The organism is Modestobacter caceresii, from assembly GCF_000761485.1.
GTDB lineage: Bacteria > Actinomycetota > Actinomycetes > Mycobacteriales > Geodermatophilaceae > Modestobacter > Modestobacter caceresii.
Genome location: NZ_JPMX01000118.1, coordinates 1 through 115,343, shown reverse-complemented (window position 1 = coordinate 115,343; position 115,343 = coordinate 1). Strand labels below are relative to the sequence as shown.

The following is a 115,343-nucleotide window of genomic DNA, read 5'->3' as shown; positions in this document are numbered from 1 at the left end:
CGCGGTCGTACCCCTTGCGCACCACGTCGAAGGTGGGGCCGCCGTCGCGGAAACCGAACTCGTCGTCGCGGGGGTCGCTCATGCCCTCATCCTCGCATTGATCCAGTGCCGCAGTCAGCGTGTCGAGGGCCGCACCCAGCCAACTCCCAGGTGGCCCGTCGTCACACGTCGCGGAAGCGGTTGATCGCCGTCAGGTGCCGCTCCCGCTTGGCCGGGTCCTTCACGCCCAGGCCCTCCTCCGGGGCGAGGGTCAGCACGCCGACCTTGCCCTGGTGCAGGTTGCGGTGGACGTCGTAGGCGGCCTGGCCGACGTCGTCCATGGCGTAGGTCTTCGACAGCGTCGGGTGGATCAGGCCCCGGTCGATCAGCCGGTTGGCCTCCCAGGCCTCGCGGTAGTTGGCGAAGTGCGAGCCGACGATCCGCTTGAGGTTCATCCAGAGGTAGCGGTTGTCGTAGGAGTGGAGGAAGCCGCTGGTCGAGGCGCAGGTGACGATCGTGCCGCCCTTCTTGGCGACGTAGACGCTGGCGCCGAAGGTCTCCCGGCCGGGGTGCTCGAAGACGATGTCGGCGTCGTCCCCGCCGGTCAGCTCGCGGATCTTCGCCCCGAGCCGCTGCCACTCCTTCGGGTCCTGGGTCTCCTCGTCCTTCCAGAACCGGTAGCCCTCCGCGGAGCGGTCGATGACCAGCTCGGCGCCCATCCGGCGGACGATCTCGGCCTTCTCCGGGCTGCTGACCACACACACCGGGATGGCCCCGCCGTTGAGCGCCATCTGGGTGGCGTAGGAGCCGAGCCCGCCGGAGGCGCCCCAGATCAGGACGACGTCGCCCTGCTTCATGTTCGCGCCGTTGTGGCTGACCAGCTGCCGGTAGGCGGTGGAGTTGACCAGCCCCGGGCAGGCCGCCTCCTCCCAGGTGAGGTGCGCCGGCTTGGGCATCAGCTGGTTGCTCTTGACCAGGGACAGCTCGGCCAGGCCGCCGAAGTTGGTCTCGAAGCCCCAGATCCGCTGCTGCGGGTCCATCATCGTGTCGTCGTGGCCGGCCGGGTCCTCGAGCTCGACGGACAGGCAGTGGGCGACGACCTCGTCGCCGGGCTTCCACTTGTTGACCCCGGGGCCGACCGCGACCACGACGCCGGCGAGGTCCGAGCCGACCACGTGGTACGGCAGGTCGTGCTTCCTGGTCAGGTCGTTGAGCCGGCCGTAGCGGGCGAGGAAGCCGAAGGTCGAGACCGGCTCGAAGATCGACGTCCAGACGGTGTTGTAGTTGACCGAGGAGGCCATCACCGCGATCAGCGCCTCGCCCGGCCCGATCTCCGGGGTCGGCACCTCCTCCACGTGCAGGGCCTTGCGGGGGTCCTTCCCCTTGGTGGGCAGGCCCTCGAACATGTCCTGTTCGTCCTTGCGGACCAGCACGGCGCGGTAGGACCCCGGTGTCGGGAGCCCTCCGATCGCGTCGAGGTCGTCGGCGAGGATGGCGTCCCTGATCTGGTCCATGCGTGCGCTCCCGGGTCGTCGTTGGCTCGGAGGGTGCAGGTGGTGGCGCGGAGGCTACTGACCAGTAGCTCCGGTTGACCAGGTCATGTGACCCAGGCAACTCATCCGTCGGTGGCGGGTTCGACCAGCTCGATCAGCACCCCGCCGGCGTCCTTGGGGTGCACGAAGTTGACCCGGCTGTCGGAGGTGCCGCGGCGGGGCTCGTCGTAGAGCAGCCGGAGGCCGCGCTCGCGCAGCGCAGCACTCGCCGCCTCGACGTCGGTGACCCGGAAGGCCAGCTGCTGCAGGCCCGGGCCCGAACGGCCGATGAACTTCGCGATGGTGGACTCCGGGGTCAGGGGTGCGAGCAGCTGGACCCGGGTCTCGCCGTCGCCGAGCGCGAGCATCGCCTCGCGGACGCCCTGCTCCTCGTTGGTCTCCTCGTGGACCGAGTGGATGCCGAAGGTCCTCGCGTAGAAGGCGATCGCCTCGTCCAGGTCTGGGACGGCGATGCCGACGTGGTCGATCGTGGTGAACAGGCCGGTGTGCGCGTCGTCGGGCACGGCGGAGGTCATGCCGCGCATCCTGCCGCCGTCGCTCGGCCACCGGCAGCTGGTTGTGACGGGGTTCACGCTCGTTCGGTGGCCGCAGTCACCGGCCCGGGCCCGCCGGACGGCGCGAGCCCTATCCTGGCGGCAGCCCGTGGTGCCCCGAGGGACTGCCCGAGGAACTGCGCGGTGTCCTGCCGAGACGGTCGCCAACGGCGGTGACCGGAAGCCACTGGAGCCTCGATGAGCCAGCCCGCATCCACCCGTTCCGTCATCGTCGGGGGTGCTCGTACCCCGATGGGCCGCCTGCTCGGCTCGCTGAAGGACTTCTCCGCCGCCGACCTCGGCGGGATCGCTATCAAGGCGGCGCTCGAGCGTGCCGGCATCACCGGCGACCAGGTCGACTACGTGATCATGGGCCACGTCATCCAGGCCGGCGCCGGCCAGAACCCGGCCCGGCCCGCGGCGGTGGCCGGCGGCATCCCGATGTCGGTGCCCTCGTTCACGCTGAACAAGGTGTGCCTGTCCGGCATGGACGCGATCGCGCTGGCCGACCAGCTGATCCGGGCCGGTGAGTTCGAGGTCGTGGTCGCCGGGGGCATGGAGTCGATGACCCAGGCGCCGCACCTGCTGCCCACCTCGCGCACCGGCGTCAAGTACGGCGACGCCACGCTGGTCGACGCGATGGCCCACGACGGGCTCACCGACACCTTCGACCAGGTGGCGATGGGCGCGCTCACCGAGCAGGCCAACAGCCGGTACGGGCTGACCCGCGAGGAGCAGGACGCCTTCGCCGCCGCCAGCCACCAGAAGGCCGCCGCAGCGCAGAAGAACGGCCTGTTCGACGACGAGATCACCCCGGTGCTCATCCCGCAGCGCAAGGGCGACCCGATCGAGTTCCGCGAGGACGAGGGCATCCGCCCGGACACCACCGCGGAGAGCCTGGGCCGGCTGAAGCCGGCGTTCTCGAAGGACGGCACGATCACCGCCGCGACCGCCTCGCAGATCTCCGACGGCGCCTGCGCGGTCGTGGTCATGTCCGCGGCCAGGGCCGAGGAGCTGGGGCTGACCGTGCTCGCCGAGATCGGTGCGCACGGCGTCGTCGCGGGGCCGGACGCCACGCTGCAGAGCCAGCCCTCACGGGCGATCGCCAAGGCCTGTGCGCGGGAGGGCATCGACCCCGCCGACCTGGACCTGGTCGAGCTCAACGAGGCGTTCGCCGCCGTCGGCATCGTCTCCACCCGCGAGCTGGCGGTCGACCCGGAGAAGGTCAACCCCAACGGGGGCGCCATCGCGCTGGGCCACCCGATCGGGATGAGCGGCGCCCGGATCGTGCTGCACCTGGTGCTCGAGCTCGGCCGCCGCGGTGGCGGGGTGGGTGCCGCGGCGCTGTGTGGCGGCGGTGGCCAGGGCGACGCGCTGGTCCTGCACGTGCCCGCCCGGGCGTGACCTCGCCGCCGGAGGGCACGGCCGTCCAGTCGCCGGCCGCCGTCGTCCCGTCGGGGCGGCGGGGCCGGCGGGCGGCCGACGTCGGCACCCTGGTGTCCCGCGCCCGCGAGGGCGACGCCCGCTCGGTGGCCCGGCTGATCTCCCTCGTCGAGGACGCCAGCCCGCTGCTGCGCGAGGTCGCGGCCGCGCTGGCGCCGCACACCGGCCGGGCCCGGGTCCTGGGCCTCACCGGCCCGCCCGGGGTGGGGAAGTCCACGACCACGACCGCCCTCGTGCGTGCCTTCCGCCGGGCCGGCCAGCGGGTCGGGGTGCTGGCGGTCGACCCGTCGTCCCCCTTCTCCGGCGGCGCGCTGCTGGGCGACCGGGTGCGGATGCAGGACCACGCCGGCGACAGTGGTGTCTACATCCGCTCGATGGCCTCCCGCGGCCACCTCGGCGGGCTGGCCTGGGCCACCCCGCAGGCGATGCGGGTGCTCGACGCCGCCGGCTGCGACGTCGTCCTGGTGGAGACCGTCGGGGTGGGGCAGTCCGAGCTGGAGGTCGCCTCGCTCGCCGACACCACGCTGGTGCTGCTGGCGCCGGGGATGGGTGACGGGATCCAGGCGGCCAAGGCCGGCATCCTCGAGGTCGCCGACGTCTTCGTCGTCAACAAGGCCGACCGGGACGGCGCGGACACCACCGTGCGCGACCTGCGGGCGATGCTCTCCCTCGGCGGCCGGCACACCGAGGCCGGGGCCTGGCGCCCACCGATCGTGAAGACGGTCGCCTCCCGCGACACCGACAACGGGGTCGACGACGTCCTGGCCCGGCTCGCCGAGCACGGCGAGTGGCTGGACTCCTCCGGGGAGGGGCGCCGGCGGCGGGTCGAGCGCGCCGCCCGCGAGGTCGAGGCGATCGCGGTCGCCGGGCTGCGGGAGCGGATGGGCGACGTCTCCGGCTCCGCGGCGCTCGGTGCCCTGGCCGAGCAGGTGGTGGCGGGGGAGACCGACCCCTACCGCGCGGCCGACCAGCTCATCGCGCACCTCTAGGGGGCGGCGGGCAGGATGGCGGCGTGAACGGGACCCCGGATGCCGTCGTCGTCGGAGCCGGACCGAACGGGCTGGCAGGCGCACTGCGGCTGGCCGCGGCCGGGCTGTCGGTGCAGGTGGTCGAACGCGGCGAGCGGGCCGGCGGGGGGCTGCGCACCGAGGAGGTGACGCTGCCGGGCTACCAGCACGACATCTGCGCCTCGGTGCACCCGATGGCCGCGACCGCGCCGTTCTTCCACGAGTTCGACCTGGCCTCCCGCGGGGTCCGCCTGCTGCAGCCGGAGATCAACTTCGCCCACCCGCTGGACGGCGGCCGCGCTGCGGTCTCGCACCACTCGCTGGAGCAGACCGCCGCCGGGTTGGGCCGGGACGAGCGTGGCTACCGCAGGCTCTTCGGGCCGCTGCTGCGCCAGGCCGACGAGATCACCGACTTCTTCCTGACCTCCGCGTTCCGGCGGCTGCCGCCGGTGAAGGGGTTCGCCGGGATCGCCGGCTTCGGGCTGCAGGGGCTGCCCAGCGTGGGCTGGCTGGCCCGCCGGCACTTCGACGACGACGCGGCCCGGGCGCTGATCGCCGGTGCCGCCGCGCACGGGATGCTCGACCTGAGCCGCCCGCTGACCGCGGCGCTGGGCATGTTCCTGGGGATGATGAGCCACCACAACGGCTGGCCGCTGATCGAGGGCGGCTCGCAGCGGCTGGCCGACGCGATGGTCACCGCCCTGGAGCAGCAGGGCGGCGAGGTCGTCACCGGCCACGAGGTCACCGACCTGCGCGAGTTCGACGGCGTCCCGGCCGTGCTGCTGGACACCTCGCCCAGCGCGTTCGTGGCGATGGCCGGCAACCAGGTGTCCCCGGGCTACCGGCGCTGGGTGGAGCGGTACAAGCACGGGCCCGGGGTCTTCAAGGTCGACTGGGCGCTGTCGGAGCCGGTGCCGTGGGCCAACGCCGACGTCCGCCGGGCCGGCACGGTGCACGTCGCCGGGACGATGGAGGAGACGATCGCCGGGGAGGCCGCGCCGGCGGCCGGGCGGATCACCGACCAGCCGTACGTGCTCGCCGTCCAGCCCACGGTCGTCGACCCCTCGCGCGCCCCGGAGGGCGGGCACGTCTTCTGGGCCTACGTGCACGTGCCGCACGGCTCGACCGTCGACATGACGGAGGCGATCGAGGCGCAGGTGGAGCGGTTCGCCCCCGGGTTCCGGGACACGATCCTGGCCCGGCACACCATGCACGCCGGGGAGATGGAGCGCTGGAACCCCAACGACGTCGGCGGGGACATCTCCAACGGCGAGGCGTCGCTGCGGCAGATGCTGGCCCGGCCGGTCCCGCGGTGGAACACCTACAAGACCCCGGTCCGCGGCACCTACCTGGCGTCCTCGGCGACCCCGCCCGGGCCCGCCGTGCACGGCCACTGCGGCGACAACGCCGCCCGGGTCGCCCTGCGCGAGGTCTTCGGCATCCGGGACGCCCCGCCCCTCCGCCCCGCCCCGCCCACCTGAGGGCGGCGCTCGCTCCCCGCGTGTCGAGTTGTCGACCTGTCGCCCCCGCGTGAGGGGTCGACGAGTCGACACTCAGCGAGCCAGTTCGGCCGCGATCCGGGTGATCAGCTGATCGGGCCGGTGCAGGTCGGCCGCGGTCACGAAGAGGACCCGCCAGCCCGCGGCCAGCAGTCGGTCGAGCCGACGGCGGGCGGCGGCGAACTGGCCGGGCTCGGCGTGCCACAGCCCGTCGTCCTCCAGGGCCAGTCGCTGCTCGGGCCAGGCGAAGTCGACCCGGGCCACGAACACCCGCCCGTCGTGCACGGAGTGCTGGGCGACCGGCGTCGGCAGCCCGGCGCGGTACAGCAGCAACCGCAGCCGGGTCCCCTGGGGTGAGCCGGCCAGTCCGTCCGCCAGTCCGGCGGCGGCCCGGGCCCGCCGGCACCCTCGGCCGGTGGTCGCCGCGGCCATGGCCCGGACGTCGCCGAGGTCGAGCAGGCCGGCGGCGGCGAGCTGGTCGATGAGCACCACGGCCTCGTCGAGCGGGCGGTCGGCGCCCAGCGACACGGCGGTCCGTTCGGGCGTGGTGACCGGGACACCGCGCCGGCGGGTGACGTCGCCGGGACGGAGCGCCGCGCGGCTCACGCGCACGCCGCTGACCACGCTGGTCCGCGTCGCGGGCGGCACGGTCAGCTGCACGTCGTCCTCCGGGCCGGCTGCGGCCAGGCCCCACAGGACGGCGGCACTGGCTCCGGTGACGACAGCGCCCGGCAGCAGGACCGACGCGGCGGCCACGGCGCGGAGCTCGTGCGTGACGGTCAGGTCGGCGCACGCGTAGACGTCGCGGAAGAGCCGGTGCCAGGCGCTGCTGTCCAGCTGCCGCCGGGTGAGCAGCCCCGCCCCGACCGCTGCGCTGCCGCGGAAGACGCGTCCACGCAGCGCCGGTGGACGGTGCGCGGGTACGACCACCGGGCGAGCCTGGCCGACGCAGGGCGGCGACCGGGCCCGCCGTCCACAGGCCTGCCGCGGCCGTGCGCCGAGTGTCGACCTGTCGACGTGTCCCTGCATCGACAGGGGTCGACAACTCGACACTCGGCGGCGGCGGCGCCGGCGGAGGCGGGGCCCGGCGGAGGCGGGGGTGCGGCGGCGGAGAACTAGCCTCCCGGTCATGGTGCGACCGCTGGGCCTGCCCTTCGACCCGATCGAGCGCGCGGCGCAGAGCTGGGAGCAGCACTTCGGCCCGGCCGCCTCGATGCGGGCGGCGACGAGCGTGTTCCGGGTGCAGCAGATCCTGCTGGCCCGCTTCGACGAGGCGCTCAGGCCGCACGGGCTGACCTTCGCCCGGTACGAGGTGCTGGTGCTGCTGACCTTCTCCCGCACCGGGCAGCTGCCGCTGAAGGTGATCGGCAGCCGGTTGATGGTGCACCCGACCAGCGTCACCAACGCGATCGAGCGGCTGGTGGCGGCCGGGTACGTCGAGCGGCGGCCCAACCCCGCCGACGGCCGCGGGGTGCTCGCCGCGATCACCGACGCCGGACGGGACGTCGTCCCGCGGGCGACCGAGGCGCTGACCGGCCAGGACTTCGGGCTCGCCGACCTGCCCGAGGCGGAGCTGGACGTGCTGTTCGACGTGCTCAAGAAGGTCCGGCTCGGCGCGGGGGACGTCGCCGACGACTGACCCGACCGGAGGGTGGCCGCAAAGTAGTTGGACGTCCTAGTATCTGGGCATGACGGAGCAGCCGGGCAACGAGGCCCGCAGCCGGTGGCAGCAGCGCTACGACGCGGCCCTGGCCGCCGGGCGGGTGCGGGACGCGGACTTCACCACGCTGTCCGGGCTCGAGGTGGAGCCCGCCTACGGGCCGGCCGACGAGTCCGCCGTCCCTGGGTTCGACCGGATCGGCTGGCCCGGCGAGTTCCCGTTCACCCGCGGGCTGCACGCCACCGGCTACCGCGGGCGGGCCTGGACGATCCGCCAGTTCGCCGGCTTCGGCAACGCCCGGCAGACCAACGAGCGGTTCCGGTCGCTGCTGGCCGAGGGCGGGGGAGGGCTGTCGGTCGCCTTCGACATGCCGACCCTCATGGGCCGGGACTCCGACGACCCCCTGGCGCTCGGCGAGGTCGGGCACTGCGGGGTGGCGATCGACTCCGCGGCGGACATGGACGTGCTCTTCGAGGGCATCCCGCTGGACCGGACGACGACGTCGATGACGATCAGCGGTCCCGCCGTCCCGGTGTTCTGCATGTACCTGGTCGCGGCCGAGCGTCAGGGTGCGGACCTCGCGCAGCTCGACGGCACGCTGCAGACCGACATCTTCAAGGAGTACATCGCGCAGAAGGAGTGGCTGTTCGCCCCCGAGCCGCACCTGCGGCTGATCGGCGACCTGATGGAGTACTGCGCCGCGGAGATCCCGGCCTACAAGCCGATCTCGGTGTCCGGTTACCACATCCGGGAGGCCGGTTCGACCGCCGCGCAGGAGCTGGCGTACACGCTGGCCGACGGCTTCGCCTACGTCGAGCTGGGGCTCTCCCGCGGCCTGGACGTCGACGTCTTCGCACCAGGCCTGTCGTTCTTCTTCGACGCACACGTCGACTTCTTCGAGGAGATCGCCAAGTTCCGCGCCGCCCGGCGGATCTGGGCCCGCTGGCTGCGCGACGTGTACGGCGCCCGCACCGACAAGGCCCAGCAGCTCCGGTTCCACACCCAGACCGCCGGGGTCTCGCTGACCGCCCAGCAACCGGACAACAACATCGTCCGGACGGCGGTCGAGGCGCTGGCCGCGGTGCTCGGCGGCACGAACTCGCTGCACACCAACGCCCTGGACGAGGTGCTCGCCCTGCCCAGTGCCCGGGCCGCCCAGATCGCGCTGCGCACCCAGCAGGTGATCGCCGAGGAGACCGGGGTGCTCAACGTGGCCGACCCGCTCGGCGGCTCCTGGTACGTCGAGGCGCTGACCGACGAGCTGGAACGGCAGGCGGAGGAGGTGTTCACCCGGATCCGGGAGATGGGCAGCGACGGCACGATGACCGCCGGCATCCTGCGCGGCATCGAGGACGGCTGGTTCACCGGCGAGATCGCCGAGGCGGCGTTCGTGTACCAGCGGGCGCTGGAGAAGGGCGAGAAGAAGGTCGTCGGCGTGAACACGCTGACCGGCGCCGGCGCTGCCGCCGACGACCTGGAGATCCTCCGGGTCAGTCACCAGGTGGAGACCGACCAGCGGTCCGAGCTGGCCGACCGGCGGCAGCGCCGGGACGACGCCGCGGCGCGCGCCGCCGTCGCCCGGATGGTCGAGGTGGCCCGGACCGAGGAGAACATGGTGCCGGCGATGCTCGAGGCGGCCCGGGCGGAGGCGACGCTGGGCGAGATTTGCGACGCCCTGCGCGCCGAGTGGGGCACCTACACCGAGGCCGCCCGGTTCTGACGTACCCGCCGGGCAGCATGCCCGGCATGGCAGACCACACCGGGCACCGTCACCACGCCATCGACTACGTCGAGCTCACCGTCCTCGACCTCGCGGAGGCGCAGCGGTTCTACGCCGACGCCTTCGGCTGGGAGTTCACCGCCTACGGCGACACCTACGCCGGCATCCGCGGTCCCTCCGGCGACCCGGCAGCGGAGGTGGGCGGTCTGGCCGTCGGCACCAAGGTGCGCCCGGGCGGCCCGCTGGTGCTGCTCTGGTCGGCCGACCTCGACCGCACCCTCGGCGCGGTGGAGGCCGCCGGGGGCCGCGTCGTCCAGGGGCCCTACGACTTCCCGGGTGGCCGGCGGTTCCACTTCGCCGACCCGAGCGGCAACGAGTTGGGGGTCTGGTCACCGGCCTGACCCGGCCCGGGGCGGTCCGTCGCCGGCGAGTGGGATGATCGAGGTCATGCAGCCCAACCGTCCCGCTCGAACCGATCCCCGGGCCGCTGCCCAGCAGGCCCAGATGGCGGCGTCGCTGGCCGGTGCGGTCGACCTCGCCGCTGTCCAGGCGCGCAACGAGGCGGCAGCCCGTGCCGCGGCCGCCCCGCCGCCGAGCGCCACCGCCCCGGCCGGTGCGCCCGGCAGCGCCGTCATCGACGTCACCGAGGCGACCTTCCAGAGCGAGGTCCTCGACCGTTCCTTCCAGGTCCCCGTCGTCCTGGACCTGTGGGCCGAGTGGTGCGGGCCGTGCAAGCAGCTCTCCCCGGTGCTCGAGCGGCTGGCCGCCGAGGGGGCCGGTTCCTGGGTGCTGGCCAAGGTCGACGTCGACGCGAACCCGGCGCTCGCCCAGGGCCTGCGGGTCCAGGGCATCCCGGCGGTCAAGGCCGTCTGGCAGGGCCAGCTGGTCGCCGAGTTCACCGGGGCCATCCCCGAGGAGCAGGCCCGGCAGTTCGTGACCGAGCTCGTCGCGGCCACCAGCGGGGGCGCGGTGCCCGGGGCCGCGAAGGGCGACGGCGAGGCCGAGGAGCCGGAGGACCCGCGCCTGGACGCCGCCGAGGCCGCTCTCGACCGGGGTGACCTGGCCGCCGCCGAGGCTGCCTACCAGGCGATCCTGGAGACCGAGCCGGAGCACCCGGTGGCCGGGCTGGCGCTGCGTCAGGTCCAGCTGTTCCGCCGGGCCGAGGAGGCCGGGCCGGATGCGCTGGCCGCCGCCGAGGCCGCTCCCGACGACATCGCCGCGCAGACCCGCGCCGCGGACTTCCTGCTCGGCACCGGCGACGTCGACGCCGCGTTCGGCTGGCTGCTCGACGTCGTCCGGCGCACCGCGGGCGAGGAGCGGGACGCCGCCCGGCAGCACCTGGTGGAGCTGTTCGGCATCGTGGGCGACGAGGACCCGCGGGTCGGCCCGGCCCGCCGCGCCCTCATGACCGCCCTCTTCTGACCGCGGTCAGCAGTGATCAGGTCCCCTGATCACTGACTGTCCTCCCGCACCAACGCTGGTGCGGGAGGACAGCGGGTGATCAGGTCACCTGATCACTGCCGGGGGCTCAGGCGCCGATGTCGCAGGCGGCCAGGCCGTCGACGACCCCGCTGCGGAAGACGTCGACCAGCTGGAATCCGGTCAGCTGCACATCGGGCAGCACCGCGGGGTCCGTGGCGTGCTCGAGCAGGAACGAGACGCTCTCGTCGGCGTCGCCCGGGGAGATGCTCAGCACGGTGGTCTCGTTGCCGAGCACCGCGGAGGTGAAGGCGCCGGACAGGCAGACGGCGGACCGCAGCGCGGCCCGGTCGTCGACCGACAGCCCCAGCTGGTCGCGGGCGGCGAGCGCGTAGGGGATCGCCACCGCGGTGAGCACGGCGTAGTCCCCGCCCTCCTCGGCGGTGTACAGCGGCAGGGTGAGGTCGGCCTCGTCGTAGCGCACGGTCGCGTCGGCGGGGCAGTAGAGGAGATCGACGTCGGTGTCCTCGCCGGCGCAGTCCGGGGCCTCGCCGGAGAACGGTTCGACGTCGGGCGGGGTGAACTCCTCGCCCAGCTGGTCGAAGGCCAGCTGCCAGAACTCCCCGAGCCCGTCGGGGACGAAGTCCTCGACCGTCTGTTCGTAGGGCGCGTCGCCGCCGGTGGCGAAGTCGCGGTCGCTCTGGAAGGCGCTCTGCGTGTACAGCCGGGTGGCGTCGAAGTCGTCGCGGCAGGCCGAGGGGCCGTCGTCGAACCCCTGCTGGAACGCCGACACCCGGTCGAAGTAGGAGCCGTGCGCCTCGCCCTCGTAGGCGCCCGTCCCGACCGGGTCGCGCAGCAGCAGGTAGCCGCGCAGCACGTCGTCGAGCTCGCCCGGGCGGATCGAGTTGTACCGGGCGTTGCCGTCGGCGACCCACGCCGTCCAGGCGCCGGCGAAGCAGTCGGCCTGGGTCTCGATGTTGATCGACCGCTCCACCGGGTAGCCGACCCGGCCCTGCACGGCGTGCCCGAACTCGTGCGCCATCACCAGGGCCGGGATGAACCGGCCGTACCCCTCGCTGCCGACGGTGCCGAAGGCCAGCGCACCGAGGAACGCCCGGTCGTACTGGATCGCGTCACCGTTGGGGTACTGGGTGCCCGGGCCGCAGTAGAAGGCGTTGTCGACGACGGCCTCCGGTGGTTCCCCGCAGCCGATCTCCCCGTTCGGGTACTGCGCTGGGTCCAGCTCGCCCGGGTCGACGGAGTAGTAGCCGCCGGCCAGCGGGGTGAAGGCCTGCCCGAAGGTCGGGGTGAACTGCGCGGTCCAGTAGGTGTTGAGGTCGGCGAGCGCGTTGCGGGAGATCCGGTCGACCTCGTCGTCGGCCGCACCGATGATCGGGAACTCCGCGGGCGTGACGTCGCCCTGGGGCCCGGCTGCGGGGCTCGCGCGCCCCTCGATCAGGGTCACCGCGCAGCCGGACAGCACGGCCGACCCGAACAGCACACCCGCGACGGCGCCAGCGAGCAGCCGGCGGGGCGAGGAGGACATGGGTTCTCGAATCCGTTCAGGCCGCCTGCGGCGGCAGCACCGCCGTCCATCCTGCCGGACCGTGCCGGCCTCGGCCGGGAGGGGAGGACCGGTCGGGCCGCCGGACGGCGACGGGGCGGGGACCCTTGCAGGTCCCCGCCCCGTTCCCGATCGACTCGATCCGGTCAGCGCTCGATGGGCTCCAGCCCGCTGCCCGGCCCCTCGGCCGCGCCGGATGCCTCGGCCGCCGCGATCTGCGCCTGGTCGGCCGGCGCACCCGCGTCGGGGAGCTCCGGCTCCGGGCCCTCGTGCACGAACCACAGGGTGGCCAGCGGCGGTGCGGTCAGCGTCGCCGACCACGGCTGTCCGTGCCACGACTGCGGGACCGCCTCGATGCCGCCGAGGTTGCCGACCCCGGAGCCGCCGTAGCCCTCGAAGTCGGTGTTGATCACCTCGCGCCAGCGTCCGCCGCGGGGCAGCCCGATCCGGTACTGCTCGTGCGGCTGGCCGGAGAAGTTGACCACGCAGGCCAGCAGCTGCCCGCCCTTGCCGAGGCGCAGGAAGGTGAGCGTGTTGCCACCGGCGTCGTTGGCGTCGATCCACTGGAAGCCGGCCGGGTCGACGTCCTGGCTCCAGAGCGCCTCGCTGTCCCGGTAGACCGTGTTGAGGTCGGTCACCAGTTCCAGCACGCCGCGGTGCGCCGGGTCGTCGAGGTGCCACCAGTCCAGCGACCGGCTCTCCGCCCACTCCGACAGCTGCCCGAACTCCGAGCCCATGAACAGCAGCTGCTTGCCGGGGTGGGCCCACATGTAGCCCAGGTAGGCGCGCAGGTTGGCCAGCTGCTGCCACCGGTCACCGGGCATCTTCCGCAGCAGGGAGCCCTTGCCGTACACGACCTCGTCGTGGCTGATCGGCAGCGTGTAGTTCTCCGAGTAGGCGTAGACCATGGAGAACGTCAGCTGGCCGTGGTGGTAGCTGCGGTAGACCGGCTCGTTGGCCATGTAGCCGAGCGAGTCGTGCATCCAGCCCATGTTCCACTTGAAGCCGAAGCCCAGACCGCCGAGGTACGTGGGCCGGGTGACGCCCGGCCACGCGGTCGACTCCTCGGCGATCGAGATGACGCCGGGCACCTCCCGGTAGAGGGTGGCGTTCATCTCCTGCAGGAAGGCCACGGCGTCGAGGTTCTCCCGGCCGCCGTACTGGTTGGGCGTCCACTCGCCGTCGTTGCGCGAGTAGTCCAGGTAGAGCATCGAGGCGACGGCGTCGACCCGGATGCCGTCGACGTGGAACTCCTGGGCCCAGAACAGCGCGTTGGCGACCAGGAAGTTGCGCACCTCGGGCCGGCCGAAGTCGAAGACGTACGTGCCCCAGTCGGGCTGCTCGCCGCGCTTCGGGTCCGCGTGCTCGTACAGCGGCGTGCCGTCGAAGCGGGCCAGTGCCCACTCGTCCTTCGGGAAGTGCGCGGGCACCCAGTCGACGATGACGCCGATGCCGGCCTGGTGTGCGGCGTCGATGAGGTACCGCAGGTCGTCGGGGGAGCCGAAGCGCGACGTGGGCGCGTAGTACGAGGTGACCTGGTAGCCCCACGAGCCGCCGAACGGGTGCTCGGCCAGCGGCATGAACTCCAGGTGGGTGAACCCGGCGTCCTTCACGTAGGCGACCAGCTCGTCGGCCATCTCGCGGTAGGAGAGCCCCTGCCGCCAGGAGGCCGCGTGCACCTCGTAGACGCTCATCGGCTGCTCGTGCCACTTGGCATCGGCGCGCTGGGCCAGCCACTCGGCGTCGCCCCACTCGTGGGCGGAGGTGGTCACGACCGAGGCGTTGGCCGGCGGCACCTCGGTGGCGAAGGCCATCGGGTCGCTCTTGACCCGCCACTGACCGTCGGCGCCGAGCACGTGGTAGCGGTACCGGGTGCCGGCCTGCGCACCGGGGACGAAGATCTCCCAGACGCCGGAGGAGCCCAGCGACCGCATCGGGTAGGCGCGCGCCTCCCAGTAGTCGAAGTCGCCGGTCACCTTCACGCCGCGGGCGTTGGGCGCCCAGACGGCGAAGGAGACGCCGTCCACGCGGCCGCCGGGGGTGTCGTAGCCGATCACGTGGGCGCCGAGGACGGTCCACAGCTTCTCGTGCCGGCCCTCGCGGAAGAGGTGCTGGTCGAGCTGGCCCAGGGTGGGCAGCCAGCGGTACGGATCGTCGACGGTGAAGGTGTCGGTGCCGCCCTGCCCGTTCGGGTAGACGACCTCGATCCGGTAGTCGCCGGGCTGCTGGGGGAGCCGGGCCTCGTACACGCCGCCGCGGAAGATCTGGCGGGCCTCGTAGCGGCTGCCGTCCTGGTCGACGACGGCGACGGCCTCGGCGTCCGGGCGCAGCGTGCGCACGACCCAGCCCTCGGACACGCGGTGGGCGCCGAGGACGCCGTGCGGGTCGAAGGACCAGCCGTCGACGACCGCGGCCAGCTGCTCCTGGTTCACCTCGGGAGCGGACGGGGTGGACTCGGCCGGCACCGAGGTGCTCACCGGCGGCTCCCCCTCGGGGAGGGCGTCGACGAGCCCGGCGGCAGCCGGCTCGGGCGCCTCGTCCGGCGCGGGAGGCAGGTCGGTGACCTGGTCGGTGACCAGGTCGGCGGTGGTGACCGCCGCACCGGCCTGGTCGTCAGCGGCCGGGGCGCCCGTGGCGGGGCTGTCGGCCGAGGCGGTCTCGGTGGAGGCGGCGTCGGTGGAGGCGGGGGAGACCGTGTCCGGGGCGGGCTCGGAGGCCGTCTCCGCCGGGGAGTGGCCACCGGTGCCGCCCTGCTCGCCGCCCTCGGGGGCCTGCGGGGTGTTCGGCTCGGCCGGGTCGGGGCTCGGCGGCTCCGGCTGGGGAGCCGGCGGGCCCGTCGGGTCGCCCGGCTCGGCGATCGGCGCCGGCGCGATCACGGGCGCGGCGGTGACCTTCTTGGTCGCCTTCCGCGGTGCCCGCTTGGCCGGGGTCTCGCCGGGCGCGGCCTTCTTCACCGCGCGCTTGGCCGCCGGGGCAACCCCGTCGGCGGCGGTGCTCACCTGGTCACCATCGGACGCGGCGGCGGCGGCGGTGCCCTTCGCCGGTGCCTTGCGGGCGGTGGCCTTCTTGGCGGGGGCCTCGGCCGCCGCCTTCTTCGCCGGCGCCTTCTTGGCGGCGGCCTTGCGGGTGGCCTTCGTGGCCGGGGCGGGCGGGCTGTCGGTCTCGCTCGCCTCGCGGACCTCCTCGGTCTTCTCCTCGACCCGGCGCATGAGCTCTGCCTTGTCGGCGGGCTCGCTGCTGGTGTCCGTGCCCGGCGGGGTGCTGGCGTCGTCGGTGCTCATCGGTGGTCCTTCCAGGTCTGTCTCGTCGTCGTGCTGGTCGTCCGGTCAGGCCCTTCTGCAGGGTCCCGCCGCGAGGGTGCGAGCGGTGGGGGCAGCGGGGCCCTCCTTCAGTTGCCGGCGGCCAGCCGGGACAGCGAACTGAGCGGGATCATCAGCCAGTGCGGTCGGTTGCGTGCCTCGTACACACACTCGTACACCGCCTTGTCGGCCTCGAAGGCCCGCAGCAGCGCGGAGTCGCTGGACAGGGTGACGCCGCCGGCGGCGGAGTAGCCCTCGCAGAAGGCGCGCCGGTTGCGCTCGGCCCACTCCTGCGCCCGGTAGGCCCGCTGCGGGTCGTCGGGCTGCTCGACCAGCATGTGCCGGGCGGCGTAGTCGAAGGAACGGAGCATCCCCGCCACGTCCCGCAGCGGGGTGTCCAGCTCGCGTCGTTCGGCCAGCGGGCGGGCCGGCTCGCCCTCGAAGTCCAGGACGATCCAGCCGGTCGTCGTCCGCAGCACCTGGCCCAGGTGCAGGTCGCCGTGCACCCGCTGACGGACGACCGGCTCGGTCGTGTCGGCGACCGCGGCGTACAGGCTGCGCAGCGCGTCGGCGTGCTCGGCGAGGTCGGGGACGACCGCCAGGGCCGCCTCCAGCCGAGCGGTCATCTGCCCGGCGACGGTGGCGTACCAGTCACGGTCGGCCGGCTCGGAGGGGAGCACCTGGGCGAGGTCGGCGTGGACCGAGGCGGTCGCCTCGCCCAGCCGTTCGCTCTCCCCGGCGAAGTCGCCCCCGACCTCGTCGGCGTGCAGGTCGGCCTCGGCGTACAGGTCCCGGACGCTCGAGGTGGCCAGCCGCCACCCGTCGCTGGCGTTGGGGACGAAGGTCTGGAGCATGGCCACGGTGGCCGGCTCCAGCCCGTTCGGGTCGTCGACCTCGATGTACCCGAGCAGCCCCGCGATGTGCTGGTTCTCCGCCTGCCGCAGGGCGTCGTGGATCTCCACGTCGGGGTTCAGCCCGGGCTCGAGCCGGCGGAACAGCTTGAGGATCGCCGTCTCGCCGAAGACCAGTGAGGTGTTGCTCTGCTCGGTGGAGATCACGTCCCCGGGCAGGCCCTCGGGGATGTAGGCCACGCCGGCCGGGTGGAACCGCATCGGCCCGACGGTGGAGGCCGCCACGAGGTGGGTCAGCCACGGCACGGTCGCGTCCCGGTCCCGCATGGCGTCGTAGGCGTAGTTCTCGCCGTGGGACCCGGAGACCGCGCCGACGAAGGCCGTGGAGAGCTCCTCGGCCGGTGCGCTGCGCCAGGACAGCGGCACCAGGTACGTGTCACTGGCCCCGTCGGTGTACTCGACCCGCACGCGGTGCACCGACAGCGCCGGGTCGGACTGGTCGAGGAAGAAGCCCTCCTCGGTCACCCCTGCCCACTCGCGGCCCTTGCCGCCGAACCAGCGCTGACCGGGCATCCAGTCGGCCAGCATGTCGGTCAGAGCGCTCATCGGGACTCTCCGTCGGTCGGGGTCGTGGTCGTCGGGGCCTCGGCACCGAGGCCGCCGGTGCCGGCGGTGGCGTCGGCGGGGCCGACCACCCCGGCCTCGAGCAGCGACTGCGCCACGCTGCCGCTCGCGGTGGTCTCCCAGTCCTCGTCCTCCTCGCCCGCCGAGGCGGTGGGCTTGGAGAGCTCGAACCAGTAGAAGCCGTGGCCGCCGAGCGTGAGCATGTACGGCAGGACGCCGATCTGCGGGAACTGCACCCGCCCGGTCAGCTCGACCGGGGTGTAGCCCTCGAAGCGGCGGAGGTCGAGCTCCACCGGCTGCGGGAACCGGGACAGGTTGTTGACGCAGAGCACGACATCGTCCCCGAACTCGCGCACGAAGGAGAGCACCGTCGGGTTCCGCGAGCCGATCTCGGCGTAGCTGCCGACACCGAAGGTCGGGTGCTGCTTGCGCACCGCGATCATGGTGCGGATCCAGTTCAGCAACGAGTTGGAGTTCCGCAGCTGGGCCTCGACGTTGGTGACCTGGAAGCCGTACTCCGGGTCGGCCACCAGCGGCAGGTGCATCCGCTGCGGGTCGGCGGTGGAGAACCCGCCGTTGCGGTCCGGGGTCCACTGCATCGGGGTGCGGACGCCGTCCCGGTCACCGAGCCAGATGTTGTCGCCCATGCCGATCTCGTCGCCGTAGTACATGACCGGCGAGCCCGGCAGCGACAGCAGCAGGGCGGTGAAGAGCTCGAGGGTGTCGATGTCGTTGTCGAGCAGGGGCGCCAGCCGCCGGCGGATGCCGATGTTGGCCTTCATCCGGGGGTCCTTGGCGTACTCCCCCCACATGTAGTCGCGCTCCTCGTCGGTGACCATCTCCAGGGTCAGCTCGTCGTGGTTGCGCAGGAAGACACCCCACTGGCAGTTGTCGGGGATGTCCGGCGTCTGCGCCATGATCTCCGAGATCGGGAACCGCTGCTCCCGGCGCACGGCCATGAACAGGCGCGGCATCACCGGGAAGTGGAAGGCCATCTGGCACTCGTCGCCGTCCTCGCCGAAGTACTCGACGACGTCGGCCGGCCACTGGTTCGCCTCGCACAGCAGCACCCGGTCGGGGTACTCGGCGTCGACGACCTTGCGCACCTTCTTGAGGAACTCGTGGGTGCGGGGGAGGTTCTCGCAGTTGGTCCCCTCCTCCTCGAAGAGGTAGGGGACGGCGTCGAGCCGGAAGCCGTCGATGCCCAGGTCCAGCCAGAAGCGCAGGGCGTCGATGATCGCCTCCTGCACCTTCGGGTTCTCGAAGTTCAGGTCGGGCTGGTGGCTGAAGAACCGGTGCCAGAAGTACTGCTTGCGCACCGGGTCGAAGGTCCAGTTCGAGCTCTCGGTGTCGACGAAGATGATCCGGGCGTCGGCGTAGCCGGTGTCGTCGTCGGCCCAGACGTAGAAGTCGCCGTAGGGGCCGTCGGGGTCGCTGCGGCTGGCCTGGAACCAGGGGTGCTGGTCCGAGGTGTGGTTCATGACGAAGTCGATGATCATCCGCATCCCACGGGAGTGGGCCTCGCCGATGAGCTCCTTGAAGTCCTCGATGTCGCCGAACTCCGGCAGCACCGCGGTGTAGTCGCTGACGTCGTAGCCGCCGTCGCGCAGCGGGGAGGCGAAGAAGGGCGGCAGCCAGAGGCAGTCGACACCGAGCCACTGCAGGTAGTCGAGCTTGCCCAGCATGCCGCGCAGGTCGCCGATGCCGTCGGCGTTGCTGTCGGCGAAACCGCGGACGAGCACCTCGTAGAAGACGGCGCGCTTGAACCACTCGGGGTCGCTGCCAGGGGCGGGCAGGCCCGACTGCTCGCCCGCGCCGGGGGTCGAGTGTGCGGGGACGGGGAGGGTCATGAACTCGGTCCTCGTTCGTTGCTGGGGGCGGTGGATCGGTGCGGCGGGTGTGCCGGCCGGGGGATCGGCCGGCACACCCACAGCTCGAGGACGGGGTCAGTGCGGCGGGTGCGACGCGGACAGGCTGCGGTGGACGGTGAACACGTGCGCCGGCTCCCGGTAGGGGTCCAGCTCGACGTAGTTGGCCTGGCCCCAGTCGTAGTGGGCCCCGGTGATGTCGTCGGTGACCGAGAAGCCGTCCGACCAGTCCAGGCCCAGGGCGGGCATGTCCAGGGCGGTCGTCCCGATCTGGGTGTAGGTGCTGTTGAGCGACACCACCACGAGCACGCAGTCGTCGGAACCCGGGTCGGTCTTGGAGAAGCAGAGCAGGTTCGGGTTGTCGATCGGGTGGAACCGCAGCGTGCGCAGCTGCTGCAGGGCCGGGTGCGCGCGCCGGATCTCGTTCAGCCGGCGCAGGTAGGGCGCCAGGGAACGACCGGAGGCCTCGGCGGCAGCCCAGTCACGGGGGCGCAGCTGGAACTTCTCGGTGTCCAGGTACTCCTCGCTGCCCGGACGGAGGCCGACGTGCTCGAACAGCTCGTACCCGGAGTAGACGCCCCAGGTCGGGCTCATCATCGAGGCCAGCACCGCGCGGATCTTGAACATCGGCGGGCCGCCCACCTGCAGCGTCTCGTGCAGGATGTCCGGGGTGTTCACGAAGAAGTTCGGCCGCATGTAGTGCGCGTTCTCGGCCAGCTCCCGGCCGTACTCTTCCAGCTCCCAGCGCTCGGTGCGCCAGGTGAAGTAGGTGTAGCTCTGGGTGAAGCCGATCCGCGCCAGCTGGTGCATCATCGCCGGCCGGGTGAACGCCTCGGCGAGGAAGAGGACGTCGGGATCGGTCTTCTTGACCTCCCAGATCAGCCAGTGCCAGAAGTTCAGCGGCTTGGTGTGCGGGTTGTCCACCCGGAACACCCGGACCCCGGCGTCCATCCAGTGCCGGACGACCCGCAGCACCTCGGCGTAGATGCCCTCGGGGTCGTTGTCGAAGTTGATCGGGTAGATGTCCTGGTACTTCTTCGGCGGGTTCTCCGCGTAGGCGATCGTGCCGTCGGGCTTGGTGGTGAACCACTCGGGGTGCGAGGTGACCCAGGGGTGGTCCGGCGCCGCCTGCAGGGCGAGGTCGAGGGCGACCTCCATGCCCAGCTCGCGCGTCCGGCCGACGAAGGCCTTGAAGTCGTCGAGGGTGCCGAGCTGGGGGTGGACGGCGTCGTGCCCGCCCTCGTCGCTGCCGATCGCCCACGGGGAGCCGACGTCGTCGGCCTGCGCCACCAGGGTGTTGTTCTTCCCCTTGCGGTTGACCTTGCCGACCGGATGGATCGGCGGCAGGTACACCACGTCGAAGCCCATCTCGGCGATCGCCGGCAGCCGCTCGGCAGCCTGGGCGAACGTCCCGTGCGTCGGGGCGCCACCGACGACGGGGCCCTCCGAGCGGGGGAAGAACTCGTACCAGGAGCCGTACAGCGCACGCGACCGGTCGACCCACAGCTCGTGCCGCTGCGAACCGGTGACCAGCCGGCGCACCGGGTGGTCGTGCAGCACCTGCTGCAGGGTGGGGGAGAGGGCGGGGGCGATCCGCGCGGTCAGCTCCAGCGACTGGTCCCGCAGCGCGGTGGCCGCACCGGTGAGCGCCTCGCGGTGCTCCTCGGGGGCCGCGGCGGCCACCTCCTCGAGCAGCCGGGCACCGGACTCGAGGTCGTTGGCCAGCTCCTCGGGGCCCTGGCCGGCCTCGACCTTCACCTCGACGTCGTGGTGCCAGGTGCTCAGCGGGTCGTCCCAGGCCTCGACCTGATAGGTCCAGAGACCCTCGCGGTCGGGCACGACCGTGGCGGTCCAGCGGTCGGGCTCGGGCCCGAACTTCGTCATCCGGAGCAGCGGGGCCGCCGAGGGCTCCTCGCCCGGAGGCGTGAAGACCACGTTGGCGGCCACGGCGTCGTGGCCCTCGCGGAAGACGGTGGCGGTGATCGGCAGGTGTTCACCGACCACGGCGCGGGTCGAGAACGACCCGCAGGACACGACGGGGGCGACATCGGAGATGCCGAGGCGGAGGTCAGCGCGGCCAGTCATCGGGGCAACGCTATCCAGATCACCAGCTGCGCACACGTCGGCGGGGGACGGGCTCAACCGGGAGGGGGAGTGACGGGTGGGGTCGGAGTGGTCCCGGGCGGGTCCACATCGATCGTCGTCCCGGCCTGTAGGTGAGCGTCGTCACGCTAGGGTCATGGAGGTGCGAGCCCTCCGCAGACTCACCGTCCGCGCCTCCCTCCCCGAGGCACTGATGCCGCTGTCGCAGCTGGTCACCAACCTGCGCTGGTCCTGGCACCCCGAGACCCGCGACCTGTTCGAGGCGCTGGACCCCGAGCTGTGGGCGAGCTGCGGTGGTGACCCGGTCAGGGTCCTCGGCGAGGTCAGCGCCGAGCGGCTGGCCGCGCTGGCCGACGACCCGGTCTTCCTGCAGCGGCTGACGGCGGTCGCCGACGACCTCCGCGAGTACCTCGACGCCCCGCACTGGTACCAGTCCTTGGGCGCCGAGGCGCCGGCCACCATCGCCTACTTCTCCGCCGAGTTCGGCATCACCGAGGTGCTGCCGCAGTACTCCGGCGGGCTGGGGATCCTGGCCGGTGACCACCTCAAGGCCGCCTCGGACCTCGGCGTCCCGCTGATCGGGGTGGGCCTGCTCTACCGGTCGGGCTACTTCTCCCAGGGCCTGTCCGCCGACGGCTGGCAGCTGGAGCACTACCCGGCGCTGGACCCGCACGGCCTGCCGCTGAAGCTGGTGCGGGACGCCGACCGCAACGCCGTGGTGATCGCCGTGCCGCTGCCGGAGGGGCGCACGCTGTACGCCCACGTCTACCGGGCGCAGGTCGGTCGCGTCTCGCTGTTGCTGCTCGACAGCGACATCGAGGAGAACAGCCCGGCCGAGCGCGGGGTCACCGACCGGCTCTACGGCGGCGGCGAGGACCACCGGCTCCGCCAGGAGATGCTGCTGGGCATCGGCGGGGTGCGCGCCGTCCGCGCCTTCTGCTCGCTGACCGGCACCCCGCCGCCGGAGGTCTTCCACGCCAACGAGGGCCATGCCGGCTTCCAGGGCGTCGAGCGGATCCGGGAGCTCACCGAGTCCCACGGCCTGTCCTTCCCCGAGGCGCTGCAGGCGGTGCGGGGCGGCACGGTGTTCACCACCCACACCCCGGTGCCGGCGGGCATCGACCGCTTCCCGAAGGCGCTGATCGAGCGCTACTTCGCCGGCTTCGGCGTCCCGCTCGACCAGCTGCTCCCGCTGGGCGCCGAGGACGACCCGAGCAAGTTCAACATGGCCCACATGGGGCTGCGGCTGGGGCAGCGGGCCAACGGGGTGAGCGAGCTGCACGGCCACGTCAGCCGGGACATGTTCGGCCCGCTGTGGCCGGGCTTCGACCCCGACGACGTCCCGATCGGGTCGATCACCAACGGGGTGCACGCCCCGACCTGGACCGCCCGCGAGCTGGTGGAGCTGGGCACCCAGACCACCAGCCAGGGCGACCCGCTCGAGGTGGACGAGGACGTGCACTTCGACGGCGTCGACCGGATCCCCGCCGCGGAGCTGTGGCGCACCCGACGGCTGCTGCGCGGCCGGCTGGTCGAGGAGGTGCGCCGCCGGGTGCGCGCCACGGCGTTGTCCCGCGGGGCGGCGGAGGCCGAGCTCGGCTGGACCGAGACCGCGTTCGACCCCGACGTGCTGACCATCGGCTTCGCCCGTCGGGTGCCGTCGTACAAGCGGCTGACGCTGATGCTGCGCGACCCGGGTCGGCTCAAGGCGCTGCTGCTGGACGAGGAGCGGCCGGTCCAGCTGGTCATCGCCGGCAAGAGCCACCCGGCCGACGACGGCGGCAAGCAGCTGATCCAGCAGATGGTGAAGTTCGCCGACGACCCGGAGATCCGGCACCGGATCGCCTTCCTGCCCAACTACGACATCGGCATGGCCCGCTACCTGTACTGGGGCTGCGACGTCTGGCTGAACAACCCGCTGCGACCGCTGGAGGCCTGCGGCACGTCGGGGATGAAGTCCGCCCTCAACGGCGGGCTCAACCTCTCCATCCGCGACGGGTGGTGGGACGAGTGGTTCGACGGCCAGAACGGCTGGGCCATCCCGACGGCGGACGGCGTCGAGGACCCGGAGCGGCGGGACGACGTCGAGGCGCAGGCGATCTACGAGCTCCTCGACCGGCAGGTGGTCCCGCGCTTCTACGAGGTCGACAGCGACGGCCTCCCCACCCGCTGGGTGGAGATGGTCCGCGACACCTTGCGGGAGACCGGCCCGAAGGTGCTGGCCACCCGGATGGTGCGGGACTACGTGCAGCGGCTCTACGTGCCGGCTGCGGGAGCCGCCCGCTCGATGGCCGCCGGCGGCTACGAGCCGGCCCGCGCCGAGGCGGCCTGGCGGGCCAAGCTGCTGGAGCACTGGCCCGGTGTCCGGGTGGCCCACGTGGAGGCGGCCGGCGTGGGGGAGACCCCGGAGATCGGTGGCGGCATCGACCTGCGGGCCGAGGTGGAACTGCCCGGGCTCGCCCCGTCCGACGTGCTGGTCGAGGCGGCCTACGGCCGGGTCGACGACGCCGACGGCCTGCACCAGGTCACCACGCTGGAGCTGCGGCACGACGGCGTGGAGGGCTCGCGGCACTGGTTCACCGGCACCGTGCCGCTGACCCGCACCGGCGCGTTCGGCTACACCGTGCGGGTGCTCCCGCACTCGGCACACCTGGTGGTCCCCGCCGAGCTCGGCGTCGTCGTCAACGCCTGAGGAGAGGAACCGGCGGTGGTGGTCACCTGACCCCGGTCGGTGTCCACACGGGTGCGACGGGTGTGGCGGCTGGGGCGGGTCGTGCGCAATGGACCGACGTCCCGGCGAGCCACGCGCCCGTGCGGCACGGGATCCGTGCGCGGTCATTAGGCTGGCCGTCATGCCCGACCGCTGTGAGGTCCTCCCCGGAGACTCTGTCGTCGCCCGCCATGGCGGTGGTCTGCTGTGGGTCGATGCCCCCGGGTCACCGGCGCTGGTGGCCGCCCTGCACGCCTGCCTGGGGGTCTCCGGCCCCGGGGCCGAGCGCGTGCTCGGCGCCGTCGCCGGTCAGGTGTCCCGGCTCGCCGACGGGCCGGCGTCCTTCGCCCTCGTGCTCGCCGACACCTCCGGTGGCACCGGGGCCGGCGTCGCGCTCTGGTCGGGCAAGGGCCAGCCGGCCGTGGACGGCGTCCCGGTCTCCGGCTCGGCGGTCGACGGCTGCACGCTGGCCTCCGGGTTCGCGCTCGGGCAGACCCTCTACGTCGGCCCGGGCCAGCCCGCCGCGGCGATGCCCCCGGGCGTCGCACTCGACCTCGTCGAGGGCACCGTGCCCGGTTCCGGTGCCCTGCTGCAGCTCGCGGCGCCCGCATCGCCGTCCGTCGCCGTCCCGCCGGCCACCTCCCTGCCCACCGGTGAGTCCTTCACCGCCGGCTCCGACGCGGGCTTCGGCAACTCGGGTCGGGTCGCCAGTCAGCCGGTCGGTCAGGGCGGGGAGCAGACCGCCTTCTGGCGGCCCGAGCCCCCGGCCGCGCCGGTGCTGCGCTTCGACGACGGCCTGGTCGTCAACGTCGACGAGGACCTGGTCCTCGGTCGCCGTCCCGACGGCCACGACCTGGTGACCACCGGCAACGCCCGGCCGGTGCCGATCGCCGACACCCAGAACGTGCTCTCCTCCGCCCACGCCGCCATCCAGCGCGCCGGTCGGGAGGTCTCCCTGACCGACCTGGGCTCGCTCAACGGCACCCACGTCGCCGGACCGGAGGCCACCGAGTGGACCCAGCTGGAGCCCGGCGTGCCGCACCCGCTCGCCGACGGTGACCGGCTGCTCCTCGGCTGGACCGTCATCACCTTCGAGCAGGCCGCGGAGTGATGCGAGGCCCCCTGTGCGGGGGGCCTCGCCGGGATGCGCCCGTCAGCGCACGCCGGACCCCGGGTTGCCCGCGTCCCACTCCGCCCGCGACCGGGTGATCGCCGCCCGGTTGCTCGCCGACCAGTCCGCGAGCAGCCGGACCAGGCTGCTGAGCTCGCGGCCGCGCTGGGTCAGCTCGTAGGTGACCGTGGCGGGCACCGTGGGGTAGACGGTCCGGGTCACCAGCCCGTCGCGCTCCAGCCGCCGCACGGTCAGGGTGAGCATCCGCTGGGAGACGCCCACGACCGCCCGCTGCAGTTCGCCGAAGCGCCGGGTGCCGGCGGAGAGCTCGGCGATGACCAGCACCGACCAGGTGTCGCCGACCCGGTCCAGGACGTCGCGGATGCCGCAGTCCGGGTGGGTGGGAGAGCCGCAGGGGTCGAGCAGGTCGGTTCCCCCGGTGTGCCCTGCTGACATGGAAGTGCCTCCTTGTCCGGCCCCGGTGGGCCGTCGACGATCACGCCAGTCGTGCATCGTCCCCTCGAGGAAGAAGATCCCATGCTGCTCGTCACCGGCGCGTCCGGTCAGCTCGGCTCACGCGTCCACACCGGCCTGGTCGCTGCGGGGGTCCCGGCGCACGCGGGCAGCCGCACCCCCAGCGCGTTCGGACCCGCCGGCCGGCTCCTCGACCTGGACGACCCGGCGACGCTGGACCTCGCCGGCGTCGACGTCCTGGTGCTCGTGTCGGCGGGGTACGCCGAGGACGACGTCGTCCTCACCCGGCACGACCGGGTGCTGACCGCCGCCGAGGAGCAGGGGGTCGGGCACGTGGTCTACACCAGCCTGACCGGGGCCGGGGACCACCTCGGGTTCGCCCTTGCCCACCGCTGGACCGAGCGGCGGCTGGCGTGCAGCGGGTTGCGCTGGACCGTGCTGCGCAACGGCCTCTACGCCGAGCTGTTCGGGCAGCTGGCCGCCCCGCAGAACGGGGTGGTGGCCGCCCCGTTCGGCTCGGGTGCACTCGCCGCCGTGGCGCGGCAGGACCTGGCCGACGTCGCCGTCCGGGTGGCGGCTGACGTCGCGGCCGACCCTTCGGCCCACGTCGGCCGGGTCTACGAGCTGGCCGGCACCACGGCGTTCACCGCAGCGCAGCTGGCTCGGGCCTGGGGAGCGGAGCACCGGCCGATCACGCTGGGAGCGCAGCGGACGGCGCTGGCGGGACAGGACCTGCTGCCCTTCCAGCCGGCGATGCTGATGTCGATCTACTCGACGGTGGCTGCCGGGCTGCTCGCCGACACCCGCAGCGACCTACCCGACCTGCTGGGGCACCCGCCCCGGGACGCGTTGGCCGCCGCAGTGGCGGCCGGCGTGCCCGAGGCGATCTGATCAGGGGTCAGGGCGTGCCGTGCGCCGTCGGCGTACGGACCACCCGCATCGCCCAGACGGAGTGGCCGGGCAGCTGTGCGGGGCCCGGCGGCAGCGCGGTCGGCTGCGGGGGAGTGCCGGTCGGGTACTCGGTGGCCAGCACCAGCTCGTAGCCGTCGCCCCAGGGCGCGCCCGGGAGGACGACGTCGATCGGGTCGGCGCCTGCATGCAGCCAGATCAGCCACGAGTCGTCGAGCACCGGCCGCCCCCGCTCGTCGCGGTGCCGCAGGCCCCGGCCGTCCAGGTACATCCCGAGGGTCTGCAGGCCGGTGTCGAACCAGTCGCTGCTGGTGAGCTGGTGCCCGCCGGGGGCGAACCAGGCCAGGTCGCGGGTGCCGCCCGTGCCGGCGATCTCGGTGCCCTCGAAGAAGGCCTCCTGCCGCAGCACGGGGGAGCGGCGCCGCAGCCCGACCAGGGTGGACACGAAGCTCCACAGGTCGGGGTCGATGGCACCCCAGTCGAGCCAGGAGACCTCGTTGTCCTGGCAGTAGGCGTTGTTGTTGCCGCCCTGGGTGCGCCCCAGCTCGTCACCGGCGGTCAGCATCGGCACCCCGGTCGACAGCAGCAGCGTGGCCAGGTGGTTGCGCACCTGCCGGGCGCGCAGCTCGCGCACCGCGGGGTCGTCGGTCGGGCCCTCGACGCCGCAGTTCCAGTTGCGGTTGTGGCCCTCGCCGTCCCGGTTCTCCTCGCCGTTGGCCTCGTTCCGCTTCTGCTCGTAGGTGACGAGGTCGGCCAGGGTGAACCCGTCGTGGGCGGTCACGAAGTTGACCGAGGCGAAGGGACGCCGGCCGTCGGAGCGGTACAGGTCGGAGGAGCCGGTGAGCCGGTAGGCCAGGTCGCGCACCCCCACCTGGGCGCCGGACCAGACGTCGCGCACGGTGTCCCGGTACTTGCCGTTCCACTCCGTCCAGGGCGGCGGGAAGTTGCCGACCTGGTAGCCGCCCTCGCCGACGTCCCACGGCTCGGCGATCAGCTTCACCGTGCTGACCACCGGGTCCTGGTGCACGACGTCGAAGAAGGCCGACAGCCGGTCGACGTCGTGCATCGACCGGGCCAGGGCGGAGGCGAGGTCGAACCGGAAGCCGTCGACGTGCATCTCGGTGACCCAGTAGCGCAGCGAGTCCATCAGCAGCGCCAGCACCGGGGGACGGCGGACGTCGAGGGTGTTCCCGCAGCCGGTGTAGTCGGTGTAGCGCGACAGGTCGTCACCGCTGCCGGGGCCGCCCAGCCGGTAGTAGCCGGCGTTGTCGATGCCGCGGAAGGACAGGGTCGGCCCGGTGTGGTCGCCCTCGGCGGTGTGGTTGTAGACGACGTCCAGGATCACCTCGATGCCCGCGGCGTGCATCGCCTTGACCATCGCCTTGAACTCGGTGACCTGCTCACCGCCGGTGCCCGCCGAGCTGTAGGCCGCGTGCGGGGCGAAGTAGCCGAGCGTGTTGTAGCCCCAGTGGTTGGTCAGCCCGCGGCGGAGCAGGTGTGGCTCGCTGACGAAGTGGTGCACCGGCAGCAGTTCGACCGCGGTTACCCCGAGGGACAGCAGGTGCTCGACGAACGCCGGGTGGGCCAGGCCCGCGTAGGCGCCGCGCAGCGCCGAGGGGACGTCGGGGTGGCTCATCGTGGCGCCCTTGACGTGCACCTCGTAGATGACCGTGTCGCTCCACGCGGTGCGCAGCACGCGGTCGCCGTCCCAGGGGAACGAGTCGTGGATGACCACCCCACGGGGCACGAACGGCGCCGAGTCGGTCGGGTCGGCGGCGGACGGGTCGGCCGGGGACCAGCCGAAGAGGGCGTCGTCCAGCACGAGCTCGCCGTCCACGGCCCGGGCGTAGGGGTCCAGCAGCAGCTTCGCCGGGTTGTACCGGGCGCCGGAGGCGGGGTCGTGCGGGCCGTGCACCCGGTAGCCGTAGCGCTGGCCGGGGCCCACGCCCGGCAGCCGGCCGTGCCACACCTGGTGGGTGGTCTCCTGCAGCCGCTGCCGGTGCTCGGTGCCATCGGGGTCGAACAGGCACAGGTCGACCGCGGACGCGCCGGCCGACCACAGGGCGAAGTTGGTGCTCGTGCCGTCCCAGTGGGCGCCCAGCGGCGCCGCCGAACCGGGCCACACCTCGACCGGTCGGTCACTCGTCCATGCGGTCACCCCGGCATCGTGCCCGACGACGGGCCCGCACCCGGTGACCACGACGCGCGGCGGGTTGGTTGGATGGCAGGCGTGTGGACTGAGCCGGTCGTCGAGATCCGCGGAGTGGACGTCGTCCGGGGCCAGGCGCACCTGTTGCGCGCGGTCGACTGGACCGTCCGGCCCGACGAGCGCTGGGTGCTGCTGGGCCCCAACGGGGCGGGGAAGACGACGCTGCTGCAGCTGGTCGGCGCGCAGCTGCACCCCACCCGTGGGGAGGTGGGGATCCTCGGCGAGACCCTCGGCGCGGTCGACGTCTTCGAGTTGCGCCCGCGGATCGGGCTGACCAGCGCGGCGCTGGCGCAGCGGATCGGCCCGGGCGAGCGGGTCGGCGACGTCGTGGTGAGCGCCGGGTACGCCGTCGTCGGCCGGTGGCGGGAGCGCTACGACGTGCACGACCTGACCCGCGCGGCGCTGCTGATGCAGCAGTGGGGCGTGGCCCGGATGGCGCACCGCCCCTTCGGCACGCTGTCGGAGGGGGAGCGCAAGCGCACCCAGATCGCCCGCGCACTGATGACCGACCCGGAGCTGCTGCTGCTCGACGAGCCCGGCGCCGGGCTGGACCTGGGCGGCCGGGAGGACCTGGTCACCCGGCTGTCGGACCTGGCCCGCGACCCGAACGCACCCGCGCAGGTGCTGGTCACCCACCACGTCGAGGAGATCCCGCCGGGGTACACCCACGCGCTGCTGCTGCGCGGTGGTGAGGTGGTCGGCTCCGGCCCGGTGGACGACGTGCTGACCGCGCCGCTGCTGTCGGACGCCTTCGGTCTGCCGCTGGACGTGCAGCGCGAGAACGGGCGGTTCACCGCCCGCCGCGCCACCTAGGGTCTGACCCATCACCGATCCCGGACACCGACGTCCCGCAGCACACGGAGGCCCGCATGGCAGCGCCCGAGTTCGTCACCCTCCAGGTCGAGGACGGCGTCGGCACCATCCGGCTCGACCGGCCGAAGATGAACGCGATCGACGAGCAGCTGCACTGGGAGGTGCGGGCCGCGGCGCTGGAGGCGGGCAAGGACCCCGAGGTGCGGGCGGTCGTCCTCTACGGCGGGGAGCGGGTGTTCGCCGCCGGGGCCGACATCAAGGCGATGTCCCAGCTGACCGGCGCGAGCATGGTCGCCTGGGGCCGGGAGCTGACCGCCTCGTTCACCACGGTCGCCCACATCCCGAAGCCGGTGATCGCCGCGATCACCGGCTACGCCCTCGGCGGCGGCTACGAGCTGGCGTTGTGCGCCGACTTCCGGATCATGGGCCGCGACGCGAAGGTGGGGCAGCCGGAGATCCAGCTCGGGGTGATCCCGGGCGCCGGCGGCACCCAGCGGCTGGCCCGGTTGGTCGGCCCGGCCAAGGCCAAGGACCTGGTGTTCACCGGCCGGCACGTGGGCGCCGAGGAGGCACTGGAGATGGGGCTGGCGGACGCCGTCGTCCCCGACGACGAGGTCCACGCGACCGCCGTGGCGATGGCCCGGAAGTTCGCGGCCGGTCCGCCGCTGGCGCTGGCCGCCGCGAAGCGGGCCATCGACGAGGGCCTGGACGGCAGCCTGGCGGCCGGCCTGGAGCTGGAGAGCCGACTGTTCGCCGAGCTGTTCGACACCGAGGACCAGGCGACCGGGATGCGCTCGTTCCTGGAGAGCGGCCCGGGCAAGGCGACCTTCACCGGCCGCTGAGCACCCGGCGCCGCCGGGGACGGGCATGCGGCACCATGCCCCGGTGACCGCCGTGCGCCCCACCGACGTCGACCGCTCCGACCCGGGCGGGCGGGCCTGGGTGGAGCGGGCAGTCGCGCTGGTGGAGGCCGACGCGCACCGGTCCGCCGACACCCACCTGCTGGTCTACCCGCTGCCGCCGGAGTGGGGCATCGACCTGTACCTGAAGGACGAGTCGACCCATCCCACCGGCAGCCTCAAGCACCGGCTGGCGCGCTCGCTGTTCCTCTACGCGCTGTGCTCGGGGCAGCTGCACGAGGGCAGCACCGTGGTGGAGGCCTCCAGCGGGTCGACGGCGGTCAGCGAGGCCTACTTCGCCCGGATGCTCGGCCTGCCCTTCGTCGCGGTGATGCCGGCGAGCACGAGCGCGGAGAAGATCGCCCTCATCGAGTTCCACGGGGGCCGCTGCCACCTGGTGGCCGACGCCGGCACCGTCTACGACGAGGCCCGGCGGATCGCCGCGGAGACCGGCGGTCACTACCTCGACCAGTTCACCAACGCCGAGCGGGCCACCGACTGGCGCGGGAACAACAACATCGCCGAGTCGGTCTTCGAGCAGCTGAGCCGGGAGCGGCACCCCGTCCCGGAGTGGGTCGTCGTCGGCGCCGGCACCGGCGGCACCAGTGCCACGATCGGCCGGTACGTCCGGTACCGCCGGCTGCCCACCCGGCTCGCCGTCGTCGACCCGGAGGGCTCGGCGTTCTTCCCCGGTTGGCGGGACGCCGACCCGGCCACCACCGGGCGGGGCTCGCGGATCGAGGGCATCGGCCGGCCCCGGGTGGAGCCCTCGTTCGTGCCGACCATCGTCGACCGGATGGTCTGCGTGCCCGACGCCGCCTCGCTGGCGGCCATGCGACACCTGGAGCGGGTCGCCGGGCGCCGGGCCGGCGGCTCGACCGGCACCAACCTGTGGGGCGCGTTCGGGCTCATCGCCGAGATGCTCGCCGCCGGCCGCACGGGCAGCGTGGTCACGCTGTTGTGCGACGGCGGGGAGCGCTACGCCTGCACCTACTACGACGACGCCTGGGTGACGGCGCAGGGCCTGGACCTCGCACCGCACACCGCCGTCCTCGAGCACTTCGCCCGCACGGGGGAGTGGACAGCCGCCGGGTGAGCCGGGTCACCCGGCCCCGCCCTCCCCGTCGGGTGTTACCCGCAAGTAGCCTCGATGATCGGCACGAGGCGGGCCTCGCCCGCGCCCACCCGAACCACCGCGGAGGTTGGTCTGACGATGAACATCGTCGTTCTGGTCAAGCAGGTCCCCGACTCCGGCAGCGAGCGGAAGCTGGACCCGTCGGACAACACCGTCGCGCGGGCCACCGCCGACAACGTGATCAACGAGATGGACGAGTACGCCATCGAGGAGGCGCTCACCGTCAAGGAGGCGCAGGGCGGTGAGGTCACGGTCCTGACCGTCGGTCCCGACACCGCCACCGACGCCATCCGCAAGGCCCTGTCGATGGGCGCGGACAAGGCCGTGCACGTCAGCGACCCGGCGATCCACGGCTCCTGCGCCGTGCAGACCAGCGCCGTCATCGCTGCCGCGCTGTCGCAGCTGGAGTACGACCTGGTGCTGTGCGGCGCCGAGTCCACCGACGGTCAGGTCTCGGTGATGCCGGCGCTGCTGTCGGAGCGGCTGGGCATCCCGCAGCTGTCCGGCGCCCGCAAGCTGACGATCGAGGGCTCGATGGCCAAGATCGAGCGGCAGACCGACGGCGGCTACTGGGAGGTCGAGGCGCCGCTGCCGGCGATCGTCTCCACCTGGGACACGATCAACGAGCCGCGCTACCCCTCCTTCAAGGGGATCATGGCGGCCAAGAAGAAGCCGGTGGAGACCAAGACCCTGGCCGATCTCGGCATCGACGCGTCGACCGTGGGCCTGGCCACCGCCACCAGCAAGGTCGTCGACTTCGCCGGCCGCCCGCCCAAGGGCGAGGGCGTGAAGGTCGCCGACGAGGGCGACGGTGCCGAGAAGCTGGTCGGCTACCTGGCCGCCCAGAAGATCGTCTGACCGGCTGCGACCGTGCTGAAGACTCAGAGCTGAGGAGAGAACAGACATGGCAGAGGTCCTGGTCCTTGCCGAGCTCAACCCCGCCGCCGGTGGGCCCCGCAAGTCGACGCTGGAGGCGCTGACCGCCGCGCGTGCGCTCGGTGAGCCCGCCGCCGTCGTCATCGGCGCCCCCGGCACCGCCGCGGGCATCAAGGACGTGCTGGCCGAGTACGGCGCGGCGAAGGTCTACGTCGCCGAGTCCGACGACGTCGACGCCTACCTGGTGGCCCCCAAGGCCGAGGTGCTGGCACAGCTGGTCGCTGAGAAGTCGCCGGCCGCGGTCGTCATCCCGTCCTCCCCGGAGGGCAAGGAGATCGCCGGCCGGCTGGCCATCAAGACCGGCAGCGGCTTCCTGACCGACGTCACCGAGATCGCCGCCGACGGCACCGCCACCCAGGTGGCGTTCGCCGGGGCGACGATCGTGCACTCGCAGGTCACCGTCGGCACGCCGATCTACACCCTGCGCGGCAACTCGGTCACCCCCGAGCCGGCCCCGGCCGCCGGCACCGAGGAGACGGTGCAGGTCGCCGTCTCCGAGGCCGCCAAGCAGACCCGGGTGCTCGACCGGGTCGTGGAGCAGAAGTCCAACCGCCCGGAGCTGACCGAGGCCGCGATCGTCGTCTCCGGCGGTCGGGGGGTGGCGAGTGCGGAGAACTTCTCGGTGATCGAGGGGCTGGCCGACTCCCTCGGTGGCGCCGTCGGCGCCTCCCGCGCCGCCGTCGACTCCGGCTTCTACCCGCACTCCTTCCAGGTCGGGCAGACCGGCAAGACGGTCTCGCCGCAGCTGTACATCGCGGTGGGCATCTCCGGGGCGATCCAGCACCGGGCCGGCATGCAGACCTCGAAGACCATCGTCGCGGTGAACAAGGACCCCGAGGCGCCGATCTTCGAGCTCGCCGACTTCGGCGTGGTGGGCGACCTGTTCACCGTCGTCCCGGCGGCCACCGAGCAGATCAGCGCCCGCAAGTAGCAGGAGGACCCTCCTGCTCCCTCGCGACGAGGGGCCGCAGGAGGGTCGCCCCAGCACGTCGCGTCGGGCGCCGGCCTCCGGGTCGGCGCTCGGCGCACGTCGCGGCCACAGGCACGAGGAGGCGGGAAGGCCGTGCGCACTTCCACCTGTCGGACACGATCGGGTTGCCCCCGGCGGGCGAGGCCTACGCTGGCTCTGCCATGACCTACCTCGACCACGCGGCGACGACCCCGATGCTGCCGGTCGCGCTCGCGGCCATGACCGAGCAGCTGGCCCGGGTGGGCAACGCCTCCTCCCTGCACGCCAGCGGCCGCGAGGCCCGGCGGGTGGCCGAGCAGTCGCGGGAGCGCCTGGCTGCGGCCCTGGGGGCGCGGCCGTCGGAGGTGCTGTTCACCGGTGGTGGCACCGAGGGGGACAACCTCGCGGTCAAGGGGCTGTACTGGGCCCGCCGCACCGCCGACCAGGGACGTCGCCGGATCGTGGCCAGCCCGGCCGAGCACCACGCCGTCCTCGACAGCGTCGAGTGGCTGGAGAAGCACGAGGGCGCCGAGGTCACCTGGCTGCGGGTCGAGCCGACCGGCCGGGTCACCGCCGACGCGCTGGCCGACGCCCTCGGCGACGGGGGGGACGTCGCCCTGGCCACCGTCATGTGGGCGAACAACGAGATCGGCGCCGTCAGCGACCTGACCGCGCTGGCCGCCGTCGCCCACGAGGTCGCGGTGCCGTTGCACACCGACGCGGTGCAGGCGATCGGCCAGTCGCCGCTGGACTTCGCCGCCAGCGGCGTCGACGCCCTGACCATGACCGGGCACAAGGTGGGTGGCCCGATGGGCGCCGGTGCGTTGCTGCTGCGCCGGGACGCCGAGTGCACCCCGCTGCTGCACGGTGGCGGGCAGGAGCGCGACGTCCGGTCCGGCACCCTGGACGTCGCCGCGATCGTCGGGCTGGCCGCGGCCACCCACGCCACGGTCGCGGACCGGGCCGAGCGCACGGCGCGGGTGGCCGCGCTGCGCGACCGACTGGTCGCCGGGGTGGTCACCGAGGTGCCCGACGCCCAGCTCAACGGCCCACCGCTGGACGACGTGGTGGCCGGTGGTCCCGGGCGGCTCCCGGGCAACGCGCACCTGTCCTTCCCCGGTGCGGAGGGCGACGCGCTGCTCATGCTGCTGGACGCCCGGGGCATCGAGTGCTCGACCGGGTCGGCCTGCAGCGCAGGCGTCGCCCGGCCCAGCCACGTGCTGCTGGCCGCCGGCGCCGACCCCGCCCGGGCCCGCAGCTCGCTGCGGTTCAGCCTGGGGCACACCTCGACCGACGCCGACGTGGACGCACTGCTCGAGGTGATCGGCCCGGTCGTGGAGCGGGCCCGCCGGGCCGGGACCGGGCGGCGCTGAGATGCGACTGATCGCCGCCATGAGCGGGGGAGTGGACTCCGCGGTCGCCGCCGCACTCGCCGTCGAGGCGGGGCACGACGTCACCGGCGTGCACCTGGCGCTCTCACCCGACCGGCAGACGCTGCGCAGCGGTGCCCGAGGGTGCTGCAGCGTCGAGGACTCCCACGACGCCCGGCGGGTCGCCGACGAGCTGGGCATCCCGTTCTACGTCTGGGACCTGGCCGACCGGTTCCGTGAGGACGTCATCGACGACTTCGTCGCCGAGTACGCCGCCGGCCGGACCCCGAACCCCTGCCTGCGCTGCAACGAGAAGATCAAGTTCTCTGCGGTCCTCGACCGGGCCCGGGCGCTGGGCTTCGACGCCGTCGTCACCGGACACCACGCCCGGCTGGCCGACGGCGAGCTGCGTCGCTCGGTCGATCCCGCGAAGGACCAGTCCTACGTGCTCGGCGTGCTCACCGCCGAGCAGTTGGCCGGCGCCGTCTTCCCACTCGGCTCGATGACCAAGGAGCGGGTGCGGGAGCTGGCGGCCGAGCGCGGCTACGCGGTGGCCACCAAGCCGGACTCGCACGACATCTGCTTCATCTCCGACGGCGACACCCGCGGCTTCCTCGCCCGGAAGCTGGGTGAGCAGCCCGGCCCGGTCGTCGACGCCGCCACCGGCCAGACCGTCGGGACGCACGCCGGCGCGCACGGCTTCACCATCGGCCAGCGTCGTGGGCTGGGTGTCACCGTCGGTGACCAGCGCCCGCGGTACGTGCTCGGGATCGAGCCGGTCAGCCGCACCGTGACGATCGGCACGGCGGACCAGGCGGAGGTCGACGAGGTGCGCACCGGGACGCCCACCTGGACCGGGCCGGTGCCCGACCTGCCGTTCCGGGCCCAGGTGCAGCTGCGCGCCCACGCCGCGCCGGTCGCCTGCGAGGTCTCCCTCGCCGAGGACGGCGGGCTGTGCCTCGTGCTGGGGGAGCGCCAGCGCGGAGTGGCCCCGGGGCAGTCGGCCGTGCTGTACGCCCCGGACGCCGAGCGGGGTGACCTGGTGCTCGGACAGGGCACCGTGATGCGTGCCGGTGAACGGCCGGAGACCGCACTGAGCTGACCGTCGCCGGTGCGGGAGGGACGGCGGGCTACGGTCGGCACGTGACCTCGGCGACGCACCTCCCGGACGACAGCAGTGAGCCGGGCGCCGACGGCGAGGTGCGGTCGGCGCTCCCGGTGTGGGGGCCGGCCACCGGGGTCGGGTCCCTGCCCGGCACCGACCCGGTCGAGGCGATGCGCCTGGTCGTCGGCGAGCTGCCGGACCTCCCGCACCTGCCCGAGCTGCCCGGCCGCGGCGCCGGGTCGGACCTGATCGGTCGCGCGGCCGCACTGCTGGTCGACCTCTACGTGGACCTCACCCCGGCTGGCTGGCGGCTGGTCGCCCGTCCGGGCGCCGACCTGCGCCGGGCCCGGGAGGCACTGGCCCGCGACCTGGACGCCCTCTACGAGGTGGCCGAGCGCTACGTGGGGCCGTTGAAGATCCAGGTGACCGGTCCGTGGACCCTGGCCGCCGGGCTGGAGCGCAGCCGTGGCGACCGGGCCGTGGTGGACGCCGGGGCGCGCCGCGACCTGGCGCAGTCCCTCGCCGAGGGGATCGGTGCCCACGTCGCGGCCGTCTCCGCCCGGGTGCCCGGGGCCTCGGTCCTGGTGCAGCTGGACGAGCCGTCGGTGCCCGCCGTGCTGCAGGGCGGCCTGCCCACCGTCAGCGGCTTCGGCAAGCTGTCGGCGATCGAGTCGAACGTCGTGGAGGAGCAGCTCGCCGGGCTCGTCCGCCAGGTGTCGGCGCCGGTCGTGGTGCACTGCTGTGTCCAGCGCGCTCCGCTCGACCTCTTCCGGGCCGCCGGGGCGCAGGGGCTCTCCTTCGACCTGGGCCTGGTGCAGGACCTCGACGCCGTCGGCACCGCCATCGAGGCGGGCACCCACCTGCTCGTGGGCGTCGTCCCCGGCACCGACACCGACCTGGGCCGGCCGAAGGCGACCGCCAGCCGCGTGCAGGCCTGGTGGCGGGAGCTGGGGTTTCCGGCCGAGGAGCTGGCCGGCGCGGTGACGCTCACCCCGTCCTGCGGCCTGGCCGGGGCGAGTCAGGGCTACGCCCGGACGGCGATGGCACACGTCCGCGAGGCCGCGAAGTACCTGCTGCCGGAGTGACGCCCCGGTCGAGCCCAGGCTGCCGACCTCGCTGACCGGGCTCCGTCGTCTCCGTGAGCGCCCACTGGGCGGCGGCATCCCGCGCCTGCGCCGACGTGGCGCGGCGGTCGTCGAGGAGCGGCTGGAGAGCGCGGTCGACACCGAGTGCACCAGGCAATGGTGTCGTCCGGGGCGGTGGCGGGTGTGCTGGACCGACCCTGTCAAGGGGCGACGGCAATCTGTGGACAGGCCTCTGACCTGCACCTTAGTGTTGCTCGGGGTCCTCGACGGCGGTAGTATTCGTACAAGCGTTCGAATGCTGTAGGAGGTGTCGTGAGCGAGTTGATGTCGGCTCTGGACGCCCTCGCGTCGGACGATCTCCACTCGCTCACGGACGGGCAGGTGCTGGACCGGACGGCGTTCCTGGTGCAACTGGTCAACCGTGCGTCGGCGGAGTTGACCCGCACGGTCCGGCGCGCGGACTCCACGCAGGCCGCGGAGCGCGACGGGTTGAAGTCGATGCGGTCATGGCTGATCGGGCACGCGCGGCTGTCGCAGGCGGAGGCGTCGCGGATCCTGCGGTCGGGGCGGGCGTTGGAGCACTTCCCGGCGCTGGCGGCCGGGTTCGCCGACGGGCAGATCACCGCGGCGCAGGTGGACGTGGTCGCCGGTGCCGTGGGGGAGCGGGAGCGGGCGCAGGCCGCCGAGCAGGGCATCGACCTGGCCGCGTTCGACCAGGTGTGGGCGCGCGTGGCGGCCGAGTCGCCGCACCAGTCGCTGGTCGCCGCGGTGCAGGCATTCGAGGACGCGCTGGACCCCGACGGCCCGGAGCCGGATGCGACGGAGGGTCGCCGGCTCGCGATCGCCAAGCACGCCGACGGCAGCATCACCGGCCGGTTCGACCTGGATGCGGTGGGTGGGGAGAAGGTGCAGGCGGCGATCGAGTCGATCGTGCAGGCCGACCGCCCCAAGGGTGATGCGCGGACCCGGGCGCAGCAGAACGCCGACGCGCTCGTCCAGCTGTGTGACAACCAGTTGGCCAGCGGTCAGCTGCCGATCCTGCGCACGGTGAAGCCGCACGTTGTGGTCGGCATCGACCTCGATGACCTGGTCGACCCGGCCATGGGTGCCGGTGCGGCGGGGATGGGTTTCGGGGCGACGATCTCCGCGGCGCGGGCTCGCTACCTGGCTTGTGACGGCAGCATCTCCCGGATCGTGATGGGTTCCGACGGCGTGCCCCTCGAGCTCGGCCGGGACCACCGGGTGGTCACCCCCGGGCTGCGGAAGGCCGGCGAGCGGCGGGACAAGGCCTGTGTGTTCGCCGGCTGTGGGGCCCCGTCCTGGTGGTGCGACGTCCACCACCTCATCCACTGGCTGCACGGCGGCGAGACCTCGCTGGGGAACTCAGCGTTGTTGTGCGAACGGCACCACACCAAGGTCCACCACGGCTTCCGGGTGGAACGCCCACCGGACGGGCGATGGCGCACCTACCGCCCCGACGGCACCGAGATCCTCATCGGGCTACCGCTGTAGCAGCGTAGGAGGCTGCTCGTCGGGCTACCGCTGTAGCGGCGTAGGAGGCTGCTCGCTGCCCGAGGTGGCGCGCTGCCGTTTCCCGTCGGAGCCGCCGGATAACGTCTCGTCCGTGAGCAGCGAGGCAGGGGAGCAGGACACGGTGGAGCGGGCCGACCAGCCCACGGTCGAGGCGGCCGTCGACCGGCAGGACGTCACCGAGGTGCCCGACGAGGCCCGCACCCGGCACCGCGACCTGTCCGAGGAGCTCGACCGGTACGCCTTCGCCTACTACGTGCAGGACGCCCCGCTGGTCAGCGACGGCCAGTACGACGAGCTGATGGGCGAGCTCAAGGCGTTGGAGGCGGCCCACCCCGCCCTGCTGACACCGGAGTCGCCCAGCCAGAAGGTCAACGGCGGCTTCGGCGCCACCTTCGCCCCGGTCACCCACCCGGAGCGGATGCAGAGCCTGGACAACGCCTTCTCCTCCGACGAGCTCTCCGCCTGGGCCGCCCGCGCGGAGCGGGACGGTGCCGCCGGCGCCGGCTACCTCTGCGAGCTGAAGGTCGACGGGCTGGCCATCGACCTGGTGTACGAACGCGGCCGACTGATCGGTGCGGCCACCCGCGGCGACGGGACGACGGGGGAGGACGTCACCGCGAACGTGCGCACCCTGGCCGTCGTCCCCCAGCAGCTGACCGGCGACGACGTGCCGGAGTTCCTGGAGGTCCGCGGCGAGGTCTACTTCCCGGTCGCCGCCTTCGCCGAGGTCAACGCCGGGCTGGTGGAGGCGGGCAAGCCGCCGTTCGCCAACCCGCGCAACGCCGCGGCCGGCTCGCTGCGGCAGAAGGACGCCCGCGAGACGGCGAAGCGCCCGCTCAGCATGGTCGTGCACGGCATCGGCGCGCGCCGCGGCTTCGAGCCCGCCCGCCAGTCCGAGGCCTACGAGCAGTTGCGCGCCTGGGGGCTGCCGGTCAGCGAACGGTACGAGGTGGTCGACGACCTCACCGGCGTCTGGGCCTACATCGAGCGGTACCGCGAGCAGCGGCACGCCGTCGAGCACGAGATCGACGGCGTCGTCGTCAAGGTCGACCAGGTCTCCCTGCAGCGCCGGCTCGGGTCGACCAGTCGCGCGCCGCGGTGGGCCATCGCCTTCAAGTACCCCCCGGAGGAGGCGACGACGAAGCTCCACGACATCCGAGTCAACGTCGGCCGCACCGGGCGGGTCACCCCGTTCGCCTACATGGAGCCGGTGAAGGTCGCTGGGTCCACCGTGCAGCTGGCCACGCTGCACAACGCCAGCGAGGTCAAGCGCAAGGGCGTGCTGATCGGCGACACGGTCGTCATCCGCAAGGCCGGCGACGTCATCCCCGAGGTGCTCGGCCCGGTGGCCGCGGCCCGCGACGGCTCCGAGCGGGAGTTCGTCTTCCCCACGCACTGCCCCGAGTGCGGCACCGAGCTGCGGCCGGAGAAGGAGGGCGACGCAGACATCCGCTGCCCGAACGCCCGCTCCTGCCCCGCCCAGCTCCGGGAGCGGGTCTTCCACGTCGCCGGCCGCGGCGCCTTCGACATCGAGGTGCTCGGCTACGAGGCGGCGACCGCCCTGCTGGAGAGCCGGCTGCTCGCCGACGAGGGCGACGTCTTCACCCTCGACGAGGACGCGCTGTGCCGCACCGACTTCTTCACCAAGAAGGACGGCACCCTCTCGGCCAACGGGAAGCGTCTGCTGGCCAACCTGCAGACCCGCAAGGACGTCCCGCTGTGGCGGGTGCTCGTGGCGCTGTCGATCCGGCACGTCGGCCCCACGGCGGCCCAGGCGCTCGCCCGGGAGTTCCGCTCGGTCGACCGGTTGATGGCCGCGAGCGAGGAGGAGCTGGCCGCTGCCGAGGGCGTCGGGCCGACCATCGCCACGGCGGTGCGGGACTGGTTCACCGTCGACTGGCACCGCGACGTGGTGGAGAAGTGGCGGGCCGCGGGGGTGCGGCTGGCCGACCCCGAGTCCGACTCCGGGCCCGGGCCGCTGACCGGCATCACCGTCGTCGTCACCGGCTCGCTGCGCGACCACAGCCGGGACCAGGCGATCGCCGCCATCCAGGAGCGCGGGGGCAAGGTCACCGGCTCGGTGTCGAAGAAGACCGGCTTCGTCGTCGTCGGCGCCGATCCCGGCAGCAAGTACGACAAGGCCGTCGCGGTGAAGGCGCCGGTCCTGGACGACGACGGCTTCACGGTCCTGCTCGAGCAGGGGCCGGACGCCGCCCGCGAGGTCGCCACCATCGGCGACGGCGCGGAGCCGGCGGACAGCTGAACCGTCGCCCCGGCGGGCCGGAGGGCTACGGCGGGGGCAGCCGGGCGACCGTGGCGGCGAGCCCGGTCAGGTGGGCCAGCCGCAGCAGCTCCGACCGGCGGAACACCGGTCCGCCGGACCGGCCGAGCAGCACCGCGGTGCCCTCGGGGTCCAGCGGCGCGGCCATCATCTCCACCGCCATCTCCTGCCAGCGCAAGGGCACCCAGTCGCCGTCGCTGGGCAGCAGCAGGGGCGTGGTCAGCGGCAGCCACGGGGGGCGGACGCTGTCCAGCGACGGTGCGGCGGCGGAGGCGGCCAGCACGGTGAGCTGGTCCGCGGAACCGGCGAGCACCACCGCCCACCCACTGCGGAACACCCGGGGGAGCTCGGCGGCCAGCACCTTGGCGGTGCCCGCCCCGGCCGGGGTCAGCGCCTCGAGCAGCTCCAGCTCCCGGTGGGTGTCCATCGGACCGGCGAAGGGGCGCAGCGACTCGACCTGCACACCCGGCACCGCGGTGGCGGCGGTGATCAGGCTGTCGGCGACCCGGTCGGCGGGGAGCTCCACGACGACGTCGTCGACGGCGACACCGTTGCCGCGCTCCAGGACGTCGACCGAGACGATGTCGATGCCGGCCTGGCCGAGCGCCGTGGCGACGGCGCCCAAGGTGCCGGGCCGGTCGGGGACGACCAGCCGCAAGAGGTAGGACACGGATCCCCCCGGACGTCGTGCTGAGGCGGAGCCGATCACCGTCGATCGCGGACAGGGGGAGCCTGCCGCATGGAGGGGTCCCGGACCAACCCGGCTCGCGGTCGGGCGGCCCGGTCGCGCCACGTAGAGTGGCTGAGTCCTGGAGCGAGTCGAGGCCGGGCCCGTCCGGCCGGCGAAGTGGGGTCCCAGCGCAGCATGAGCAGCATCTCCCGTTCCGACGTCGCACACCTGGCGCGTCTGTCGCGCCTGGCCGTCACCGACGAGGAGCTCGACCGGTTCGCCGGCCAGCTCGACCAGGTGCTCGCCGCCGTCGCCCGGGTCGGTGAGGCCGCGGTGGCCGACGTGCCGCCGATGACCCACGCCGTCCCGCTGACCAACGTGCTCCGCCCCGACGAGGTGACCCCCAGCCTGTCCCGCGACGTCGTGCTGGCCGGTGCGCCCGCCGCCGAGGACGGCCGCATCCGCGTGCCGCGCATCCTGGGGGACGCCGAGTGACCGGCACCAGCAGTGACCTGACCCGCGCCGACGTCGCCGAGCTGTCCCGGCTGCTCGGCTCCGGTGAGGTGAGCGCCGTCGAGGTGACCCGCGCGCACCTGGACCGGATCGCCGCCGACGACGGCCGGCTCGGCGCCTACCTGCACGTCGAGGACGACGCCGCGCTCGCCGCGGCCGCCGCGGTCGACCAGGCCCGCGCCACCGGCGCCGAGCTCGGCCCGCTGGCCGGCGTGCCGCTGGCGCTGAAGGACCTGGTGGTCACCGAGGGCGTGCCGACGACGAGCGGCTCGAAGATCCTCGAGGGCTGGCGCCCGCCGTACAGCGCCACGGTCGCCACCCGGCTCGCCGAGGCCGGCACCGTGCTGCTGGGCAAGACCAACATGGACGAGTTCGCGATGGGCTCCTCCACCGAGAACTCCGCCTACCAGGTGACCCGCAACCCCTGGGACGCCGACCGCATCCCCGGCGGCTCCTCCGGCGGCTCCAGCGCCGCGGTCGCCGGGCACCTCGCGCCCTGGTCGATCGGCACCGACACCGGCGGCTCCATCCGGCAGCCGGCCGCGCTCACCGGGCTGGTCGGGCACAAGCCGACCTACGGCTCGGTCTCCCGCTACGGCCTGATCGCCTTCTCCTCCAGCCTGGACCAGGCCGGGCCGATGGCCCGCACGGTGCTGGACGCCGCGGTGATGCACGAGGTCATCGGCGGTCACGACCCGCGCGACTCCACCAGCATCGACACCCCGCTGGCCCGGCTGGCCGACGCCGCGCGGGAGGGTGCGGCCGGCGACCTGCGCGGCGTGCGGGTCGGGGTCGTGCGCGAACTCGGCGGTGACGGTCACGCCGAGGGCTACGAGCCCGGCGTCCTGGCCCGCACCCGCGAGGCGATCGAGGTGCTGGCCGGGCTGGGCGCGGAGGTCACCGAGGTCTCCTGCCCGTCCTTCGACCTGGCGCTGCCCGCCTACTACCTGATCGCGCCGAGCGAGGCCTCCAGCAACCTGGCCCGCTACGAGGGCGTCCGGTTCGGCCTGCGGGCCGGTGACGACGGCAGCCGCGACCTGGACGAGGTCATGGCGATCACCCGGGAGCAGGGCTTCGGCCCGGAGGTCAAGCGGCGGATCATCCTGGGCACCTACGCGCTCTCCAGCGGCTACTACGAGGCCTACTACGGCCAGGCGCAGAAGGTGCGCACGCTGATCACCCGCGACTTCAGCGCCGCCTTCGCCGACGTGGACGTGCTGGTCAGCCCCACCACCCCGACCGTCGCCTTCCCGATCGGGACCCGGGTCGACGACCCGATCTCGATGTACGCCGCCGACCTGTGCACCCTGCCGGCCAGCCTGGCCGGCCTCCCGGCGATCTCGGTGCCGAGCGGGCTGTCCGAGGGGCTGCCGGTGGGGCTGCAGGTGATGGCCCCGGCGCTGGCCGACGACCGCTGCTACCGGGTCGCCGCCGCACTCGAGGCCGCGCAGGACGCCGCCCGCGGCCACCGGCTGCTCGACGAACTGGGCGCCACAGCGGGTGCCGCGTGAACGGGCCCATGAAGGCCGCCTGGGGGCTGACCGTCTTCGTGATCGTCGCCGGCGCGGTGCTCTGGGCCGTCACCGGCCAGGTGATCTTCGCCGTCTTCATCGTGCTGGGCGTGCTGACCGCGATCGGTGCCTGGTTCACCACCCGCAGCGCCGCCACCGGCTCGACCACGACGTCCCACCCGGAGGAGAAGCCATGACCAGCACCGCCGACCGGCTGGTCGAGTTCGACGACGTCCTGACCCGCTACGAGCCGGTCATCGGGCTGGAGACCCACGTCGAGCTGGGCACCGCCTCCAAGATGTTCTGCGGCTGCGCCACCACCTTCGGTGCCGAGCCCAACACCCAGACCTGCCCGGTGTGCCTGGGCATGCCCGGCTCGCTGCCGGTGGCCAACGCCGCCGCGGTCGAGGCGACCATCAAGATCGGCCTCGCCCTGGGCTGCCGGATCGCGAACTGGTCGCGCTTCGCCCGGAAGAACTACTTCTACCCCGACATCCCCAAGGGCTTCCAGACCAGCCAGTACGACGAGCCGCTGTGCGTCGCCGGCCACCTGGACGTCGAGGTCGACGGGACGACGCACCGCGTGGAGATCGAGCGGGTCCACCTGGAGGAGGACACCGGCAAGAACCTGCACGTCGGTGGCGCCACCGGGCGCATCCACGGCGCCGACCACTCGCTGATCGACTTCAACCGGGCCGGCATCCCGCTGGTCGAGATCGTCACCCGCCCGGTGCCCGGCGCCGGCCGGCTGGCCCCCGAGGTCGCCCGCGCCTACGTCACCGAGCTCCGCGAGATCGTCCAGGCACTCGGCGTCTCCGACGTCCGGATGGAGCAGGGCAGCCTGCGCTGCGACGTCAACATCTCGCTCAACCCGGTCGGCGACCTGGAGTGGGGCACCCGCACGGAGACCAAGAACGTCAACTCGCTGCGGTCGGTCGAGCGCGCCGTCCGCTTCGAGATGCGCCGGCAGGCCGCCGTCCTCGACGGAGGCGGCCGGATCGTGCAGGAGACCCGGCACTTCCACGAGGACACCGGCAGCACCTCCTCCGGGCGCAGCAAGGAGGAGGCGACCGACTACCGGTACTTCCCCGAGCCCGATCTGGTGCCGCTGGCGCCCGACGCGGAGTGGATCGAGAAGCTGCGCGCCGAGCTCCCCGAGCTGCCCGCCGCCCGGCGCGCCCGGCTCCAGCAGGAGTGGGGCATCTCCGGCACGGAGATGACCTGGCTGGCCAACGCCGGTGCGCTCGGCCTGGTCGAGCAGACCGTCGCCGCCGGCGCCACCCCGGGTGACGCCCGCAAGTGGTGGCTGGGCGACCTCGCCCGCCGGGCCAACGAGGCCGGCACCGAGCTGGGCGAGCTGGCGATCACCCCGGCGCAGGTGGCCGAGCTGGTCGGCCTGGTCAACGCGGGCACCATCAACGACGGGCTGGCCCGCCAGGTGCTCGACGGCGTGCTGGCCGGCCAGGGCGGCCCGGCGCAGGTCGTCGAGGCGCAAGGGCTGGCGGTGATGGGGGAGTCCGACGAGCTGGTCGCCGCCGTCGAGGCCGCGATCGCCGGCGCCCCCGACGTCATCGCCAAGGTCAAGGCCGGCAAGGTCCAGGCGCTGGGTGCGCTCGTCGGGGCGGTCATGAAGACCACCCGCGGCAAGGCCGATGCCCCCACGGTGAAGCGGATGCTGGAGGAGCGGGTGCTGGGCTCCTAGCCTGGGGCGGTGGGGCTGCCCGCCGTCGAGCTGCGCCCGCTGCGGCGGGCGGACTTCCCGCTGCTCAGCCGCTGGCTGGCCGAGCCACTGGTCGCCCGGTGGTGGGACGACGACCCGAGCCCCGCCGCGGTCGAGCGGCAGTACGGGCCGAGCGTCGACGGCGCCGACCGGACGGCGGTGTACCTCGGCGTCCACCACGGGCAGCCGTTCGGGCTGGTGCAGGTCTACGCCTTCGCCGACGAACCGGAGTCGCTCGCCGAGCTGTCGGCGATCTGCGAGGTGCCCGCGGGCGCACTGAGCATCGACTACCTGGTCGGCGAACCGGGGGCCCGCGGCCGGGGGCTGGGCGCAGCGATGATCGCCGCCGCCGTCGCCCGCGGCTTCGCCGACCACCCCGAGGCGCACGACCTCCTGGTGCCGGTGGCACTGGGCAACGAGGCCTCCTGGCGGGCGCTGCGCCGCGCCGGGGCGCACTGGTACGCCGACGGTGAGCTGGTGCCGGACAACCCGGTCGACCCACCCGACCACGTGGTCCACCGCTTCACCCGGTAGCCCGGTCGGCCCGGCCTCAGAGCGGGGAGCCGGCCGAGGAGGTCGGCGGGAGCACCCGCAGCACCTTGTCGTCGTCCTCGGCCGGCGTGCCCACCCCGTCGCGGTTGGAGGTGGTGATCCACAGCGCGCCCTCGGCGTCCAGGGCCACCGAGCGCAGCCGGCCGTAGTCCTCGTCCAGGAACGCCGTCGGCTCCTCGACCGGGACCCGTGCCCCGTCGAGCTCGACGACGTGCACCTGCTTCCCGTCGAGCGCCCCGAGGAAGACGTAGGGGCCGGTGACCGCGCAGCCGCCCAGCCCGCCCTCCTCCCCGGGCACCTCGAGCACCGGTGCGACGCCGCCGGGCCCGTAGTCGCCGCCGGCGACGAGTGCGTTGAACTCGTCGGTCCCCTGCAGCGCGTCGTCGGTCCCGTAGAGCTGGTCGCCGCCCTGGCAGAGCGCGGTGACGTCCCGGTGCCCGCGGGTCAGGACCGGGTCGGCGCCGACCGGCTGACCGAAGACGTCGACGGCCAGCACCTTCCCGGCCAGCGACGCCGGGTCGGCCGCCAGCGCAGGGTCCCCGACGTCGCCGGTGCCCACGTAGAGCACGCCGTCCGGCCCGAACAGCAGACCGCCGCCGTTATGCACCTCGCCGCGGGGGATGCCGGTCAGCACCGGGTTGGGGGTGCCGCCGATCGGGAAGCGCACCACCCGGTTGTCGGTCGCGGTGGAGACGTAGGCGTAGAGCAGCCCGTCCTCGGCGAACGTGGGCGAGAGGGCCAGCCCGAGCAGCCCGCCGTCCCCGCCGGTGTCGACGCTCGGCACGGTCATCAGCTCTCGGGGCTGGGCGCGGTCGGGGAAGACCTGCAGCAGCCGCCCGGTGTCCCGCTCACCGACCACCGCCGTCCCGTCCGGCAGCAGCGCCAGGCCGGTGGGCACGACGAGGTCGGTGGCGACCACGTTCGGGTCACCGGCCTGCGCGTCCTCGGCGCCCGGGGTGGACGGCCGGCCGGGCGCCGGGATCGGGCTGCTCTCCTGCGGCGGTGCGACCTGCGGGGGCTGCCCCTGCGGCACGTCGCGGAAGGGGCCGGCCGGCTCGTAGCCGCCGCCGCAACCGGCCAGCAGCAGCCCGCCCAGGAGCAGTGCCGTCAGCCGCCGGGCACCGGGTGCCGTCGTCCGCCGTCCCACCTCGGCAACAGTACGGCGGTTGCCCGGCGCGCTGCGCCGAGCGGGCCCGCCTAGGGTCGGGACCCGTGCCCGACGTCACCGGTCCCGACACCGCCACCACGCTGCCCCTGGGCCCGGAGGAGACGCTGCACGTGCTCGTCCCCTCCCGGGCCCTCGCCGAGGCGGTCGAGGCCCTCTCGCCCCGCGTCCGCGCCCACCGGTTCCCCGACGAGGGGCCGCCCACCGGGGAGGCGGCGCAGGCCCAGGTGCTGGTGCCGCGCGGCGGCGGCGAGATCGCCGCCGAGGTGCTGGACGCGCTGCCGCAGCTGCGGCTGGTCCAGCTGATGAGCGCGGGGGCGGAGAAGTTCGTCGGCCGGCTCCCCGAGCGGGTCACCCTGTGCAACGCCCGCGGCGCGCACACCCCCTCGACCGCGGAGTGGGCGGTCGCCGCCACGCTGGCCGCGCAGCGGGGCATCCCGCACTTCACCCGCGAGCAGGACGCCGGTCGCTGGGACTTCCGCACCGAGCACTCCCTGATCGGCGCCAGGGTGCTGATGGTGGGCGCCGGCGACATCGGCCGCACGATCGGCCGGATGATGGCCGGCTTCGACGTCGACATCACGTACGTCGCCCGCACCGCCCGGGACGGGGTGCGGAGCATCGACGAGCTGCCGCAGCTGCTGCCCGAGGCCGACGTCGTGGTGCTCATCGTGCCGGTGACCCCGCAGACCATCGGCCTCGTCGACGCCGCCTTCCTGGCCGCGATGAAGGACGACGCCCTGCTGGTCAACGCCGCCCGCGGCGTGGTCGTGGACACCGACGCCCTGCTGGCCGAGCTGACCTCGGGCCGGCTGCGCGCCGCCCTGGACGTGACCGACCCGGAGCCGCTGCCCGCCGGGCACCCGCTGTGGTCCGCGCCGAACCTGCTGCTCACCCCGCACGTGGCCGGCGCGGTGCCCGCCACCAACGACCGCGCCACCGCAGCCGTCACCGACCAGCTGGCCCGGGTGCTGGCCGGGGAGCCCCTGGCCAACGTGGTCACCGACTACTGAGCGGGGGCGACGTGGCGCTCCGGGGTGCGCCGAGGGGGAGGGGTGCCCGGCCACGCCACCCCCGGGGAGGTCCGGGGAACCGACGAGCTGACCGGGGGTCCGGGCCGATGACCCGGGGCCGTGCGGGTCAGGGGGCGGGGATGCGGCCGCCGGAGAGGGCGGCGAGGCGGGGCAGGTCACGGGCGCGCAGCACCGGCAGCTGCAGCTGGGTGCCGGCGGTCGTGACCAGCCACAGGTCGGCGCGCTCACCGACCCGGATGCCGGCCACGTCGGGCCAGGCGATCGTGCGGCGGGCGACCAGCGACCGCACGGTGACCCCGTCGTCCCCGAGGTCGACGCCGACCCGGAACACCCAGGCGGCCAGCGCCAGCGGCACCGCCATCAGCAGCCACGCCCAGGGCGAGCCGACGGTCACCGGGAGCACGCAGATCGTCAGGAAGAGGACGGGGACGAGCGCGATCCGGCTCATCCGCATGCGAGCGACAGCCACACCCCGATGGTCCCAGATCCGGCGGGGTGGCCGGTGGGGGTCGGTCAGTCGCTGCTCAGCCGGGCCAGCCGGGCGGCGCTGTCGGTGCCCGCGGCGGCCGTGTAGACGACCAGGTGCAGGTCGGGGGAGTCGGCCAGGGTGAGCTGGTGGTGCTCCAGCAGCAGGCTGCCCACCCGGGGGTGCTCGAAGCGGCGCTCGCTGGAGCTGAACGAGTCGACGTCGTGGCTGGCCCAGCCGGCCCGGAAGTGCTCGCTGGCCCCCTGCAGCCGGGTGACCAGGTCGACGACGGCCGGGTCGTGCACCCGACGGCCGACCTCGGCCCGGAACTGGGTGAGGAAGCGCCGGCTGTCGGTGGCCCAGTCGCCGAGCAGGCTGCGCACGGCGGGGTCGGTGAACACCACCCACAGCAGGTTCCGCTCGCCCTCCGGCGCCGTGGCCACCCCGGGGTAGAGCCGCTCGTAGGCGGTGTTCCAGCCGAGGATCGACCAGCTGTGGGTGAGGACGAAGGCGGGGGAGGGGCCCAGGGCGTCCAGCAGCCGCACGGCGTGTGCCGGCAGCTCCGCCGGACCGGGCTCGGCCGGGGCGGTCGCGGCGTGCCCGGTGAGCCGCAGCACGTACTCGTGCTCGGCCGGCGAGAGCTGCAGCGTGCGGGCGACGGCGTCCACCACCTGCCGGGACGGCGAGATGTCCCGGCCCTGCTCCAGCCACGTGTACCAGGTGTGGCTGACGCCGGACAGCAGCGCGACCTCCTCCCGACGCAGCCCGGGTGCGCGCCGGGCGCCGTGCCCGGGCAGCCCCACGGAGGCGGGCTCCACCTGCCGACGCCGGGAGCGCAGGAAGGCCGCCAGCTCGGTGCGTGGGGAACCGGTCACGCGGAACCTTCTGGGTACGACGTCGGGTGGTGGTGCCAGTACCAGCATCAAGGGTCTCCTTGTGCCCTCGTGCACCGGCCCGCACGCTTGGCCGGCCGCAGTGCTGCGCGCGAGAGGAGTCAGGGGTGCACCAGGTCAGGGCCGTGAGCTCGTTCGTCGGGCGCTGGTTCGCCGTCATCGTCGTGCTGGCGGGCGCGCTGGCGCTGGCGGTCCCCGGGGCGTTCGCCGGGGGGACGGCGGCGGTCCCGTGGCTGCTCGCGGTGATCATGCTCGGGATGGGCATGACCCTGCGGCCGGTCGACTTCGCGGTCGTGGCGCGCCGCCCCTGGGCGCTGCTGGCCGGGGTGGCCACCCAGTTCGTCGTCATGCCCGGGCTGGCGTTCGGGATCGCCGAGGCGCTCGACCTCTCCCCGGCGCTGTCGGCCGGGATGGTGCTGGTCGGCTCCGCCCCGGGCGGCACCGCGTCGAACGTGATCGTCTACCTGGCCCGCGGGGACACCGCGCTGTCGGTGGCGATGACGTCGGTCTCCACCCTGCTGGCGCCGCTGCTCACCCCGCTGCTGGTGCTGTGGCTGGCCGGCCAGTACCTCCCGGTCGACGGCGCCGGGCTGTTCACCTCGATCGTGCAGATCGTCCTGGTCCCCGTCCTGCTCGGCCTGCTGCTGCGCCGGCTCGTCCCGCGGCTGATCGAGCGGCTGCTGGACCTCCTCCCGCTGGTCTCGGTGGCCGGGATCGCCGTGGTGGTGGCGATCGTCGTCGCGGCGAGCGCGGACACCCTGCTGTCGGTGGGGCTGCTCGTGGTCGTGGCGGTCATCGCGCACAACCTGCTGGGCCTGGGCCTGGGCTACGCGGTGGCCCGCGTGTGCGGCTTCGACGAGCAGGGCCGGCGGGCGGTCAGCATCGAGGTCGGCATGCAGAACTCCGGCCTCGCCGCCGCACTGGCCACGGCGCACTTCTCCGCCGCAGCCGCGCTGCCGGCGGCGCTCTTCTCGGTCTGGCACAACGTCTCGGGCTCGCTGCTGGCCGGCCACTGGGCGCGCCGGAGCGCCGCAGCGGAGTCCGAGCCCACCTCCCCGGCCGGTTCCCCCGGCCCCCGTCCCTGATCAGGAGCACGCCATGACGACCACCCAGCCGACCGGTGCACCGGCCGCGACCGGCCTACCATCGCCGGTCGTGACGACCGTCGAGGACCGCCCCACCAGCCCCGCCACCGCCGACATCAAGCCCCGCAGCCGCGAGGTCACCGACGGGGACGCCAAGGCCCCGGCCCGGGCCATGCTCCGGGCAGTGGGCATGGGCGACGACGACTTCGCCAAGCCGCAGATCGGCGTCGCCTCGTCCTGGAACGAGATCACCCCGTGCAACCTGTCGCTGGACCGGCTGGCCAAGCGGGCCAAGGAGGGCGTGTTCGCCGCCGGCGGCTACCCGCTGGAGTTCGGCACCATCTCGGTCTCCGACGGCATCTCCATGGGCCACGAGGGGATGCGCGCCTCGCTGGTCTCCCGCGAGGTCATCGCCGACTCGGTCGAGACGGTCATGTTCGCCGAGCGGCTGGACGGTTCGGTGCTGCTGGCCGGCTGCGACAAGTCGCTGCCCGGCATGCTGATGGCCGCCGCCCGCCTCGACCTGGCCAGCGTGTTCGTCTACTCCGGCTCCACCCTGCCGGGGAAGCTCGGCGACAAGGACCTCACCCTGATCGACGTCTTCGAGGGCGTCGGCGCCTGCGCCGCCGGGAAGATCACCCGCGACGAGCTGACCGCCATCGAGAAGGCCGCCTGCCCCGGGATGGGCTCCTGCGGTGGCATGTACACCGCCAACACGATGGCCAGCGTGTCCGAGGCGCTGGGCATGGCCCTGCCCGGCAGCGCCGCGCCGCCGGCGCCGGACGCCCGCCGGGACGCCATCGCGATCGCCTCCGGCGAGGCCGTCGTCGAGCTGCTCCGCAAGGGCATCACCGCGCGGCAGATCATGACCAAGGAGGCGTTCGAGAACGCGATCACCGTCGTCATGGCGCTGGGCGGCTCGACCAACGCCGTCCTGCACCTGATGGCGATCGCCCACGAGGCCGACGTCGACCTCACCCTCGACGACTTCAACCGGATCGGTGACCGCACCCCGCACCTGGCCGACGTGAAGCCGTTCGGCCGGTTCGTGATGACCGACGTCGACCGCGTCGGCGGTGTGCCGGTCGTGCTGCGCGCACTCCTGGACGCCGGCCTGCTGCACGGCGACGTGCTCACCGTCACCGGGAAGACGATGGCCGAGAACCTCGCCGAGATCAGCCCGCCGGACCTCGACGGCACGATCGTGCACGCGATGAACGACCCGATCCACAAGACCGGCGGCCTGACGATCCTGCGCGGCTCGCTCGCGCCGGAGGGCGCGGTGGTGAAGTCGGCCGGCTTCGACGCCGACGTCTTCGAGGGCACCGCCCGGGTCTTCGACGGCGAGCAGGGTGCGATGGACGCCGTCACCGAGGGCACGCTCAAGAAGGACGACGTCGTGGTGATCCGCTACGAGGGCCCGCGCGGCGGCCCCGGCATGCGCGAGATGCTCGCCGTCACCGGCGCGATCAAGGGCGCCGGGCTGGGCAAGGACGTGCTGCTGCTCACCGACGGCCGGTTCTCCGGCGGCACCACCGGCCTGTGCGTCGGCCACATCGCGCCCGAGGCCGTCGACGGCGGCCCGATCGCCTTCGTCCGCGACGGCGACACGATCCGGCTCGACCTCGCCGCCCGCACGCTGGAGCTCCTGGTCGACGACGAGGAGCTGGCCCGCCGCCGGGAGGGCTGGGCGCCGCCGGCCCCGCGCTACACCCGTGGCGTGCTCGCCAAGTACGCCAAGCTGGTCGGCTCGGCGGCCCAGGGCGCCGTCTGCGGCTGACGCCCGCACCGGTCCGGCCCCGCCCGATGGGGTGAGGCCGGGCCGCTCACGCTGTTGCCGGCGCGCTCCTGCACCGACAGTCCTGGGGTGGAGCGGACGCGTCGGTTGCGGGCACCTGGGTGGCTGGTCGCCGTCCCGGTGCTCACCGGGGCCGCGGGCGGTGCCGCCCCGCTGGCCGCCGACCTGCTGCTGTGCACCGCCGCGCTGGTCACCGCCGGGCTGCTGTGGCGCGCCGGCGGCCGGCTCTCCGGCGGCCCGCGCGGCTGGCGGCTGCTCTCCCTCGCCGTGCTCCTCGGGCTGGGCACCAGCCTGTTCGCCGGGCTGCTGCTCGACCCTCCGCCGGAGGGCGTCTTCGACGCCACCGGGCAGCTGGTCCAGCTGCCGGCGGCGCTGCTCGCGCTGGTCGCCGTCCTCACCCTGCTGTCCCCGGGCAGGCTGCGCCGTGGCGGTGCCCGGCTGGCCACCGAGACCGCGCTGTTCTTCTGCGCCTCCCTCGTGCTGGCCCAGGTGCTGGTGGTCGGACCGGCGATGCGGACCCAGCCCCTGGAGGGCGCGGACCGCATCGTCCTGGAGGTCGCCTGCCTGGTGACCGCCTCGGTGCTGTCCGCCGTCCTCCTGCTGATCGCGGCGTCCCCCGGGCCGCGGCGGTGCGCCGGCGCCCTGCTGCTGCTCGCCGCAGCGACCTGGGCGACCACGCACGGCCTGGCGATCGCCGGCGAGGAGCTGCACCTCTCCGCCCTGGACGGCGCCGCACCCGCCGGTGAGCTCGTCGCCCTGCTGTTGGTCTGCCTGGCGGCGGTGCGCGATCCGGGCGCCCACGCCGAGGCGCCGCCGACCCGGGCCAGTTCCCGGCTCAACGTGGTCGGCCAGCTGCTCCCGCACCTGGTGACCGTGGCCGCCGGGGTCGCCTACCTCGGTGCGCCGCTGCTGGGTGCCGATCCCTCCCCGGCCGCCACGATCGCCCTGCTGGGCTGTCTGTCCCTGACCGCGGTCCACCGCGCCACCGCCGCCCGGGTCGAGCACCGGGTCGCCGCGCGGCTGCGCCGGAGCGAGGCCTACTTCCGCTCGCTGGTCCGCTCCAGCAGCGACGCGGTGCTCATCCTCGACGGCGACCTGCGGATCGGCTGGGCGGCTCCCGCCGTGGAGCCGGCCGACGGGCCGGGCCTGCGTGGCCGGCTGCTGCCGCACGCCGTGCACCCGGAGGACGCCGCCGAGGTGACCGCATGGCTCACCGGCGAGGGCTCGGACGGGGACGTCAGCGGGCTGCGCTGCTTCCGGCTGGCCGACCGCACCGGCGTCTGGCGGGTCTTCGAGGCCGGGGTCAGCGACCTGCGTGGGGACGCCGACGTCGCCGCGCTCGTGCTGCACTGCCGCGACGTCACCGCCCGGCTCGACCGGGAGCACGAGCTGCGCTCGCTGGCCTTCGTCGACCCGCTGACCGGGCTGCCGAACCGGGCGGCCCAACGGCTCGCCCTGGCCGGGCTGCTGGCCGGTGCGGACGACGCGCCGACCGACGCAGCGCTGCTGCTGGTCGAGCTGCACGGCCTGCGCGAGGCCCTCGAGAACGCCGGCAGCGAGGTCGTCGAGACGACGCTGGCCGAGGTCGCCCGCCGGCTGCGCGCGACCGTGCGCGGCGAGGACCAGGTGGCCCGGATCGGCACCGAGCTGTTCAGCGTGCTGGCGCACGGGACCGGGGACGAGCACGACCGGCTCGCCGCCCGGTGCCTGGCGGCGATCGAGGCGCCGATCGTGACCGACGCCGGGATCGTTGACCTGTCCGGTGCGGTCGGGCTGGTGTCGCTGGAGCCCGGGCTGACCGAGGAGCAGGCGGTCGACCGGGCCGAGCTCGCCGTCGTGGACGCCCGGTCGGCCGGCAGCGGCTCGGTGCGCCGGTACCGCGCGGAGCTGGCCGCGGCCCGCGACCGTCGGGAGCAGTTGCGCGAGGACCTGGTCGGTGCCCGGGAGCGCGGCGAGCTCGCGCTGGTCTGGCAGCCGATCGTCGCCCTGGACGACCAGCGGGTCACCGGGGTCGAGGCGCTGCTGCGCTGGCAGCACCCGCTGCACGGGGAGGTGCCGCCGGAGGAGTTCCTGCCGGTCGCCGAGCGGGCCGGGCTGGCGGTGGACCTGCAGCGGTGGGTGCTGCAGGAGGCGACCGCCGCTGCGCTGACACTGCCCCGGGACCGTGGTGAGCTGAAGCTGGCGGTCGACGTCTCGGCCGCCCACCTCGCGGCCGGGACGCTGGTCGGTGACGTGACGGCCGCCCTGCGGGACAGCGGCCTGCCGCCGGAGAGACTGGTGCTGGAGATCGCCGAGTCGATCCTCGAGGTCGATGCCCTCGCCGACGACGTGGCGGCGTTGCGGCTGATGGGCGTGCGCCTGGCCCTGGCCGACTTCGGCAGCGGACGCTCCTCGCTGCCCGCGCTCGGCCGGCTGCAGGTCGACATCATCAAGCTGGACCGGAGCCTGCTGTCCCGGGTGGACCGGGACCCCTACAGCCGGGCGGTCTGTCAGGCCGTGGTCGCGCTGGCCGCGACCCTGGGCATCGACGTCGTGGCCGAGGGCGTGGAGACCACCAGCCAGTTGACGGTCCTGCACTCCCTCGGGTGCGGGTACGCCCAGGGCTTCCTGCTCTCCCGCCCGGTCGGGCTGGCCGGACTGGTGCAGCTGCTGGAGTCCGACACCGGACGGCTGTGGCCCGGGCTGACCGGTCGGGTCGGCGCCTCGTGACCGCGCTGCGCGCGTCGTCGGCCGGCGTGCCGGCGCTGCCCCTCGTGCCCGCGGTGGCGCGCTGGCCCCGGGCGGCGGTGCTGTCCCTGCTCGGCGCGGTCGCCGTCGGCCTCGCCCTCGTGGAGACGGCCTGGCCCGCGGCCGCGGCGCACACGGCACCGGCGGTGCTCAGCGCGGCGTCGCTGGCCATCGGGGTGCTCGTGGTGCGGCACGCGATGCGGCTGGACCGGGAGTCCGCGGCGCCCTGGCGGGCGTTCGCCGTCCTCGCCGGTCTGCTGACGCTGGGCGAGGCGATCGCCGCCGTGCGCGGGGTCGGGGTCAACGCGGTGACCGCCGGGCCGCAGGACGTCCCGCTGGTGGCCGCGGTCCCGTTCGCGCTGCTGGGCTGCGCCCGGCTGATCCGGTCGGCCACCACCGGGATCGGTGCCCGGGTGGCGCTGGACGCCGCCGTCGCCCTGGTCGCGCTGTCCGCGTTGGCCGAGATGGTGATCGGTGCTGCGCTGAACCGGACGGCCGACTCCGTCGACGACCTCATGGCACGCGGCTACCCCGCCGCCGGGGTGGTGCTGTGCACCGTCGGGCTGGTCACCTTCGCGGGGGTGGGGCAGGCCCGGCGGGCCGCTGCCGGATGGCTGGTGGCCTGCTTCGCCTCGGTGGCCGTGGTGACCGTCAGCGGGGCCATCGCCGTGGTCCGCCCCTCCATCGTCGCCGACGTGGTCAGCGGCACGGCCTGGCTGGCCATGCTGGGCTTCGGCACCCTCGCCATCGCCGCCGACCCGGGACGGTCCACCGACCCGGACGAGCCCCCCGAGGTGCCCCTGCTGGGCGTGGTGGTCAGCTACTGCGCCGCCTTCGGCGTGGTGCTCGTGCTGCTGGTCGGCCGGATCGGCGGGAGGTCGATCCTGCCGGTCGAGGCGGGGGCCGCGGCCGTGCTGCTGCTGCTCACCTTCGCCCGCACCCTGGTGTGGGCGGCGGACGGCGCCCGGCTGACCAGGCAGGTGCTGCGCACCGAGGCCTACTTCCGGACGCTGGTGCACAGCGCCGCCGACGTCACCATCGTCCTGGACCACCGCGGTCGGATCACCTGGGACTCCACCGCCGGCCAGCACCCGCACGGCTGGTCGGCGCGCGACCTCGAGGGCCGGCAGCTGGTCGAGTTCGTGCACGGCGAGGACCGGGCGGAGCTGGCGGCGGTGCTGACCACGGGCGCCGACCCGGGGCAGGGCCGTGGGCGGGTCCTCCGGCTGCGCGGCAAGGACGGGAGCTGGCGGTCCTACGAGACGGTGCGGGTGCTCGCCTCCGGTGACCTGCAGCGCCCCGACGCCACCGCCCCCGAGCTGGGCAGCGGCCTGGTGGTGTACCTGCGGAACGTCGACGAGCGCCGGCACAGCGAGCTCGAGCTGGAGCGGATGGCCTACACCGACTACCTCACCGGGCTGCCCAACCGGGCCCGGCTGATGGCCGCGCTGGCCGGCGCCCGCAGCCGGGCCGCGGAGGGGGAGGCCTCGTGCCTGCTGCTGCTGGACCTCGACGGCTTCAAGGCGGTCAACGACATCGCCGGGCACGAGGCCGGTGACCTGCTGCTGACCGAGGTCGCCGACCGGCTGCGCGCCTCGGTCCGGGACCGGGACCTGGTCGGCCGGCTCGGCGGTGACGAGTTCGCCGTCGTCGTGCGGGCCGACCTGGACGAGGCGACGGCGCTGGGGGAGCGGATCATCGCCGAGCTGGCCGGCGTCCACCGCTCGGTGCCCACCCCGGGCGCGGACCCGGACCTGGTCTTCGACGTCTCCTGCAGCATCGGGGTCACCGAGCTGGCCCCGGCCGACGAGGTGCCGGCGACCATCCGCCACGCGGACCTGGCCCTGCGCGCGGCCAAGGCCGCCGGCAAGGGGCGGGTACGCCGGCACGGCGAGACCGCCGACAGCGCCACCGTCCGGCGCACCAGGCTGGCCCGCGACCTGCCCGACGCGCTGTCCCGGGGGCAGCTCCGGCTGGTCTACCAGCCGGTCGTCGGCGTCGCGGAGCGCCGGGTGCTGGGCGTCGAGGCGCTGGTCCGCTGGGACCACCCGGCGCTCGGTGAGGTGTCGCCGGAGGAGTTCGTGCCGCTGGCCGAGGACGACGGGCTGATCGTGCCGCTGCAGCGGTGGGTGCTGGACCAGGCGACCGCCAAGCTGGCCGGCCTGGTCCGCGCGGGCCGCGACCTGCGACTGGGGGTGAACATCAGCGTGCGGCACCTCCAGTCGGGCAGCCTGGTGCCCGACGTCGCCGCCGCCCTGGCGCGGGCCGGGCTGCCGCCGCAGCGGCTCATGCTGGAGGTGACCGAGTCGCTGTTCATCGGCCAGCCGGACCGGGCCGACGGCGACCTGCAGACGCTGCACGACATGGGGTGCGTCATCTCCCTCGACGACTTCGGGCGGGGGTACTCGACCTTCGCCTACCTGGCCCGGCTGCCGGTCGACGTGCTCAAGATGGACCGGGAGTTCCTCGCCGGCATCGCCGAGGACGCACGCAGCGCCGCGCTCGTGCACAGCGTCATCGAGCTCGGGCAGCGGCTGTCCATCGACGTCGTCGCCGAGGGCGTGGAGACCCCCGAGCAGCTGGCGGCGCTGCGCGACCTCGGCTGCCGCTACCTGCAGGGCTTCCTGCTGGGCCGCCCGACCGCCCCCGCGGAGCTGCCGGCCGTCATCGACGCGTTCGATCCGCGGTCGCTCGACGTCGTGGCCGGGCAGGCGGCGGTCACCGTCTCAGGAACCGCCTGACCTGTTCCCATCCTGTGGGACGACGCGGTTGACGGGGTCGTGGTGCGGGGCGCACAGTGTCCTCGTGCCACGCACTCGTCTGCTCGTAGCGATCCACTAGCGCGCCGGTCCCTCCCGACCGACGCGCCACCCCTCCGTGCCAGCGGCACGAGGGGTTTTTTGTTGGCCGGGCACCGCCTCGCCGGCCCCTCCGCCCACCGACAGGCGTCCGCCGCAGCACCCCACCCCGCGCCCAGGGAGATCGTCCAGATGAGCACCACCAGCAGCACCGGCCGCACCGCCGCGGCCCTTCCCTCCTCCGCAGCCGGCCCCGCGGCCGGTCCCGCCCCCGGCGCGGGTCCCGCGCCGGCCACGGCGGTGGCCCCCAGCGAGGCCGCCGCGCAGGCCACCCTCGGGGTCGAGACGACCGCCCGGTCGATGGCCGAGGCGGCCGCCGAGCCGGTCACCGGGATCACCGGTGCGCAGAGCCTGGTCCGGTCCCTGGAGGCGGTCGGTGTCGAGGTGGTCTTCGGCATCCCGGGCGGGGCGATCCTGCCGGCCTACGACCCGCTCTTCGACTCCGCGCTGCGGCACGTGCTGGTCCGGCACGAGCAGGGCGCCGGGCACGCCGCCACCGGGTACGCCCAGGCCACCGGCCGGGTCGGCGTCTGCATGGCGACCTCCGGGCCGGGTGCGACGAACCTGGTCACCCCGCTGGCCGACGCCTACATGGACTCGGTGCCCGTCGTCGCCATCACCGGCCAGGTGCCCAGCGCCGCGATCGGGACGGACGCCTTCCAGGAGGCCGACATCCGCGGCATCACCATGCCGATCACCAAGCACAACTTCCTGGTCACCGACCCCGACGAGATCCCGCAGCGGATCGCCGAGGCGTTCCACCTGGCCGGCACCGGCCGCCCCGGGCCGGTGCTGGTCGACATCTCCAAGGACGCGCTGCAGGCCACCACCGACTTCAGCTGGCCGCCGCGGCTGGACCTGCCCGGCTACAAGCCGACCACCCGCCCGCACGGCAAGCAGGTTCGCGAGGCCGCGGCGCTCATCGCCGCCGCCCGCCAGCCGGTCCTCTACGTCGGCGGCGGCGTCCTCAAGGCCGGTGCCGCCGAGGAGCTGGCCGAGCTGGCCGAGCTGACCGGCGCCCCGGTGGTCACCACGCTGATGGCCCGCGGGGCCTTCCCGGACAGCCACCGGCAGAACCTGGGCATGCCGGGCATGCACGGCAACGTCACCGCGGTCACCGCGCTGCAGAAGGCCGACCTGCTGGTCGCCCTGGGCGCCCGCTTCGACGACCGGGTGACCGGCGAGCTGTCGAGCTTCGCCCCGCACGCCGCCGTCGTCCACGCCGACATCGACCCGGCCGAGATCGGCAAGAACCGCAAGGCCGACGTGCCGATCGTCGGGGACGCCAAGGCCACGATCGTCGAGCTGGTGTCCGCGCTGCGCGCCGAGCACGAGGCCGGGCGCACCCCGGACCTGGACGCCTGGTGGACGCAGTTGGACGACTGGCGCACCCGGTACCCGCTGGGCTACGACTGGCCCGAGGACGGGATGCTCTCCCCGCAGTACGTGATCGAGCGGCTGGGCGCCATCGCCGGCCCGGACGCCATCTACGCCTCCGGGGTCGGGCAGCACCAGATGTGGGCGGCCCAGTTCATCTCCTACGAGAAGCCCGGCACCTGGTTGAACAGTGGTGGGCTCGGCACGATGGGCTACGCCGTCCCGGCCGCGATGGGCGCCAAGTACGGCATGCCCGGCACCACCGTGTGGGCCATCGACGGCGACGGCTGCTTCCAGATGACCAACCAGGAGCTGGCCACCTGCGCCATCGAGGGCATCCCGATCAAGGTCGCCGTCATCAACAACGGCAACCTCGGCATGGTCCGGCAGTGGCAGACCCTGTTCTACGAGGGGCGTTACTCCAACACCCACCTGAACACCCACGGTGGCAAGGAGGGGACGGCCCGGCAGGTCCGGATCCCCGACTTCGTCACCCTCGCCGAGGCGCTGGGCTGCGTCGGGCTGCGCTGCGAGTCCAAGGACGACGTCGACGCGGTGATCGAGAAGGCCATGGCGATCAACGACGCGCCCGTCGTCATCGACTTCATCGTCGGCTCCGACGCCCAGGTGTGGCCGATGGTCGCCGCCGGCAAGAGCAACGACGAGATCCTGGCCGCGCGCGACGTGCGCCCGGTCTTCGGGGAGGGGCAAGTCTGATGAAGGACCCCCTCTCCCCCCACCACTCGCTCCGCTCGCGGCGGGCCCCTGAGACGGGGCCGACCAGCTCGCAGGAAGAAGGCCCCCGTTGACCCGTCACACGCTCTCGGTCCTGGTGGAGAACAAGTCCGGTGTCCTGGCCCGGGTCTCGGCGCTGTTCAGCCGGCGCGGGTTCAACATCGAGTCCCTCGCCGTGGGGCCGACGGAGAACCCGGACCTGTCCCGGATGACGATCGTGGCCGACGCCGAGGCGCAGCCGCTGGAGCAGATCACCAAGCAGTTGAACAAGCTGATCGAGGTGATCAAGATCGTCGAGCTGGACACCGCCGCGGTGCAGCGTGAGCTCCTGCTGGTCAAGGTGCGCGCGCCGCTGGCCGACCGCGCCCAGGTGCTGCAGACCGCCGAGCTCTTCCGCGCCCGGGTGATCGACGTCAACACCGACACCGTCACCCTCGAGGCCACCGGCACGCCGGACAAGCTGCAGGCGCTGCTGGCCGTCCTCGCACCGCTCGGCATCAAGGAGATGGCCCAGTCCGGCACCGTCGCCCTGGGCCGCGGACCGCGGTCGATGAGCGGCGCCGGTACCTTGCGCCCGGTCGAGCGCTCCGCCTGAACGAACACCCCCAGATCAGGGGCCAAAGTCGCGATTTTGGCCCTCCGCTGAACAAAGGAGAGCACCACCAGATGGCCGCCGAGATCTTCTACGACGACGACGCCGACCTCTCGATCATCCAGGGGCGCACCGTCGCCGTCCTGGGCTACGGCAGTCAGGGCCACGCCCACGCGCTGTCGCTGCGCGACTCCGGCGTCGACGTCCGGGTCGGCCTGCCCGAGGGCTCGAAGAGCCGGGCCAAGGCCGAGGCCGAGGGCCTGCGCGTGGTCACCCCCGCCGAAGCGTCCGCCGAGGCCGACCTGATCATGATCCTCGCCCCGGACCACGTGCAGCGGACGCTGTACACCGAGTCGGTCGAGCCCAACCTGCAGGACGGCGACGCGCTGTTCTTCGGCCACGGCTTCAACATCCGCTTCGGCTACATCAAGCCCCCGGCCGGGGTCGACGTCGCCATGGTCGCCCCCAAGGGCCCCGGGCACCTGGTGCGCCGCGAGTTCAGCGACGGCAAGGGCGTGCCCTGCCTCATCGCCGTCGAGCAGGACGCCAGCGGCAGCGCGCAGGCCCTCGCGCTCTCCTACGCGAAGGGCATCGGCGGCACCCGCGCCGGCGTCATCAAGACGACGTTCGCCGAGGAGACCGAGACCGACCTGTTCGGTGAGCAGGCCGTGCTCTGCGGCGGCATGTCCGCCCTCGTGGCCGCCGGGTTCGAGACCCTCACCGAGGCCGGCTACCAGCCCGAGATCGCCTACTTCGAGTGCCTGCACGAGCTCAAGCTGATCGTCGACCTCATGTACGAGGGCGGCATCGCCAAGCAGCGCTGGTCGGTCAGCGACACGGCCGAGTACGGCGACTACACCTCCGGCCCGAAGGTCGTCGACGCCCGTGTCAAGGAGTCGATGAAGGAGGTCCTCGCCGCGATCAAGGACGGCTCCTGGGCCGCTGCCTTCATCGCCGACCAGGACGCCGGTGCGCCGGACTTCAAGGCCAAGCGCGCCGCGGCCGAGGCGCACCCGATCGAGGAGACCGGCCGCAAGCTCCGTGGCCTGATGAGCTGGGTCAGCGCCAGCGACGACTACACCGGTACCGCCGCCCGCTGAGGCAACGCCCCGCTGAGCAGGCCCCCTCCCCGGGGCCGACACGACACGGCCCCCGCAGCGTCTGCTGCGGGGGCCGTGTCGCGTCCGGGGGAGGGGTCAGCGGATCGCTGCCCGCTGGGCCCGGCGGGCGGCGAAGTAGCGGCTGGCCGGCTTGAGGCACACCAGCACGACGGTCGCGACCGCGGCGGCGACCAGCAGCAGGGAGAACAGGATGGCGCCGCCGTCCCCGTCGCCGAGGGCGCCGACGAGGGTCAGGCCGGTGAACGCGATGGCGATCGACCCGCCGACGATGAGCAGGACCCGGTTGCGGCCGGTCAGCGCCCAGACCGAGCCCCAGATCATCAGCACCGTCCACAGCACGGTGATCAGCCCGAAGGCCAGTGAGATCCCGCCGACCGCACCGAGCCCGCCGCCGGCGACGGAGAAGAGCTCCTCGTCGAAGCCCTCGGCGCCGGCGAGGGCCGCAGCGCCGAAGACGATCAGGAAGAAGCCGACCAGGACGCCGAACGCCGCCAGCACGAAGCCCAGGACGGCGGCGGTGATCACCGCTCCGGGGCGGGCGGTCGACGGGGACTCCCCGTACCCGTACTGCCCGTAGGACTGGCCCTGCTGGCCGTAGGGCTGCTGGCCGTACTGCTGCTGGCCGTAGGGGTCTGGCTGGCCGTACTGGCCGTACTGGCCGTACTGCGGTTGGCCGTACTGGCCCTGCCCGTACTGGGGCTGGCCGTACTGGCCCTGCCCGTACTGGGGCTGGCCGTACTGGCCCTCGCCGTACTGGCCCTGCCCGTACTGGGGCTGCCCGTACTGGGGCTGCCCGTACTGCGGTTGGCCGTACCCGGGCTGACCCGTCCCGCCCTGGCCGTACTGCGGGTCCGGCTGCTCGTACGGGTTCTGGCCGGTAGGGGGCCCGTACGAGGGCTGGCCGTACTGCTCCTGGCCGTACTGCTCCTGGCCGTACTGCTCCCCGGGCTGGGAGCCCTGCCCGAACGCGGTGGAGCCGGTGTTCCCCGGGGCCGGCGGCGGCTCTCCCCCCTCCGGCTGCTGGCCGAACGGGGTCGTCTCGTGACGGCCCTGGGCGTCGTCCCGGTCGCTGCTCATGTTCTCCTCCGACGAGGCCGGTGGTACCGGCGCTTCGCCGCCAGCTTGGCGGTGCCGGCAGGGCCGGGCAAGCACGGGGGTCCGTCCGTGTGTCCACTCAGTGGGACCAGTGGACACCGGCGCGCCGCGTGGTGGGCGGCGTCCCTACGCTGTGGAGTCGTGACCACGACCACGCCCGTCGTCCTGATCGCCGAAGAGCTCGCGCCCAGCGTGTTGGAGGTGCTGGGAGGCGACGTCGAGATCCGCCACGTCGACGGCGCCGACCGGGGCGCCCTGCTGCCCGCGCTGGCCGACGCATCGGCCGTGCTCATCCGCTCGGCAACCCAGATCGACGCCGAGGCGCTCGCTGCGGCGCCGCAGCTCAAGGTCGTCGCGCGGGCCGGCATCGGCCTGGACAACGTCGACGTCCCCGCGGCCACCGAGCGCGGTGTGCTGGTCGTCAACGCCCCGACCTCCAACATCGTCAGCGCCGCCGAGCACGCCGTCGCGCTGCTGCTCGCCGCCGCCCGGCACATCCCGGCCGCCGACGCCTCGCTGCGCGACGGGAAGTGGGCGCGGTCGAAGTTCACCGGCGTCGAGGTCACCGAGAAGACCGTGGGCGTCGTCGGGCTGGGCCGGATCGGGGTGCTGGTCGCCCAGCGGCTGGCCGCCTTCGGCGTCACCCTGATCGCCTACGACCCCTACATCCAGCCCGGCCGGGCCGCCCAGCTCGGTGTCCGGCTGGTGTCCCTGGACGAGCTGCTGCGTGAGTCGGACTTCATCACCGTCCACCTGCCCAAGACCCCGGAGACCCTCGGGCTGATCGGCGCCGAGCAGCTGGCAGCCACCAAGCGCGGCGTGATCATCGTCAACGCCGCCCGGGGCGGGCTGGTCGACGAGGCCGCCCTGGCCGAGGCGCTGCAGTCCGGCCAGGTCGGTGCCGCCGGCATCGACGTGTACGCCAAGGAGCCCTGCACCGACAGCCCGCTGTTCGGGCTGCCGAACGTGGTGGTCACCCCGCACCTGGGCGCCTCCACCACCGAGGCGCAGGACAAGGCCGGCACTGCCGTGGCGCGCAGCGTCCGCCTGGCGCTGCAGGGCGACTTCGTGCCCGACGCGGTGAACGTCCAGGCCGGCGGCATCGTGGCCGAGGACGTCCGCCCCGGGCTGCCGCTGGCCGAGAAGCTCGGCCGGGTGTTCACCGCGGTCGCCGGTGGGCTGGCCCAGTCGGTGCACGTGGAGGTGCAGGGCAAGATCGCCGAGTTCGACGTCTCCGTCGTCCAGCTGGCGGTGCTGCGGGGCGTCTTCTCCGACGTCGTCGAGGAGCCGGTCACCTACGTCAACGCGCCGCTGCTGGCCGACCAGCGGGGCCTGGACGTCACCCTGTCCAGCAGCACCGAGAGCCCGCACTACCGCAACCTGATCACCGTGCGGGGGGCGATGGCCGACGGCACGGAGGTGACCGTCTCGGGCACGCTCTACGGCAAGAACCAGGTGCCCAAGCTGACCGAGGTCAGTGGCTTCGAGATCGACCTGGCCGCCGACGGCTACCTGATGTTCTTCGTCTACGCCGACCGGCCCGGCGTCGTCGGCACGGTGGGGGCAGCGCTCGGCGAGGCGGGGGTCAACATCGCCGGCGCACAGGTCAGCCGCACCACCCAGGGCGGCGAGGCGCTGATGGCAGTGACCGTCGACAGCCCGGTCAGCGGGGAGCTGCTGGCCGACATCGCTCAGCGGATCGGCGCCGGGCAGGCCCGGACCGCCGACCTCAACCCGAGCTGACCCGCTCGTCTCCCGCGCGACCACAGGCCGCGTCGTCCCCACGGGGACGACGCGGCCTCGTCGTGTCCGGGTTCGATCCGGGCACCGGCCACTGGGCCGAACGGTGGTTGAGGGCTGACTCAACGTGTCATCTGCCCGATCTCGTTCCGCCGAACGGTGAGCGGCACGCCGGTGTCCAGATGTCGACGGCTCCGAGGCCGGGTCGATGCCCGAGAACTCGGCGCAGATGCGCTGCGCGACGGGCCGCGCTGCGCCGAACGGCCTATTGGCCGCCGGCGACCACGGCGAGCACCGTGTGACTGGTCCGTCTCAGCTGGTCACCGTTCCTGGTGATCGGCCGGGCGGTCCTCCCGCACGAATCACTGACAGGGGTGCCCGTGGGTCCGAGCAGCACGCACACGAACCGGGCGGGACGCCGACGCGTCGCCGTCCGGACGGGGGTCGTCGCCATGACGGCCGCCCTCGTCACGACGGGGGGCGTCGGCGGTGCGCTGGCCGCGCCCGCTGCACCGGTGGCCGACCGGGGGCAGGCCGACCTGAGCGCCGGCCAGCTGGACCAGCTCAGGTCCCAACTGGCCGCCCAGGCGCGGCCGGCGGGTCTGCCGCAGCGCGGTCCGACGTCCTTCTTCCTGGAAATCGACGAGACCGGCACCTCGCAGGTCTACTCCGACGCACTCGACGAGGGGGAGGGGCAGGCGCAGGCCGCCGACGCGGCGCGGGCCGCCAAGCCGGAGGTCGAGGCCGCCGCCGACCGGGTCGTCGCCGACCTGCCGGACTCGGTGGCCGACGCCGAGGTGCTCTACACCGCCTCCACGGTCGTGCCCGGCGTCGCGGTGTCCGCGGACGCCAGCGACTACGAGGCGTTGACCGCACTGCCCGGGGTCACCGCGGTGCACGCGATCACCCCGAAGGAGACCAGCAACACCGGCGCCGCCGAGGTCGTCCGGGCCGTCGAGGCCTGGCAGGCGCTGGGCAACACCGGCGAGGGCGTCTCCGTCGGCATCATCGACACCGGCATCGACTACACCCACGCCGACTTCGGCGGCAGCGGCGACGTCGCCCAGTACGCGGCGCTCCAGGCCGCCGAGGCAGCCCCCGCCCCGGCCGGGGTCTACCCGAACGCCAAGGTCGTCGGCGGGCGGGACTTCGTCGGCGACAGCTACAACGCCGACCCGAGTTCCCCCGACCACCAGCCGGTGGCCATGCCCGACGACAACCCGCTGGACTGCAACGGTCACGGCACCCACGTGGCCGGCACCGCAGCGGGCTACGGCGTGACCGCGGACGGGCAGACCTACACCGGCGCCTACGACGAGTCCTTCGATCCGAGCGCGCTGCGCATCGGTCCCGGCATGGCGCCGGACGCCTCGCTGTACGCGCTCAAGGTGTTCGGCTGCGACGGCTCGACCGACGTCACCATCCAGGCCCTGGAGTGGGCGATGGACCCCGACGGTGACGGGTCGATCGACGACCACCTCGACGTCGTCAACCTCTCCCTCGGCTCGGACTACGGCCTGGCCGACGACGCCGACGCGATGGTCGCGAACGAGGCGATGGAGCACGGCATGCTCGTCGTCATGTCCGCCGGCAACGCCGGGGACAGCTACGACATCGGCGGCTCGCCGGGCAACGCCCCGCGCGGGATCGGCGTGGCCGCGTCCAACGACGGCTACGGCATCTTCGACGGCTGGCAGGTCGTCTCCGGCGGGGGCCCCAGCGGCATCCGGCCGGGCCTGCGCTCGATCGCCTACAGCGACCGCGACGAGGCGGGCGAGCTCGAGCCCGACCTGACCGGCCCGGTCGTCCTGCCCGAGGCCGGGGACGACCCGACCGGGTGCGCCCCGTGGAGCGGGGACTACACCGGCGAGATCGTCCTCATCGAGGCCGACGGGTTCGCCTGCGGTTCGGTGGCCAAGGGCTCCAACGCCCGTGACCACGGCGCCGTCGGTTTCATGATCATCGGTGACGACGACCTGCTGGAGACCGGGATCACCGGGGTCCCGGAGATCCCGGGCATCCTCATCACCGCGACCGACGGTGCGGCGCTCGCCGCCGCCGTCCAGGCCGGCCCGGTGACGGTCACCTTCGGCTCGAGCCTCAAGGACGCCGCCACCGTCGACGACCCGGCGCAGATCGACCTGCTCGCGTCGTTCTCCTCCCGCGGCACCCGCCAGGCCGGTGGCCTCAAGCCGGACGTCTCCGCGCCCGGCGTGACGGTGTACTCCGCAGCGGTCGGCACCGGCGACGAGGGCGTCAGCCAGTCCGGCACCTCGATGGCCGCCCCGGTCACCTCCGGGGTCACCGCGCTGATCCGCGCCGCGCACCCGGACTGGACGACGGAGGAGGTCAAGGCCGACCTGATGAACACCGCCGTCCACGACGTGCACACCGCCGAGGGCGTCGTCTACGGCCCGAACCGGCAGGGCGCCGGCCGCATCGACGCCCGGGCGGCCCTGGACAACCAGGTGCTGGCCTACGCCGACGCCGGCTCCGGCGTCGTGTCCGCCTCCTTCGGCGTGATCGAGGCGGTCGACCCGAAGCTGGTGCGGAACGAGCAGATCACCGTCTCCAACAAGAGCGACCGGACCGTCGGCTACAAGCTCCGGTACGAGGCACTGGTCGACCAGCCCGGTGCCAGCTACCGGGTGGAGCCCTCGGTCGTGCACGTCGCGCCGAACACCAAGACGGTGGTCAACGTCGTCCTGACCGTGAAGCGGGACCAGCTGCGCAAGGTGGCCGACCCGACGATGGTCACCGACGACGGCCGGCAGTTCCTGGGCGAGGCCAGTGGCCGGGTGGTGCTCACCCCGAGGAAGGGCGACGCACCGACGCTCCGGGTGCCGGTGCACGCGAACCCGGAGCCGGCGTCGAACCTGATCGCGCAGGACCGGGAGGGCGGCACCTCGATCACCCTGGTCGGCCGGGGCGTGAGCAACGGCCCGGCGTTCGAGCCGACGTCCTACACCTCGCTGGCCACCGCCTTCGAGGGCCTGGGCCGCAGCCCGCAGATGCCCCGGTGCGCCGACGCCGCCCTCCCGGACTGCTACAAGTCCGAGCTGGAACGGTCGGTCGACCTGGCCATGGTGGGGGTGGCCTCCGACGTGGCAGCCAGCCCGGCGGACCCGTGGCTGTACTTCGGGGTCACCGCGCACGGCCGGTCCACCTCGCCGGAGACGGCCGTGAACTACGGCGTCTACGTCGACGCGACCGGTGACGGCGCGTGGGACTACCAGGTGACCACCACCCGGATCCCCGACTACGACGTGCCGCTGGTGGTCGTCACCGACCGCCAGTACCAGCTGCTGCCGGCCGCGGACCCCTACATCGGGTTCCTCAACGTGGCCGACGGCACGGTCGACACCAACGTCTACGACTCCGACGTCCAGGTCATGGGCGTGCCGACGTCGGTCATGCCGCTGGTGCAGGGCCGGATCTCCTTCGGGGTCCAGTCCGCCAGCGCGTACGGCACGGTCGACGGTGTGGGCACCGTGCTGAGCCTGACGGGTGAGGCCGAGCTGGCCTCGGAGCGGATGAGCTTCGACCCGCTGGACCCGGGGCTGTCGTTCACCGTGGACGGCGCACCGGCGGTGCTCGTCCCGGCGATGAACGGCACCACGATCGCGGTCACCCAGAGCGCGTCGTACGCGGCCGACACGTCGGTCGGCGGCTTCAAGGGGGCGATGGTGGTGGTGTCGCACAACGACACCGGCACCGGCCGGGCGCTGACGGTCCCGATCGCGGTGCGGCCGGGGGCGCCCACGGCGCCCTGACCACACCGCACGACCCGGACGCCCTCCGCGAGCACCACCTGCGGGGGGCGTCCGGCGTGTGCGGGTGCGAGGCCGGAGGCGGGCGCCCACTAACCTCTGGCCTCATGCGCCTGGCAGTGGTCCCTGGAGACGGCATCGGTCCCGAGGTGGTGGCCGAGGGCCTCAAGGTCCTGGGCGCGGTCGCCCCGGACATCGAGAGCACCTTCTACGACCTGGGGGCGGCCCGCTGGCACCGCAGCGGTGAGCTGCTCCCGGACTCGGTGCTGGAGGAGCTCCGGCAGCACGACGCGATCCTGCTCGGTGCGGTCGGTGACCCCGGGGTGCCCAGCGGCATCCTGGAGCGCGGGCTGCTGCTCAAGCTGCGCTTCGAGCTCGACCACCACGTCAACCTCCGCCCCGCGCGGCTGTTCGACGGCGTGCGCAGCCCGCTGGCCGAGCCCGGCGAGATCGACATGCTCTGCGTGCGCGAGGGCACCGAGGGTCCCTACGTCGGCAACGGCGGTGTGCTGCGGCGGGACACGCCGCACGAGGTGGCCACCGAGGTCAGCCTCAACACCGCCTTCGGGGTCGAGCGCGTCGTCCGGTACGCCTTCGAGCGGGCGGTCGCCCGGCCGCGCAAGCACCTCACCCTGATCCACAAGACCAACGTGCTCACCCACGCCGGCTCGCTGTGGTCGCGCACCGTCGAGGAGCTCTCCGCCGAGTTCCCCGAGGTCAGCGTGGCTTACCAGCACGTCGACGCCGCGGCGATGTTCTTCATCACCGACCCGGGCCGCTACGACGTGATCGTCACCGACAACCTCTTCGGCGACATCGTCACCGACGTCGCCGCCGCGGTCACCGGCGGGATCGGACTGGCCGCCAGCGGCAACCTCGACGTGTCGGGCACCAACCCGAGCATGTTCGAGCCGGTGCACGGTTCCGCGCCGGACATCGCCGGGCAGGGCATCGCCGACCCGACGGCCACCGTGCTCTCGGTCGGTCTGCTGCTGGAGCACCTCGGCCGGCCCGAGCTGGCCAAGAAGGTCAACGCCGCCGTCTCCTTCGACCTCTCCACCCGCGACCCGAAGGCGACGATCCGCACCACCGAGGTCGGCGACCGGCTGGCCGCCCTCGCCGGCTGAGCAGCGGGCTACCGGCTGGGTCGCCCCGGCGTTAGCGTCACCGCCGTGCTGGCTGCGGTGCGGGAACGCTACGGTCCGCCGGACGTCGTCCGGGTCACCGAGGTGCCGATGCCGGTCGCCGGCCCCGGCGAGCTGCTGGTCCGGGTGCGCTGCACCACGGTCAACCGCACCGACTGCGCGTACCGGGCGGGCACGCCTCGGCTCACCCGGCTGCTCACCGGGGTGCGCCGGCCCCGCGCGACCGTCCTGGGCACCGAGTTCGCCGGCGTGGTGGCGACGGTCGGTGCGGGGGTGGGTGACCTCGCGGTCGGTGACCGGGTGTTCGGCTACGTCGAGGGTCGGTTCGGTGCGCACGCGGAGTTCCTCACCGTCCCCGCCGACGGCTTCCTGGCGCAGGTGCCCGACGACGTCCCCGACGACGTGGCGGCGGCCGCCACCGAGGGCGCCCACTACGCGGTGGCCGTCCTGCGGCGGGCGCGGATCAGGGCAGGTGAGGACGTCCTCGTCCACGGCGCCACCGGGGCGATCGGCTCGGCGGTGGTCCAGCTGCTGCGCGACCTCGGTGCGCACGTCACCGCCGTCTGCGACGGGGCCCGGGCCGACCTGGTGCGCAGCCTGGGCGCCGACCGGGTCATCGACCGCACGACCGAGGACTTCCTGGCCGACCCGCACCGCTACGACGTCGTCGTGGACGCGGTCGGGAAGAGCTCGTTCCGCCAGTGCCGTCGGCTCCTGCGCCCCCGCGGCCGCTACGTGTCCACCGACCTGGGTCGGCTGGCGCAGAACCCCGTGCTGGCCGCGGTCACGCCGCTGTTGCGCCGGCGCCGGGTGGTCTTCCCCGTCCCGGTACAGGACCCGGCCATGCCCGCCGACCTGCGGGACCTCCTCGCCTCGGGAGCCTTCCGGCCCGTCCTCGACGACCGGCGCTGGCCGCTCGCGCAGATCGTCGAGGCCCACCGGTACGTCGAGCGCGGGCAGAAGACCGGCAGCGTGGTGATCGACGTCGGGTGACCCGGTGTCCGCCGTCCCAGCGGGTGGAACGCCGGTTCCACTCCACGCGCCCGGCGTGCTGTACTGGTGGTGATGGACGCCACCCGCACGATCATCAGCTAGCGCGCAGTCACCTCCCCGGACTGCGCGCAACCTCCCGTACCCCGGGAGGTTTTTTCGTGTCTGGGCCCAGTACCCAGCCGACCCGGGAGACACCGTGGCCAAGCCCCCCGCCACCGACACGAACTCTTTCCACGTCTTCGACACCGACTCCTTCCACGTCTTCGACACGACGTTGCGCGACGGCGCCCAGCGCGAGGGCGTGAGCTACTCCGTCGCCGACAAGCTCGCCGTCGCCCGGTTGCTCGACGAGATCGGGGTCGGGTTCATCGAGGGTGGCTGGCCGGGGGCGCTGCCCAAGGACACCGAGTTCTTCGCCCGGGCGCGCACCGAGCTGGACCTCCGGCACGCGCAGCTGGTGGCCTTCGGCGCCACCCGCAAGGTCGGCGTCCGGGTCGAGGACGACGCCCAGGTGCGCGCCCTGCTCGACGCGCAGACCCCGGTGGTGTGCCTGGTGGCCAAGTCCGATGTGGGGCACGTGCGGGAGGCGCTGCGCACCACACCCGAGGAGAACCTGGCGATGGTCGCCGACACCGTCGCCTTCCTGGTCGCGCACGGCCGGCGGGTCTTCGTCGACTGCGAGCACTTCTTCGACGGGTACGCCGCCGACCCCGACCACGGCGTCGCGGTGCTCGAGACCGCCTTCGCCGCCGGCGCCGAGGTGGGCGTGCTCTGCGACACCAACGGCGGCATGCTGCCGATGAGCGTGGGCCGGGTGGTCGCCGACGTCCGCGCGCGCACCACCGGGAAGCTCGGCATCCACTGCCAGGACGACACCGGGTGCGCGGTCGCCAACACCCTGGCCGCCGTCGAGGCCGGGGTGACCCACGTGCAGGGCACCGCCAACGGCTACGGCGAGCGGGCCGGCAACGCCGACACGTTCGCGCTGATCGGCAACCTGGTCACCAAGATGGGCCTGCCCGTGGTGCCGGCCGAGTGCCTGCCGGAGCTGAAGCGGGTCAGCCACGCCATCGCGGAGCTGGCCAACATCGCCCCCGACGACCACCAGCCGTTCGTCGGCGCCTCGGCGTTCGCGCACAAGGCCGGCCTGCACGCCAGCGCGATCAAGGTGAGCCCGGAGCTCTACAACCACCTCGACCCCGCCGTCGTCGGCAACGACATGCGCATCCTGGTCACCGAGATGGCCGGCCGGGCGTCGATCGAGCTGAAGGGCCGGGAGCTGGGCGTCGACCTGGCCGGGCAGGCCGACGCGATCGGCCGGGTGGTCGACCAGGTCAAGGTGCTGGAGGCCGACGGCTGGTCCTTCGAGGCCGCGGACGCCTCGTTCGAGCTGTTGCTGCGCGCGCAGCTGCCCGGTGCCCCCGCGCCGCTGTTCGAGCTGGAGAGCTACCGCACCTCGGTGGAGCACTGGGGGAACGGGGTGGTGGTCAGCGAGGCCACGGTCAAGGTCCACGTGCCGAACGACGACGGGACGACGGAGCGGGTGATCAGCACCGGCGAGGGAAACGGCCCGGTCAACGCCCTGGACAACGCGCTCCGCCAGGCCCTGGTCAGCCGGTACCCGCACCTGGCCGACGTCTCGCTGGCCGACTACAAGGTGCGCATCCTGGGATGGAACGGCGGCACGAGCGCCACCACCCGCGTGCTCGTCGACAGCAGCGACGGGGTGGGGGAGTGGACCACCGTCGGGGTGCACGACAACATCGTCGAGGCCTCCTGGCACGCCCTGGTCGACGCCTTCACCTACGCGGTGCGGCGCCGCTGACCCCGCCCGGTCAGCCGGGGCTGCGGCGCAGGTCCAGCTCGATCTCCCGGGCCGCCGCCCGGAGCGGGGGCAACAGCTCGTCGCGGACCGCCTCGGGGGTGCTGTGCCGGGCGGAGGCGGAGATGTTCATGGCGGCGAGCACGGCGCCGTCGCCGTCCCGCACGGGCACGGCGATCGACCGCAGCCCCTCCTCGAGCTCCTGGTCGACCAGCGCCCAACCCTGGGCCCGGGTCTCCTCGAGGGCCCGGCGGAGCCGGTCGGGGTCGGTGACGGTGAACCGGGTCAGGGCCGCCAGCTGCGCGGTCTGCAGGTAGCGCTCGCGTTCGTTCTCCGGCCGGGACGCCAGCAGCACCCGGCCCATGGAGGTCGCGTGCGCCGGGAACCGGGTGCCGAGGTTGATGGCGACGGTCATGATCCGCTTGGTGGGCACCCGGGCGACGTAGACGATCTCCTCACCGTCCAGCACCGACAGCGAGCACGACTCGTGCAGGTCGGCGGCCAGCTGCTCCATGTGCGGGCGGGCGACCTCGGGGAGGGACAGCCCGGAGAGGTAGGCATAGCCCAGTTCCAGCACCCGCGGGCGCAGCGCGAACAGCCGGCCGTCGAAGCGGACGTACCCGAGCTCGACCAGGGTGAGCAGGAACCGGCGGGCCGCTGCCCGGGTGAGACCGGTCTGCCGGGCGACCTCGCTGAGGGTCAGCTGGGTGTGCTCGGCGTCGAAGGCCCGGATGACGGCGAGGCCGCGCTCCAGCGACTGGACGAAGGCGGCCGGTCGCACGCTGCCGCCCTCGTCGCCGGGGGGTGCCGTCGCGTCCATCGAACTCCTCCCGGGCGGCTGCCTCGGCGCCCGATCACGGCTCCATCACGGGCGTTGACGTGACTGGCCTCACGACCTACGTTCTCCACCTGAACGCCTGTTCGTATGGCGCACACCGTAGTGGAACCGACGTGGTCGTCCACCCCATCGGCTGACAGGTTCGACCACCCGCCCTCACCGTGGAGGACAGGCACCTGATGCACCTGCTCACCCGGGCAGCGCCATGAGCGCGACGGACGTGCGCCCCGCCCGCGCGGGCGCCGAACCCGCTCGACGGCGCCGCCCCGAGCTCCCGTCGTCCGTCCTCGGCCTGGTCGGGCTGGTCGCCTTCGCCGCGCTGCTCGAACTGCTGCCCCGCACCGGCATCGTCTCGGCCGAGTACTTCCCGCCGTTCAGCGAGATGGTCCGGGCGTTGGTGGAGGCGGCCGGCACCGACCGCTTCTGGGCCGCGACCGCGGAGACGGTCCAGGCGTGGGGCATCGGGCTCGGGATCGCGCTGGTCGCCGGCATCGGCCTGGGCCTGCTGATCGGCAGCGTCGAGGTGCTGCGCCGGTTCACCGCCTCGACGATCGAGTTCCTGCGGCCGGTGCCGTCGGTGGCGCTGATCCCGCTGGCGGTGCTGCTGCTGGGCCTGGGGCTCCAGTCGACGCTGCTGCTGGTGGTCTACGCCTCGTTCTGGCAGATCCTGATCCAGGTCATCTACGGGGTGCAGGACGTCGACCCGGTGGCCCGGGAGACGGCGCGGTCCTACCACCTGGGGCGCTGGGCACGGGTCCGGTACCTGATCTGGCCGACGGCGTTGCCCTACGTGATGACCGGCGTGCGGCTGGGTGCGGCGGTCGCGCTGATCCTGGCCGTGACCGCCGGGCTGGTCGGCATCGGCACCGGGCTGGGCGCGGAGATCGCGCTGGCGCAGTCGTCGAACGCCGTCCCGCTGGTCTACGGCCTGGTGATCTTTACCGGGTTGCTCGGTGTGGTGGTCAACCTGGCGGCCCGGGTGCTGGAGCGCCGGACGCTGGCGTGGCACTCGTCGGTGCGCGCGGACGTGGGGGGCTGAGATGCAGCCGGTGCTGCGCTGGGGCAGGACGCTGGGCTACGCGCTCACCCTGCCCGTCGTGCTGGTCACGCTGTGGTGGGTGTGGTCGGCGGACAGCACGAACTACTACGCACCGCCGCTGCAGACGATCCTGACGACCTTCGGTGACGTCTGGTTCTCCGAGCGGCTGCGCGCCGACGTCCTGCCCAGCGTCACCCGGCTGCTGATCGGCTACACCGGTGCGGTCGTCGTCGGGGTCGGGCTGGGCGTGCTGCTGGGCGCCAACCGCACGCTGCGCCGGGTGACCGAGCCGGTGCTGGAGTTCTTCCGCGCCATCCCGCCACCGGCGCTGATCCCGATCCTGTTCCTGTTCGCCGGGATCGGGGACACCGCAAAGGTCATCGTGATCATCTCCGGCGCGGTCTGGCCGGTGCTGCTGAACACGGTCGAGGGCGTGCGCGCGGTCGACGACGTCCTCTCCGACACCTCCCGGTCCTACGGCGTCACCGGCCTGGCCCGGCTCCGCCACCTGGTGCTGCCGGCCGCCAGCCCGCAGATCGTCGCCGGCATGCGCCAGGCGCTGTCGATCTCGATCATCCTCATGGTCATCAGCGAGATGTTCGCCTCCACCAACGGGCTGGGCTTCAGCGTCATCCAGTTCCAGCGCAGCTTCGCCATCCCGGAGATGTGGAGCGGCATCCTGCTGCTCGGGCTGCTCGGGTTCGTCCTGTCCCTGCTCTTCCAGCTCTTCGAACGGCGCACCCTGCGCTGGTACCACGGCCTGCGCCGATCTCAGCTAGGAGAGAACTGATGACCCAGCCGCTGCTCGACGTCGCCGGTGTGCAGAAGACCTACACCGGCTCCGGCCGCACCGTCGAGGCCGTCCGTGACCTGACCTTCTCCGTCGGGGACGGTGAACTGGTCTGCATCGTGGGGCCCTCGGGTGCGGGGAAGACGACGCTGCTCAAGTGCATCGCCGGGCTGCTGGAGCCCACCTCCGGCACGGTCACCCTCGCCGGCTCGCGGGTCGACGGGCCGCCGGAGGCGATGGCAGTGGTCTTCCAGGAGTACGGCCGCAGCCTGTACCCGTGGCTGACGGTGAAGGGCAACGTCGAGCTGCCGCTGAAGCAGAAGAAGCTGGACAAGGCCCGCCGGCGGGAGCTGGTGCGCGACGCGCTGGAGGCCGTGGGCCTGGCCGACGTGCACAGCGCCTACCCGTGGCAGCTGTCCGGTGGCATGCAGCAGCGGGTCGCGATCGCCCGGGCGGTGGCGTACGAGCCCAAGGTCCTGCTGATGGACGAGCCGTTCGCCGCCGTCGACGCCCAGACCCGCGCCGACCTGGAGGACCTGATCCGGTCGCTGTGGCACAAGCTGGGGGTGACCATCCTCTTCGTCACCCATGACATCGACGAGTCGGTCTACCTGGGGCAGCGGGTGCTGGTCCTGTCCTCCTCGCCCACCGTGATCATGGAGGACCTCGCCATCGACCTGCCCGACGAGCGCAACCAGCTGGACACCCGCTCCTCCCCGCGGTTCGCCGAGCTGCGCGGGCACGTCTACGAGCAGATCCAGCTGGCCAAGCACCGCAAGGGCGACCAGCACCAGCGCGACGAGGTCGCCACCGGCAGCCACCGGGCCGGGCCGCCCACCGTGGCTGCGGACCCCGGTCACTAGTCCAGGCTCCACCCCCTCTCCACCTCGCACGTCCGGCAAAGGAGCCACCATGCGTCGCCTGCTCGCCCCGATCACCGCTCTCGCGCTGCTGACCACCGCCACCGCCTGCGGCGGCTCGTCCGACGAGCCGGCCACCGACACCGAGGGCGGTCTGGCCCAGGTCGCCGTCGGGATCATCCCGATCATCGACGTCGCCCCCATCTACCTCGGTCAGGAGCAGGGCTTCTTCGAGGAGCGGGGCATCGAGCTGGAGCTGGTGCCCGGGTCCGGCGGCGCGGCCGCCGTGCCCGGTGTGGTCGCCGGGGACTTCGACTTCGCCTTCGGCAACGTGACCTCCCTGCTGCTGGCCCAGACGCAGGGCCTGCCGCTGCAGGTCGTCTCGAACGGGACCGCCTCCACCGGCGACCCGGAGACCGACTTCTCCGCCGTCGTCGTGCCCGCGGACAGCCCGGTGCAGACCGCCGCCGACCTGGCCGGCAAGACCGTCGCGGTGAACAACTTCAAGAACATCGGCGAGGTCACGATCCGCAAGGCGGTCGAGGACGCCGGCGGTGACTCCTCGACGGTCAACTTCGTCGAGCTGCCCTTCCCGGACATGCCGGCCGCGGTCGCCAACGGCAACGTGGACGCCGCCTGGGTGGTCGAGCCGTTCGTCACCGTCGCCACCGGCCAGGGCGCCCGCGTCGTGGTGCGCAACTTCGCCGAGCCGGTGGAGGACCTCACCGTGGCGACCTACTTCACCACCGAGCAGATGCTCGCCGAGAACCCCGAGCTGGTCGACGACTTCCAGGCCGCGATGACCGAGTCGCTGCAGTACGCCCAGGACAACCCGGACGAGCTGCGCCGGATCATCACCACCTACACCAGCATCTCCCCGGAGGTCGCCGAGCAGATCGCCCTCCCGTCCTTCCCGGAGGAGATCAACGTGGAGTCGATGGAGACGGTCGCCGAGCTGATGGCCGAGTACGGGATCACCGAGGAGACCGCCGACGTCGACGCGCTGCTCGCGACCGACTGACCGTGCCCGACCCCACGACCCCTCCTGCGGTGCCCACCGTCCGGGACGTCACCTTCGACGTACTGCGCCGGCTCGGCCTGACGACGATGTTCGCCAACCCGGGCTCGACCGAGGTGCCCTTCCTCGCCGGGCTCCCCGACGACATCGAGTTCGTGCTGGCGCTGCACGAGGGGTCGGTGGTGGGCATCGCCACCGGCTGGGCCATCGCCCACGACCGGCCGGCCCTGGTCAACCTGCACACCACCGCGGGCCTGGGCAACGCCGTCGGCGCGCTGGCCACCGCCCGGGTCAACCGGGCCCCGCTGGTGGTCGTGGTCGGCCAGCAGGACCGGCGGCACCTCGCCCTGGAGCCCTTCCTGGCCGGCCGGCTCGCCGGCCTGGCCGGCGACTACCCGGTCTGGGTCGACCAGCCGGTGCGCGCCCAGGACGTGCCCGGGTCGATCGCCCGGGCCCACCACGAGGCGCTCACCGGACGCGGCCCGGCGATCGTGGTCGTGCCGATGGACGACTGGGCGCAGCCGATGTCCGACGCCGAGCCGCTGGCCGCCGCGACCGTGGTGCGGCGGCCGGTGGGGGTCGACGAGGCGACGGTCACCGAGGTCGCCGAACTGCTCGACGGCGCGCGGTCGCCGGTGCTGGTGGTCGGTGCCGGGGCGGACACCGCCGTCACCCGGGCCGCGCTGGTGCAGCTGGCCGAACGGCTGGCCGCCCCGGTGCGGCAGGAGGCCTTCGGCGCGCGGGCCGGCTTCCCCCAGGACCACCCGCAGTACCAGGGGCTCCTGCCCGCCGGCCGGGAGCGGCTGCGCGGGGTGCTGGCCGGCCACGACCTCGTGCTGGTCGTCGGCGGCCCGGCCTTCCGGCAGTACCCCTACCAGCCCGGGCCGTTCGTCGACCCCGGCGCCCGGATCGTGCAGGTCAGCCAGGACCCGGCCGAGGTGCACCGGAGCCCCGCCGACCTGGCCGTGCTCACCGACCCGGGCGTCTTCTGCGCCGCACTCGCCGAGCGGGTGACCGACCGCGGGCTGGCGCCCGGCCCGCCGCGGACGCCGGTCACCGTGCCACCGCCGGCACCGGGGGAGCCGCTGCGGGCGCCGCACGTCTACGCCCAGCTCGCCCGGCGCCTGGACCCGGACACGGTGGTGGTGGAGGAGTCGCCGTCCACCCGCCAGGTGCTGGAGGAGATGGTCCCAGCCCGGCAGCCACTGGGGTACCTGGGCGTGGCCATGGGCGGGCTCGGCTTCGGGATGCCGGCCGCCATCGGCGTCCGGATGGCCCGCCCGGACCGGCCGGTGGTCGCGGTGCTCGGCGACGGCTCGTCGATGTACGCCGTCCAGTCGCTGTGGACGGCGGCCCGCTACGGCGTCGGCGTCCTCTTCGTCGTCTTCGCCAACGGCGGCTACGCGATCATGGACAAGCTGGTCGAGCGGCAGGGGGCCGGGAAGGCGCCGTGGCCGAGCTTCCCGGAGGTCCGGCTCTCCGCCCTGGCCACCGCGCTGGGCTGCTCCGCCCGGCGGATCAGCGGCCACGAGGAGCTGTTGGAGGTGCTGGACGACGTGCTGCCCCGGCTCCGGGACCTCGACGCCCCGCTGCTGCTGGACGTCGAGGTGGCGCCGGAGGCCGAGTTCAACCCCTGAGCGTTCAACCCCGAGCGTTCAACCCCGAGCGTTCAACCCCGGAGCGGTGCCACCGTGCTGGCCAGCAGGCAGAACTCGTTGCCCTCCGGGTCGGCCAGCACGTGCCAGGTCATCTCGTCGGTGAGCGGGCCCTGTCCGACGTCCACCGGGGTGGCGCCGAGGGCGAGCAGCCGGTCCAGCTCCTCGGCCTGCGACCGGTCGGTGGCGTTGAGGTCCAGGTGCAGCCGCAGCTTGCCCGGCGTCGGGTCGGGCACCGGGACGAAGTCCAGCACGGGCTGCGGGCCCTTGGACTCCTGCCCCGGTGGGCCGATCGTCACCACGCCGTCGTCGTCGGTGTCCTGCACCTCGTAGCCGAGCACGTCTGCCCACCACTGGGCGAGCGCGGCAGGGTCGGTGGAGTCGACGGCGACTGCGGTGATCCGGGCGGCCATGACGCACGGTAGCGACCTGGCATGCCGCACGGTGGCCGGACACGGAGCCCCGACTAGCCTGAGGACGTGCGCATCGTCCGCTTCGCCCACCCAGCCGGCATGTCCTTCGGGGTCCTCGACGGGGACGGCCAGGTCGCCCAGATCGAAGGCCACCCGTTCGGTCAGATCTCCTTCACCGGTCAGCGGTACGCCGCGGCCGACGTCCGGCTGCTCTCGCCGATCCTCCCGAGCAAGGTGGTCGGCATCGGCAAGAACTACGCCGACCACGTGCAGGAGATGGCGACCGGGGACGCCCCGAAGGAGCCGCTGGTCTTCCTCAAGCCCTCCACCACGGTGATCGGCCCGGGCGACGCGATCCGCATCCCGGTCGGCAGCACGAACGTGCACCACGAGGTCGAGCTCGCCGTCGTGATCGGGGCGCGCGGCGCCCGTCAGGTCAGCCCGGAGCAGGCGCTGTCCAGCGTCTTCGGCTACACGATCGGCAACGACGTGACCGAGCGGGACATGCAGCGCAGCGACGGGCAGTGGACCCGGGCGAAGGGCTTCGACTCCTTCTGCCCGCTGGGCCCGTGGATCGAGACCGACCTGGCCGGCCTCGGCAAGGACCCGGCCGACCTGGAGATCACCTGCAGCGTGGACGGCGAGCTGCGCCAGTCCGGCCGGACCAGCCAGCTGCTGTTCGGCGTGCCGACGCTGATCTCGCACATCTCCCAGGTGATGACCCTGCTGCCCGGTGACGTGGTGCTGACCGGCACCCCGGCCGGGGTCGGCCCGATCGCCCCGGGCCAGCGGGTGGAGTGCACGATCGAGGGCCTGGGCACGCTGACCAGCACCGTCGCCGGCGCCGACCCGACCTCCACGGCCGGCGTCCGATGACCGCCCCGGCCGGCCCGGTGCGCACCCGGTTCTGCCCGTCGCCGACCGGCACCGTGCACGTCGGGGTGATGCGCGCCGCGCTGTACAACTGGGCCTACGCCCGGCACACCGGTGGTCAGTTCGTGGTCAGGATCGAGGACACCGACCCGGCCCGCAACACCCTGGAGTCCGAGCGGCACCTGCTGGACTGCCTGCGCTGGCTCGGGCTGAACTGGGACGAGGGCCCCGAGGTCGGCGGGCCGCACGGTCCGTACCGGCAGTCCGAGCGCAGCGACGTCTACCGCGACGTCGTCGCCCGGCTGCTGGAGTCCGGCCACGCCTACGAGTCGTTCTCCACGCCGGAGGAGGTCACCGCCCGGAGGCTGGCCGCCGGGCAGGACGCCAAGCTCGGCTACGACAACGCCGACCGGACGACGACCGATGCGCAGCGGGCCGCCTTCCTCGCGGAGGGCCGGGAGGCCGTCGTCCGGCTGCGGATGCCCGACACCGACCTGTCCTGGGACGACCACGTGCGCGGTGAGGTCCGCTTCGCCGCCGGCGCCGTCCCCGACTTCGTGCTGGTCCGGGGCAACGGCACCCCGCTGTACACGCTGGTGAACCCGGTCGACGACGCGCTGATGGGCATCACCGACGTGCTGCGCGGTGAGGACCTGCTGCCCTCCACCCCGCGGCAGATCGCGCTCTACCGGGCGCTCACCGAGATCGGTGTCGCCGCGGGCACGCCGCGCTTCGGGCACCTGCCCCTGGTCATGGGGGAGGGCAACAAGAAGCTGTCCAAGCGGGACCCGCAGTCGAACTTCGACGTCTACCGGGACCGGGGCTTCCTGCCCGCCGGGCTGGTCAACTACCTGGCCCTGCTGGGCTGGTCGATCGCCGAGGACCGGGACATCTTCTCGCCGGCGGAGCTGGCCGCCGCCTTCGACGTGGACAAGGTCAGCGCCAACCCGGCGCGGTTCGACCTCAAGAAGGCCGAGGCGATCAACTCCACCCACCTGCGCGCCCTGCCGGTCGAGGAGTTCCTCGCCGCGGTGACGCCGTACCTGGCCGGCGCCGGGCTGGTCGCCGACCCGCCCACCGCTGAGCAGGCCGCGACGCTCGAGGCGATCGCACCGCTGGCCCAGGAGCGGATGATCGTCCTGTCCGACGCGGTCGGGCTGCTCGGCTTCCTGTTCACCGAGGACGTCGAGATCGACCCGGCGGCCGCGGAGAAGCAGCTGGGCGCCGGTGCCCGTGAGGTGCTGGACGCGGCGTCGGCGGCGCTGCAGGCGCTGCCGGAGTGGACGACCCCGGCGATCGAGACGGCGCTCAAGGAGGCCCTCGTCGAGGGGCTGGGCCGCAAGCCGCGGCAGGCCTTCGGGCCGGTCCGGGTGGCGGTCAGCGGCCGGACGGTCTCCCCACCGCTGTACGAGTCGATGGAGCTGCTGGGCCGCGAGCGCACCCTGGCCCGGCTCGCTGCTGCCCGCGGGATCGCGACCGGATGACCGGCGGGGGCTGGAGCGCCTGGGGGCAGGGTGAGCCGCCGTACGCCGGCCCGCCGCCGACCGGCCGGTACGGCGCTCCGCCCCGGGTCCCGCTCGGCCCGCCGCCGGGCGGTCCCGCCGGCTGGCCGGCCGGCCCGGGGTGGGCGCCTCCCGGTGGGCCGTACCCGGCTGCCGGCCTCCCGCCGTACCCGCCTCCGGCACCGGGCACCTACCCACCTCCGGCGCCGGGCACCTACCCGCCTCCGGCGCAGCGCACCTACCCACCTCCGGCGCAGCGCCCGTCGCGACCGCCCCGGCCGGTGACCCCGCCCGGGGCGCCGCCGCACGACACCCCGCAGCCCTACGAGCTGTTGATGCGGACGCGGGACTGGGCGTGGTGGCGCCCGCTGCTGGGCCTGCTGCTGTTCACCGTCCTCTACGGCGTGGCAGCTGTGGTGCTGGTGCTGGTCGTTCACGTGACCGGCGTGGTGCCCGACCTCGCCATGACGGACCTCACCGACGTCTGGGTCCTGCTGTTCACCAACGCCTCGCTGATCGTGGCGATCCCGATCGTGTGGGTGTGCTGGCTCGTGCCGCACGGGCTGCGGATCGGCTGGTCGTCCTCGGTGCTGGGCCGACTGCGCTGGCGGATGCTGCTGCCCTGGACCTGGCGCGCCCTGGCGACCCTCGGGCTGGCGGTCGCCGCCGGCCTGCTGCTCACCATCGCGGCCACCGACCTGTCGATCACCGGGCCGACCTCCTCCTTCGGCTGGCTGCTGCTGGTCGTGCTGCTGACGACGCCGTTGCAGTGCGCGGCCGAGGAGTACGTCTTCCGCGGCTACCTGACCCAGGCGATCGCCGGCTGGGTGGGCCGACCACAGGCCGGCGCGGTGGTCGCGGCGGTGCTGACGGCCGCCCTGTTCTCCGCCGCCCACCTGCCGCCGGACGCCGAGTCGTTCCTCTACCGGTTCGTCATCGGCCTGGTGCTGTCGGGGGTGGTCTGGCTGACCGGGGGGCTGGAGGCCGCCATCGCGCTGCACGCGGTGAACAACGTGGTGATCTTCGTGCTGGCCGGCGCCCTGGGCGAGGAGCTGGCCACCGCCGACCCCGGCGGTGCCCTGAGCTGGGTGACCACCCTGCTCGGGATCTCCGGGATGGTCGCCTTCCTCGCCTGGGTGGCCGTCACCAGCCGGCGGCTGCGGCCGGAGCTGCTCAGCCCCGCGCTGCAGCTGCCGGCGCCTGCCCCCACTGCGGCCCCCGGTCGTCCGACGTGGGGCACGCCGCCTCCCGCGCCGCCGTGGGGCTCCCCGGCGGCGCCGGGTGCCTGGGCCGCGCCGCCGTCCTCCAGCGGCTGGGGCCGGCCACCGGGGGGCTGACGCGCCCACGAGGGGGGTGCCCGTGCTGGCTCCCGGGGGATCGGGTAGTGTTCTTTCCCGGCGCCGCAAGGTGCTGCACGGCCAATGGGGTATGGGGTAATTGGCAGCCCGACGGTTTCTGGTTCCGTTAGTCTAGGTTCGAGTCCTGGTACCCCAGCGAGGAGCACAGCTCCTCAGCACGACCGCACCACAGCACCACCTGGCCCCGTCGTCTAGCGGCCCAGGACGCCGCCCTCTCACGGCGGTAGCGAGGGTTCGAATCCCTTCGGGGCTACACCTGGCAGAGCCCCCGACCCCCACGGGTCGGGGGCTCTCGTCGTCTGCGGGTGTCTCCGAGCAGCGCCGGTCGGGCGCCCCGCGGGCGGCGCCACGGGAGAGGGGTCCCGCGAGCGGGTCCCGGCCGTCTGGCAGAATCAGCGCCGCACCACCTGGCCCCGTCGTCTAGCGGCCCAGGACGCCGCCCTCTCACGGCGGTAGCGAGGGTTCGAATCCCTTCGGGGCTACACCTGACAGAGCCCCCGACCCACCGGGTCGGGGGCTCTCGTCGTCTCTGTGGGTCGCCCGCATGACGACGGTCACAGTCGTCACCCGTTGCGGTGACCAACGAAGTGCCGGAGTGGTGATCCGGTGTTAGCTTCCCCGGGCTGATCATCGCGCCGCACCACCGTGCCCGCCCTGTGAGGCAGGCAGAGGTCCCCGGCCGTCCGTGGCCGGAGACCCGATCTCACCGAACCTGGAGGGAACCCCGGTGGTCCTCGCCGCGGAGGAGAGCCTGCGACTCGACGCGAACCTCGTCGACTACGCGCTCGTCGCCGCCTACTTCGCCGTCGTCCTGCTCATCGGCTTCGCCGCCCGCAGCCGGGTGTCCGACAGCCTCGACTTCTTCCTGTCCGGCCGGTCACTGCCCGCCTGGGTGACCGGTCTGGCGTTCATCTCGGCCAACCTCGGGGCCGTCGAGATCATCGGCATGTCGGCCAACGGCGCCCAGTTCGGCATGGCCACGTTCCACTACTTCTGGATCGGCGCCGTGCCGGCCATGCTCTTCCTGGGCGTGGTGATGATGCCCTTCTACTACGGGTCGAAGGTGCGCAGCGTCCCGGAGTTCATGCGCCGCCGCTTCGGCACCGGCGCCCACCTGGTCAACGCGCTGAGCTTCGCGCTCGCCCAGGTGCTCATCGCCGGCATCAACCTCTACCTGCTGGCCACCATCGTGAACGCCCTGCTGGGCTGGCCGCAGTGGATCTCGCTGATCGTCGCCGCGGCGGTGGTGCTGAGCTACATCACCCTCGGTGGCCTGTCGGCGGCCATCTACAACGAGGTGCTGCAGTTCTTCGTCATCGTGGCCGCGCTGCTGCCGCTGACACTGATCGGTCTGCACCGGGTGGGTGGCGTCGGTGGGCTGATCGACTCGATCCGTGACAGCGGCAACGAGAACGACCTCAGCTCCTGGCCGGCCAGCGACCTGACCAGCATCGACAACCCGGTGCTGTCGGTCATCGGGATCGTCTTCGGGCTGGGCTTCGTGCTCTCCTTCGGCTACTGGACGACGAACTTCGTCGAGGTCCAGCGGGCGATGGCCACCAAGTCGATGTCGGCCGCGCGGAGCACCCCGATCATCGGCTCGTTCCCGAAGATGTTCATCCCGTTCATCGTGATCGTCCCCGGCATGATCGCGGCGGTCCTGGTCAACGAGGTGCAGGAGCTGAAGGCGGGCGGTGACCCCGGGGTCACCTACAACGACTCGATCCTGCTGCTGATCCGCGACGTGCTCCCCAACGGCCTGCTGGGCGTGGCGATCGCCGGCCTGCTGGCCTCGTTCATGGCGGGCATGGCGGCCAACATCTCGGCCTTCAACACCGTCTTCAGCTACGACCTGTGGCAGCAGTACGTGAAGAAGGACCGCCCCGACGAGTACTACCTGAAGGTCGGCCGGCTGGCGACCGTCGGGGCCACGGTGACGGCCATCTTCACCGCGCTCATCGCCGCGGGCTTCGACAACCTGATGGACTACCTGCAGACGCTCTTCGGCTTCTTCAACGCCCCGCTGTTCGCCACGTTCATCCTGGGCATGTTCTGGAAGCGGATGACCCCGACCGCCGGCTGGGCCGGACTGGTCTCCGGCACGCTCGCCGCGGTGCTGGTGTGGTCGCTGAGCGAGGTCGGCGTCATCGGGCTCGAGGGGCAGGGCGCCAGCTTCGTGGCCGCCGGTGCGGCGTTCGTGGTGGACATCGTGGTGAGCGTCGCGGTGAGCATGGTGACCGCCCCGAAGCCGGTCTCCGAGCTGGCCGGACTCGTGTACTCCGAGACGCCGAGGGAGGACCGCACCGATCCCGAGGCGCACCGGTTGCCCTGGTACCAGTCGCCGACGAAGCTCGCCGGCATCTCGTTGGTGCTCGTCATCGCTCTGAACCTGATCTTCAGCTGACCGTCCCCAGCGTTCCCGAGAGGAGCACCCCATGAGCACTTCGAGCAACGGGCACGACGCGGGTGGGGCGCCGGCGACCGGCGGCCGGCGCACCGCGGGCGCCTACGACGTCCGGGTCGTCATCGCGGGCCTGATCGGGCTTTACGGCGTCGTCCTGATCGTCCTGGGCATCGTCGACTACGGCGCGGCCGAGGCCGCCAAGACCGGTGACGTGAACGCCAATCTGTGGGCCGGCATCGGCATGCTGGTCTTCGCCCTGGTCTTCGTCGCCTGGACCCGGCTGCGGCCGGTGGTCGTCGAGGACGGCGAGGCGGTCGAGGACCCCACCGGCGGAGCGGACACCGCCGGCCGGTAGCCCTCGGCGGGACACCCGACGGCGGCCCGCGGTGGGGCTCCCCACCGCGGGCCGTCGTGCGTCACCGGACGGCCACGCCGAGCAGCTCGCCGTCGGCCGGCAGTCCGTCGGCGCCGTCGGCGGCGCCGCCGCGGAAGGCCATCGGGATGCCGGCGGCACCACCCAGCCCCGGGGAGTCGCACAGCTGGACGTGCAGGTGCGGTTCGCTGCTGTTCCCCGAGTTGCCGCACTCGGCCAGCTGCTGCCCGGCGACCACCCGCCGGCCCCGCTCCACCAGGACCGAGCCGCGGCGCAGGTGGACGAGGGCGGCGAACGCCCCGTCGTCGGCCCGGACGACGACGTGGTTGCCGGCGAGCCAGCGGACGCCGCCCACCTGCCGGACGAAGCCCTCGAGCACCAGCAGGTGCAGGATCGACAGCCAGCCGCTGCGGGCCCGGTGGTCGCGCCGCCGCTGGTGCACGCGCACCACGACGCCGTCCACGGGGCTGAGCACCGGCTGCCCAAACGCCGGGTACTCCTCCGGCCGACGCCACTGCCCCCCGGAGCCGAACTCCGGGCGGCCGCCGCCGGGCGGGTCCAGCACCAGGTCGATGGCGTGGGTCTGGCCGAGGCTGTTGACCCCGTGCGACGGGACCTTCGTGGCCGGGGAGTTCAGCGCCCGCCACGGACCGCGCACCGGGGGATCGACGACGCGCACCGGGGCGGCGGGTGGGCGCACCCGGTCGAGCAGGCCGAACCCGACCAGGACGACGATGCCGGCCAGCGCACCCCAGGCCAGCAGGCCGACCGTGTCCGCCAGGATCAGCAGCACGCCGAGCGCGGGCAGCGGTGGGCGTGCGCGGGCCACCAGTCGCCGGAGCGTCGCGCCGGTCACGGGGCCACCGCCGCGAGCACGACGTGCAGCGGCACGACCCGCTCGGCCGGTACCGCGTACGTGCCCCGGCCGGCCGTGCGCAGCCAACCGGCGGCGGTGAGCTGGCGCAGGTGGTGGTGCAGCTGCCCGGTGGTGCCCAGCCCTGGCAGTGCGGCCAGCGCCGCGGTCGTGGTGTGCCCGCCCAGCACCTCCCGGAGCAGTCGCAGCCGGACCGGGTGGCCGAGGGCCGACAGTGCGGTGGCGAGGGTCCCGTCGTCGTCCGGCCCGGCCGCGCGCAGCCCGTCGGCGTCGTGCGTCCGCTGCCAGGCGTACTCCTCGCCGCCGGGCAGCCGCACCTGCCCGCCGTAGGCGACCGCACCACCCGGCAGCTCGGCCGCCTCGGCGGCCAGCCCGTGCAGCAGCCAGAACCGCTCGCGGTCCGGTGGCACGGGACCGGGTGGCTGTGACCGCTGCTGTTCCAGCGCGGTGAGCCGCTCCTCGATCCGGGTCAGGCGGGCGTCGTCCACGCCTGCAAGAGTACGGAACTACGTAGGAACGAACAAGCGTGTCAGCGTGCCGCCCGGGAGACGGCGACGGCGGCGTCCAGGACGGCGGAGACCACCTCGGGGCTGGGGCGGCGGCCCAGTCGCTCGACCGGGCCGGAGATCGAGACGGCGCCCAGGACGCCGCCGGCACCGTCCCGCACCGGGGCGGACAGCGAGGCGACCCCGGCCTCGCGCTCGGCGACGCTGTGCGCCCAGCCGCGGCGGCGGACGTCGAGCAGGGTGCGGGCGGTGAAGCTCGCCGCCGGCAGGAGCGCGGTGACCTCCTCGGCGGGGGAGAAGGCCAGGAGGACGTGCGCCGCCGACCCGGCGGTCAAGGGGAGTCGGGCGCCCAGGGGCACGGTGTCGCGCAGTCCGCTGGCGCGTTCGGCGACGGCGATGCACACCCGGCTGCTGCCGTCGCGCACGTAGAACTGGGCACTCTCCCCGGTGCTGTCGCGCAGCACGGCCAGGTGTCGGCCGGCCAGGTCGCCGAGGTCGACGCCGCCCCGGCCGAGCTCGGCTAGCGCCGGACCCGGGGCCCAGGCGCCGGTGTCGGTGCGCCGCAGCAGGCGGTGCGCCTCCAGGGCGGTGGCGAGCCGGTGTGCGGTCGCCCGCGGCAGCTCGGTACGCGCCACCAGCTCGGCGAGGCTGGCCGGCTCGGCCGACACGGCGCGGAGGATGGCCACGGCTTTGTCCAGGACCGCGACGGGGTTAGGCTGTCCCACGTCCTAATACTCGCATCCCAAGATGTGAGATGGCAACGAGGAGGACCCCGTGGGCAGGACCCTGGCGCAGAAGGTGTACGAGCAGCACGTCGTCCGGCGGACGGCGGGAGAGCCCGACCTCCTCTACATCGACCTGCACCTCGTGCACGAGGTGACCAGCCCGCAGGCCTTCGACGGGCTCCGGGCCGCCGGGCGCACCGTGCGCCGTCCGGACCTGACCATGGCCACCGAGGACCACAACGTCCCGACCCTGGACATCCTGTCCCCGATCGCCGACCCGATCAGCCGGGCCCAGGTGGACGCGCTGCGGCGCAACGCCGCCGAGTTCGGCATCCGGCTGGCCCCGATGGGCGACCGGGACCAGGGGATCGTGCACGTGATCGGCCCGCAGCTGGGGCTCACCCAGCCGGGGATGACCATCGTGTGCGGCGACAGCCACACCTCCACCCACGGCGCCTTCGGTGCGCTGGCCTTCGGCATCGGCACCAGCGAGGTCGAGCACGTGCTCGCCACCCAGACGCTGCCGCAGCTGTCGGCCAAGCAGATGGCGGTCACCGTCGACGGCGAGCTGCCCCCGGGCGTCTCGGCCAAGGACGTCATCCTCGCCGTCATCGCCCAGATCGGCACCGGCGGCGGCCAGGGCCACGTCATCGAGTACCGGGGCAGCGCGATCCAGGCGCTGTCCATGGAGGCCCGGATGACGATCTGCAACATGTCGATCGAGGCCGGCGCCCGCGCCGGGCTCATCGCCCCGGACCAGACCACCTTCGACTTCCTGGCCGGGCGCCCGCACGCCCCGCAGGGCGCCGACTGGGACGCCGCCGTCGCGCACTGGTCCACCCTCACCACCGACGACGACGCCGTCTTCGACCACGAGGTGCACATCGACGCCGCCTCGCTGACCCCCTACGTCACCTGGGGCACCAACCCCGGGCAGGGGCTGCCGATCGACGCCTCGGTGCCCGACCCGGCCACGATCGCCGACGAGAACGAGCGCCGGGCCGCGGAGTCCGCGCTGGCCTACATGGGCCTGACCGCCGGCACCCCGCTGCGCGAGATCGACGTCGACACCGTCTTCCTCGGGTCGTGCACCAACGGCCGGATCGAGGACCTCCGGGTCGCCGCCGCCCTGCTGAAGGGCAAGCACGTCGACGCCAGCACCCGGATGCTCGTCGTCCCCGGGTCGGTGCAGGTGAAGCTGCAGGCCGAGGCCGAGGGGCTGGACCAGGTCTTCCTCGACGCCGGCGCCGAGTGGCGGGGCGCGGGCTGCTCGATGTGCCTGGGCATGAACCCCGACCAGCTGAAGCCGGGTGAGCGCGCGGCCTCCACCAGCAACCGCAACTTCCAGGGCCGGCAGGGCAAGGGCGGGCGCACCCACCTGGTCTCCCCGGCCGTCGCCGCGGCGACCGCGCTCACCGGCCGGCTCACCGCCCCCGCCGACCTGCCCGACGCCCCGATCCCCGCTGGAGTCTGACCGACATGGACGCCTTCACCACACACACCGGCACGGCCGCCCCGCTGCGGCGGAGCAACGTCGACACCGACCAGATCATCCCGGCCGAGTACCTCAAGCGGATCACCCGCACCGGGTTCGAGGACGGGCTGTTCGTCGCCTGGCGCACCAACGAGCCGGACTTCGTGCTCAACCAGCCGCAGTACGCCGACGCCTCGATCCTGGTCGCCGGGCCCGACTTCGGCACCGGCTCCTCCCGCGAGCACGCGGTCTGGGCGCTGCTGGACGGCGGCTTCCGGGTGGTCATCAGCTCCCGGTTCGCCGACATCTTCAAGAACAACTCGACCAAGTCCGGGCTGCTCACCGTGCTGATGTCCGAGCCGGACGTCGAGGCGCTGTGGGCCACGATCGAGGCCGACCCGGCCACCCCGGTGACCGTGGACCTGCGGGCCGAGCAGGTGACCTACGGCGCGGTCACCGTGCCGTTCGAGGTCGACCCCTACACCCGCTGGCGGCTGCTCGAGGGGCTGGACGACGTCGGCCTCACCGAGCGGCACCTCGACGACATCACCGCGTTCGAGGCCGCGCGCCCGGCCTGGCTGCCCCGCTCGCTGCCGGCGCTCCCCGCCTGACGAAGGACCCCCTCTCCCCCCACCCCTCGCAGGCTCGGGGCGGGCAGCTGAGAGGGGGCCTGGGTCAGCTCCGGCCGGCGGTGCTGGGCGTGAGCGTGCCGGCCGGCGCCGCGGGGTCGGCGGTGAAGTCGCGGTAGTAGTCGGCGACCAGGGCGCCGGGCCGGCCGCCGAGCGCCCACACGCTGCCCTTCGCCGACGGCGGCCACAGCGCCCCGGCGGTGTCGTGCCACCGCACCCCGAGGGCGAGCAGCACCGCGGGGATGGCGCCGCCCTGGCTGCAGATGACCACCGGGCCGGCGGCGTCGGTGTCGGCCAGCAGCCGGGTCACCAGCTCGACCCCGGCCTGCGGGTCGGCGTCGAACCCCTCCTCACCCAGCTCGGGCACCGGCCCGACGGGGAGCCCCAGCTCGCGGGCCAGCGGGTCGAGGGTCTGCCCGCAGCGCACCGGCGGGGCAGCCAGCAGCCGGGACGGCGCGAAGACCGGCAGGACGGCGGCCAGCGTCGCGGCCTGCGCGCGGCCCCGGCGGTCCAGCGGACGCGTCTCGTCCGGGCCGTCCCAGTCCGACCGGTCGCCGGCCGAGGCGTGCCGCAGCAGCAGCACCCGCGGTGCCCGGGGCACGTCGGTACGGGCGAGGTCCTCGAGCACGGCCCGGTCGTGGCTGTGGCTGACCAGGTCGACGGCCTCGGGCACCGACAGCCAGCGCAGCTCGTCGACCTCGTCGTTGGGCACGAAGGCCCCGCCGACGGCCTGCATCACCCAGTAGTCGACCCGTTTGGGGCCCTGGCGGTGGGCGTACCGGGTCTGCACGCTGCGCCGGCCGACCGCGACCTGCAGGCCGGTCTCCTCGCCGACCTCCCGGACCGCGGCGACCAGCGGGTGCTCTCCGGCGTCCAGCTTCCCCTTGGGCAGGGACCAGTCGTCGTACTTGGGCCGGTGCACCACCGCGGTCTCGACCGTGCCGTCGTCCGCGGGGCGCCAGACCGCGCCGCCGGCCGCGGGGATCAACCGGTCGTCCTCAGCCAGCGTTCTCACCCCGCAGCGCCAGCAGCTCCTTCTGGTTGTCGCGCTCGCCGGTGCGGGTCCAGGTGGCGTCGCCGGCCAGCTGCCAGCTGCGCACGTCCGGGGCCATCGCCTCGTCGAACATGCGCTTCAGCTGGCGGGCGGCCACCGGGTCGTTGACCCGCAGCAGCACCTCCACCCGCCGGTCCAGGTTGCGGTGCATCAGGTCCGAGCTGCCCAGCCACCACTCCGGGGAGCCGTCGTTGACGAAGTTGACGACCCGGGAGTGCTCCAGGAACCGTCCGACGATCGAGCGCACCCGGATGTTCTCGCTCAGCCCCGGCACGCCCGGTCGCAGCGCGCAGATGCCCCGGATGACCAGCTCGACCGGCACACCGGCCAGCGACGCCTCGTACAACGCGTCGATGATCTGCTCGTCGACCAGCGAGTTCACCTTGATCCGGATCCCGGCGGGCTTGCCCTCCGCGGCGTGCCGGGCCTCGCGGCGGATCTTCTCGACCAGGCCGGCGCGGATCCCGTGCGGGGCGACCATCAGCGAGCGGTAGGTGGTCTGCCGGGAGTAGCCGGTGAGGGTGTTGAACAGGTCGGTGAGGTCCGCGCCCACCCGGGGGTCGGCGGTGAGGATGCCGAGGTCCTCGTAGATCCGGGCGGTCTTCGGGTTGTAGTTGCCGGTGCCGATGTGGCAGTACCGGCGGATCACCCCGTGCTCCATCCGGACGACGAGCGCGGTCTTGCAGTGCGTCTTCAGGCCGACCAACCCGTAGACGACGTGGCAGCCGGCGCGCTCCAGCGAGCGGGCCCAGCTGATGTTGGCCTCCTCGTCGAACCGGGCCTTGATCTCGACCAGGACGACCACCTGCTTGCCCGCCTGGGCCGCCTCGATCAGCGCCGAGACGATCGGGGAGTCACCGGACGTGCGGTACAGCGTCTGCTTGATCGCCAGCACGTCCGGGTCGGCCGCGGCCTGCTCGATGAACCGCTGCACGCTGGTGGCGAAGGAGTCGTAGGGGTGGTGCACCAGCACGTCGCCCTCGCGCAGCGTGGCGAACACGCTCTTGGGGGTCTCGCCCTCGCTGAGCCGGGGGTGCGTGGCCGGCACGAACGGCTCGTCCTTGAGCTCCGGGCGGTCCAGGTCGTAGAGCGCCATCAGCGAGCCGAGGTCGAGCAGCCCGGGCACCGAGACGACGTCGGCCGGGCTGATCTCCAGCTCGTGCACCAGGACGTCGAGGATCTGCGGGTCCATCGTCTCGGTGACCTCCAGGCGCACGGCCGGGCCGAACCGGCGCCGGGCCAGCTCCCGCTCCAGCGCCTGCAGCAGGTCCTCGTCGCGGTCCTCCTCGACCTCGAGGTCGGCGTTGCGGGTGACCCGGAACAGGTGGTGGTCGATCACGTCCAGGCCGGGGAACAGCGCGGTGAGGTGCGCCGCGATCAGGTCCTCCAGCGGGAGGAACACCGCCTCGGCGTCCGTGCTGCGGGTGTTCGTCCCGATCGGGATGAACCGCGGCACGTTGTTGGGCACCTTGATCCGGGCGAAGCGAGGGGCGCCGGTGTCCGGGTCGCGCACCGAGACGGCGAGGTTCAGCGAGAGCCCGCTGATGTAGGGGAAGGGGTGCGCGGGGTCGACCGCCAGCGGCGTGAGGACGGGGAAGACCTGGTCCCGGAAGTACTCCCGCAGCCGCATCGCGTCGGCCTCGGCCAGGTCCGACCAGTGGATGATCCGGATGCCCTGCTCGGCCAGCCGCGGCGCCACGTCCTTGTCGAAGACGCTGGCGTGCCGGTGGACCAGGGCCTGGGTGCGCTCGGTGACCCGGGCCAGCTGCTCCCGGATGGTCAGGCCGTCGGGGGAGCGCACGGTCAGCCCGGTGCTCTGCCGCCGCTTCATCCCGGCGATGCGGACCATGAAGAACTCGTCGAGGTTGCTGGCGAAGATCGACAGGAACTTCACCCGCTCGAGGAGCGGCAGGCCGTCGTCCTCGGCCAGCTCGAGGACCCGCGAGTTGAAGTCCAGCCAGGACAGCTCACGGTTGAGGAAGCGGTCGGCGGGGAGCGGGGGAGAGGCAGCAGGCACGGGTCGATCCTGCCTCACCTGGCGTTCGACGACAGGAACCCCGTCGTCCGGGGGCCGACGCCGAGCTGTCGGGCGGCCGCCAGGTCGGCGGGGGTGTCGACGTCCTGGCGGAGCCCGGGCCACCGCCCGGTCAGGGAGACCGCCCCGGCCGCGGTGTGGGCGGCGGCGGAACCGGGGCCGAAGCGCGGGTCGAGCTCTCCGGCGGGGACGGCCAGCAGCGTCGTCCCGGTGCCGGCGGTGTCGGCGACGAAGCTGCGCGGCCGGCCGGCCGCCTCGGCCAGCGCATCGGACAGCTCGGCGGCCCGCAGGGCCGGCAGGTCGGAGTTCAGCGCGGCCAGCGGGCCGGCGCCGCCGGTCCGGGCGACCCGGGCGCCGTGCTCCAGGGCAGCGTTGAGGCCCCGGCCGGGCCGGTCGTCGACCGTCCGGGCGCCCAGGCCGGTGACGACGGCGGCAGCCCGCGGGTCGTCGGTGACCACCAGCACCAGGCCGACGGCGGGGCTGGCCAGCGCGGCGGCGACGGTGTCGCCCAGCAGGGCCAGCACCAGCTCCTCGTGTGCGGCGGAGGTGCCCCCGGACAGCGTCGCCGTCAGCGGCGCCAGCCGGGTCTTGGCCGCGTCGAGCCGCTTCGCCGGGACGACGACCGACCACCGCTGCACCCGGCAAGCTCAGCACACCGGGGCAGGCTGGGGCAGGTCGGCACCAGGGCCCGCTGCACACGACGCCGGGGAGGGTGATCTGCTCCCCGCAGCACAGTCCGCCGCCCCCGAGGAGCCCGCCGCGATGAGCACCACCCCTGAGCGCACCGCCGAGGTCGCCACCGCTGCGGCGGGCTACCTGGAGTCGTGGCTGGACCACCAGCGCCGCCGGCTGCGGGTGCCGGGCGTGCAGGCCGCCGTCCGGGTCGGTGGCGAGCTGGTGCTGGACACCGCGCTGGGCGTGGCCGACCTGGACAGCGGGGCGCCGCTGACCCCCGGCCACCTGTTCCGGATCGCCTCGCACTCCAAGACCTTCACCGCCACCGCGGTGCTGCAGCTGGTCGAGGCCGGGCGGCTGCGGCTGGACGACCCGATCGGGCAGTGGGTGCCGGCGCTGGAGGGGTCGGCGGTGGCCGCGGTCACCGTCCGCGAGCTGCTCGGGCACCAGGGCGGCGTCATCCGGGACGGCCGGGACAACGACCACTGGCAGCTGGGCCGGCCCTTCCCGGACGCGCAGCTGCTGCTGCGCATCGCGGTCGAGGAGGGGGCGGTCCTCGAGCGCAACGAGCACTTCAAGTACTCCAACATCGGCTACTCGCTGCTCGGGCTGGCGATCGAGGTGGTCACCGGCACCTCCTACGCCGACCACGTGCAGCGCGCGGTGGTCGACCCCCTGGGCCTGGCCGACACCGGACCGGAGTGGTCGCCGGCCCGGGCCGGTGAGCACGCCGCCGGGCACACCGGCCTGCTGGACGGCGAGGACACCCGGCTGACCATCCCGCCGGTGGACACCCGGGCGATGGCCGCGGCGACCGGGTTCTGGTCGACCGCCCGTGACCTGACCGCGTTCGGGGCGGCCCTCACCTCCGGCGACGCCCGGCTGCTGCGGGAGGACACCAAGCGGCTGATGCGCCGACCGGAGTCCGAGATCCGTGCGCACGGGGCCCCGCCGCGGCACTACGGGCTCGGGCTGGACCTCCGGACGCAGGGGGAGCGGCGGCTGGTCGGGCACAGCGGCGGCTTCCCGGGGCACATCACCCGCACCTGGATCGACCCGGAGGCCCACGTCGTCGTGAGCGTGCTGACCAACGCCGTGGACGGGCCGGCCGACGTGCTGGCCCGGGGTCTGTTCGGGCTGCTCGACCTCGCCCTGGCCGCACCCGCAGACGTGCCGCAGCCGCCGGCGGCCGAGCTGGCGCGCTACGCCGGCCGCTTCGTCAACCTGTGGGGCGCCACGGACGTCGCGCTGCTGGGCGGCCGGCTGGTGCTGCTGCACCCCAGCGCCCCCGAGCCGGCCGAGGAGCACCTGGAGCTCACGGCCGAGGGCGCGGACACCCTGCGCCAGGAGGCGGTCGCCGGGTTCGGGGCGGCCGGCGAGACGGTCGAGTACACCTGGGCCGACGACGGCACCGCCGCCGCGGTGCGGCTCGGTGGCATCTCGGCCTGGCCGGCCGAGGTGTTCCGGGCGCAGCGGGCCGCCCAGGTCCGTGCTCCCCAGGTGCAGGACGGGCGCGCCGGCGGGGTCGGCCGGTGACCGCCCTGCTGCTGCGCTCCGCCCGGCTCGGTGACCGCACCCGGGACGTCCTGGTCGTCGAGGGGCGGGTGCTGGCGATCGCCGACGACCTGTCCTCCGGCGCCCCGGGGCTCGACGGGCTGCCCGACCCCGTCGAGGTGGTGGACCTGGCCGGGGCCGCGCTGCTGCCCGGCCTGCGGGACGCGCACACCCACCTGGAGCAGTGGGCCGCGGCGCGGCGGCGGATCGACGTCTCCGCCGCCGGGTCGGCACAGGAGGCCGCCGGGCTCATGGCCGCCGCGCTGCGGGCCGCACCGCCGGCTCCGGGTGCGGTGGTGATGGGCCACGGCTTCCGGGACGCGCTGTGGGGCGAGCCGGCCACCGCCGCCGTCCTGGACGCCGCGCTGGCCGGGGTGGTGCCGCCGGACACGATCGTGGTCCTGGGCAGCGGGGACCTGCACACCGCCTGGGCGAACACGGCCGCCGCGCGGCGGTTCGACCTGAGCAGTCCGACCGGGCTCGTGCTCGAGCAGGAGGCGATGGACCTCGTGGCCCGGGCCGCCCGGGTCGACCCCGCCGTCCTGGACGGGTGGGTGCTGGAGGCCGCGGCCGCGGCGGCGGCGCGCGGGCTGACCGCCGTCGTCGACCTCGAGTACGGCGACCTGATCGGCTCCTGGGCCCGGCGGGCCGGGCTGCGGGAGGGCGGTCCCGCGCTGCGCGTGCGGGCCGGGGTCTGGGTCGACCGGCTGGAGGAGGCGATCGCCGCCGGGCTGCGCAGCGGCGACCCGCTGCCCGGGGTGGTCGACCCGGTCGCCGCCGACCGGGTGCGGATGGGCCCGCTGAAGGTCTTCGTCGACGGCTCCCTCGGCACCCGCACCGCCTTCTGCCACGACCCGTACCCGGGGGCGGCGGGAGCGGACGCCCACGGCGTGCTGCGCACCCCGCCGGAGGAGCTGGAGCGGCTGCTCCGCCGGGGGAGCGCGGCCGGGCTGGACCTCGCCGTGCACGCCATCGGCGACCGGGCCGCGGCGGTCGCGCTGGACGGCTTCGCCGCCGCCGGCTGCACCGGGCGGATCGAGCACGCCCAGCAGGTGCACGACGCCGACCTGCCGCGCTTCGCCGAGCTGGGGGTGGTCGCCAGCGTGCAGCCCCGGCACGCCCTGGACGACCGGGACGCCGCCGACCAGCACTGGGCCGCCGCGACGGCGCGGGCGTTCCCCTACCGGGCGCTGGTCGACGCCGGCGCGGAGATCGTGCTGGGCTCCGACGCTCCGGTGGCCCCGCTGGACCCCTGGGACGGCATCGCCAGCGCCGTCCACCGGTCGCTGGACGACCGCCCGGCCTGGCACCCCGAGCAGCACCTGGACCTGGACACCGCGCTGGCCGCGGCCAGCGGGGGACGGCGCGGGGTCCGGGTCGGGGACGTGGCGGACCTGGTGGTGGTGGCCGAGCCACCCGCGACGGTCCTCGCCCGCGACGGCGCCGACGGCCTGCGGGCGATGGAGGTGCTGGCCACCCTGGTCGGCGGGCGGTTCACCCACCGGGCACCCGGCCTCGGCTGAGGACGACGACGCCCGACACCCCGGGGCCGCGTGCGGGCCGCTCCGGGCCGGAGGGCACGATCATGGGCCGGGTCGCCGGTGCAGCGCCGGCGGGCCACGAGACGGAAGGGGCCCGGTGTCCGAGCAGTTGTCGCCACGCACGGCCACCGTGCCCACCCCGCGCGCCGGGGCGGCCGCATGACCCGCGCCGCGGTGCTGGGCGCCGGCTCCTGGGGCACCACCTTCGCCAAGGTGCTCGCCGACGCCGGGTGCTCGGTGACGCTGCACGCCCGCCGTCCCGAGCTGGCCGCGACGATCACCGCGAGCCGGGAGAACGCCGACTACCTGCCGGGGGTGCGGCTGCCCGACGCGGTGCGCGCCACCGGTGACGCGGCCGAGGCGCTCGACGGTGCCGAGGTCGTCGTGCTGGCCGTGCCCAGCCAGACGCTGCGGGCCAACCTCACCGACTGGGCGCCGCTGCTGCCCGCCGACTCCTCGCTGCTGTCGCTGATGAAGGGCGTCGAGCTCGGCACGACCAAGCGGATGAGCGAGGTGATCCGCGAGGTCACCGGCGCCGGTGCCGACCGGGTGGCGGCGCTGTCCGGGCCCAACCTCGCCCGGGAGATCGCCGAGGAGCAGCCCTCGGCCACGGTGATCGCCTGCTCCGACGACGACCGGGCCGCGGCGCTGCAGGCGGCCTGCCACACCCGCTACTTCCGGCCGTACACCAACCCGGACCTGGTCGGCTGCGAGCTGGGCGGCGCGGTCAAGAACGTCATCGCGCTGGCCTGCGGGGTCGCCGCCGGCCTCGGCTTCGGGGACAACACGCGCGCCTCGCTGATCACCCGCGGTCTCGCCGAGACCGCCCGGCTGGGCATCGCCCTCGGCGCCGACGTGACCACCTTCGCCGGGCTGGCCGGGCTGGGCGACCTGGTCGCCACCTGCTCCTCACCGCTGTCGCGCAACCGCACCTTCGGTGAGCACCTCGGGCAGGGCATGTCCGTCGCCGAGGTGGAGCAGATCACCCGGCAGACCGCCGAGGGCGTGAAGAGCTGCCGCTCGGTGCTGGACCTGGCCCGCGCGCACGGGGTCGACGTGCCGATCACCGAGGCGGTGGTCCGGGTCTGCCACGAGGGCGAGTCCGCCGCCCAGATGGTGCGCGAGATGATGTCCCGAGAGGCCAAGCCGGAGTAGCTCCCCGGGGGCGCCGTCGCACACCCGTGGAGGACCGTCCGTGACCACTCCTGACCTGCCCGCCGACCTCGGCGACGGCACCCGGCTGGTCCACGCCGGTGACGACCCGGCGGTGCCGGGCACCCCGCTCCGGCCGTCGCCGGTCTTCGCCGCGCCGTACCACCTCGGGGACGAGGCCCCCGGCTGGCAGGGCGCCGACGGCTACGCCCGCCCGGACAACCCGACGCTGCGGGTGTTCGAACGTGCGGTCGGCGAGCTCGACGGCGGCGACTGCCTGTCCTTCGCCACCGGCATGGCGGCGATCAGCTCCGCCGTCCTGGCACTGGTCGGCCCCGGCGACCGGGTCGTGCTGCCGTCGGACGGCTACTACGCCACCCGGGTGCTCGCCCGCGACGAGCTGGCCCGCTTCGGTGTCCAGGTGCAGCTGGTGCCCACCCTGGAGATCGAGGACGTCGCCGCCCGCGGGGACCTCGACGGCGCCCGGCTGGTGCTGCTGGAGACCCCCAGCAACCCGCAGCTGGACGTCTGCGACATCGTCGCCGTCGCCCGGGCCACCCAGGCGGCGGGTGCGCTGCTGGTGGTGGACAACACCACGGCCTCGCCGATCGGCCAGCGCCCGCTGGCCCTGGGGGCGGACGTCACCGTGGGCTCGGACACCAAGGCCCTGACCGGGCACAGCGACGTGCTGCTCGGGCACGTCAGCACGGCCCGCACCGAGCGCGGCCGGGAGCTGCACACCCGGATCGCCGCGTGGCGTAAGACCACCGGCAACACCCCCGGGGCGTTCGAGGCGTGGCTGGCCCACCGGTCCATGGGCACCCTGGACCTGCGGCTGGCCCGGCAGGCCGCCAACGCCGCGGCGCTGTCGGAGCTGCTGGCCGCTCACCCGGCGGTCACTGGCGTCCGGTGGCCCTGGCGGCCGCAGGACCCGTCGTTCGCGCTGGCGACCCGGCAGATGCTGCGCCCCAACGGCGTGGTGTCCGCCGAGCTCGCCGACGAGGCCGCCGTGGCGCAGCTGGTGCGCAGCAGCCGGCTCGTCGCGGCGGCGACCAGCTTCGGCGGGATCCACACCACGGTCGACCGGCGGGCCCAGTGGGGCGGGGACGCCGTCCCGGCCGGCTTCGTGCGGTTCTCCTGCGGCATCGAGGACACCGCCGACCTGGTGGCCGACCTGACTTCCGCGCTCGGGACCCTCGGCTAGGGTCGGCGCGATGACCGGGAAGGCGCGTAGGACCAGGGTCGCTGTCGTCTTCGGCGGGCGGAGCGCGGAGCACGCGATCTCCTGCGTGTCGGCCGGGAGCGTGCTCGCCGCGCTGGACCCGGAGCGGTACGAGGTGGTGCCGGTCGGCATCACCCGGGACGGCCGCTGGCTGCTGCACGACGGCAAGGCCCTGGCCATCGACGGCGGACAGCTGCCCGAGGTCACCGACGGCACCGCGGTGTCGCTGGTGGGCGACCCGGCCGGCCGCGGGCTGGCGGTGCTGGACGCCGGGCAGGTGATCGGCCGGCTCACCGAGGTCGACGTCGTCTTCCCGGTGCTGCACGGCGCCTACGGGGAGGACGGCACCATCCAGGGCCTGCTGGAGATGTCCGGGCTGCCCTACGTCGGCTCCGGGGTCTTCGCCAGCGCCGCCTCGATGGACAAGGAGTTCACCAAGAAGCTGCTCACCGCGGCGGGCATCCCGCAGGGTGACCACGTGGTGCTCCGCGACGCGGACGGTGCGGTCTGCCCCGACCCGACCGTGCTGGACCAGGCGGCCCGGGAGCGGCTGGGTCTGCCGGTCTTCGTCAAGCCCTCCCGCGCCGGCTCCAGCATCGGCATCACCAAGGTCACCGACTGGGCGCAGTTCCCGGCCGCCGTCGCGACGGCGGCCGCGGTCGACCCGAAGGTCGTGGTCGAGGCCGCGGTGCCCGGCCGGGAGATCGAGTGCGGCGTGCTCGCCGCGCCCGGCTCCGGGCCGCCCGAGGCCAGCGTGCCGGCGGAGATCCGGCTCCGGCCCGGCACCGACTGGTACGACTTCAGCGTCAAGTACGTCGACGGGGCCGTCGACATCGACGTCCCCGCCGACCTGACGCCCGAGCAGGTCACCCGGATCCAGGACGTGTCCCGGCGTGCCTACCTGGCGCTGGACTGCCGCGGTCTTGCCCGGGTCGACTTCTTCCTCGGCACCGACCCCGACACAGGAGCCGACCGGCTGGTGGTCAACGAGGTGAACACCATGCCCGGCTTCACCCCGACGTCGATGTTCCCGCAGGTGTGGGCCGCCTCCGGGGTGAGCTACCCGGAACTGGTCGACCGGCTGGTGGCCGGTGCCCTGGCCGGACAGCTGCCGGTCACCAGCCCGGCCGCGACCGTCTCGCCGGACGGCGCCGTGCTGGGCGCCGGATGACCTCGCGGCGGCTGCTGCCTCGCGCCACGGCCGCAGTGCTGCTGCTGGTCGCCCCGGTGTGTGCCGGCTGCTCGTCCTCGGAGGCCGTGCCGGCACCGCAGGCCGCGACGACGGCGGCGACCCCGGCCAGCCCGGCCGAGCTGGAGGCGTTGCTGGTCGACGACGTCCCGTCCGGGCTGCCGCGGGTGCCCGACGACGAGCTGGTCCCGCCGGCGGGGGAGAAGACGATCGACGACGTCGCCCGCTACGGGCAGGACGCGCAGCGCGAGCAGGAGGTGCTCGCCGACTACGGGTACACCCGCGGCTGGGAGCGCTTCTGGCGGTCGGAGGAGGAGCTGACCAGCGTCTTCCTCGACCAGTTCGCCGACCCGTCCGGCGCCGTCACCTACGCCGACGACCTGGCCCGCAACGACGCCGAGCACTACGGCGGTGTGCTGGACCGCTCCCCGGCGGGGCTGCCGGACGACTGCGTGCTGCTCGCCCAGGACGACCCGGCTCCCCAGCACCGGATGGCCGGCCCGGCGGTCTTCGCCTGGTGCTCCGCCGGGGTCTTCACCGTCGCGGTCGCCGCCGTCGCCGACACCGAGGAGGAGGCGCGCCGCGAGCTGGAGGCGGTCACCACCGCGCAGCTCGACCGGCTCCCGGCCGGCTGAAGCGGCACGGTGGCCCCCGTGCAGGGTCCCGCCGCGAGCTTGCGAGTGGCGGGGGGCACGGGGGTCCTTCTTCAGTCGGGCAGTGGTGCCGGGGTCGGCTCGGTGTAGGGGATCGAGCCGGCGATGAGCGGGCTCAGCGCGGTGGGGGCGGCGCTGTCGGAGCTGGCCGGCACGCGCACCTGGACCGGGACGTTGCGGTCGACCGTCGTCCACACGTAGACGTCGGGGTCGGTGGTGTCGACGAACCACTCCACGCCGGAGACCACGAGTGTCTGCGGGCCGCCCACCACGTAGCCGGCCGGTGGTTCGGCGCCGCAGACCAGCACGGTCGCCGGGTCGCCCCAGGCGTAGGCGAACGGGCTGTCGGAGTCGACCGGGCGCGACGTCTCCTCGGCCAGGTCGAGCGGCAGCTGGCCCATCAGCGCCGGGCAGGCCAGGTCGGCCTCCGGGGTGATCGGCGGGGTGTCGACGGGCAGCGCCGGCAGGTCGGCGCGCGGCGCCGAGGTCGTGCCGGAGATCTCCGCGACCGCGCCCGGCTCGTCCTCGGCGTCGGTGCCGCGGCCGACCACGTTGACCAGCACCAGCAGGACGACCACCAGTGGCACCAGGACGGCGGTGGCGATCAGCGCCGCCCGCCGCAACGGGTCGGGAGGCGGCGCGGCGGGCTGGTCGGGGGCGGGGGTGCTCAAGCGGCTCAGAGGTTGACGACGGGGCAGGTCAGCGTGCGGGTGATGCCGTCGACGGACTGCACCCGGGCCACCACGAGCCGGCCGAGCTCGTCGACGGTGTTCGCCTCGGCCCGCACGATGACGTCGTAGGGGCCGGTGACGTCCTCGGCCTTGGTCACGCCGGCGATCTCGCTGATGCTCGCGGCGACCGCGGCTGCCTTGCCGACTTCGGTCTGGATCAGGATGTAGGCGTGGACCACGGGTTGACCTTCCTCGGGCAGTGCCTCGACGCCGGCTGGCACGTCGGCAACGGCTGGGGGTGCGACCGGCCTGCCGAGCAGCGGGCCGATCGGCAACGTACCCCAGTCGGGGGGAGTGACCGATGACTCGGCCCCGCCCCCTGGGCCTCCGGCCCGACCCGGACGACAGCGTCGGCGCGATCGGGGAGTTCGCCCTCATCGACCGGGTCGTGGCCCGCTCCGGTGCCGCTGCGGTGGCCGACGTGGGCCCCGGTGACGACGCCGCGGTGCTGCGCACCCCCGACGGTCGGGTGGTGGCCTGCACCGACGTCCTGGTGGAGGGGCGACACTTCCGCCGCGACTGGTCCTCGGCCGAGGACGTCGGGCACAAGGCGGCGGCGGCCAACCTGGCCGACGTCGCCGCCATGGGAGCGGTGCCGACCGCCCTGCTGGTCGGGCTCGCCTGCCCGGCGGACACCCCGGCCGGCTGGCTGGAGGGAGTCGCCGTCGGGATGGCCGCGGAGTGCGCCCCCTTCGGTGCGGCCGTGGTGGGTGGGGACACCTCGGCGAGCGCGCCGGACTCGCAGGCCGTCGTGCTGTCGGTGACGGCGCTGGGCGACCTGGGTGGTCGGGCCCCGGTGCTGCGCAGCGGTGCCCGGCCCGGGGACGTCGTCGCGGTCGCCGGACGGCTGGGCTGGTCGGCCTGCGGGCTGGCCGTGCTGCGCCGGGGCTTCTCCTCGCCGATCGCCGCGGTCCGTGCGCACCGCCGGCCGACCCCGCCCTACGCCGCCGGCCCGGCCGCCGCGGACGCCGGGGCGACCGCGATGTGCGACACCAGTGACGGGCTGCTCGCCGACGCCGGTCACCTGGCCGCCGACAGCGGGGTGCTGATCGAGCTGGACCGGGCCGCACTCCAGCAGGCGTTCGTCGACCCGGCCGGACCGCTCCCGCAGGTCGCGGCGGCGCTGGGCGGTGACCCGATGGCCTGGGTGCTGACCGGCGGTGAGGACCACGCGCTGGTGGCCACCTTCCCGGCCGGGGTGGACCTGCCGGACGGCTGGACGGTCGTCGGCGCGGTGCACGAGCCGGGCGACGCCGGGCCCGGCGTGCAGGTGGACGGGGTGCCCGCGAGCCGGGTGGCCGAGGAACTGGGGGAGGGGGCGGGGCATGTCCACTTCGGCTGAGCTGCGCGCCGTCGGGTACGCCGACCCGGTGGCCCAGCACCTGATCGAGCGGGTGCAGCAGGAGTACGTCGTCCGGTACGGCGGCCGGGACGCCGCGGTGGTGGACCCGGCGGAGTTCTCCCCGCCGCTGGGGCTGTTCCTGGTCGCCGAGGTCGACGGGGTGCCGGCCGGCTGCGGCGGCTGGCGGGCGCACGGGCACGGGGTCGCCGAGCTCAAGCGGATGTACGTCGAGCCCGGCTTCCGGCGCCGCGGGCTGGCCGCGCTGCTGCTGGCCGAGCTGGAGCGCACCGCGGCTGCAGCCGGGCACGAGCGGCTGCTGCTGAACTCCGGTGACCGGCAGCCCGAGGCCCTGGCGCTCTACGACCGGGCGGGGTACCACCCCGTGGCCGGCTACGGCATCTACGCGGACTCGCCCGAGGCGGTCTTCCTCGGCAAGGAGCTGGCCGCCGACCGGCCCGAGCCGGAGGAGGACGCATGGGCGTCGTGACCTTCTCGGCGTCCTTCGGCGCCGGCGGCGCGGAGATCGCCCCGGCCGTCGCCGAGCGGCTCGGCCTGCCCTTCCACGACCGGGTCATCCCGGCGCAGGTGGCGGGTCGGCTCGGGGTGCCGGTGGCCGAGGCCGAGGCCAACGACGAGACCATCACCCGCGGGCTGTGGCGGCTGGTCAGCTCGCTGGGCACGATGCCCGACCCGGTGGGCGGGGTGCTGCCCACCGGGTCGCTGCCCGACGAGCGGGCCTACCGGCAGCAGACCGAGTGGGTGCTGACCGAGATCGCCGCCGGCCCGGGGGGCGTCGTCCTCGGGCGGGCGGGGGCGATGGTGCTGCACGACCGGCCCGACGTCCTGCACGTGCGGTTGGACGGCCCGCCGGAGCGCCGGCTGGCCTCCGCGGTCGAGCACCTGGACCTGCCCGTCGAGGAGGTGCGCCGGGAGCAGGAGGCCTCCGACGCCGCCCGGACGGCGTACGTGCGGCACTTCTACCGCTGCGATCCGGCGGAGGCCCGGCACTACCACCTGGTGGTGGACAGCACGGCGCTGCCGCACGCCACCGTCGTCGACCTGGTGGTGACCGCGGCCCGGGCCCGCGGGATCGGCCGCTGAGCCGACCCGGGACGTGAGAAGACCCCGGAGGTCCGAGGACCTCCGGGGTCTTGTCAACTCAGTCGCGCCTGGTCTGCCGGCCCCCTGCAGGGTCCCGGCCCCGTCCAGCTCACCCCGAGCGTGCGAGGGGTGCGGAGGAGGGGGTGTTCCTTCAGGCCCGAGCGACCTTGCCCGCGCGGATGCACGAGGTGCAGACGTTCATGCGCTGGCGGCCACCGCCGGTCAGCGCGGCGCGGACGGACTGGATGTTCGGGTTCCAACGGCGCGGCGTGCGGCGGTGCGAGTGCGACACCGACATGCCGAAACCGGGGCCCTTGCCACACACATCGCACACGGCAGCCACGGTCGATCACTCCCAGAGAATTGGTCCAGCTGAAGTCAGGTCGCGTGCTCGGCGGAGACCCGGGGCGAGAGCCCAGGGCATGGTCCAGCCACGCACAACTGGAGACCACTGTAGCCGGTGCTCTCGTGCCGTGTCGGACCGCCCCGTCCCCGGGGGCAGAGGCGGCAGCGGGAGGTCCTGGGCGCCGGGTCGTGTCGGTGGGCCCCGGTACCCTCCGGCACGTGCTGGAGGCGCTGGACGAGGCCGCGGTCGGCCGGTGGAGCTCCGCCGTCGTCGACACGCTGACCCGAGCGCGCGGCCGGCTCGACGAGCTGAACGTCTTCCCCGTCCCCGACGGCGACACCGGCACCAACCTGCTGATGACGGCCCAGGCCGGGGACGCGGCGCTGACCAGCGCCGACGGCACCGAGTCCGCGTGGACCGTGCTGGCGCGCGGCGCCGTGCTGGGCGCCCGGGGCAACTCCGGGGTGATCCTGGCGCAGCTGCTGCGCGGCCTCGCCGACGGGCTGGCCGGCGCCCCACGCGTCGACGGGCCGGTGCTCGCCGATGCGCTGGCCGCGGCCGCCGGCGCCGCCTACGCCGCGGTCGCCGATCCGGCGGAGGGCACCTTCCTCACCGTGGCCCGGGCCGGCGCCGACGCGGCCACGGGCTCCGTCGCCGAGGGGCAGACCGCACTGGCCGACGTCGTCCGGGCAGCAGCCGAGGGCGCGCTCACCGCGCTGCGGGCGACCACCGGCCAGCTGGCCGCGCTGCGCGACGCCGGGGTGGTCGACGCCGGGGGTGCCGGCTGGTGTCTGGTGCTCGACGCGCTGGTCGGCACGGTCACCGGCACGACGCCGGCCCGCGCGCCGCTGGACGGGCGGCCCGCCCGCCCTCGCCGGTGGTCGGTGCCGGCCGCCCCCGCGCCGGGGCCGGGCAGCGAGGTGCAGTTCCTGCTCGCCGACTCCGACGACGCGGCCGTCGCCCGGCTGCAGGCCCGGCTGGCCGAGCTGGGCGACTGCCTGGTGGTCGTCGGGGTCGACACCCCGGACGGCCGGGAGTGGAACGTGCACGTCCACGTGAGCGACGTCGGCGCGGCGGTGGAGGCGGGCATCGAGGCAGGTCGGCCGCACCGGATCTCGGTGACCCCGCTGGCGCCGGTGCGGGCGCCGGCCGCCGCCGCAGGGGCGCGCGCCGTCCTCGCCCTGGCCTGTTCCGCCGGGCTCGCCGAGCTCTTCGGCACCGAGGGGGTCACCGTGCTGACCGCGCCGGTCGACGCGGTCGACGAGGACGCCGTCCTGCAGGCGGTGCTGGACACCGGGGCCGAGCAGGTCGTCGTGCTGCCCAACCACTGGGAGGTCACCGCGGTCACCGCCCGCGCCGCCGACCGGGCCCGCGAGGAGGGCCGGGACGTCGTGGTCGTCCCCACCCGGTCGGCCGTGCAGGGCCTCGCGGCGCTCGCCGTCGCCGACCCGGCCCGTCGGTTCGGTGACGACGTCATCGCCATGGCCGAGGCCGCAGCCGCGACCCGGTGGGCAGAGGTGACCGTCGCCGAGGAGGAGGCGCTGACCTCGGCCGGCCGCTGCGCTCCCGGGGACGTGCTGGGCAGCGCGGAGGGCGACGTCGTCGTGATCGGTGCCGACCCGGTGACCGTCGCCCGGGACCTGCTGGACCGGCTGCTGTCGGCGGGCGGGGAGATGGCCACCGTCGTCGTGGGGGAGGAGCCCGCGCTCGGCGATGCGGTGTGTGCCCACCTCTCGGCGGTGCACCCGACGGTCGAGGTCGTCCGGTACCCCGGCGGTGCCGGGGCGGTGCCCCTGCTGATCGGCGTCGAGTAGTGGCGATCTCCATGGACACCCCGCTGACCCGGGTGCTCGGCCCGAAGACCGCGAAGGTCATGGCCGAGCAGCTGGCCCTGCACACGGTGCGCGACCTGCTGCGGCACTACCCCCGCCGCTACGCCCGGCGCGGGGAGATGACCCGGCTCGACGGCCTGGAGGTCGGCGACCGGGTGACCGTGCTGGCCCAGGTGAAGAGCGTGAGCACCCGGCGGATGCAGCAGCGCCGCGGGACGCTCACCGAGGTGACCGTCGGCGACGGCGCGGGCAGCATGCGGCTGGTCTTCTTCAACAACCGGCACGCGCACCTCGACGTCGGCGAGTGGGGGCTGTTCGCCGGCACCGTGGGGCTGTGGCGGGGCGACAAGCAGTTCACCCACCCCGACTGCCACATCATCACCGGAGACGACGACGACTGGGCGCGGGCGATGGTGCCCCTCTACCCGGCGAGCAAGGACGTCTCGAGCTGGGTGGTCCAGAAGTCGGTCAAGCTGCTGATGGACGACGCCCGCTCGCTGGAGCAGCTCCTCGACGACCCGATCCCGGCATCCGTCCGCGAGCGGCACGGCCTGGTCGACCTGGCCACGGCGCTGCGGCAGAAGCACCGGCCGGAGAGCCAGGAGCAGGTCGACGAGGCCGACGAGCGGCTCAAGTGGGACGAGGCGCTCGTCCTGCAGGCGACGCTGGCCGCCCGCCGCCGGGCCGCCGCACTCGAGCCGGGGATCGCCCGGCCACCGCGCAGCGGTGGGCTGCTGGACGCGGTCGACGCCGCCCTGCCGTTCTCGCTGACCGACGGCCAGCGCGAGGTCGGCGAGGAGCTGGCCGCCGAGCTGGCCCGCGAGCAGCCGATGAACCGGCTGCTGCAGGGCGAGGTCGGGTCGGGCAAGACGGTGGTCGCGCTGCGGGCGATGGCGCAGGTCGTCGACGCCGGTGGGCAGGCCGCGCTGCTCGCCCCCACCGAGGTGCTCGCCGCCCAGCACGCCCGCAGCCTGGCGGCGATCCTGGGCCCGCTGGGGCGTGCCGGGGAGCTCGACGGGGACCCGACCGGCACCCGGGTGGTGCTGCTCACCGGTTCGCAGAAGGCCGCCGTCCGCCGGGAGGCGCGGGCCGCGGTCGCCGACGGCAGCGCCGGCATCGTCGTGGGCACCCACGCACTGCTGCAGGAGGGCGTCGAGTTCGCCGACCTGGGGCTGGTCGTCGTCGACGAGCAGCACCGGTTCGGGGTGGAGCAGCGGGACGCGCTGCGCGCCAAGGGCACGAAGCCGCCGCACGTGCTGGTGATGACCGCCACCCCGATCCCGCGCACCGTGGCGATGACCGTCTACGGCGACCTGGAGACCTCCACGCTGCGTCAGCTCCCGGCCGGCCGTGGCGGGGTGTCCAGCTCGGTCGTCCCGCTGGGGGAGAAGCCGGCCTGGCTGGACCGCGCCTGGGCGCGGGTCCGCGAGGAGGTGGCGGCCGGCCGGCAGGTCTACGTCGTGTGCCCCCGGATCGGCGACCTCGAGGACGGCGGCAAGGGCGACGACGGGCCGGACGACGCGGACGGCGCGCCGCCACCGGAGGAGAAGGGTGGGACCAGCGACAAGCGCCCGCCGCTCGCGGTGCTCGACGTCGCCGAGGGGCTGCGCACCGGCCCGCTGTCGTCGCTGCGGGTGGAGGTGCTGCACGGCCGGATGCCACCGGAGGAGAAGGAGGCCCGGATGCGCGCCTTCGCCGCCGCAGAGGTCGACGTCCTGGTCGCCACCACCGTGGTCGAGGTCGGGGTCGACGTGCCCAACGCCACGGTCATGGTGGTGATGGACGCCGACCGGTTCGGCGTCAGCCAGCTGCACCAGCTGCGCGGCCGGGTGGCCCGCGGGAAGCACGCCGGGCTGTGCCTGCTGGTCACCGAGGCACCCAGCACCTCACCGACCGGGCAGCGGCTGGCCGCGGTCGCCTCCACCACCGACGGCTTCGCCCTCGCCCGGCTCGACCTGGAGACCCGCCGGGAGGGTGACGTCCTCGGCGCGGCCCAGTCCGGCCGTCGCTCGAACGTGAAGCTGCTGTCCCTGCTGCACGACGAGGCGCTCATCGCCGAGGCCAGGGTGGAGGCCACGGCGCTGGTCGAGCAGGGCGGCGGCCTCGCCGACCACCCCGAGCTGGCCGCCGCCGTCGCCGCCCTGGCCCTGGACGAGCGCGCCACCTACCTGGAGAAGGCGTGAAGGACCCCCTGCCCCCCACCACTCGCGAGCTCGTGGCGGGCCCCTGCAGGGGGCCGAGGGCATGACGCGGCTGATCGCAGGGGTCGCGGGTGGCCGCCGGCTCAAGGTCCCCCGGACCGGGGTCAGGCCCACCGGCGACCGCGCCCGGGAGGGCCTGTTCAACTCCCTCGGGTCGCTGCTGGACGTCGAGGGCGCCCGGGTGCTCGACCTCTACGCGGGCTCCGGTGCGCTCGGGCTGGAGGCGCTGTCGCGTGGGGCGGCGGAGGCGGTCTTCGTCGAGTCCGGGGGCGGGGTGCTGCCGGTGCTGCGCGCCAACATCGCCGCCGTGGGTCTGCCCGGTGCCGTGGTGCTGCCCGGCAGCGTGCCGACGGTCGTCGGGGGTCGGCCCCCGGCCGCCTTCGACCTGGTGTTCGCCGACCCGCCCTACTCCACCCCCGACGAGGAGGTGCTGGGCGTGCTCGGTTCGCTGGTCGACGGGGGTTGGCTGGCCCCGGACGCCGTCGTCGTGGTGGAGCGGTCCAGTCGCGACCACCCCTTCGTGTGGCCGACACCCTTCGACGGACTGCGTGATCGGCGGTACGGAGAGGCGGTGCTCCGGTACGGTCGCTTGTCGTGAGGCGAGCGGTCTGTCCCGGTTCGTTCGACCCGGTCACCAACGGCCATGTCGACGTGATCGCGCGCGCCTCCGGCCTGTACGACGAGCTGGTCGTCGCGGTGCTGGTCAACCCGGGCAAGGCGGGCCTGTTCGACGTCGACGAGCGGATGTCGCTGCTGCGCGAGGCGGTCGTCGACCTGCCCAACGTCACGGTCGACAGCTTCGAGGGCCTGCTCGTCGACTACTGCCTGGCCAACCAGATCCCGGTCATCGTCAAGGGCCTGCGGGCCGTCGGTGACTTCGAGTACGAGCTGCAGATGGCCCAGATGAACCGTGAGCTCGCCGCGGTCGAGACGCTGTTCGTGCCCACCGCACCGCAGGTCGGGCACCTGTCCTCCAGCCTGGTCAAGCAGATCGCCCGCTTCGGCGGCGACGTGTCGTCCCTGGTCCCCAAGGCGGTCAACGACCGGCTGGTGGCCCAGACGAAGGGAAGGCAGTCGTGACGGAGGTCGTGTACCGGCTCTACGAGACCGTCGACGAGCTGACGACGGTCATCGAGAACGCCCGCAGCGTGCCGATGTCCAGCTCCTGCATGGTGCCGCGCGACCACCTGCTCGACCTGCTCGACGACCTCCGGGAGAACCTCCCCGAGGAGGTCCAGCAGGCCGGGGCGATCGTCGAGCAGCGCGCCGAGATCCTGCAGCAGGCCCAGGCCGAGGCCGAGCGGCTCACCGGCCGCACCCGCAGCGAGAGCGAGCAGGTCGTCGTGGCCGCCCGCCGGCAGCGGGAGGAGCTGGTCGGCACCGCCCGCCGCCAGCGGGACGAGATCCTCACCCAGGCGCAGGCCCAGGCCGACGAGCTGCTCGCCAGCGCGGAGGAGGAGGCCGAGGAGCTGCTCGCCGAGGGTCGCCGGCTGCGCGACCAGCTGGTCCGGGACGGGCAGGAGCAGCGCGCCGAGCTGATCGCCGCCGGCCAGGCCGAGCACGAGCGACTGCTCACCGAGACCGAGGTGTACCGCACCGCGGTCGACCGGGCCGACGAGCTCGGTGCCCAGACCGTGGCCGAGGTGGCCCGGATGCGGGCCGAGGTCGACGACTACGTCGACAGCCGGCTGGCCGACTTCGGGAACACCCTGGCGCACATGGCGCGTTCGGTGGAGAAGGCCCGGGACAACCTCCGCAGCCCGTGACCGTTCCGCCCACCCCCTGACCGGGAAGGGCGAACCGGGGGATCGGGTAGGCTGGACGTCTGTCCGGCTGCTGCCGTCCCGCGTGCCCGTCCGGCGTGGGCCCCGCGCCGGCACCCCCACCATCGACGACGACGAGTACCGACATGCCTCCTTCCTCTGCGCGCTCCACGGGGCCGTCCTCCGACGCTGCGTCCACCGACGTCCGGCGTCCGGTCGGCGACCCCGTCGACAAGCCGCTCCCCACGCCGGCCGAGAAGGCCGCCGAGAAGGCCTGGAAGATCGACCTCCGGGAGCTCGGCCGCCGCGCCGGCTCGATGCGCGAGTGGGAGAAGACCCTCCCGGCCCTGAGCGGCTGGGGTGTGGAGATGATCGGCGTCCCCCAGGGCGCGCCGGTCGAGCTCCGCCTGCGCCTGGAGTCGGTGATGGAGGGCGTCCTGGTCAGCGGCCAGGTCGAGCTCCCGGTCACCGGCCAGTGCGCCCGCTGCCTCGACCCGGTCGAGGACACCCTGACGCTCGACGTCCAGGAGCTGTACGCCTACGCGGGCAGCACCACCGAGGCCACCAGCGGCGAGGACGAGGTGCGCCGCATCGACGGCGACCGGCTCGACCTCGCTCCGCTGGTCCGTGACACCGTCGTCCTCACCCTGCCGTTGTCGCCCACCTGCCGGCCCGACTGCGCGGGCCTGTGCGTCGAGTGCGGCGAGCGGCTCGACGACCTCCCTGCCGACCACTCCCACGAGGTGCTCGACCCCCGGTGGGCAGGGCTCGCAGCCCGGTTCACCGAGACGGCCGACAGTGCCGACCCGACCGACAGCGCGGCCGGACCCCAGCCGGGGTCCACCCACCGCACCGACCCAGAGGAGAACTGACCGTGGCCGTTCCGAAGAGGAAGATGTCCCGGAGCAACACCCGTGCTCGCCGGTCGCAGTGGAAGGCCACGGCCCCCACGCTGGCGCCCTGCCCCAACGCGGCATGCCGTGAGCTCAAGCCGCCGCACCAGGCGTGCCCCACCTGCGGCCAGCACGACGGTCGCCAGGTCCTCTCGGTCTGACCTGCGCAGCTCCAGCGTGGCGCAGTCGACCAGCGCACCGGCGTCCTCGGTGCCGGGCTCCCTCCCCGGGGAGCCCGGGGCCCAGGACGCCGGAGTCCGTGCGCCCGCGGGTGGTGCCGCACACGCCGAACGGGCGGCCCGTTGGCTGCTCGACGCGCTGGGCCTGGAGCTCTCCGGTGACCTGCTCGCGCTGGCCCTGACCCACCGGTCCTACGCCTACGAGAACGGTGGGCTGCCGACCAACGAACGCCTGGAGTTCCTCGGCGACTCGGTGCTCGGCCTGGTGGTCACCGACGAGCTGTACCGCAGCCACCCCGACCTGCCCGAGGGGCAGCTGGCGAAGCTGCGTGCCTCGGTGGTCAACATGACCTCGCTGGCCCGCGTCTCCCGGTCCCTCGGCGAGGGGGGCATCGGGCCGCATCTGCTGCTGGGCCGGGGTGAACAGGCCACCGGCGGCCGGGAGAAGGACTCGATCCTCGCCGACGCGCTCGAGGCGTTGATCGGTGCCGTCCACCTCGGTCAGGGGCTGGACTCCGCGGCGGCGGTCGTGCACCGGCTGTTCGACCCGTTGCTGGCCGAGTCGGCCACCCGTGGCGCGGGCCTGGACTGGAAGACCAGCCTCCAGGAGCTCGGCGCGTCCCGGGGGTTGGGCGCACCGGTCTACGAGGTGGAGGACGACGGTCCCGACCACGCCAAGACCTTCACCGCCGCCGTGCTGCTGGCCGGTGAGGTGCGCGGATCGGGGGCCGGCAAGACGAAGAAGGCCGCCGAGCAGGAGGCCGCCGAGACGGCCTGGCGCGCCCTGTCGGCCGACGGCGGACCGACGCGGGACTGAGCCGTGCCGGAGCTGCCTGAGGTCGAGGTCGTCCGCCGGGGCCTGGAACGCTGGGTCGCCGGCCGGACGATCCGTCAGGTCGAGGTGCACCACCCCCGCGCGGTGCGCCGGCACCTGGAGGGCGCCGAGCACTTCGTCGCCGCGCTCACCGGCCGGACGCTCACCGCCGCACACCGTCGCGGCAAGTACCTCTGGCTGCCGCTGGCCGAGCCGGACGGCGCACCGTCCGGGCGGGCCCTCGTCGCCCACCTGGGCATGAGCGGGCAGCTGCTGGTGGAGAAGCCCGCCGAGCCCGACGAGGTGCACCTGCGGGCCCGGTTCCGGTTCACCGACGGCGGTCGTGAACTGCGCTTCGTCGACCAGCGGACCTTCGGTGGGCTGGCGGTCGAGGAGGCCCCGGGTGACGGGCTCCCGGCGCGGCTGGCGCACATCGCCACCGACCCCCTGGACCCCGGGTTCGACGTCGACGCCTTCAGCGCCGCCCTCCGCCGCCGGCACACCGAGGTCAAGCGGGCGCTGCTGGACCAGACGCTGATCGGCGGGGTGGGCAACATCTACGCCGACGAGTCGCTGTGGCGGGCCCGGTTGCACGGCGCCCGGTCCACCGACAAGCTCACCCGCGCCCAGGTGAGCGACCTGCTGGAGGGGGTGCGCGACGTGCTCGGCGAGAGCCTGGCGCAGGGCGGTACCTCCTTCGACTCGCTCTACGTCGACGTCAACGGGCAGAGCGGGTACTTCTCCCGCCACCTGGCCGTGTACGGCCAAGTGGACCGCCCGTGTCCACGGTGTGGCACGCCGATCCGCCGGGAGTCGTTCATGAACCGGTCCAGCTACAGCTGCCCGCAGTGCCAGCCCCGTCCGCGCGCCCGCTCGGTCCGATGAGCACGCCGCGGCGGGTGGTCGCGCTGGTCGACGGGCAGGTGCAGGGCGTCGGCTACCGGTGGTTCGTGCGCCAAACGGCGAGCGCGCGCGGGCTGACCGGGTCCGCGACGAACCTGCCCGACGGCCGGGTGGAGGTCGTCCTCGAGGGGCCGGACGACGACGTGCGGGTCGTGCTCGCCGAGCTCTCCGGGCCGCGTGCCCCGGGTTCGGTGACCGCGGTGGAGCACCGGGACGAGGACGTGCACGGGGTGCCGGACTTCACCGTGAGGTGACGAAGGCGACATCCCCCCGACACGGTGACGACCCCGCGCTGCCGTTGACCCAGGTCGTGGCTGGTGTCACCCTGAGGATGCCAGCCCGCGCAGACCGCCCTCCGGCGGTGCGACGGGACATCCCTCCTGCAGTGAAAGGCCGCTGAGCCATGGCCAAGGCCCTGTTCGGTTCCGTCGTCGCTCCGCACGAGCTTCGAGCAGCCGAGGAGAACGCCGCCCTCCGGGCGCAGGTGCGCCGGCTCGAGGCGCAGCTCGCCGCCCTCCGCGAGGAGCGGGACGCGGCGATCGCCCGCGAGCTGCTCACCATGGCCCACGAGTCGCCCGACCCCGTCCTCGCTTAGACCACCTCCGTCCCACCCACCTCTCCCGTGCACACCGGGAGGGGTGATCGGCGTGCCGTGGGTGAGGATGGGGCTGCCCTGCGCTGAGCAGGAACGTCGTACCTCCCCGGGAGTCTCTCCACCGTGCACCTGTCCAGCCTGACGCTCAAGGGCTTCAAGTCCTTCGCGTCGCCGACGACGCTGCGCCTGGAACGGGGCATCACCGCCGTCGTCGGGCCTAACGGCTCGGGCAAGTCCAACGTCGTCGACGCCATCGCCTGGGTGCTCGGTGAGCAGGGCGCCAAGAGCCTGCGTGGCGGCAAGATGGAGGACGTCATCTTCGCCGGCACCGCCGGCCGGCCGGCGCTGGGCCGCGCCGAGGTGACGCTCACGATCGACAACTCCGACGGCGCCCTGCCGATCGACTACACCGAGGTCTCGATCACCCGCCGCATGTACCGCTCCGGGGAGAGCGAGTACGAGATCAACGGCGACAAGGTGCGGCTGCTCGACGTCCAGGAGCTGCTCAGCGACTCCGGCATCGGCCGGGAGATGCACGTCATCGTCGGCCAGGGGCAGCTGGACGCCGTGCTGTCCGGTCGCCCGGAGGACCGGCGGGCCTTCGTCGAGGAGGCCGCCGGCGTCCTGAAGCACCGCAAGCGCAAGGAGAAGGCGCTCCGCAAGCTCGACGCGATGCAGGCCAACCTCGACCGCCTCGGCGACCTCACCGCCGAGCTGCGCCGGCAGCTGAAGCCGCTGGGCCGGCAGGCGGAGGTCGCCCGGCGCGCCGCCGGGGTCCAGGCCGACCTGCGCGACGCCCGGTTGCGGCTGCTCGCCGACGACCTGGTCGACCTGCGCGACGCGCTGGACGCCGACATCGCCGACGAGACCGCGGCCCGCGCCCGGCGGGCCACCGTCGAGGCGGCGCTGGGCGAGGCCGCCGGCAGCGAGTCGGCGCTGGAACGGCAGCTCGCCGCCGACGCCCCGGTGCTGGCCGCCGCCCAGGACAGCTGGTTCCGGCTGTCCACGCTCGCCGAGCGGTTCCGCAGCGTCGCCCAGCTCGCCGCCGAGCGGCACCGCCACCTCGCTGCGGTCCCCGCCGCCGCCCCCGGTGGCCGGGACCCTGACCAGCTGGACGCCGAGGCGGACCGGGTCGACGCCACCGAGCGTGAGCTGGCCGCCTCCCTGGCGGCCGAGCGGGCCCGGCTGGACACCGCCGTGGCCGTCCGCGGTGAGGTCGAGACGGCGCTGGCCGAGGCCGAACGTGCGCTGGTCGCCGCCGCCCGGGCACTGGCCGACCGGCGGGAGCAGCTGGCCCGCCTCTCCGGGCAGGTGGCCGCGGGGCGGTCCCGCGCCGCGGCCGGGGAGGCCGAGATCGAGCGGCTGGCCGCTGCCGCGACCGAGGCCGCCGACCGGGCCGAGGTCGCCACCGACCGGCTGACCGCCCGGCGCGACGAACTGAGCGCCGACGCCGGCGGGGACGAGGGGCTGGCCGCCGCGCACGCCGCCGCCGTCACCGCGCACGCCGAGGCCGCCCGAACGGTCACCGAGCTCGCCGCGGCCGAGCGCGCCGCCGAGCGTGACCGGGCCGGCTGGCAGGCGCGCCGGGACGCCCTCGCCCTCGGTCTGGCACCGGCCGACGGCGCCGCCGCGGTGCTCGCCGCCGCCCTGCCCGGGGTGCTGGGCCCGGTGCCCGACCGGCTGAGCGTCCAGGCCGGGGCCGAGGTCGCGCTGGCCGCCGCCCTCGGTGGGCTGGCCGACGCCGTCGTGGTCGCCGGGGTGGAGCAGGCGGCCGCGGTGCTCACCCACCTGGCCCGCAGCGACGGGGGTCGCGCGGGCCTGCTGGTCACCGGTGGCCTCCCGGCGGTCTCCCGGGACGGCTGGCCCGAGCTGCCCGCCGGCGCCCGCTGGGCCCTCGACCTGGTCGATGCCCCTGCGGAGCTCGCGCCGGCGCTGGCCCGGGCGCTGGAGCGGGTCGCCGTCGTCCCCGACCTGCCGGCCGCCGTCTCCCTCGTGCGCACCCACCCCCGCGTCCGGGCGGTCACCGACACCGGTGACCTGCTGGGCGCTGACTGGTCGGTGGGCGGCCAGGCCAACGCGCCCTCGGGGCTGGAGGTGCGCGCGCGGGTCGACGAGGCCGCCGCCGAGCTCGACCGGGCGGCCGCGCACGCCGTCCGGCTGGCCGACGAGCTGGCCCGGGCCCGCGAGGCCGCCACCGCCCGCTCGGCCGACGTC

At 74.0% G+C, this 115,343-nt stretch carries 98 protein-coding genes and 3 tRNA genes (1 of these 101 running past the window's edge); 74 read left to right on the top strand and 27 right to left on the bottom strand.

All coding sequences use genetic code 11. The features are described from left to right. The 3 genes from IN07_RS21185 to mce form a co-directional block, all read right to left on the bottom strand. On the bottom strand, positions 1-82 hold the start of the coding sequence (locus tag IN07_RS21185; RefSeq protein WP_052091599.1) for a hypothetical protein. It extends 1,277 nt beyond the left edge of the window; 82 of the gene's 1,359 nt are visible here — the first part of the coding sequence; its start codon is at positions 80-82; its stop codon lies off the left edge, out of view. A 79-nt stretch (positions 83-161) separates the two neighbouring features. Beyond that, entirely contained in the window at positions 162-1,493 is a 1,332-nt protein-coding gene (ccrA, locus tag IN07_RS21180) for a crotonyl-CoA carboxylase/reductase (RefSeq protein WP_036340120.1), read from the bottom strand. 101 nt (positions 1,494-1,594) lie between these two features. After that, positions 1,595-2,047, bottom strand: coding sequence for a methylmalonyl-CoA epimerase (gene mce / locus IN07_RS21175; RefSeq protein ID WP_036340117.1), 453 nt, complete (start codon positions 2,045-2,047; stop codon positions 1,595-1,597). A gap of 216 nt (positions 2,048-2,263) precedes the next feature. On the opposite strand from mce, the gene IN07_RS21170 reads away from it, so the two are divergent. From IN07_RS21170 to IN07_RS21160, 3 genes are read left to right on the top strand one after another with little or no spacing between them, the layout of a single operon-like run. Next, positions 2,264-3,469, top strand: a complete 1,206-nt coding sequence (locus IN07_RS21170; protein WP_052091598.1) for an acetyl-CoA C-acetyltransferase — start codon at positions 2,264-2,266, stop codon at positions 3,467-3,469. Then, a complete protein-coding gene (meaB, locus tag IN07_RS21165; protein ID WP_081975599.1) occupies positions 3,466-4,497 on the top strand; it encodes a methylmalonyl Co-A mutase-associated GTPase MeaB in 1,032 nt (343 codons plus the stop codon). The genes IN07_RS21170 and meaB overlap by 4 nt, the downstream gene beginning before the upstream one ends. Positions 4,498-4,520: 23 nt before the next feature. After that, positions 4,521-5,996, top strand: a complete 1,476-nt coding sequence (locus IN07_RS21160) for a phytoene desaturase family protein (RefSeq protein ID WP_036340111.1) — start codon at positions 4,521-4,523, stop codon at positions 5,994-5,996. Between the two features lie 72 nt (positions 5,997-6,068). Here the strand turns inward: IN07_RS21160 and IN07_RS21155 are convergent, their stop codons facing one another. Then, the gene (locus IN07_RS21155; RefSeq protein WP_036340108.1) at positions 6,069-6,944 is read right to left on the bottom strand and encodes a type IV toxin-antitoxin system AbiEi family antitoxin; all 876 of its coding nucleotides are present in this window, start codon (positions 6,942-6,944) and stop codon (positions 6,069-6,071) included. Between the two features lie 199 nt (positions 6,945-7,143). Here IN07_RS21155 and IN07_RS21150 point away from each other — a divergent pair, with 199 nt between their 5' ends. Genes IN07_RS21150 through IN07_RS21135 form a run of 4 tightly spaced genes read left to right on the top strand, consistent with a single transcriptional unit; the run spans position 7,144 to position 10,816 of the window. After that, a complete protein-coding gene (locus IN07_RS21150; RefSeq protein WP_036340105.1) occupies positions 7,144-7,653 on the top strand; it encodes a MarR family winged helix-turn-helix transcriptional regulator in 510 nt (169 codons plus the stop codon). Positions 7,654-7,702: 49 nt separating this feature from the next. Further along, positions 7,703-9,394 (top strand): acyl-CoA mutase large subunit family protein, encoded by a 1,692-nt coding sequence (locus tag IN07_RS21145; protein WP_036340100.1) that lies wholly within the window; start codon positions 7,703-7,705, stop codon positions 9,392-9,394. Positions 9,395-9,420: 26 nt separating this feature from the next. Next, positions 9,421-9,795: a VOC family protein gene (locus IN07_RS21140; RefSeq protein WP_036340524.1), complete on the top strand. Its 375-nt coding sequence runs from the start codon at positions 9,421-9,423 to the stop codon at positions 9,793-9,795. A 46-nt stretch (positions 9,796-9,841) separates the two neighbouring features. Next, positions 9,842-10,816, top strand: coding sequence for a tetratricopeptide repeat protein (locus IN07_RS21135; protein ID WP_036340521.1), 975 nt, complete (start codon positions 9,842-9,844; stop codon positions 10,814-10,816). Between the two features lie 106 nt (positions 10,817-10,922). Here the strand turns inward: IN07_RS21135 and IN07_RS21130 are convergent, their stop codons facing one another. The 5 genes from IN07_RS21130 to IN07_RS21110 form a co-directional block, all read right to left on the bottom strand. Further along, positions 10,923-12,359, bottom strand: coding sequence for a neutral zinc metallopeptidase (locus tag IN07_RS21130; protein WP_036340097.1), 1,437 nt, complete (start codon positions 12,357-12,359; stop codon positions 10,923-10,925). Between the two features lie 164 nt (positions 12,360-12,523). After that, positions 12,524-15,658 carry a 1,4-alpha-glucan branching protein GlgB gene (gene glgB / locus IN07_RS21125; RefSeq protein ID WP_036340094.1) on the bottom strand — a complete coding sequence of 1,045 codons (3,135 nt, stop codon included), beginning with the start codon at positions 15,656-15,658 and terminating at the stop codon, positions 12,524-12,526. A gap of 107 nt (positions 15,659-15,765) precedes the next feature. After that, complete coding sequence (locus tag IN07_RS21120) at positions 15,766-17,133, bottom strand: maltokinase N-terminal cap-like domain-containing protein (protein WP_036340091.1); 1,368 nt, start codon at positions 17,131-17,133, stop codon at positions 15,766-15,768. Next, a complete protein-coding gene (gene treS, locus IN07_RS21115; protein WP_036340088.1) occupies positions 17,130-19,001 on the bottom strand; it encodes a maltose alpha-D-glucosyltransferase in 1,872 nt (623 codons plus the stop codon). The genes IN07_RS21120 and treS overlap by 4 nt, the downstream gene beginning before the upstream one ends. A 96-nt stretch (positions 19,002-19,097) precedes the next feature. Beyond that, positions 19,098-21,104, bottom strand: a complete 2,007-nt coding sequence (locus tag IN07_RS21110; RefSeq protein ID WP_036340085.1) for an alpha-1,4-glucan--maltose-1-phosphate maltosyltransferase — start codon at positions 21,102-21,104, stop codon at positions 19,098-19,100. A gap of 154 nt (positions 21,105-21,258) precedes the next feature. Here IN07_RS21110 and glgP point away from each other — a divergent pair, with 154 nt between their 5' ends. Then, complete coding sequence (gene glgP, locus IN07_RS21105) at positions 21,259-23,814, top strand: alpha-glucan family phosphorylase (protein WP_231558510.1); 2,556 nt, start codon at positions 21,259-21,261, stop codon at positions 23,812-23,814. A gap of 160 nt (positions 23,815-23,974) precedes the next feature. Further along, the gene (locus IN07_RS21100; RefSeq protein ID WP_036340082.1) at positions 23,975-24,943 is read left to right on the top strand and encodes an FHA domain-containing protein; all 969 of its coding nucleotides are present in this window, start codon (positions 23,975-23,977) and stop codon (positions 24,941-24,943) included. Positions 24,944-24,985: 42 nt separating this feature from the next. On the opposite strand, the gene IN07_RS21095 is transcribed toward IN07_RS21100, so the two are convergent. Continuing rightward, entirely contained in the window at positions 24,986-25,399 is a 414-nt protein-coding gene (locus IN07_RS21095) for a winged helix-turn-helix transcriptional regulator (RefSeq protein WP_036340077.1), read from the bottom strand. 81 nt (positions 25,400-25,480) lie between these two features. On the opposite strand from IN07_RS21095, the gene IN07_RS21090 reads away from it, so the two are divergent. Next, positions 25,481-26,308, top strand: coding sequence for an NAD(P)H-binding protein (locus IN07_RS21090; RefSeq protein WP_036340075.1), 828 nt, complete (start codon positions 25,481-25,483; stop codon positions 26,306-26,308). 7 nt (positions 26,309-26,315) lie between these two features. Here IN07_RS21090 and glgX read toward each other — a convergent pair whose 3' ends face one another. After that, positions 26,316-28,484: a glycogen debranching protein GlgX gene (gene glgX / locus IN07_RS21085; protein ID WP_036340516.1), complete on the bottom strand. Its 2,169-nt coding sequence runs from the start codon at positions 28,482-28,484 to the stop codon at positions 26,316-26,318. A 63-nt stretch (positions 28,485-28,547) separates the two neighbouring features. Here glgX and IN07_RS21080 point away from each other — a divergent pair, with 63 nt between their 5' ends. From IN07_RS21080 to ligA, 10 genes are all read left to right on the top strand, one after another. Further along, the gene (locus IN07_RS21080) at positions 28,548-29,348 is read left to right on the top strand and encodes an ABC transporter ATP-binding protein (protein WP_036340073.1); all 801 of its coding nucleotides are present in this window, start codon (positions 28,548-28,550) and stop codon (positions 29,346-29,348) included. Positions 29,349-29,404: 56 nt separating this feature from the next. Further along, positions 29,405-30,190, top strand: a complete 786-nt coding sequence (locus IN07_RS21075) for an enoyl-CoA hydratase/isomerase family protein (RefSeq protein ID WP_036340071.1) — start codon at positions 29,405-29,407, stop codon at positions 30,188-30,190. Positions 30,191-30,233: 43 nt separating this feature from the next. Next, a complete protein-coding gene (gene cds1, locus IN07_RS21070) occupies positions 30,234-31,343 on the top strand; it encodes an L-cysteine desulfhydrase Cds1 (protein WP_036340514.1) in 1,110 nt (369 codons plus the stop codon). A 117-nt stretch (positions 31,344-31,460) separates the two neighbouring features. Further along, the gene (locus IN07_RS21065; protein ID WP_036340068.1) at positions 31,461-32,240 is read left to right on the top strand and encodes an electron transfer flavoprotein subunit beta/FixA family protein; all 780 of its coding nucleotides are present in this window, start codon (positions 31,461-31,463) and stop codon (positions 32,238-32,240) included. Positions 32,241-32,286: 46 nt separating this feature from the next. Then, entirely contained in the window at positions 32,287-33,249 is a 963-nt protein-coding gene (locus tag IN07_RS21060; protein ID WP_036340065.1) for an electron transfer flavoprotein subunit alpha/FixB family protein, read from the top strand. A 200-nt stretch (positions 33,250-33,449) separates the two neighbouring features. Next, positions 33,450-34,640, top strand: coding sequence for a cysteine desulfurase family protein (locus IN07_RS21055; protein WP_036340062.1), 1,191 nt, complete (start codon positions 33,450-33,452; stop codon positions 34,638-34,640). 1 nt (position 34,641) lies between these two features. Next, positions 34,642-35,739: a tRNA 2-thiouridine(34) synthase MnmA gene (gene mnmA, locus IN07_RS21050; RefSeq protein ID WP_036340059.1), complete on the top strand. Its 1,098-nt coding sequence runs from the start codon at positions 34,642-34,644 to the stop codon at positions 35,737-35,739. 41 nt (positions 35,740-35,780) lie between these two features. Next, positions 35,781-36,827: a methionine synthase gene (locus IN07_RS21045; RefSeq protein ID WP_081975598.1), complete on the top strand. Its 1,047-nt coding sequence runs from the start codon at positions 35,781-35,783 to the stop codon at positions 36,825-36,827. A 312-nt stretch (positions 36,828-37,139) separates the two neighbouring features. Beyond that, positions 37,140-38,339, top strand: a complete 1,200-nt coding sequence (locus IN07_RS21040) for an HNH endonuclease signature motif containing protein (RefSeq protein WP_036340056.1) — start codon at positions 37,140-37,142, stop codon at positions 38,337-38,339. 112 nt (positions 38,340-38,451) lie between these two features. Next, positions 38,452-40,623, top strand: a complete 2,172-nt coding sequence (gene ligA, locus IN07_RS21035; RefSeq protein ID WP_036340053.1) for an NAD-dependent DNA ligase LigA — start codon at positions 38,452-38,454, stop codon at positions 40,621-40,623. A gap of 25 nt (positions 40,624-40,648) precedes the next feature. Here the strand turns inward: ligA and IN07_RS21030 are convergent, their stop codons facing one another. Continuing rightward, positions 40,649-41,311, bottom strand: a complete 663-nt coding sequence (locus IN07_RS21030) for an ACT domain-containing protein (protein ID WP_036340050.1) — start codon at positions 41,309-41,311, stop codon at positions 40,649-40,651. 195 nt (positions 41,312-41,506) lie between these two features. Here IN07_RS21030 and gatC point away from each other — a divergent pair, with 195 nt between their 5' ends. Genes gatC through IN07_RS21005 form a run of 5 tightly spaced genes read left to right on the top strand, consistent with a single transcriptional unit; the run spans position 41,507 to position 45,589 of the window. Then, a complete protein-coding gene (gene gatC / locus IN07_RS21025; RefSeq protein WP_036340508.1) occupies positions 41,507-41,806 on the top strand; it encodes an Asp-tRNA(Asn)/Glu-tRNA(Gln) amidotransferase subunit GatC in 300 nt (99 codons plus the stop codon). Further along, positions 41,803-43,335, top strand: coding sequence for an Asp-tRNA(Asn)/Glu-tRNA(Gln) amidotransferase subunit GatA (gatA, locus tag IN07_RS21020; RefSeq protein ID WP_036340047.1), 1,533 nt, complete (start codon positions 41,803-41,805; stop codon positions 43,333-43,335). The genes gatC and gatA overlap by 4 nt, the downstream gene beginning before the upstream one ends. Then, a complete protein-coding gene (locus tag IN07_RS21015; protein ID WP_036340044.1) occupies positions 43,332-43,532 on the top strand; it encodes a hypothetical protein in 201 nt (66 codons plus the stop codon). The genes gatA and IN07_RS21015 overlap by 4 nt, the downstream gene beginning before the upstream one ends. Next, positions 43,529-45,037, top strand: coding sequence for an Asp-tRNA(Asn)/Glu-tRNA(Gln) amidotransferase subunit GatB (gene gatB / locus IN07_RS21010; protein ID WP_036340042.1), 1,509 nt, complete (start codon positions 43,529-43,531; stop codon positions 45,035-45,037). Before IN07_RS21015 ends, gatB begins: the two co-directional genes overlap by 4 nt. A 9-nt stretch (positions 45,038-45,046) precedes the next feature. Continuing rightward, on the top strand, positions 45,047-45,589 hold the full coding sequence (locus IN07_RS21005) for a GNAT family N-acetyltransferase (RefSeq protein WP_052091596.1): 543 nt from the start codon (positions 45,047-45,049) through the stop codon (positions 45,587-45,589). A 16-nt stretch (positions 45,590-45,605) separates the two neighbouring features. Here the strand turns inward: IN07_RS21005 and IN07_RS21000 are convergent, their stop codons facing one another. Further along, complete coding sequence (locus tag IN07_RS21000; RefSeq protein ID WP_052091595.1) at positions 45,606-46,754, bottom strand: PQQ-dependent sugar dehydrogenase; 1,149 nt, start codon at positions 46,752-46,754, stop codon at positions 45,606-45,608. 65 nt (positions 46,755-46,819) lie between these two features. On the opposite strand from IN07_RS21000, the gene IN07_RS20995 reads away from it, so the two are divergent. Continuing rightward, positions 46,820-47,785, top strand: coding sequence for a 2-hydroxyacid dehydrogenase (locus IN07_RS20995; RefSeq protein ID WP_197058587.1), 966 nt, complete (start codon positions 46,820-46,822; stop codon positions 47,783-47,785). A 127-nt stretch (positions 47,786-47,912) separates the two neighbouring features. On the opposite strand, the gene IN07_RS20990 is transcribed toward IN07_RS20995, so the two are convergent. After that, the gene (locus IN07_RS20990; protein WP_081975597.1) at positions 47,913-48,275 is read right to left on the bottom strand and encodes a PH domain-containing protein; all 363 of its coding nucleotides are present in this window, start codon (positions 48,273-48,275) and stop codon (positions 47,913-47,915) included. Between the two features lie 44 nt (positions 48,276-48,319). Continuing rightward, complete coding sequence (locus tag IN07_RS20985; protein ID WP_036340037.1) at positions 48,320-49,147, bottom strand: helix-turn-helix transcriptional regulator; 828 nt, start codon at positions 49,145-49,147, stop codon at positions 48,320-48,322. Between the two features lie 143 nt (positions 49,148-49,290). Here IN07_RS20985 and IN07_RS20980 point away from each other — a divergent pair, with 143 nt between their 5' ends. From IN07_RS20980 to ilvC, 7 genes are all read left to right on the top strand, one after another. Then, a complete protein-coding gene (locus IN07_RS20980) occupies positions 49,291-50,250 on the top strand; it encodes a bile acid:sodium symporter family protein (RefSeq protein ID WP_231558508.1) in 960 nt (319 codons plus the stop codon). Between the two features lie 70 nt (positions 50,251-50,320). Next, positions 50,321-52,030, top strand: a complete 1,710-nt coding sequence (ilvD, locus tag IN07_RS20975; RefSeq protein ID WP_036340496.1) for a dihydroxy-acid dehydratase — start codon at positions 50,321-50,323, stop codon at positions 52,028-52,030. 87 nt (positions 52,031-52,117) lie between these two features. Then, entirely contained in the window at positions 52,118-54,757 is a 2,640-nt protein-coding gene (locus IN07_RS20970) for a putative bifunctional diguanylate cyclase/phosphodiesterase (RefSeq protein ID WP_156119320.1), read from the top strand. Continuing rightward, the gene (locus IN07_RS20965; RefSeq protein WP_156119319.1) at positions 54,754-57,516 is read left to right on the top strand and encodes a putative bifunctional diguanylate cyclase/phosphodiesterase; all 2,763 of its coding nucleotides are present in this window, start codon (positions 54,754-54,756) and stop codon (positions 57,514-57,516) included. Before IN07_RS20970 ends, IN07_RS20965 begins: the two co-directional genes overlap by 4 nt. A gap of 249 nt (positions 57,517-57,765) precedes the next feature. Continuing rightward, positions 57,766-59,727 carry an acetolactate synthase large subunit gene (locus tag IN07_RS20960; RefSeq protein ID WP_036340028.1) on the top strand — a complete coding sequence of 654 codons (1,962 nt, stop codon included), beginning with the start codon at positions 57,766-57,768 and terminating at the stop codon, positions 59,725-59,727. Between the two features lie 88 nt (positions 59,728-59,815). Beyond that, positions 59,816-60,340: an acetolactate synthase small subunit gene (ilvN, locus tag IN07_RS20955; RefSeq protein WP_036340025.1), complete on the top strand. Its 525-nt coding sequence runs from the start codon at positions 59,816-59,818 to the stop codon at positions 60,338-60,340. 71 nt (positions 60,341-60,411) lie between these two features. Further along, positions 60,412-61,437, top strand: coding sequence for a ketol-acid reductoisomerase (gene ilvC / locus IN07_RS20950; protein ID WP_036340023.1), 1,026 nt, complete (start codon positions 60,412-60,414; stop codon positions 61,435-61,437). Between the two features lie 96 nt (positions 61,438-61,533). Here the strand turns inward: ilvC and IN07_RS25990 are convergent, their stop codons facing one another. Next, a complete protein-coding gene (locus IN07_RS25990) occupies positions 61,534-62,535 on the bottom strand; it encodes a hypothetical protein (RefSeq protein ID WP_052091594.1) in 1,002 nt (333 codons plus the stop codon). 159 nt (positions 62,536-62,694) lie between these two features. On the opposite strand from IN07_RS25990, the gene serA reads away from it, so the two are divergent. The 5 genes from serA (at position 62,695) to cimA (ending at position 72,026) form a co-directional block, all read left to right on the top strand. Continuing rightward, positions 62,695-64,296: a phosphoglycerate dehydrogenase gene (gene serA, locus IN07_RS20940; protein WP_036340020.1), complete on the top strand. Its 1,602-nt coding sequence runs from the start codon at positions 62,695-62,697 to the stop codon at positions 64,294-64,296. 449 nt (positions 64,297-64,745) lie between these two features. After that, a complete protein-coding gene (locus tag IN07_RS20935; protein WP_052091593.1) occupies positions 64,746-68,066 on the top strand; it encodes a S8 family peptidase in 3,321 nt (1,106 codons plus the stop codon). A gap of 104 nt (positions 68,067-68,170) precedes the next feature. Further along, complete coding sequence (locus IN07_RS20930) at positions 68,171-69,190, top strand: 3-isopropylmalate dehydrogenase (RefSeq protein WP_036340018.1); 1,020 nt, start codon at positions 68,171-68,173, stop codon at positions 69,188-69,190. Between the two features lie 45 nt (positions 69,191-69,235). Beyond that, the gene (locus IN07_RS20925) at positions 69,236-70,201 is read left to right on the top strand and encodes an NAD(P)-dependent alcohol dehydrogenase (protein ID WP_036340015.1); all 966 of its coding nucleotides are present in this window, start codon (positions 69,236-69,238) and stop codon (positions 70,199-70,201) included. Between the two features lie 196 nt (positions 70,202-70,397). Next, positions 70,398-72,026, top strand: coding sequence for a citramalate synthase (gene cimA, locus IN07_RS20920; protein ID WP_052091592.1), 1,629 nt, complete (start codon positions 70,398-70,400; stop codon positions 72,024-72,026). Positions 72,027-72,036: 10 nt separating this feature from the next. Here the strand turns inward: cimA and IN07_RS20915 are convergent, their stop codons facing one another. Further along, a complete protein-coding gene (locus IN07_RS20915; RefSeq protein WP_036340013.1) occupies positions 72,037-72,843 on the bottom strand; it encodes an IclR family transcriptional regulator domain-containing protein in 807 nt (268 codons plus the stop codon). A 223-nt stretch (positions 72,844-73,066) separates the two neighbouring features. Here IN07_RS20915 and IN07_RS20910 point away from each other — a divergent pair, with 223 nt between their 5' ends. From IN07_RS20910 to mdlC, 5 genes are read left to right on the top strand one after another with little or no spacing between them, the layout of a single operon-like run. After that, the gene (locus IN07_RS20910) at positions 73,067-73,900 is read left to right on the top strand and encodes an ABC transporter permease (RefSeq protein WP_081975595.1); all 834 of its coding nucleotides are present in this window, start codon (positions 73,067-73,069) and stop codon (positions 73,898-73,900) included. Position 73,901: 1 nt separating this feature from the next. Next, positions 73,902-74,690 (top strand): ABC transporter permease, encoded by a 789-nt coding sequence (locus IN07_RS20905; protein WP_052091590.1) that lies wholly within the window; start codon positions 73,902-73,904, stop codon positions 74,688-74,690. Next, positions 74,690-75,553, top strand: coding sequence for an ABC transporter ATP-binding protein (locus IN07_RS20900; RefSeq protein WP_231558507.1), 864 nt, complete (start codon positions 74,690-74,692; stop codon positions 75,551-75,553). Before IN07_RS20905 ends, IN07_RS20900 begins: the two co-directional genes overlap by 1 nt. A 49-nt stretch (positions 75,554-75,602) precedes the next feature. Further along, positions 75,603-76,571: an ABC transporter substrate-binding protein gene (locus IN07_RS20895; RefSeq protein ID WP_036340010.1), complete on the top strand. Its 969-nt coding sequence runs from the start codon at positions 75,603-75,605 to the stop codon at positions 76,569-76,571. Positions 76,572-76,573: 2 nt separating this feature from the next. Next, a complete protein-coding gene (gene mdlC / locus IN07_RS20890) occupies positions 76,574-78,205 on the top strand; it encodes a benzoylformate decarboxylase (RefSeq protein WP_197058586.1) in 1,632 nt (543 codons plus the stop codon). A 32-nt stretch (positions 78,206-78,237) separates the two neighbouring features. Here the strand turns inward: mdlC and IN07_RS20885 are convergent, their stop codons facing one another. Beyond that, entirely contained in the window at positions 78,238-78,636 is a 399-nt protein-coding gene (locus tag IN07_RS20885; protein ID WP_036340003.1) for a VOC family protein, read from the bottom strand. 66 nt (positions 78,637-78,702) lie between these two features. Here IN07_RS20885 and IN07_RS20880 point away from each other — a divergent pair, with 66 nt between their 5' ends. From IN07_RS20880 to IN07_RS20845, 8 genes are all read left to right on the top strand, one after another. Next, a complete protein-coding gene (locus IN07_RS20880; RefSeq protein WP_036340001.1) occupies positions 78,703-79,512 on the top strand; it encodes a fumarylacetoacetate hydrolase family protein in 810 nt (269 codons plus the stop codon). Beyond that, positions 79,509-80,993 (top strand): glutamate--tRNA ligase, encoded by a 1,485-nt coding sequence (gltX, locus tag IN07_RS20875; protein WP_036339999.1) that lies wholly within the window; start codon positions 79,509-79,511, stop codon positions 80,991-80,993. Before IN07_RS20880 ends, gltX begins: the two co-directional genes overlap by 4 nt. Positions 80,994-81,292: 299 nt before the next feature. Then, entirely contained in the window at positions 81,293-82,348 is a 1,056-nt protein-coding gene (locus IN07_RS24265) for a CPBP family intramembrane glutamic endopeptidase (protein WP_052091589.1), read from the top strand. Positions 82,349-82,433: 85 nt separating this feature from the next. Continuing rightward, positions 82,434-82,505 (top strand) — tRNA-Gln (locus IN07_RS20865). A gap of 44 nt (positions 82,506-82,549) precedes the next feature. Then, a tRNA-Glu gene (locus IN07_RS20860) sits at positions 82,550-82,622 on the top strand. A 156-nt stretch (positions 82,623-82,778) separates the two neighbouring features. Continuing rightward, positions 82,779-82,851, top strand: a tRNA-Glu gene (locus IN07_RS20855). A 203-nt stretch (positions 82,852-83,054) separates the two neighbouring features. Next, positions 83,055-84,773, top strand: coding sequence for a sodium:solute symporter family protein (locus IN07_RS20850; protein WP_231558506.1), 1,719 nt, complete (start codon positions 83,055-83,057; stop codon positions 84,771-84,773). Positions 84,774-84,804: 31 nt separating this feature from the next. Beyond that, positions 84,805-85,128, top strand: a complete 324-nt coding sequence (locus IN07_RS20845; RefSeq protein ID WP_036339996.1) for a hypothetical protein — start codon at positions 84,805-84,807, stop codon at positions 85,126-85,128. A gap of 61 nt (positions 85,129-85,189) precedes the next feature. Here IN07_RS20845 and IN07_RS20840 read toward each other — a convergent pair whose 3' ends face one another. The 3 genes from IN07_RS20840 to IN07_RS20830 are packed head-to-tail and all read right to left on the bottom strand — an operon-like array spanning position 85,190 to position 87,212. Beyond that, positions 85,190-86,002: a M23 family metallopeptidase gene (locus tag IN07_RS20840; RefSeq protein ID WP_036339993.1), complete on the bottom strand. Its 813-nt coding sequence runs from the start codon at positions 86,000-86,002 to the stop codon at positions 85,190-85,192. After that, positions 85,999-86,508 (bottom strand): ArsR/SmtB family transcription factor, encoded by a 510-nt coding sequence (locus IN07_RS20835; protein ID WP_036339990.1) that lies wholly within the window; start codon positions 86,506-86,508, stop codon positions 85,999-86,001. The genes IN07_RS20840 and IN07_RS20835 overlap by 4 nt, the downstream gene beginning before the upstream one ends. A gap of 41 nt (positions 86,509-86,549) precedes the next feature. Continuing rightward, on the bottom strand, positions 86,550-87,212 hold the full coding sequence (locus IN07_RS20830) for an IclR family transcriptional regulator (RefSeq protein WP_241176056.1): 663 nt from the start codon (positions 87,210-87,212) through the stop codon (positions 86,550-86,552). Between the two features lie 88 nt (positions 87,213-87,300). Here IN07_RS20830 and leuC point away from each other — a divergent pair, with 88 nt between their 5' ends. Both leuC and leuD read left to right on the top strand, forming a co-directional pair. Further along, positions 87,301-88,725, top strand: coding sequence for a 3-isopropylmalate dehydratase large subunit (leuC, locus tag IN07_RS20825; protein WP_036339984.1), 1,425 nt, complete (start codon positions 87,301-87,303; stop codon positions 88,723-88,725). 5 nt (positions 88,726-88,730) lie between these two features. Continuing rightward, a complete protein-coding gene (gene leuD, locus IN07_RS20820; protein WP_036339982.1) occupies positions 88,731-89,336 on the top strand; it encodes a 3-isopropylmalate dehydratase small subunit in 606 nt (201 codons plus the stop codon). A gap of 64 nt (positions 89,337-89,400) precedes the next feature. Here leuD and IN07_RS20815 read toward each other — a convergent pair whose 3' ends face one another. Genes IN07_RS20815 through cofC form a run of 3 tightly spaced genes read right to left on the bottom strand, consistent with a single transcriptional unit; the run spans position 89,401 to position 93,081 of the window. Further along, positions 89,401-90,342: an NUDIX hydrolase gene (locus IN07_RS20815; RefSeq protein ID WP_036339981.1), complete on the bottom strand. Its 942-nt coding sequence runs from the start codon at positions 90,340-90,342 to the stop codon at positions 89,401-89,403. A 10-nt stretch (positions 90,343-90,352) separates the two neighbouring features. After that, entirely contained in the window at positions 90,353-92,425 is a 2,073-nt protein-coding gene (locus tag IN07_RS20810) for an RNA degradosome polyphosphate kinase (RefSeq protein ID WP_036339979.1), read from the bottom strand. A 14-nt stretch (positions 92,426-92,439) separates the two neighbouring features. Then, on the bottom strand, positions 92,440-93,081 hold the full coding sequence (gene cofC / locus IN07_RS20805) for a 2-phospho-L-lactate guanylyltransferase (RefSeq protein WP_036339977.1): 642 nt from the start codon (positions 93,079-93,081) through the stop codon (positions 92,440-92,442). Positions 93,082-93,205: 124 nt separating this feature from the next. Between cofC and IN07_RS20800 the strand changes: the two genes are divergently transcribed. The 6 genes from IN07_RS20800 (at position 93,206) to IN07_RS20775 (ending at position 100,411) form a co-directional block, all read left to right on the top strand. Further along, complete coding sequence (locus tag IN07_RS20800; protein ID WP_052091587.1) at positions 93,206-94,654, top strand: serine hydrolase domain-containing protein; 1,449 nt, start codon at positions 93,206-93,208, stop codon at positions 94,652-94,654. After that, on the top strand, positions 94,651-96,195 hold the full coding sequence (locus IN07_RS24260) for an amidohydrolase (protein ID WP_052091586.1): 1,545 nt from the start codon (positions 94,651-94,653) through the stop codon (positions 96,193-96,195). Before IN07_RS20800 ends, IN07_RS24260 begins: the two co-directional genes overlap by 4 nt. Positions 96,196-96,372: 177 nt before the next feature. Next, complete coding sequence (locus IN07_RS20790; RefSeq protein ID WP_036339975.1) at positions 96,373-97,368, top strand: NAD(P)H-dependent glycerol-3-phosphate dehydrogenase; 996 nt, start codon at positions 96,373-96,375, stop codon at positions 97,366-97,368. Between the two features lie 40 nt (positions 97,369-97,408). Beyond that, entirely contained in the window at positions 97,409-98,569 is a 1,161-nt protein-coding gene (locus tag IN07_RS20785; protein ID WP_036339973.1) for a cystathionine gamma-lyase, read from the top strand. A 10-nt stretch (positions 98,570-98,579) separates the two neighbouring features. Next, the gene (locus tag IN07_RS20780; protein WP_036339971.1) at positions 98,580-99,758 is read left to right on the top strand and encodes a D-alanine--D-alanine ligase family protein; all 1,179 of its coding nucleotides are present in this window, start codon (positions 98,580-98,582) and stop codon (positions 99,756-99,758) included. Then, positions 99,755-100,411, top strand: a complete 657-nt coding sequence (locus IN07_RS20775; RefSeq protein WP_036339970.1) for a hypothetical protein — start codon at positions 99,755-99,757, stop codon at positions 100,409-100,411. Before IN07_RS20780 ends, IN07_RS20775 begins: the two co-directional genes overlap by 4 nt. 71 nt (positions 100,412-100,482) lie before the next feature. On the opposite strand, the gene IN07_RS20770 is transcribed toward IN07_RS20775, so the two are convergent. After that, a complete protein-coding gene (locus IN07_RS20770) occupies positions 100,483-101,100 on the bottom strand; it encodes a DUF3515 family protein (RefSeq protein WP_231558505.1) in 618 nt (205 codons plus the stop codon). Positions 101,101-101,105: 5 nt separating this feature from the next. Next, a complete protein-coding gene (locus IN07_RS20765; protein WP_014742398.1) occupies positions 101,106-101,339 on the bottom strand; it encodes an Lrp/AsnC ligand binding domain-containing protein in 234 nt (77 codons plus the stop codon). Positions 101,340-101,461: 122 nt separating this feature from the next. Here IN07_RS20765 and IN07_RS20760 point away from each other — a divergent pair, with 122 nt between their 5' ends. Genes IN07_RS20760 through IN07_RS20750 form a run of 3 tightly spaced genes read left to right on the top strand, consistent with a single transcriptional unit; the run spans position 101,462 to position 103,603 of the window. Further along, positions 101,462-102,502 (top strand): thiamine-phosphate kinase, encoded by a 1,041-nt coding sequence (locus IN07_RS20760; protein ID WP_052091585.1) that lies wholly within the window; start codon positions 101,462-101,464, stop codon positions 102,500-102,502. Next, on the top strand, positions 102,486-102,989 hold the full coding sequence (locus IN07_RS20755) for a GNAT family N-acetyltransferase (RefSeq protein WP_036339969.1): 504 nt from the start codon (positions 102,486-102,488) through the stop codon (positions 102,987-102,989). The genes IN07_RS20760 and IN07_RS20755 overlap by 17 nt, the downstream gene beginning before the upstream one ends. Then, positions 102,977-103,603 carry a cytidylate kinase-like family protein gene (locus IN07_RS20750; protein ID WP_036339966.1) on the top strand — a complete coding sequence of 209 codons (627 nt, stop codon included), beginning with the start codon at positions 102,977-102,979 and terminating at the stop codon, positions 103,601-103,603. The genes IN07_RS20755 and IN07_RS20750 overlap by 13 nt, the downstream gene beginning before the upstream one ends. Positions 103,604-103,754: 151 nt before the next feature. Here the strand turns inward: IN07_RS20750 and rpmB are convergent, their stop codons facing one another. After that, positions 103,755-103,937 (bottom strand): 50S ribosomal protein L28, encoded by a 183-nt coding sequence (rpmB, locus tag IN07_RS20745; RefSeq protein WP_442928852.1) that lies wholly within the window; start codon positions 103,935-103,937, stop codon positions 103,755-103,757. A gap of 230 nt (positions 103,938-104,167) precedes the next feature. On the opposite strand from rpmB, the gene IN07_RS20740 reads away from it, so the two are divergent. From IN07_RS20740 to IN07_RS20690, 12 genes are all read left to right on the top strand, one after another. Further along, positions 104,168-105,763 carry a DAK2 domain-containing protein gene (locus IN07_RS20740; protein ID WP_036340446.1) on the top strand — a complete coding sequence of 532 codons (1,596 nt, stop codon included), beginning with the start codon at positions 104,168-104,170 and terminating at the stop codon, positions 105,761-105,763. Between the two features lie 11 nt (positions 105,764-105,774). Continuing rightward, positions 105,775-107,964 (top strand): ATP-dependent DNA helicase RecG, encoded by a 2,190-nt coding sequence (recG, locus tag IN07_RS20735; protein WP_036340443.1) that lies wholly within the window; start codon positions 105,775-105,777, stop codon positions 107,962-107,964. 61 nt (positions 107,965-108,025) lie between these two features. Further along, a complete protein-coding gene (rsmD, locus tag IN07_RS20730; RefSeq protein WP_036339961.1) occupies positions 108,026-108,580 on the top strand; it encodes a 16S rRNA (guanine(966)-N(2))-methyltransferase RsmD in 555 nt (184 codons plus the stop codon). Then, complete coding sequence (coaD, locus tag IN07_RS20725; RefSeq protein ID WP_036339958.1) at positions 108,577-109,062, top strand: pantetheine-phosphate adenylyltransferase; 486 nt, start codon at positions 108,577-108,579, stop codon at positions 109,060-109,062. Before rsmD ends, coaD begins: the two co-directional genes overlap by 4 nt. Continuing rightward, entirely contained in the window at positions 109,059-109,748 is a 690-nt protein-coding gene (locus tag IN07_RS20720; RefSeq protein WP_036339956.1) for a hypothetical protein, read from the top strand. Before coaD ends, IN07_RS20720 begins: the two co-directional genes overlap by 4 nt. A 143-nt stretch (positions 109,749-109,891) precedes the next feature. Beyond that, complete coding sequence (locus IN07_RS20715) at positions 109,892-110,617, top strand: YceD family protein (RefSeq protein ID WP_052091584.1); 726 nt, start codon at positions 109,892-109,894, stop codon at positions 110,615-110,617. Then, positions 110,503-110,799: a 50S ribosomal protein L32 gene (rpmF, locus tag IN07_RS27060; protein ID WP_456237888.1), complete on the top strand. Its 297-nt coding sequence runs from the start codon at positions 110,503-110,505 to the stop codon at positions 110,797-110,799. Before IN07_RS20715 ends, rpmF begins: the two co-directional genes overlap by 115 nt. Positions 110,800-110,815: 16 nt before the next feature. Next, positions 110,816-111,634, top strand: a complete 819-nt coding sequence (gene rnc / locus IN07_RS20710) for a ribonuclease III (RefSeq protein WP_231558504.1) — start codon at positions 110,816-110,818, stop codon at positions 111,632-111,634. A gap of 3 nt (positions 111,635-111,637) precedes the next feature. Beyond that, positions 111,638-112,516 carry a bifunctional DNA-formamidopyrimidine glycosylase/DNA-(apurinic or apyrimidinic site) lyase gene (gene mutM, locus IN07_RS20705; protein ID WP_036339954.1) on the top strand — a complete coding sequence of 293 codons (879 nt, stop codon included), beginning with the start codon at positions 111,638-111,640 and terminating at the stop codon, positions 112,514-112,516. Next, complete coding sequence (locus tag IN07_RS20700) at positions 112,513-112,788, top strand: acylphosphatase (RefSeq protein WP_036340434.1); 276 nt, start codon at positions 112,513-112,515, stop codon at positions 112,786-112,788. The genes mutM and IN07_RS20700 overlap by 4 nt, the downstream gene beginning before the upstream one ends. A gap of 149 nt (positions 112,789-112,937) precedes the next feature. Further along, positions 112,938-113,129 carry a hypothetical protein gene (locus tag IN07_RS20695; RefSeq protein ID WP_036339951.1) on the top strand — a complete coding sequence of 64 codons (192 nt, stop codon included), beginning with the start codon at positions 112,938-112,940 and terminating at the stop codon, positions 113,127-113,129. Positions 113,130-113,252: 123 nt separating this feature from the next. Beyond that, on the top strand, positions 113,253-115,343 hold a 2,091-nt coding region (locus IN07_RS20690), incomplete at its 3' end, for a chromosome segregation SMC family protein (protein WP_036339947.1).

Coding starts and splice junctions, on each gene's coding strand:
- ccrA (WP_036340120.1), bottom strand. CDS start 1,493: ATGGACCAGATCAGGGACGCCATCCTCGCCGACGACCTCGACGCGATC.
- mce (WP_036340117.1), bottom strand. CDS start 2,047: ATGACCTCCGCCGTGCCCGACGACGCGCACACCGGCCTGTTCACCACG.
- IN07_RS21170 (WP_052091598.1), top strand. CDS start 2,264: ATGAGCCAGCCCGCATCCACCCGTTCCGTCATCGTCGGGGGTGCTCGT.
- IN07_RS21150 (WP_036340105.1), top strand. CDS start 7,144: ATGGTGCGACCGCTGGGCCTGCCCTTCGACCCGATCGAGCGCGCGGCG.
- IN07_RS21145 (WP_036340100.1), top strand. CDS start 7,703: ATGACGGAGCAGCCGGGCAACGAGGCCCGCAGCCGGTGGCAGCAGCGC.
- IN07_RS21140 (WP_036340524.1), top strand. CDS start 9,421: ATGGCAGACCACACCGGGCACCGTCACCACGCCATCGACTACGTCGAG.
- IN07_RS21135 (WP_036340521.1), top strand. CDS start 9,842: ATGCAGCCCAACCGTCCCGCTCGAACCGATCCCCGGGCCGCTGCCCAG.
- IN07_RS21130 (WP_036340097.1), bottom strand. CDS start 12,359: ATGTCCTCCTCGCCCCGCCGGCTGCTCGCTGGCGCCGTCGCGGGTGTG.
- glgB (WP_036340094.1), bottom strand. CDS start 15,658: ATGAGCACCGACGACGCCAGCACCCCGCCGGGCACGGACACCAGCAGC.
- IN07_RS21120 (WP_036340091.1), bottom strand. CDS start 17,133: ATGAGCGCTCTGACCGACATGCTGGCCGACTGGATGCCCGGTCAGCGC.
- treS (WP_036340088.1), bottom strand. CDS start 19,001: ATGACCCTCCCCGTCCCCGCACACTCGACCCCCGGCGCGGGCGAGCAG.
- IN07_RS21110 (WP_036340085.1), bottom strand. CDS start 21,104: ATGACTGGCCGCGCTGACCTCCGCCTCGGCATCTCCGATGTCGCCCCC.
- glgP (WP_231558510.1), top strand. CDS start 21,259: ATGGAGGTGCGAGCCCTCCGCAGACTCACCGTCCGCGCCTCCCTCCCC.
- IN07_RS21100 (WP_036340082.1), top strand. CDS start 23,975: ATGCCCGACCGCTGTGAGGTCCTCCCCGGAGACTCTGTCGTCGCCCGC.
- IN07_RS21095 (WP_036340077.1), bottom strand. CDS start 25,399: ATGTCAGCAGGGCACACCGGGGGAACCGACCTGCTCGACCCCTGCGGC.
- IN07_RS21090 (WP_036340075.1), top strand. CDS start 25,481: ATGCTGCTCGTCACCGGCGCGTCCGGTCAGCTCGGCTCACGCGTCCAC.
- IN07_RS21080 (WP_036340073.1), top strand. CDS start 28,548: ATGGCAGGCGTGTGGACTGAGCCGGTCGTCGAGATCCGCGGAGTGGAC.
- IN07_RS21075 (WP_036340071.1), top strand. CDS start 29,405: ATGGCAGCGCCCGAGTTCGTCACCCTCCAGGTCGAGGACGGCGTCGGC.
- IN07_RS21065 (WP_036340068.1), top strand. CDS start 31,461: ATGAACATCGTCGTTCTGGTCAAGCAGGTCCCCGACTCCGGCAGCGAG.
- IN07_RS21060 (WP_036340065.1), top strand. CDS start 32,287: ATGGCAGAGGTCCTGGTCCTTGCCGAGCTCAACCCCGCCGCCGGTGGG.
- IN07_RS21055 (WP_036340062.1), top strand. CDS start 33,450: ATGACCTACCTCGACCACGCGGCGACGACCCCGATGCTGCCGGTCGCG.
- mnmA (WP_036340059.1), top strand. CDS start 34,642: ATGCGACTGATCGCCGCCATGAGCGGGGGAGTGGACTCCGCGGTCGCC.
- gatC (WP_036340508.1), top strand. CDS start 41,507: ATGAGCAGCATCTCCCGTTCCGACGTCGCACACCTGGCGCGTCTGTCG.
- gatB (WP_036340042.1), top strand. CDS start 43,529: ATGACCAGCACCGCCGACCGGCTGGTCGAGTTCGACGACGTCCTGACC.
- IN07_RS20960 (WP_036340028.1), top strand. CDS start 57,766: ATGAGCACCACCAGCAGCACCGGCCGCACCGCCGCGGCCCTTCCCTCC.
- ilvC (WP_036340023.1), top strand. CDS start 60,412: ATGGCCGCCGAGATCTTCTACGACGACGACGCCGACCTCTCGATCATC.
- IN07_RS25990 (WP_052091594.1), bottom strand. CDS start 62,535: ATGAGCAGCGACCGGGACGACGCCCAGGGCCGTCACGAGACGACCCCG.
- IN07_RS20935 (WP_052091593.1), top strand. CDS start 64,746: ATGACGGCCGCCCTCGTCACGACGGGGGGCGTCGGCGGTGCGCTGGCC.
- IN07_RS20930 (WP_036340018.1), top strand. CDS start 68,171: ATGCGCCTGGCAGTGGTCCCTGGAGACGGCATCGGTCCCGAGGTGGTG.
- IN07_RS20915 (WP_036340013.1), bottom strand. CDS start 72,843: ATGGACGCGACGGCACCCCCCGGCGACGAGGGCGGCAGCGTGCGACCG.
- IN07_RS20910 (WP_081975595.1), top strand. CDS start 73,067: ATGAGCGCGACGGACGTGCGCCCCGCCCGCGCGGGCGCCGAACCCGCT.
- IN07_RS20905 (WP_052091590.1), top strand. CDS start 73,902: ATGCAGCCGGTGCTGCGCTGGGGCAGGACGCTGGGCTACGCGCTCACC.
- IN07_RS20900 (WP_231558507.1), top strand. CDS start 74,690: ATGACCCAGCCGCTGCTCGACGTCGCCGGTGTGCAGAAGACCTACACC.
- IN07_RS20895 (WP_036340010.1), top strand. CDS start 75,603: ATGCGTCGCCTGCTCGCCCCGATCACCGCTCTCGCGCTGCTGACCACC.
- IN07_RS20885 (WP_036340003.1), bottom strand. CDS start 78,636: ATGGCCGCCCGGATCACCGCAGTCGCCGTCGACTCCACCGACCCTGCC.
- gltX (WP_036339999.1), top strand. CDS start 79,509: ATGACCGCCCCGGCCGGCCCGGTGCGCACCCGGTTCTGCCCGTCGCCG.
- IN07_RS20845 (WP_036339996.1), top strand. CDS start 84,805: ATGAGCACTTCGAGCAACGGGCACGACGCGGGTGGGGCGCCGGCGACC.
- leuD (WP_036339982.1), top strand. CDS start 88,731: ATGGACGCCTTCACCACACACACCGGCACGGCCGCCCCGCTGCGGCGG.
- IN07_RS20800 (WP_052091587.1), top strand. CDS start 93,206: ATGAGCACCACCCCTGAGCGCACCGCCGAGGTCGCCACCGCTGCGGCG.
- IN07_RS20790 (WP_036339975.1), top strand. CDS start 96,373: ATGACCCGCGCCGCGGTGCTGGGCGCCGGCTCCTGGGGCACCACCTTC.
- IN07_RS20780 (WP_036339971.1), top strand. CDS start 98,580: ATGACCGGGAAGGCGCGTAGGACCAGGGTCGCTGTCGTCTTCGGCGGG.
- IN07_RS20775 (WP_036339970.1), top strand. CDS start 99,755: ATGACCTCGCGGCGGCTGCTGCCTCGCGCCACGGCCGCAGTGCTGCTG.
- IN07_RS20760 (WP_052091585.1), top strand. CDS start 101,462: ATGACTCGGCCCCGCCCCCTGGGCCTCCGGCCCGACCCGGACGACAGC.
- IN07_RS20755 (WP_036339969.1), top strand. CDS start 102,486: ATGTCCACTTCGGCTGAGCTGCGCGCCGTCGGGTACGCCGACCCGGTG.
- IN07_RS20750 (WP_036339966.1), top strand. CDS start 102,977: ATGGGCGTCGTGACCTTCTCGGCGTCCTTCGGCGCCGGCGGCGCGGAG.
- recG (WP_036340443.1), top strand. CDS start 105,775: ATGGACACCCCGCTGACCCGGGTGCTCGGCCCGAAGACCGCGAAGGTC.
- rsmD (WP_036339961.1), top strand. CDS start 108,026: ATGACGCGGCTGATCGCAGGGGTCGCGGGTGGCCGCCGGCTCAAGGTC.
- IN07_RS20715 (WP_052091584.1), top strand. CDS start 109,892: ATGCCTCCTTCCTCTGCGCGCTCCACGGGGCCGTCCTCCGACGCTGCG.
- IN07_RS20700 (WP_036340434.1), top strand. CDS start 112,513: ATGAGCACGCCGCGGCGGGTGGTCGCGCTGGTCGACGGGCAGGTGCAG.
- IN07_RS20695 (WP_036339951.1), top strand. CDS start 112,938: ATGGCCAAGGCCCTGTTCGGTTCCGTCGTCGCTCCGCACGAGCTTCGA.